The organism is Flavobacterium glycines (assembly GCF_900100165.1).
GTDB classification, from domain to species: Bacteria; Bacteroidota; Bacteroidia; order Flavobacteriales; family Flavobacteriaceae; genus Flavobacterium; species Flavobacterium glycines.
Genome location: NZ_FNEO01000004.1, coordinates 57672 through 173014 on the forward strand (window position 1 = coordinate 57672; position 115343 = coordinate 173014).

The 115343-nt window shown below is 33.7% G+C and carries 112 protein-coding genes (1 of these 112 only partly in view); 17 read left to right on the plus strand and 95 right to left on the minus strand.

The annotated features are described in order from the left end of the window. The 9 genes from BLR17_RS11120 to BLR17_RS11160 form a co-directional block, all read right to left on the minus strand. Positions 1–196, minus strand: partial view of a glycosyltransferase family 2 protein gene (locus BLR17_RS11120; RefSeq protein ID WP_066329278.1) — the beginning only. Its footprint begins 722 nt before the window's first position; the window shows 196 of its 918 coding nt (coding positions 1–196); the start codon lies at positions 194–196; its stop codon lies off the left edge, out of view. After that, positions 193–1287 (minus strand): glycosyltransferase WbsX family protein, encoded by a 1095-nt coding sequence (locus BLR17_RS11125; protein WP_066329280.1) that lies wholly within the window; start codon positions 1285–1287, stop codon positions 193–195. Before BLR17_RS11125 ends, BLR17_RS11120 begins: the two co-directional genes overlap by 4 nt. A gap of 13 nt (positions 1288–1300) precedes the next feature. Continuing rightward, positions 1301–2170: a glycosyltransferase family 2 protein gene (locus BLR17_RS11130; protein ID WP_083189538.1), complete on the minus strand. Its 870-nt coding sequence runs from the start codon at positions 2168–2170 to the stop codon at positions 1301–1303. A 4-nt stretch (positions 2171–2174) separates the two neighbouring features. Beyond that, positions 2175–2315 carry a glycosyltransferase gene (locus tag BLR17_RS11135; protein ID WP_083189517.1) on the minus strand — a complete coding sequence of 47 codons (141 nt, stop codon included), beginning with the start codon at positions 2313–2315 and terminating at the stop codon, positions 2175–2177. Between the two features lies 1 nt (position 2316). Further along, the gene (gmd, locus tag BLR17_RS11140; RefSeq protein WP_066329542.1) at positions 2317–3384 is read right to left on the minus strand and encodes a GDP-mannose 4,6-dehydratase; all 1068 of its coding nucleotides are present in this window, start codon (positions 3382–3384) and stop codon (positions 2317–2319) included. A 5-nt stretch (positions 3385–3389) separates the two neighbouring features. Further along, positions 3390–4328, minus strand: a complete 939-nt coding sequence (locus BLR17_RS11145; protein ID WP_066329284.1) for a GDP-L-fucose synthase family protein — start codon at positions 4326–4328, stop codon at positions 3390–3392. Positions 4329–4342: 14 nt separating this feature from the next. Then, positions 4343–5194, minus strand: coding sequence for a hypothetical protein (locus tag BLR17_RS11150; protein WP_066329285.1), 852 nt, complete (start codon positions 5192–5194; stop codon positions 4343–4345). After that, positions 5191–6447 carry an ABC transporter ATP-binding protein gene (locus tag BLR17_RS11155; protein WP_083189541.1) on the minus strand — a complete coding sequence of 419 codons (1257 nt, stop codon included), beginning with the start codon at positions 6445–6447 and terminating at the stop codon, positions 5191–5193. The genes BLR17_RS11150 and BLR17_RS11155 overlap by 4 nt, the downstream gene beginning before the upstream one ends. A gap of 177 nt (positions 6448–6624) precedes the next feature. Further along, a complete protein-coding gene (locus tag BLR17_RS11160; protein WP_066329287.1) occupies positions 6625–7494 on the minus strand; it encodes an ABC transporter permease in 870 nt (289 codons plus the stop codon). Between the two features lie 783 nt (positions 7495–8277). Here BLR17_RS11160 and BLR17_RS11170 point away from each other — a divergent pair. Beyond that, complete coding sequence (locus BLR17_RS11170) at positions 8278–9015, plus strand: tyrosine-protein phosphatase (protein ID WP_066329289.1); 738 nt, start codon at positions 8278–8280, stop codon at positions 9013–9015. Positions 9016–9424: 409 nt separating this feature from the next. Here BLR17_RS11170 and BLR17_RS11175 read toward each other — a convergent pair whose 3' ends face one another. The 36 genes from BLR17_RS11175 to recR form a co-directional block, all read right to left on the minus strand. Then, a complete protein-coding gene (locus BLR17_RS11175) occupies positions 9425–11392 on the minus strand; it encodes a nucleoside-diphosphate sugar epimerase/dehydratase (protein WP_066329290.1) in 1968 nt (655 codons plus the stop codon). A gap of 156 nt (positions 11393–11548) precedes the next feature. Then, positions 11549–12418: a glucose-1-phosphate thymidylyltransferase RfbA gene (rfbA, locus tag BLR17_RS11180; RefSeq protein ID WP_066329291.1), complete on the minus strand. Its 870-nt coding sequence runs from the start codon at positions 12416–12418 to the stop codon at positions 11549–11551. Positions 12419–12501: 83 nt separating this feature from the next. Then, complete coding sequence (rfbB, locus tag BLR17_RS11185; RefSeq protein WP_066329292.1) at positions 12502–13548, minus strand: dTDP-glucose 4,6-dehydratase; 1047 nt, start codon at positions 13546–13548, stop codon at positions 12502–12504. A gap of 100 nt (positions 13549–13648) precedes the next feature. Then, on the minus strand, positions 13649–14497 hold the full coding sequence (gene rfbD / locus BLR17_RS11190; RefSeq protein ID WP_066329295.1) for a dTDP-4-dehydrorhamnose reductase: 849 nt from the start codon (positions 14495–14497) through the stop codon (positions 13649–13651). A 1-nt stretch (position 14498) separates the two neighbouring features. Beyond that, entirely contained in the window at positions 14499–15050 is a 552-nt protein-coding gene (rfbC, locus tag BLR17_RS11195; RefSeq protein WP_066329296.1) for a dTDP-4-dehydrorhamnose 3,5-epimerase, read from the minus strand. A 90-nt stretch (positions 15051–15140) separates the two neighbouring features. Then, a complete protein-coding gene (locus tag BLR17_RS11200) occupies positions 15141–17492 on the minus strand; it encodes a GumC family protein (RefSeq protein WP_083189520.1) in 2352 nt (783 codons plus the stop codon). A gap of 3 nt (positions 17493–17495) precedes the next feature. After that, positions 17496–18275, minus strand: coding sequence for a polysaccharide biosynthesis/export family protein (locus BLR17_RS11205; RefSeq protein WP_066329301.1), 780 nt, complete (start codon positions 18273–18275; stop codon positions 17496–17498). An 84-nt stretch (positions 18276–18359) separates the two neighbouring features. Beyond that, a complete protein-coding gene (locus tag BLR17_RS11210; RefSeq protein WP_066329302.1) occupies positions 18360–19502 on the minus strand; it encodes a DegT/DnrJ/EryC1/StrS family aminotransferase in 1143 nt (380 codons plus the stop codon). A 135-nt stretch (positions 19503–19637) separates the two neighbouring features. Continuing rightward, complete coding sequence (locus BLR17_RS11215) at positions 19638–20255, minus strand: acetyltransferase (RefSeq protein ID WP_174544391.1); 618 nt, start codon at positions 20253–20255, stop codon at positions 19638–19640. Beyond that, complete coding sequence (locus BLR17_RS11220; protein ID WP_066329303.1) at positions 20245–20847, minus strand: sugar transferase; 603 nt, start codon at positions 20845–20847, stop codon at positions 20245–20247. Before BLR17_RS11220 ends, BLR17_RS11215 begins: the two co-directional genes overlap by 11 nt. Beyond that, positions 20840–22114, minus strand: coding sequence for a glycosyltransferase family 4 protein (locus BLR17_RS11225; protein ID WP_083189523.1), 1275 nt, complete (start codon positions 22112–22114; stop codon positions 20840–20842). The genes BLR17_RS11220 and BLR17_RS11225 overlap by 8 nt, the downstream gene beginning before the upstream one ends. Continuing rightward, positions 22101–23207, minus strand: a complete 1107-nt coding sequence (locus tag BLR17_RS11230; RefSeq protein ID WP_066329305.1) for a glycosyltransferase — start codon at positions 23205–23207, stop codon at positions 22101–22103. Before BLR17_RS11230 ends, BLR17_RS11225 begins: the two co-directional genes overlap by 14 nt. Further along, positions 23208–24083, minus strand: coding sequence for a glycosyltransferase family 2 protein (locus BLR17_RS16435; protein WP_066329306.1), 876 nt, complete (start codon positions 24081–24083; stop codon positions 23208–23210). Further along, the gene (locus BLR17_RS16440; RefSeq protein ID WP_066329307.1) at positions 24084–25169 is read right to left on the minus strand and encodes an EpsG family protein; all 1086 of its coding nucleotides are present in this window, start codon (positions 25167–25169) and stop codon (positions 24084–24086) included. Positions 25170–25173: 4 nt separating this feature from the next. After that, on the minus strand, positions 25174–26283 hold the full coding sequence (locus BLR17_RS11245) for a glycosyltransferase family 4 protein (RefSeq protein WP_066329308.1): 1110 nt from the start codon (positions 26281–26283) through the stop codon (positions 25174–25176). Further along, positions 26283–27356 (minus strand): glycosyltransferase family 4 protein, encoded by a 1074-nt coding sequence (locus tag BLR17_RS11250; RefSeq protein WP_066329309.1) that lies wholly within the window; start codon positions 27354–27356, stop codon positions 26283–26285. Before BLR17_RS11250 ends, BLR17_RS11245 begins: the two co-directional genes overlap by 1 nt. Beyond that, on the minus strand, positions 27353–28315 hold the full coding sequence (locus BLR17_RS11255) for an acyltransferase family protein (protein WP_066329311.1): 963 nt from the start codon (positions 28313–28315) through the stop codon (positions 27353–27355). The genes BLR17_RS11250 and BLR17_RS11255 overlap by 4 nt, the downstream gene beginning before the upstream one ends. Then, complete coding sequence (locus BLR17_RS11260) at positions 28308–29339, minus strand: acyltransferase family protein (RefSeq protein ID WP_066329312.1); 1032 nt, start codon at positions 29337–29339, stop codon at positions 28308–28310. The genes BLR17_RS11255 and BLR17_RS11260 overlap by 8 nt, the downstream gene beginning before the upstream one ends. Then, positions 29336–30487: a glycosyltransferase gene (locus BLR17_RS11265; RefSeq protein WP_066329313.1), complete on the minus strand. Its 1152-nt coding sequence runs from the start codon at positions 30485–30487 to the stop codon at positions 29336–29338. The genes BLR17_RS11260 and BLR17_RS11265 overlap by 4 nt, the downstream gene beginning before the upstream one ends. 76 nt (positions 30488–30563) lie before the next feature. Beyond that, positions 30564–31601 carry an acyltransferase gene (locus BLR17_RS11270; protein WP_066329314.1) on the minus strand — a complete coding sequence of 346 codons (1038 nt, stop codon included), beginning with the start codon at positions 31599–31601 and terminating at the stop codon, positions 30564–30566. A gap of 64 nt (positions 31602–31665) precedes the next feature. Further along, on the minus strand, positions 31666–32832 hold the full coding sequence (locus BLR17_RS11275; RefSeq protein WP_066329315.1) for a glycosyltransferase: 1167 nt from the start codon (positions 32830–32832) through the stop codon (positions 31666–31668). 39 nt (positions 32833–32871) lie between these two features. Next, complete coding sequence (locus BLR17_RS11280; RefSeq protein ID WP_169817170.1) at positions 32872–33795, minus strand: glycosyltransferase family 2 protein; 924 nt, start codon at positions 33793–33795, stop codon at positions 32872–32874. Continuing rightward, on the minus strand, positions 33795–34427 hold the full coding sequence (locus tag BLR17_RS11285) for an acetyltransferase (RefSeq protein ID WP_066329318.1): 633 nt from the start codon (positions 34425–34427) through the stop codon (positions 33795–33797). The genes BLR17_RS11280 and BLR17_RS11285 overlap by 1 nt, the downstream gene beginning before the upstream one ends. A gap of 4 nt (positions 34428–34431) precedes the next feature. Continuing rightward, entirely contained in the window at positions 34432–35514 is a 1083-nt protein-coding gene (locus BLR17_RS11290) for a DegT/DnrJ/EryC1/StrS family aminotransferase (RefSeq protein ID WP_066329320.1), read from the minus strand. A gap of 30 nt (positions 35515–35544) precedes the next feature. Then, the gene (locus BLR17_RS11295) at positions 35545–36474 is read right to left on the minus strand and encodes a glycosyltransferase family 2 protein (RefSeq protein ID WP_066329322.1); all 930 of its coding nucleotides are present in this window, start codon (positions 36472–36474) and stop codon (positions 35545–35547) included. A gap of 550 nt (positions 36475–37024) precedes the next feature. Continuing rightward, positions 37025–37633, minus strand: coding sequence for a CatB-related O-acetyltransferase (locus tag BLR17_RS11300; protein WP_083189528.1), 609 nt, complete (start codon positions 37631–37633; stop codon positions 37025–37027). 435 nt (positions 37634–38068) lie between these two features. Continuing rightward, positions 38069–39868 (minus strand): ABC transporter ATP-binding protein, encoded by a 1800-nt coding sequence (locus tag BLR17_RS11305; protein WP_066329323.1) that lies wholly within the window; start codon positions 39866–39868, stop codon positions 38069–38071. Between the two features lie 52 nt (positions 39869–39920). Continuing rightward, positions 39921–40928, minus strand: coding sequence for a mannose-1-phosphate guanylyltransferase (locus BLR17_RS11310; RefSeq protein ID WP_066329324.1), 1008 nt, complete (start codon positions 40926–40928; stop codon positions 39921–39923). A 327-nt stretch (positions 40929–41255) separates the two neighbouring features. Further along, entirely contained in the window at positions 41256–42548 is a 1293-nt protein-coding gene (locus BLR17_RS11315) for a nucleotide sugar dehydrogenase (protein WP_066329325.1), read from the minus strand. A gap of 361 nt (positions 42549–42909) precedes the next feature. Then, a complete protein-coding gene (locus BLR17_RS11320) occupies positions 42910–43383 on the minus strand; it encodes a UpxY family transcription antiterminator (protein ID WP_066329326.1) in 474 nt (157 codons plus the stop codon). An 83-nt stretch (positions 43384–43466) separates the two neighbouring features. Next, entirely contained in the window at positions 43467–44858 is a 1392-nt protein-coding gene (locus BLR17_RS11325; protein WP_066329328.1) for a UDP-glucose 6-dehydrogenase, read from the minus strand. Between the two features lie 93 nt (positions 44859–44951). Continuing rightward, entirely contained in the window at positions 44952–45320 is a 369-nt protein-coding gene (locus tag BLR17_RS11330) for a four helix bundle protein (RefSeq protein ID WP_066329329.1), read from the minus strand. A gap of 125 nt (positions 45321–45445) precedes the next feature. Next, positions 45446–46429 (minus strand): SDR family oxidoreductase, encoded by a 984-nt coding sequence (locus tag BLR17_RS11335; RefSeq protein WP_066329330.1) that lies wholly within the window; start codon positions 46427–46429, stop codon positions 45446–45448. 343 nt (positions 46430–46772) lie between these two features. Continuing rightward, positions 46773–49232 (minus strand): polysaccharide biosynthesis tyrosine autokinase, encoded by a 2460-nt coding sequence (locus BLR17_RS11340; RefSeq protein WP_066329332.1) that lies wholly within the window; start codon positions 49230–49232, stop codon positions 46773–46775. A 16-nt stretch (positions 49233–49248) separates the two neighbouring features. Continuing rightward, positions 49249–50037: a polysaccharide biosynthesis/export family protein gene (locus BLR17_RS11345; protein ID WP_066329333.1), complete on the minus strand. Its 789-nt coding sequence runs from the start codon at positions 50035–50037 to the stop codon at positions 49249–49251. Between the two features lie 67 nt (positions 50038–50104). Then, positions 50105–50725: a recombination mediator RecR gene (recR, locus tag BLR17_RS11350; RefSeq protein WP_066329565.1), complete on the minus strand. Its 621-nt coding sequence runs from the start codon at positions 50723–50725 to the stop codon at positions 50105–50107. A 142-nt stretch (positions 50726–50867) separates the two neighbouring features. Between recR and BLR17_RS11355 the strand changes: the two genes are divergently transcribed. Next, the gene (locus BLR17_RS11355) at positions 50868–52376 is read left to right on the plus strand and encodes a sodium:solute symporter (protein ID WP_066329334.1); all 1509 of its coding nucleotides are present in this window, start codon (positions 50868–50870) and stop codon (positions 52374–52376) included. 54 nt (positions 52377–52430) lie between these two features. Here the strand turns inward: BLR17_RS11355 and BLR17_RS11360 are convergent, their stop codons facing one another. The 37 genes from BLR17_RS11360 to rpsL all read right to left on the minus strand — a co-directional run bounded on the left by BLR17_RS11360 (position 52431) and on the right by rpsL (position 75322). Further along, a complete protein-coding gene (locus BLR17_RS11360; RefSeq protein ID WP_066329335.1) occupies positions 52431–52796 on the minus strand; it encodes a CoA-binding protein in 366 nt (121 codons plus the stop codon). A gap of 38 nt (positions 52797–52834) precedes the next feature. Continuing rightward, positions 52835–53770, minus strand: a complete 936-nt coding sequence (gene ctlX, locus BLR17_RS11365; protein ID WP_066329337.1) for a citrulline utilization hydrolase CtlX — start codon at positions 53768–53770, stop codon at positions 52835–52837. 86 nt (positions 53771–53856) lie between these two features. Further along, positions 53857–55134: a citrate synthase gene (locus BLR17_RS11370; RefSeq protein ID WP_066329338.1), complete on the minus strand. Its 1278-nt coding sequence runs from the start codon at positions 55132–55134 to the stop codon at positions 53857–53859. A gap of 156 nt (positions 55135–55290) precedes the next feature. After that, a complete protein-coding gene (gene eno / locus BLR17_RS11375; protein ID WP_066329339.1) occupies positions 55291–56583 on the minus strand; it encodes a phosphopyruvate hydratase in 1293 nt (430 codons plus the stop codon). A gap of 217 nt (positions 56584–56800) precedes the next feature. Next, positions 56801–57901, minus strand: a complete 1101-nt coding sequence (gene carA, locus BLR17_RS11380; protein ID WP_066329340.1) for a glutamine-hydrolyzing carbamoyl-phosphate synthase small subunit — start codon at positions 57899–57901, stop codon at positions 56801–56803. 183 nt (positions 57902–58084) lie between these two features. After that, positions 58085–58579, minus strand: coding sequence for a 50S ribosomal protein L17 (gene rplQ, locus BLR17_RS11385; protein WP_066329342.1), 495 nt, complete (start codon positions 58577–58579; stop codon positions 58085–58087). Between the two features lie 61 nt (positions 58580–58640). Beyond that, the gene (locus BLR17_RS11390; RefSeq protein WP_055090690.1) at positions 58641–59633 is read right to left on the minus strand and encodes a DNA-directed RNA polymerase subunit alpha; all 993 of its coding nucleotides are present in this window, start codon (positions 59631–59633) and stop codon (positions 58641–58643) included. Positions 59634–59654: 21 nt separating this feature from the next. Next, positions 59655–60260: a 30S ribosomal protein S4 gene (gene rpsD / locus BLR17_RS11395; protein ID WP_066329343.1), complete on the minus strand. Its 606-nt coding sequence runs from the start codon at positions 60258–60260 to the stop codon at positions 59655–59657. An 88-nt stretch (positions 60261–60348) separates the two neighbouring features. Continuing rightward, positions 60349–60732: a 30S ribosomal protein S11 gene (rpsK, locus tag BLR17_RS11400; RefSeq protein ID WP_066329344.1), complete on the minus strand. Its 384-nt coding sequence runs from the start codon at positions 60730–60732 to the stop codon at positions 60349–60351. Between the two features lie 8 nt (positions 60733–60740). Beyond that, positions 60741–61115 carry a 30S ribosomal protein S13 gene (gene rpsM / locus BLR17_RS11405; protein WP_066329345.1) on the minus strand — a complete coding sequence of 125 codons (375 nt, stop codon included), beginning with the start codon at positions 61113–61115 and terminating at the stop codon, positions 60741–60743. A gap of 2 nt (positions 61116–61117) precedes the next feature. Beyond that, complete coding sequence (gene ykgO / locus BLR17_RS11410; protein ID WP_002987490.1) at positions 61118–61234, minus strand: type B 50S ribosomal protein L36; 117 nt, start codon at positions 61232–61234, stop codon at positions 61118–61120. Between the two features lie 11 nt (positions 61235–61245). Then, positions 61246–61461, minus strand: coding sequence for a translation initiation factor IF-1 (gene infA, locus BLR17_RS11415; RefSeq protein WP_026714631.1), 216 nt, complete (start codon positions 61459–61461; stop codon positions 61246–61248). A 4-nt stretch (positions 61462–61465) separates the two neighbouring features. Then, positions 61466–62812: a preprotein translocase subunit SecY gene (gene secY / locus BLR17_RS11420; protein WP_066329347.1), complete on the minus strand. Its 1347-nt coding sequence runs from the start codon at positions 62810–62812 to the stop codon at positions 61466–61468. Positions 62813–62825: 13 nt separating this feature from the next. Next, positions 62826–63278 (minus strand): 50S ribosomal protein L15, encoded by a 453-nt coding sequence (gene rplO / locus BLR17_RS11425; protein WP_066329349.1) that lies wholly within the window; start codon positions 63276–63278, stop codon positions 62826–62828. A gap of 12 nt (positions 63279–63290) precedes the next feature. Then, positions 63291–63473 carry a 50S ribosomal protein L30 gene (gene rpmD, locus BLR17_RS11430; RefSeq protein ID WP_026707002.1) on the minus strand — a complete coding sequence of 61 codons (183 nt, stop codon included), beginning with the start codon at positions 63471–63473 and terminating at the stop codon, positions 63291–63293. Between the two features lie 11 nt (positions 63474–63484). Then, positions 63485–64009 carry a 30S ribosomal protein S5 gene (rpsE, locus tag BLR17_RS11435; protein ID WP_085949269.1) on the minus strand — a complete coding sequence of 175 codons (525 nt, stop codon included), beginning with the start codon at positions 64007–64009 and terminating at the stop codon, positions 63485–63487. Positions 64010–64012: 3 nt separating this feature from the next. Then, on the minus strand, positions 64013–64363 hold the full coding sequence (rplR, locus tag BLR17_RS11440; protein WP_066329350.1) for a 50S ribosomal protein L18: 351 nt from the start codon (positions 64361–64363) through the stop codon (positions 64013–64015). A gap of 11 nt (positions 64364–64374) precedes the next feature. Then, complete coding sequence (gene rplF, locus BLR17_RS11445; protein ID WP_066329352.1) at positions 64375–64917, minus strand: 50S ribosomal protein L6; 543 nt, start codon at positions 64915–64917, stop codon at positions 64375–64377. Positions 64918–64936: 19 nt separating this feature from the next. Then, complete coding sequence (rpsH, locus tag BLR17_RS11450; protein ID WP_026714636.1) at positions 64937–65335, minus strand: 30S ribosomal protein S8; 399 nt, start codon at positions 65333–65335, stop codon at positions 64937–64939. Between the two features lie 73 nt (positions 65336–65408). After that, positions 65409–65678, minus strand: a complete 270-nt coding sequence (rpsN, locus tag BLR17_RS11455; RefSeq protein WP_066329354.1) for a 30S ribosomal protein S14 — start codon at positions 65676–65678, stop codon at positions 65409–65411. A gap of 3 nt (positions 65679–65681) precedes the next feature. Next, positions 65682–66233: a 50S ribosomal protein L5 gene (gene rplE / locus BLR17_RS11460; RefSeq protein WP_066329356.1), complete on the minus strand. Its 552-nt coding sequence runs from the start codon at positions 66231–66233 to the stop codon at positions 65682–65684. Positions 66234–66235: 2 nt separating this feature from the next. Continuing rightward, entirely contained in the window at positions 66236–66550 is a 315-nt protein-coding gene (gene rplX, locus BLR17_RS11465; protein ID WP_066329357.1) for a 50S ribosomal protein L24, read from the minus strand. 11 nt (positions 66551–66561) lie between these two features. After that, on the minus strand, positions 66562–66930 hold the full coding sequence (rplN, locus tag BLR17_RS11470) for a 50S ribosomal protein L14 (RefSeq protein ID WP_026714640.1): 369 nt from the start codon (positions 66928–66930) through the stop codon (positions 66562–66564). A gap of 2 nt (positions 66931–66932) precedes the next feature. Next, complete coding sequence (rpsQ, locus tag BLR17_RS11475) at positions 66933–67190, minus strand: 30S ribosomal protein S17 (protein WP_024981515.1); 258 nt, start codon at positions 67188–67190, stop codon at positions 66933–66935. A gap of 16 nt (positions 67191–67206) precedes the next feature. Beyond that, positions 67207–67398, minus strand: coding sequence for a 50S ribosomal protein L29 (gene rpmC / locus BLR17_RS11480; protein ID WP_066329359.1), 192 nt, complete (start codon positions 67396–67398; stop codon positions 67207–67209). Between the two features lie 12 nt (positions 67399–67410). Beyond that, positions 67411–67836, minus strand: coding sequence for a 50S ribosomal protein L16 (rplP, locus tag BLR17_RS11485; protein WP_008464295.1), 426 nt, complete (start codon positions 67834–67836; stop codon positions 67411–67413). A gap of 18 nt (positions 67837–67854) precedes the next feature. Beyond that, positions 67855–68604 carry a 30S ribosomal protein S3 gene (gene rpsC, locus BLR17_RS11490; protein ID WP_066329360.1) on the minus strand — a complete coding sequence of 250 codons (750 nt, stop codon included), beginning with the start codon at positions 68602–68604 and terminating at the stop codon, positions 67855–67857. A gap of 7 nt (positions 68605–68611) precedes the next feature. After that, the gene (gene rplV / locus BLR17_RS11495; protein ID WP_066329363.1) at positions 68612–69022 is read right to left on the minus strand and encodes a 50S ribosomal protein L22; all 411 of its coding nucleotides are present in this window, start codon (positions 69020–69022) and stop codon (positions 68612–68614) included. A gap of 8 nt (positions 69023–69030) precedes the next feature. Further along, a complete protein-coding gene (gene rpsS / locus BLR17_RS11500; protein ID WP_024981511.1) occupies positions 69031–69309 on the minus strand; it encodes a 30S ribosomal protein S19 in 279 nt (92 codons plus the stop codon). 7 nt (positions 69310–69316) lie between these two features. Next, entirely contained in the window at positions 69317–70141 is an 825-nt protein-coding gene (gene rplB / locus BLR17_RS11505) for a 50S ribosomal protein L2 (RefSeq protein WP_066329366.1), read from the minus strand. A gap of 20 nt (positions 70142–70161) precedes the next feature. Further along, positions 70162–70452: a 50S ribosomal protein L23 gene (gene rplW, locus BLR17_RS11510; protein WP_066329368.1), complete on the minus strand. Its 291-nt coding sequence runs from the start codon at positions 70450–70452 to the stop codon at positions 70162–70164. 6 nt (positions 70453–70458) lie between these two features. Further along, positions 70459–71088, minus strand: coding sequence for a 50S ribosomal protein L4 (gene rplD / locus BLR17_RS11515; RefSeq protein WP_066329370.1), 630 nt, complete (start codon positions 71086–71088; stop codon positions 70459–70461). Beyond that, positions 71088–71705, minus strand: a complete 618-nt coding sequence (rplC, locus tag BLR17_RS11520; RefSeq protein ID WP_066329372.1) for a 50S ribosomal protein L3 — start codon at positions 71703–71705, stop codon at positions 71088–71090. Before rplC ends, rplD begins: the two co-directional genes overlap by 1 nt. Before the next feature lie 156 nt (positions 71706–71861). Further along, on the minus strand, positions 71862–72167 hold the full coding sequence (gene rpsJ, locus BLR17_RS11525) for a 30S ribosomal protein S10 (RefSeq protein WP_007803605.1): 306 nt from the start codon (positions 72165–72167) through the stop codon (positions 71862–71864). Positions 72168–72178: 11 nt separating this feature from the next. Further along, on the minus strand, positions 72179–74335 hold the full coding sequence (gene fusA, locus BLR17_RS11530; RefSeq protein ID WP_066329373.1) for an elongation factor G: 2157 nt from the start codon (positions 74333–74335) through the stop codon (positions 72179–72181). A gap of 10 nt (positions 74336–74345) precedes the next feature. Further along, positions 74346–74822: a 30S ribosomal protein S7 gene (gene rpsG, locus BLR17_RS11535; RefSeq protein WP_026727879.1), complete on the minus strand. Its 477-nt coding sequence runs from the start codon at positions 74820–74822 to the stop codon at positions 74346–74348. Between the two features lie 116 nt (positions 74823–74938). Beyond that, positions 74939–75322, minus strand: coding sequence for a 30S ribosomal protein S12 (gene rpsL, locus BLR17_RS11540; protein ID WP_007136570.1), 384 nt, complete (start codon positions 75320–75322; stop codon positions 74939–74941). Positions 75323–75580: 258 nt separating this feature from the next. Here rpsL and BLR17_RS11545 point away from each other — a divergent pair, with 258 nt between their 5' ends. The 4 genes from BLR17_RS11545 to rlmB all read left to right on the plus strand — a co-directional run bounded on the left by BLR17_RS11545 (position 75581) and on the right by rlmB (position 82244). After that, positions 75581–78817 (plus strand): SusC/RagA family TonB-linked outer membrane protein, encoded by a 3237-nt coding sequence (locus BLR17_RS11545; protein ID WP_066329375.1) that lies wholly within the window; start codon positions 75581–75583, stop codon positions 78815–78817. Between the two features lie 10 nt (positions 78818–78827). Next, a complete protein-coding gene (locus BLR17_RS11550) occupies positions 78828–80528 on the plus strand; it encodes a SusD/RagB family nutrient-binding outer membrane lipoprotein (protein WP_066329377.1) in 1701 nt (566 codons plus the stop codon). A gap of 16 nt (positions 80529–80544) precedes the next feature. Next, positions 80545–81441, plus strand: a complete 897-nt coding sequence (locus tag BLR17_RS11555) for a hypothetical protein (RefSeq protein WP_066329379.1) — start codon at positions 80545–80547, stop codon at positions 81439–81441. Between the two features lie 68 nt (positions 81442–81509). Continuing rightward, complete coding sequence (gene rlmB, locus BLR17_RS11560; protein WP_066329387.1) at positions 81510–82244, plus strand: 23S rRNA (guanosine(2251)-2'-O)-methyltransferase RlmB; 735 nt, start codon at positions 81510–81512, stop codon at positions 82242–82244. Positions 82245–82285: 41 nt separating this feature from the next. On the opposite strand, the gene BLR17_RS11565 is transcribed toward rlmB, so the two are convergent. Next, complete coding sequence (locus BLR17_RS11565; RefSeq protein ID WP_066329567.1) at positions 82286–83053, minus strand: rhomboid family intramembrane serine protease; 768 nt, start codon at positions 83051–83053, stop codon at positions 82286–82288. Positions 83054–83216: 163 nt separating this feature from the next. On the opposite strand from BLR17_RS11565, the gene BLR17_RS11570 reads away from it, so the two are divergent. Then, the gene (locus BLR17_RS11570) at positions 83217–84494 is read left to right on the plus strand and encodes a replication-associated recombination protein A (RefSeq protein ID WP_066329388.1); all 1278 of its coding nucleotides are present in this window, start codon (positions 83217–83219) and stop codon (positions 84492–84494) included. Positions 84495–84533: 39 nt separating this feature from the next. Here BLR17_RS11570 and BLR17_RS11575 read toward each other — a convergent pair whose 3' ends face one another. From BLR17_RS11575 to BLR17_RS11595, 5 genes are all read right to left on the minus strand, one after another. Further along, positions 84534–85274 carry a hypothetical protein gene (locus BLR17_RS11575; RefSeq protein ID WP_066329391.1) on the minus strand — a complete coding sequence of 247 codons (741 nt, stop codon included), beginning with the start codon at positions 85272–85274 and terminating at the stop codon, positions 84534–84536. An 80-nt stretch (positions 85275–85354) separates the two neighbouring features. Then, positions 85355–86044: a YjjG family noncanonical pyrimidine nucleotidase gene (locus BLR17_RS11580; RefSeq protein WP_066329396.1), complete on the minus strand. Its 690-nt coding sequence runs from the start codon at positions 86042–86044 to the stop codon at positions 85355–85357. 8 nt (positions 86045–86052) lie between these two features. Next, on the minus strand, positions 86053–86745 hold the full coding sequence (radC, locus tag BLR17_RS11585; RefSeq protein ID WP_066329405.1) for a RadC family protein: 693 nt from the start codon (positions 86743–86745) through the stop codon (positions 86053–86055). Positions 86746–86846: 101 nt separating this feature from the next. After that, positions 86847–88202 carry a UDP-N-acetylmuramate--L-alanine ligase gene (locus BLR17_RS11590; protein WP_066329408.1) on the minus strand — a complete coding sequence of 452 codons (1356 nt, stop codon included), beginning with the start codon at positions 88200–88202 and terminating at the stop codon, positions 86847–86849. Between the two features lie 37 nt (positions 88203–88239). Then, positions 88240–88938 carry a tetratricopeptide repeat protein gene (locus BLR17_RS11595; protein ID WP_066329409.1) on the minus strand — a complete coding sequence of 233 codons (699 nt, stop codon included), beginning with the start codon at positions 88936–88938 and terminating at the stop codon, positions 88240–88242. Between the two features lie 134 nt (positions 88939–89072). Here BLR17_RS11595 and BLR17_RS11600 point away from each other — a divergent pair, with 134 nt between their 5' ends. Next, the gene (locus tag BLR17_RS11600; protein ID WP_066329412.1) at positions 89073–90062 is read left to right on the plus strand and encodes a glycosyltransferase family protein; all 990 of its coding nucleotides are present in this window, start codon (positions 89073–89075) and stop codon (positions 90060–90062) included. A gap of 139 nt (positions 90063–90201) precedes the next feature. Continuing rightward, positions 90202–96603 carry an alpha-2-macroglobulin family protein gene (locus BLR17_RS11605; protein ID WP_066329414.1) on the plus strand — a complete coding sequence of 2134 codons (6402 nt, stop codon included), beginning with the start codon at positions 90202–90204 and terminating at the stop codon, positions 96601–96603. 78 nt (positions 96604–96681) lie between these two features. Here BLR17_RS11605 and obgE read toward each other — a convergent pair whose 3' ends face one another. From obgE to hpt, 4 genes are all read right to left on the minus strand, one after another. Further along, the gene (gene obgE, locus BLR17_RS11610) at positions 96682–97683 is read right to left on the minus strand and encodes a GTPase ObgE (protein ID WP_066329416.1); all 1002 of its coding nucleotides are present in this window, start codon (positions 97681–97683) and stop codon (positions 96682–96684) included. 144 nt (positions 97684–97827) lie between these two features. Then, positions 97828–99099, minus strand: a complete 1272-nt coding sequence (locus tag BLR17_RS11615; RefSeq protein WP_074517187.1) for a hemolysin family protein — start codon at positions 99097–99099, stop codon at positions 97828–97830. 84 nt (positions 99100–99183) lie between these two features. Further along, the gene (locus BLR17_RS11620) at positions 99184–99756 is read right to left on the minus strand and encodes an adenylate kinase (protein ID WP_066329419.1); all 573 of its coding nucleotides are present in this window, start codon (positions 99754–99756) and stop codon (positions 99184–99186) included. Positions 99757–99874: 118 nt separating this feature from the next. Beyond that, positions 99875–100405, minus strand: coding sequence for a hypoxanthine phosphoribosyltransferase (gene hpt / locus BLR17_RS11625; RefSeq protein ID WP_066329421.1), 531 nt, complete (start codon positions 100403–100405; stop codon positions 99875–99877). A gap of 100 nt (positions 100406–100505) precedes the next feature. On the opposite strand from hpt, the gene BLR17_RS11630 reads away from it, so the two are divergent. The 5 genes from BLR17_RS11630 to BLR17_RS11650 all read left to right on the plus strand — a co-directional run bounded on the left by BLR17_RS11630 (position 100506) and on the right by BLR17_RS11650 (position 106582). Then, a complete protein-coding gene (locus tag BLR17_RS11630; RefSeq protein ID WP_066329423.1) occupies positions 100506–101054 on the plus strand; it encodes a hypothetical protein in 549 nt (182 codons plus the stop codon). A gap of 56 nt (positions 101055–101110) precedes the next feature. After that, the gene (locus tag BLR17_RS11635; protein ID WP_066329424.1) at positions 101111–102265 is read left to right on the plus strand and encodes a 5-(carboxyamino)imidazole ribonucleotide synthase; all 1155 of its coding nucleotides are present in this window, start codon (positions 101111–101113) and stop codon (positions 102263–102265) included. A gap of 86 nt (positions 102266–102351) precedes the next feature. Next, positions 102352–102831 carry a 5-(carboxyamino)imidazole ribonucleotide mutase gene (purE, locus tag BLR17_RS11640; protein WP_066329427.1) on the plus strand — a complete coding sequence of 160 codons (480 nt, stop codon included), beginning with the start codon at positions 102352–102354 and terminating at the stop codon, positions 102829–102831. Positions 102832–102938: 107 nt separating this feature from the next. Continuing rightward, on the plus strand, positions 102939–104966 hold the full coding sequence (locus tag BLR17_RS11645) for a M3 family metallopeptidase (RefSeq protein ID WP_066329429.1): 2028 nt from the start codon (positions 102939–102941) through the stop codon (positions 104964–104966). A gap of 227 nt (positions 104967–105193) precedes the next feature. After that, entirely contained in the window at positions 105194–106582 is a 1389-nt protein-coding gene (locus BLR17_RS11650) for an ATP-binding protein (protein ID WP_066329432.1), read from the plus strand. 204 nt (positions 106583–106786) lie between these two features. On the opposite strand, the gene BLR17_RS11655 is transcribed toward BLR17_RS11650, so the two are convergent. Continuing rightward, positions 106787–107599 (minus strand): hypothetical protein, encoded by an 813-nt coding sequence (locus BLR17_RS11655; RefSeq protein WP_066329435.1) that lies wholly within the window; start codon positions 107597–107599, stop codon positions 106787–106789. Between the two features lie 128 nt (positions 107600–107727). Between BLR17_RS11655 and gcvP the strand changes: the two genes are divergently transcribed. Together gcvP and BLR17_RS11665 are read left to right on the plus strand one after the other, a co-directional pair. Further along, a complete protein-coding gene (gcvP, locus tag BLR17_RS11660; RefSeq protein WP_066329437.1) occupies positions 107728–110577 on the plus strand; it encodes an aminomethyl-transferring glycine dehydrogenase in 2850 nt (949 codons plus the stop codon). Positions 110578–110823: 246 nt separating this feature from the next. Then, positions 110824–111882 carry a 3-oxoacyl-ACP synthase III family protein gene (locus BLR17_RS11665; protein WP_066329574.1) on the plus strand — a complete coding sequence of 353 codons (1059 nt, stop codon included), beginning with the start codon at positions 110824–110826 and terminating at the stop codon, positions 111880–111882. A 104-nt stretch (positions 111883–111986) separates the two neighbouring features. Here the strand turns inward: BLR17_RS11665 and BLR17_RS11670 are convergent, their stop codons facing one another. Beyond that, positions 111987–113453: an MATE family efflux transporter gene (locus BLR17_RS11670; protein WP_066329439.1), complete on the minus strand. Its 1467-nt coding sequence runs from the start codon at positions 113451–113453 to the stop codon at positions 111987–111989. Beyond that, positions 113443–114357, minus strand: coding sequence for a glycosyltransferase family 2 protein (locus BLR17_RS11675; protein WP_066329440.1), 915 nt, complete (start codon positions 114355–114357; stop codon positions 113443–113445). Before BLR17_RS11675 ends, BLR17_RS11670 begins: the two co-directional genes overlap by 11 nt. Before the next feature lie 62 nt (positions 114358–114419). Here BLR17_RS11675 and BLR17_RS11680 point away from each other — a divergent pair, with 62 nt between their 5' ends. Next, entirely contained in the window at positions 114420–115271 is an 852-nt protein-coding gene (locus BLR17_RS11680; protein WP_066329446.1) for a glycosyltransferase family 2 protein, read from the plus strand. Positions 115272–115343 lie beyond the last annotated feature (72 nt).

A 115343-nucleotide genomic window follows, 5' to 3' on the forward strand; every position in this document is an offset into this window, starting at 1 on the left:
CAAAACCGATATTTTCATTTTGTTTTAATAATATAACTTGGTTAAAATTTAATTCAATAAATTCAGGTGTTCCATCAGTACTACCATTATCTATAACAATAACATCAACTGTGAAGGAATTATTTAAAACACTATTTAAACATTGTTCAATCCATTTTATACCATTATAAGTTACTATGATAACAAAAACTTTCATATTATAGCTTTCAGATATGCTTTACCCCATTTTTGGCATGGTTCTAAATGATTCCCTTCAGCCCATTCGTTCCAAGCATTTATAAATATAAATTTTTCGTCTAATCCTTTAAAATTTTCAGCCTTGATTTTATTTTGATACCAATACTTGAATAATTCCGGTGTGCTATTAACAAGCATCGTGGCTTTTTGACCCACACGCCTTGAAGTGTTATCCCACATAGGCGTTATACATGGATAAACCCCTCTGTTATTACATTGCAAATCGAAATCCACAAACCTCTCATAATCAACTAAAAAATCTTTTTCAGATGGTTTTGATTCCCATTTTAATTTTTTACGGAACTTAATTTCAAGTCGTTTTAAAATAGTCTGTTTTCTTTTTTTCAAATATTCTTTATATAGGCGCATGGTCCTAGATAATGGCTGAAATTCAATTATAGCATCAAAATCATATTCTTGCATTTTCTCCTTGTTCCATCCTATCCAACGCTCAAAACATCCCAAATACAATTCTATATTTTCTTTTCTTGCCTCCTCTCTAAATATAGCAATTGTACTCGCCATATCAGGAAATAAATCAGGCTTGTAAAAAATAAAAACAGGCTTACCTTCTACTTTAATATACCTTTCATCTTTAAAATAAGATAACAGAAACTTTATATGCTCCCTATCATCATCTGCTGAATAATTTTGTTGTAACAAAACATCTTCAATACCTCCATCCCAAGCTCTGGTCCAATTTTCATTTGCCCAACACAGCATAAAAGGCAAATCTTCTTTTGGATTTTTCATTTTTCTGTCTAATGGTTCATGCAATACTCTTTTACCATTAAACCAATAATGATAATAACAAAAACCATGAATACCATATTGTTTTGCCATTGCTTCCTGAGTTAATCTTGCTTCTTCTAACCGTAAATCATAAAATCCTAAATCGGCTGGCAAATGCGGCTGATAATGTCCTTCAAACCTAGGCTTAGCCTTAACTACATTCGTCCACTCTGTAAAACCTTTTCCCCACCATTTATCGTTCTCAGATATAGGATGAAACTGCGGTAAATAAATAGCTATTGGTTTAATCTGGTTCATGTATTATCTATTTTTATTTTTTTACAACTTTAAATATAATCGGGGGAAGAAACAATTTTATTACTTTAATAATATTAAAAGTTTTTTTTTTCTCTACAAATGAGTCAAGTTTTTCTTGGCAGAGTTTAATAAACTTACCTTCATTTAAATTCTCAAAAAACAATAAATTTAATTTGCCTGCAAGTCTGAAACCTTCTTTCATAGTTACATAATCACTACACATAGATTCTTGATGTATTCTATAATCAGCCAAAGAATAACTCAAATTAGAAATGCCTTGTGAATAATAAAAAACTTTGACCCAAAACACCCAGTCTTCATGATTTGGCAGTGATTCTTCAAACCTAATAATTTGTTCATTTTGATTCAATAATTTACTTTTAAATAAGATACAGTGACATGGAATTGACAAACCACTTTCCCATTTTGAGATGATTTCAATTTTAAATTGATTACTTGAAGGAAAAGGATTCATATATCTTTCTCTTTTAAAAGCTTTAGTTTCATTATCAAAAGGGAAATAATCACAAATCACTATATCTATGGCAGAAGTAAAACAATCTAATTGCTTTTCTAATTTGAATCTATTCAACATATCATCTGAATCCAAAAACTGAATATAATCTCCCCTAGCTATTTTCAAACCTGTATTTCTTGCACTACTCAAACCACCATTTTCTTTATAAATATATTGAAAACGAGAATCTTTCTTCAGCCATTGGTGAGCAATTTCTCTTGTATTATCAGAACTTCCGTCATTTATAATGATACATTCCCAATTAGTATAACTTTGTTCAATTACTGACCGCAAACATTCATCAAGATATTGCGCTTGATTATAACAAGGTACTATTATTGAGACTAATGATTGAATATTTATCATGAAATTATTTATTTCCATCTGTAGAACCACCATCTATAACAATGTATTCAAACTCTTGCCAAGTTTGATTAAGCACACTCTCGACGGTTCTTTTTAAACCTTCCAGATTGTTATAATTAATGGTTATGATGGATAATTTATACATATTAGTTCTTTTTGGCAATTTCCAAATCGTTACCCATCATTTCTTTGACCATAGCCACCAAATCGTATTCCAGTGACCAATTTAACTGAGTCATGGCTTTAGTAGGGTTACCTATTAATAAATCTACTTCGGTAGGGCGATAATAATTAGTATCCACTTTTACAACCGTTGTTCCTATAGCTAGTTGGTAATCGGGATTATTACATTTTTTAATTTTTCCAACTTCATTTTCACTTGCTCCTGTAAATTCCAACTCAATACCACATTCGGCAAAAGCCATTTTCACAAAATCACGAACCGAAGTCGTTTTTCCGGTGGCTATCACAAAATCTTCTGGTTGCTCTTGTTGTAACATTAACCACATTGCTCGCACATAATCCTTAGCATGTCCCCAGTCACGTTGTGCATCCAGATTTCCTAAAAACAAGCAATCCTGTTCAGCCAACACAATCCGTGCCACTGCCATGGTAATTTTTCGGGTAACAAAGGTCTCTCCCCTGCGTGGCGATTCATGATTAAATAAAATACCATTGCAGGCAAACATATTGTAAGCTTCCCTATAATTTTTCACTATCCAGAAACCGTATAATTTAGCTACTCCATAAGGCGAACGTGGATAAAAAGGTGTCGTTTCGGTTTGTGGTACTTCCTGAACGGAACCATACAATTCAGAAGTGGAAGCCTGATAAAATTTAGTTTTATGTGTTAAGCCCAAGATACGAATAGCTTCCAAAATCCTTAAAACTCCCACCCCATCCACATTAGCCACATACTCAGGAGAATCAAAACTAACTTTTACATGAGACATTGCTCCCAAATTATAAATTTCATCGGGTTGCACTTCCTGAATGATTCGGATAATATTGGTTGCATCAGACAAATCGCCATAATGCAATTTGAAATTGACATTTTCTTCATGCAAATCCACATACAAATGATCGATACGCTGCGTATTAAAAGAAGAGGCTCTTCTCTTAATTCCATGCACTTCATATCCCTTTTCCAGTAATAATTCTGCTAAATAAGAACCATCCTGCCCCGTTATACCTGTTATCAAAGCTTTCTTCATTGTTGTCATTCTGCTTGATTATGATTTAAAAATTTTTCATGGTAAACCTCTTTAATCCCTTTTTCTAAAGAAATTTCAGCCTTCCATCCCATTTGATTAATCTGAGTTACATCCATTAATTTTCGGGGTGTACCATTGGGTTTTGTAGCATCCCATAAAACATCACCATTATAGCCCACAATAGTTTTTACTAAAAGGGCTAATTCTTTTATTGACAAATCCTGCCCTGTTCCCACATTGATATGTCCTAAATCATCGTATTGATGCATCAGAAAACAACAGGCTTCAGCTAGATCATCCACATGTAAAAACTCTCTTAAAGGCGAACCATCACCCCATAAAACAACTTCTGATTGCTGATTGATTTTAGCTTCGTGAAACTTTCGCAATAGGGCCGGCAAAACATGCGAGTTTTGTAAATCGTAATTATCATTTGGACCATACAAATTAGTAGGCATAGCCGAAATAAAATTACAATCGTACTGACTTCGGTAAGCTTCACACATTTTGATACCTGCAATTTTGGCTATGGCATATGGCTCGTTAGTAGGCTCCAATAAACCTGTCAACAAATATTCTTCTTTCAAGGGTTGTGGAGCTAATTTAGGATAAATACAGCTCGAACCTAAGAACAATAACTTTTTTACTTTGTGAAGGTAACTTTGATGGATCACATTATTTTGTATCATCAAATTATCATACAAAAAATCGGCTTTATAAATATTATTAGCTAATATACCTCCTACTTTTGCTGCTGCCAGAAACACATATTCCGGTTGTTCCTGAGCAAAAAAAGCGGCAACAGCTTCCGTATTGCGTAAATCAAGTTCAGCTGACATTCGAGTCACTATATTTGTAAATCCCTTGCTTTGAAGATTTCGATAAATAGCACTGCCCACCATACCATTATGACCTGCAATATATATTTTTGAATTGGTGTTCATTGTAATTGAATACTCTATAATTTAAAAATGATATTTTTTACAACTTTCTTATACAAATACTTATACATCCTATAAATACTCATCCTTATTATACTTACTTCTTTCTTATCATTAATACGTAGTGTTCTAACCACTTGATTATCTATTTTTGTTTCAAATTCTTCATTTAAAACCAACACTTTACTCTTACTTTCGTAAAACCTTACTATAATTGATAAAATACTTTGATCGTGCCTATGGTATGAAAAACCATCAACTTGTTCCTTTTTTTCATTTTCAAAAACATCAGCCACAATTGAAGGAAAATATAACATGGAATTCAACCACTCATTCACCAGGTTTATGCTATCTTCTGTCTTTTTTAAAAGAAAAAAACCTGCAATAACTTTAGTCTTTTCAATCCACTGTTCATCACAACTAAATAGATTTTCAAAATGTTGTATTGCACTTTTTTTTGCCCAATATTTTAACTTAGGACTATTATTGAAAGTAGTATCAAACTTTGACCATCCGTAATCAACATTTTCTCTATACTGAAAAAAAACACAATCTTCATTATTTAAAAAGCTTATATATTTTTTCCATTGTTCAGATTCAAATAATGTATTACCTGCATCCGAATATATTATTACATCACCCATCTGTGCTTGATCTAATATTTTTTTCACCACAAATGGTTTCCATAGCCAATACCCTCCTCCTTTAGAAGTTGAAAACAAAGGTGAACTCTTTATATACAGAGGCAAATCTTTTTCGGAAAAACTGATAACTTCATCAAAAATTTCAATTTTATGAGCTTCTTTAACAATTCTTTTTACAGAATATTTAAATTTATCATTCCCGTATGTAACAAAATAAATTTTCATTTTAAAAACATAAAACCTGATTTTTCTATCTCAAACGACCAACTGTTTTTCATTTTAAAACCATCAAATGACACTAAAATATTTTCCTTAGTCTCTAAAAAAGTTTCCAATCCAGGATGTGTCAAATATATTTTCATGAAAACATCCCCTTTATTGATGTTCTCAGGAAATTGTATTTTTTTCTCTATTAAAAAACTTCCTTTTGAATATTTAGGAGGCATACCTGAAAAATGACTTGGACTATAAAAAGCCAAAGGATTATCGTATTTATCAAAAAATCGAGCTTCTAAATCAAAACTGATTTCTTCGCGTATAAATCCCGTTACTTGAATAAACAGTAAATTTGAATCTGCATTTAATTTTATTTCACAAGAATTAGAATTATTAATTTTAATATCCTTAATCTGTATATTACTATTGTTTATAGAACACATATCTAAAATGAGAGCGTTTTTCGAGTCATAATCATTGATGTAACGAGAAAGACAACTATCAATCTTACCCTCAAAAACAACTCCACCATTTTCCAAAACTATCCCTCTCGTACACAAACTCTTTACCGCCGCCATATTATGACTCACAAACAAAACAGTCCTGCCTTGGCCTTTGGAAATATCCTGCATTTTGCCAATGGCTTTTTTTTGAAACTCGGCATCGCCTACGGCTAAAACCTCATCGACAATAAGTATTTCAGGTTCTAAAAATGCGGCTACAGCAAAAGCCAGGCGCACATACATGCCGCTGCTATAGCGTTTTACCGGAGTATCAATGTAACGCTCGCAGCCCGAAAATTCGATAATTTCATCGAGCTTGGAAGCGATTTCTTTTTTGGTCATACCTAATATTGCCCCGTTCAAGAAAATATTCTCACGGCCCGTCATTTCACCATTAAAACCGGTACCCACTTCCAGTAAAGAAGCCACACGGCCTCCAAATTTTACACTGCCTGTTGTAGGTGCAGTCACCCGGGACAAAATTTTCAACAAGGTGGATTTTCCTGCTCCGTTTTTCCCAATAATACCTACTACCTCCCCTTTGGCTATTTCAAAATTGATATCCTGTAACGCCCAAACGTAATCACTTTCTCCTTTTGTCGAGCGATCATTTGTTTCTCCAATTTTCAAATAAGGGTCTTCCTTACCTCTAATAGCATGCCACCAACGGTTTAAGTCGTGCTTTAAAGTCCCTGTACCTACTTGTCCCAGTCGGTATTGCTTGGAGATATTTTCGGCTTTTAAAATTATATCTTTCATTTTGAGTTGTGAGTTGTCAGTTGTCAGTTGTTTGCTAGAAATTTCTTTTTCCTTCCCCATCCTTAAAGGGTGGAAAAAAGAAATGGAACATTTTTATTTTTTCAAGATTTATTTTTTTTAGTTCTTTAAATTTTCGGCTCCCTTTAGGGCTGGGGCAAAACGAAAATTTAGGACAAACTACACCGTATCTATAAAATTTTTCTCCGTTCGATTAAACAATAAAACACCTGTAATAAATATACAAAAAGTTAAAACCAAAGTATATAACATTCCTCCAACTGGAAATTCACCTACTCCTAACAACATATAACGAGTAGTTTCGATAATATAAGCCAAAGGATTGTATTGAATAATCCAGGCATATTCAGGAATTTTTTCTTCAATTAATGCCATCGGATAAATAACCGCCGAAACATACATAAGCAACTGTACCCCAAAACCAATCAGATAACTAAAATCCCTGTATTTAGTCACCATGGAGGAAATAATCATTCCTAATCCTAACCCTAAAACCCCCATTAAAACTATTGAAAACGGAAAAAAGAGAGTCGTCCAATTAAAACTTAAAGGAGCTCCTTTCCAATAAAAATAAACGTAAAAAACAAAGAATACAAACAATTGGATTCCAAATTTCAGTAAATTAGAAATCACAGTAGTTAAGGGAGCAATAATTCTGGGAAAATAAACTTTCCCAAAAATACCGGCATTGGACACAAAGGTATTGGATGTGCCGGTAAAACAGGCGGTGAAATAATTCCAAACGGTAATACTAGCCAAATTAAAAAGAAATGATGGAACCTTACCGGTACTGATTCCGGCCAAATTATTAAACACAATAGTAAAAGTTATCGATGTAAATAAAGGCTGAATTAAATACCACAATGGCCCTAAAACGGTTTGTTTATAAACGGTAACAATATCCCTCTTTACAAAAAGTATCAGCAAATCCCGATATTGCCAGACTTCTTTCAAATTCAATGAAAAGAATTTGTTTTTAGGTGTTATTTCAAACAACCAATCCTTTTCGTATTTATCTCTTTGATTCATTTAAACTAAAAATAACTGCTAAGCGTAAATATACTATCCAATTTTCAGTCAAAACAAAAATAACCGACTACTAACACAAAAACGAGGTGAAAAAACTTGTTTTAAGCGAAAATTCCTGTTTATTGAAATTGAGGCACTCATTGTTAATCCTAACATTCCAATTTTCGGCTCCCTTTAGAGATGGGGAAAAACGAAAATTCCTGTTTATTGAAATTGAGGCACTCATTGTTAATCATGACATTCCAATTTTCGGCTCCCTTTAGGGATGGGGAAAAACGAAAATTCCTGTTTATTGAAATTAAGACATTCATTGTTAATCCTGACGTCCAATTTTCGGCTCCCTTTAGGGATGGGGAAAAACGAAAATTCCTGTTTATTGAAATTAAGACATTAATTGTTAATCCTAACATTCCAATTTTCGGCTCCCCTTAGGGATGGGGAAAAACGAAAATTCCTGTTTATTGAAATTAAGACATTAATTGTTAATCATGACATTCCAATTTTCGGCTCCCTTTAGGGATGGGGAAAAACGAAAATTGGTGGGTTAGCTGTTGTCAGTTCTGAATAATGCAATAAACTCACAACTCACCGTCATCCTGAGCTAAGCCTGTCCTCAGCTCGACGAAGAATCGAAGAACACAACTCATAACTCATAACTCATAACTCATAACTCACAACCCACAACCCACAACTCACAACTCATAACTCATAACTCATAACTCACAACTCATAACTCATAACTCACAACCGACAACTTCCAAATTCTTTCCCTATCTTTGCCTTATGTTTACATTATTTAAATCCAAACCGATTCTGAAGGATCTTATTCCTGATAATCATATTGATATTCATTCTCATTTATTACCTGGAATTGACGATGGGGCTAAAACCTTTGAGGACAGCTTACGTCTTACCCAAGCCTTAAAAAACTTTGGCATAAAGCAATTTATTACCACGCCACATATCATTCAGCATATTTGGGAAAACACACATGACCAGATTATTGCTAATAAGAACAATACAGTTGAAGCACTTCGTAAAAGCAATATTAATGTTCCTTTTAAGGCAGCTGCCGAATATTTAATGGACGATCAATTTGTTCGTTTATTTCAATCGAATGATTTATTGACCCTGAAAGATAATTATGTATTGGTGGAGATGTCGTATATCAATGCACCTATCCAGCTATATTCAATTCTATTCGACTTAAGAGTAGCAGGTTACACCCCTGTTCTTGCCCATCCGGAACGCTATTTATTTTATCATAAAAATTTTTCAGAATACGACAAACTTAAAAAAGCGGGTTGCCTGTTTCAACTCAACCTGTTAGCTGTAGTAGGCTATTACGGAGATAATATTGCTAAAATAGCTGAAAGTTTACTACAAAAAGGCATGTATGATTTTGTGGGTTCCGATGTGCATCACAACAATCATATTACCGCTTTTGAACAAAAACTAAAAATTAAAGACATCAATCCTCTTAAGGAAATTATTGCCAACAATCAGTTTTTTAAGTTCTAGTTTTTTAGCCACAAATTACACCAATTATTTTTATAATCTTTGGAGTTCAACTTTTGTGACTTATTTGGTTGAATATTTTACCGCAAATTCGCAGATTATTATTATAATCTTTTTACCACATAAGTCATATAAGTTTCTTTTAATTTACATCACTTAATATAACTTATTTAACAGTACATATAAGACAACATATAACGCAAATTATTTTTATAATTGCTATGTTCAAAACTCAGTGAACTTTGCGAAAAACTTTGCGCTCTTTGCTGTTAAATAAAAAACAGTAAGATCTAAATTAAATAACCATTAAGGCATTAAGATTAGTTGTTAAATATAGAAAACTAAATACCTTAATTACTTAATGGTTTTAAACTTTAAAAACGCAGTTATATTACTGCCTTGTGATTAAATCTTATTTATCCAATACCTCGTAAGTGGAATTCATACTTTTGAATTCAGGTACTATTTTCTTCATTTTAGCTACGATAGCTTCTTTTTTATGAAAATTGGCAATGGTTATGAGTTCCTCAATTTCATCATGTAAAATTTCAAACTCTTCCTGGATTTCTTCGGCAATCATAATTTTGTGGTGGTGCGTAGGAATTGTTTTCGAAGTATCATTCAACAATTCTTCATATAATTTTTCACCCGGGCGTAAACCTACAATCTTGATTTTGATATCTTCATCAGGTACGAAACCTGCCAATTTGATCATTTTTCGGGCCAAATCAATAATCTTAACCGGTTTACCCATATCGAAAATATAAATCTCGCCACCTTTACCCATAGCTCCAGCTTCCAGAACAAGTTGACAAGCTTCAGGAATCGTCATAAAATAGCGGATGATATCAGGATGCGTAATCGTTATTGGTCCACCCTCAGCAATTTGTCTAGTGAACAATGGCACTACTGAACCATTAGATCCTAACACATTACCAAAACGGGTGGTAATAAACTTAGTACTTTTGGCATTTCTGTCAACATTAGATTTTAACTGTAGCGACTGAACGTATTTTTCGGCAATTCGCTTACTGGCCCCCATCACATTACTCGGATTCACCGCCTTATCGGTAGATACCATTACAAAACTTTTAACCTTGTATTTACAAGATAAATCGGCTATATTTTTAGTTCCATCCACGTTAGTTAAGATAGCCTGAGAAGGATTGGCTTCCATTAATGGGACATGCTTATAAGCGGCTGCATGATATACTACTTCGGGCATATAATCGTTAAAAACCCTGTTCATTGCATCCCTATTTCTAATATCAGCCACAACAGTCACAATAGTCACCTCTGTATTTAAAGCAGACAATTCCAGACATAAATGATGCAAAGGAGTTTCAGCCTGATCCAGAGCAATTATCTTTTTAGGATGAAAAAGCAGCACCTGTCTCACAATTTCACTACCAATAGAACCTGCGGCTCCTGTAATCAAAACCGTTTTGTCTTTTAATTGTTTGGAAATAGATTTTCCGTCTAAAACAATCGGTTTTCTGTCTAACAAATCTTCAATTTGTAAATTTTTTACTTTTTGAGAAATCTCTTTTTGGTTTTCCCAGTCGGTAATTAAAGGAACGATATATACTTTGTAATTAAATTCCAAACATTGTTCTACTATTAGCAATCGTTCTTCTTTAGACAAACTCTTATCAGCAATAATTACCCCTTCAGCACCTACAGAGCGCATCAGAGTAGGCAATTTTTTCTTTTGGATTAAAATAGGCAAATCCATCATTCTTTTGGATGAATTTTGACTGTTTCTATCTACGAAACCAACAATTTTAAATCGGGTAGGTTTTTCTAACTTTAAAGCATTGGCCACAGCAAGCGCATTTGCATCGGTTCCATAAATTACTGTACGTGGCAAATTGACATTGTTTCTTTCTGAAAAAAACTGTTCGAATACCTGTTTTACTACAACACGATACAAAAACAATCCACAAAAAGACAGCACCATATTCATAAAAAGTGCCGTATTCAAGTAAATTTTGAATCCATAGAAATACTGAAATACCGTATTTACAATAACAAAAAAAACTAAAACCGAAATTTGAGAAAACAATAACTTAATAGCATCTGTATAAGAAGAATGCCTTATAATTCCAGCATAAGTTCTAAAAATCCAAAAGAAGAAAACATTAACTCCCAATATCAAACAGATATAAGGTGCTTTATTCTCAAAACCGATATAATGTAAACCTATACCGTTTATAATAAGCTTCGTAAAGAAAAAACTTGCTATAAGCACAATTAAATCTATACCCAAAACAATCCATCTGGGCAGATAACTTAAATTACGTATATTAAGAATTAAATTTTCGCCAGAAAAAACGTTTAATATCAATCTTCTTAGCTCTCGTTTAGTATAGTTACTCAAGATAAATTCTTTTTACACTGTTAATTAACATCAAAAGTATAACATAAAAATGTTTTACAAACATGAAACCGAATAAAATTCAATTTACAGAAAACAATTAACTATATAATTCGTTTCTCAACAAAACAAACTCACAATCAAACTGATGCAAAAACCTTAAAATTTATGTTTTAACAATCCCAACAAATATTCACCATAACCTGATTTTTTCAAAGGTTCTGCCAAAGCTTGCAATTGTTCATCAGAAATAAAACTTTGTCGCCAGGCTATTTCTTCAATACAGCCTACTTTCAATCCCTGACGTTCTTCTATAACCTGAACAAATTGCCCGGCCTGCATCAGACTGTTAAAAGTTCCGGTATCCAGCCAGGCTGTACCTCTGCTCAGGATACCCACTTTTAACCTCCCTTGTTCCAAATAAGCCTTATTCACATCGGTTATTTCATATTCACCTCTGGCACTGGGCTGAATACTTTTAGCAATGGCTACTACCGAATTATCATAAAAATACAATCCCGGCACTGCATAATTAGATTTCGGCTGCAGTGGTTTCTCTTCAATAGAAATGGCTTTCAAATCTTTATCAAACTCGACTACTCCATAACGTTCAGGATCCGAAACATGATAAGCAAAAACCACTCCTCCATCAGGATTCGTATTCGATTGCAACAATTCATCCATATTAGAACCAAAGAAAATATTATCCCCTAAAACCAACGCAACACTATCCTCCCCAATAAATTCTTCCCCAATGACAAAAGCCTGAGCCAATCCATTAGGTATTGCCTGTTCCGCATAACTAAATTGACAGCCTATGGCTGAGCCATCACCCAATAACTTTTTAAAATTAGGCAAATCATGAGGCGTCGAAATAATCAATACCTCATTAATCCCTGCCGTCATTAAGGTAGACAAAGGATAATAAATCATGGGTTTATCATAAACCGGCATCATTTGCTTACTCATAGCTAAAGTTAGCGGATGCAATCTGGTTCCTGAACCTCCTGCTAGTATAATTCCTTTCATTTTTTACAGTTATGGGTTGTGAGTTATGGATTGTGAGTTAAAAACTGACAACCGACAACTGACAACATTATTAAATACAAATTTTAAGAATACTGTTTATCATAATAAGAAGCATATTCTCCTGATGTCACATTATCCAGCCAAGTCTGATTTTCCATATACCAATTGACTGTTTTTTCTAAGCCTTGCTCAAAAGTAACAGATGGTTTCCAGCCTAATTCTTTATTAATTTTGGTGGCATCAATAGCATAACGCAAATCATGTCCGGGACGGTCTTTAACATAGGTAATTAATTGCTCGGAAGTTCCGGCTGCTCTGCCCAATTTTTCGTCCATGATGTTGCAAAGCAATTTCACCAAATCAATATTTTGCCATTCGTTAAAACCTCCAATATTGTAAGTATCATGATTTTTGCCTTCGTGAAAAACCAAATCAATCGCTACTGCATGATCTTCCACAAAAAGCCAATCGCGTGTATACTTCCCGTCACCATAAACAGGCAATGCTTTATTATTGATAATATTATTGATAAATAAAGGAATCAGTTTTTCCGGAAAATGATTTGGGCCATAATTATTAGAACAGTTTGTCAGAACGTAAGGCAAACCATAAGTTTCACCATAAGCACGAACAAAATGATCGGAACTGGCTTTCGATGCTGAATAAGGCGAATTAGGATCATAAGCAGTAGTTTCAGTAAATAATCCTTCAGCTCCTAAACTTCCATAAACCTCATCGGTACTAATATGATAAAAACGTTTGCCTTCAAAATTTTCGTTCCAAATTGTTTTGGCTGCATTTAATAAATTCACTGTCCCAATTACATTGGTTTTTACAAACGCCATAGGATCAGTGATAGAACGATCAACATGCGATTCCGCTGCCAAATGCAATACCCCATCAAATTGATGCTCTGCAAATAATGTATTAATAAAATCCGCATCTGTAATATCACCTTTGATAAAAGTATAATTGGGCTGTTTTTCAATATCAACAATATTTTCAAGATTACCTGCATAAGTCAAAGCATCCAGATTAAAAATCTGATATTCCGGATACCTATTTACAAAACGTCTTACTACATGCGAACCTATAAAACCGGCTCCACCGGTGATAAGTATTTTTTTCATTTTTATTTTTATTTAAACACAAAGTGTGTTAAGCACTTCAATCCCAAAGTATCGAAAAAGAATGACATACACTTATAACTTATAAGTTATAACTTATAACTTATAACAGTCTCATGCACTTTTTCAAACTCACCTTATAGTCCGGAACAATTACTCCAAAAGTAGTTTTGATTTTTGTTTTATCCAACAAAGAATAAGCCGGACGTTTAGCAGGAGTAGGATATGCTGATGACGGAATACCGTTAATTTCACAATCAAAACCTCCAATTTCTTTAATAGCCAGAGCAAACTCGTACCAACTTATTTCTCCTTCATTCGAAAAATTATAAATTCCCGATTGCCAATTCGAATGATTGATAATAGTTAGTATTGCTTTTGCTAAATCGGCGGCATATGTTGGACTTCCTACTTGATCATTAACCACGTTCAAATTGTCTCTTTCCTGCATCAATCGGGACATGGTTTTTACGAAATTATTCCCAAAACTGGAATACACCCATGAAGTACGAATAATAATCCCATCAGGATTATTTTGCATACAGGCTTTCTCACCTGCTAATTTGGTAACACCATAAACGTTTATTGGAGCCGTTGAAGCCTCTTCTGTTAAAGGAATTGCTGAATTACCATCAAAAACATAATCCGTTGAAATATGAATTAGTTTACAATCATTCTCAAAACTCCATTTCGCCATAATAGCCACAGCCTGATGATTCAACACATCCGACAATTCATATTCGGACTCTGCTTTATCCACAGCGGTATGAGCAGCACAATTAATAATTATATCGGGGTTTATTTTTGAAATTGTATCGGCTAAATTTTTCAAATCACACAAATCCAGTTCCTGATAATCAGTAAAAACCCACTCAAAATTAGTCCCCGTAGATAAGACTCTCAATTCTGACCCCAATTGTCCATTGGCTCCCGTTACTAGTATTTTTTTCATATTACTCAAATGAAAAATCAATATCCTTAAAATAAGGCAAAATCAAATCTTTTTCCGAAACAATCACTTCATTATAATCAATTTTCCAATCGATATTTAAGATAGAATCATCATAACGAATCCCTCTTTCACTTTCTTTGTGATACACCTGATCTACTTTATACAAAACAGAAGCGGTTGCACTCAAAACCGAAAATCCATGGGCAAAACCATGCGGAATCATCAATTGTTTTTTATTTTCAGCACTTAAAACAACTGAAAAATACTGTCCATAAGTTGGCGAACTTTTTCTCAAATCCACCGCTACATCCAGAATTTCGCCTTCAAGAACACGAACTAATTTAGCCTGAGCAAAAGGATTAGTCTGTAAATGCAAACCACGAATTACTCCTCTTTTAGAAAAAGACTGATTGTCCTGAATGAAATTATAAATTATTCCATTTTCTCTGAATTTAGCCTCATTATAGGCTTCAAAGAAATAGCCTCTTTCATCATTAAACACAACAGGATTAATAATTATTAAATCGTTAATGGGGGTTTTTTCAATTTCCACTATTAGAATATTTTTAAATAAAAAGCATCAAAATTTTATAAAATTAAACTTTATAAACTTTTAATGCTTCTTCAATATTAGGTGACAAAATTAAATTTTCAATGTTCTTTTATACCATGGTTTATTTTCTACTTTTACTCCGTAGCCGTAACCATAACCATAGCCTTTAGTAGAATCGGTATCATTTAACAACATACACATATTAGGCAATTTTTGATCACGATGCAAATTATTAGGTATATCCAACATTCGTTTTTCTAAGAAATTAGCACGGGCAACATAGATAAAAGTATCGGCGTGTTTAGCAATTAACAAAGTATCCGTTACTAAACTTACAGGAGCCGTATCCACAATAATATAATCGTATTGTTTTTTTACAGTCTCAAAAAACGAATCGACTTTTTTACTCATCAATAATTCAGCCGGATTAGGCGGAATAACACCTGCCGGAAGAATATGAAAATCTTCATAGCCTTTTTGCTTTATAATTAAATCATCCAAATTTAAATCTTTAGAAGATAAATAATTGGTAAAACCTCTATCCGGTAAAGTTAGATACTCATCTAATTTTGGATTTCTAATATCCATACCGACCAACAATACTCTCTTTCCTGAAAGCGCAAAAGTAGCAGCTAAATTTACCGAAACAAAAGTCTTTCCTTCTTTTGGAAAGGTTGAAGTTAAGAAAATAGTTTTGGCTATTCCATCGGGCACCTTACTTAACATAAATTCGAGATTGGTTCGAATGATTCGTAAGGCTTCGGCAGAACTCGTTCTGCTTTCGGCTTGCATAATAGACGACGCATCCTCAGAAGTAGGCACATCACCAATAAATGGAATTTGTGTCCGCCCTTCTAAATCCAAACGACTTTTGATTTTAGTATCTAAGAAATCAATTAAGAAAATAATCCCAATAGGAATTAACAAACCTAACAATAAAGCCCCTAAAAAAACCACGCTTCTTCTTACAGTAACAGGACCTGTTGATAAGGCTTCATCAATCACTTTCGCATTAGGCTCAGTTGATGATAGTGCCAATGCTGTTTCTTCTCTTTTTTGTAATAAATACAAATACAATTCTTCTTTTACTTTTTGCTGACGCTCAATCTCTCTAAATTGACGCTCCTGAGAAGGTATTTTCTGAATCTTCCCATTAAAAAGATTTTCATTAGCCTCAATATCTTTCTTTTGAATTTGCAGCATGGCTTTACTTTTTCCTAAACTGGATAAAAGTGTCGATTTCAAACTTGATAATTCCTGATCAATCTTTACTACTGTTGGATTAGTTTCACTAGCTGACTTTAACAATCTGCTTCTTTCTAAAACCAAGTCATTATAAGAACCTATCAAAGCAGATGCATCACCTTCAAGATCTGAAAGTAAATTAGCCGGTAATAAATTTTCATTAGAACTTTTTCTCACGTAATCAACAATGGAGTTCAAAACATTCAATTGCACCTGCAAATCAACAGCTTTCTTATTATATTCCGTTGATCCGGCAACATACAATCCTACTTCTGTTTCTAAATCAGTTAATTTATTATTAACCTTAAACCTTTCAACATCCTGCTCTACTCCTGATAACTCTTTACTAATTAACGCTAAACGATTGGACACAAAAACAGAGGTGTTTTTAGAAATGAACTCTTTGTCCGCAACTGCATTTTGGTTGTAGGCTTGAACCAGACAATCCAAAAACTTTTCAGCCTTTTTTTCTACTCCATCAACAATACTCAACACTACAACATTACTCCCCTTAACCAAAGGTTCAACTACTAATCTCCCTCTATAACCTGCCGCTACAGCTTTTAAAGGACTGACAACAATAGACAATGAACCCAGACTAGCTTCTTTAGCATGACTTGATTTGGTAATAATCAAATCGCCATACTTCGTTTTAATAGCCTCTCCGTATCTAAACTGTCTTTTCCCTGCTATCAATCCATTTTCTTCAGCCAAGGTAAAGGTTCCTGAAGGATTATCCGAAAAATCAAACTTCATATATTGCTCATCAAAATCGGGCGTTTGATTAATAAAATGAACTACAATAGGAGATTGTTCTTCAAAAAGTTCCAAATCTAAAACCTTCCCTTTGGTAATTATTGCAACATTGAAATTTAACTTTTTAACTACAGCTTCTGACAAGCTTCTTGATTTCATTATTTCAATCTCGTCATCAACATTTCTGGTTCCTGTATTAAAACCAAGATCTGAAAAGGCAGCTGCTTCAGAAAGTCGCCCTCCTTTTTTAGTATCTTTCATTAAAATTTTAGTCGAAGCATTATATACGGGAACTGTATATCTTAATTTCAGAAAAGCCAAAACAAGACAAATAAGCACACTTAACACAACCCATTTCCAATGTGCTAAATACTTATTAATCTCTGCTTTTAAATCAAAATCAGATCCAAAATCTTCCCCCTGCATGTTATTATTCTCCATAAATTATTTTGCAATTACTAATAGAAATGAAACGAAAGTAACCAATAAAGAACTGATTGTTGTAACTAAAGTAACATCAGGACTAATCGTTCTGTTTTTAGGCTCTACGTATATCACATCATTTTGAGCCAAATAATAATACGGAGAATTAATAAAATCGGACTTTGTTACGTCCACCCTAAAAAAAGATTTTACCCCATCAATTTCTCTTATCACTAAGATATTCTTTCTATTGGCAGTAGTCTTTAAATCCCCTGCCTGAGTTAATGCTTCAATTAAAGTGATTCGGTCAGATTGAACTTTTATAATACTTGCTCCATTGACTTCTCCTTGTACAGCTACTTTAAAATTCTGAATCCGAACCGTTATTATAGGATCTTTAATATAGGCTCCCAGTTTTTTTTGAAAAAGCGCCAATACTTCTGTTCGGGTTAAACCTCCTAATTTTAATTTTCCCAATTCAGGAAAATTAATATAACCATCAGCATCAACTAAATAATCATTAATTACTGATTTATTTCCTCCAACCTGACCCTGACCTTCATTTCCAACAACATTTACGGGATTCAAATTAAATGGTGCTGTAACTTTAGGATCTTCGGCTGATATATTAATCTGTAACAAATCATCGGGTTGAATTCGTATTTCATAGGAATTCAATTTAGCGGAAGCCATACTATCAATATTCTGATAATAAAGTATGTTTTTTTTAGGAGTACAGGAAAAAAACAAGAGCATCAAAAAGAAAAAAACAGCACTTTTCGATAAACAGAAATACTTCATATAATTATTATTTTTTGCGGCAAATATAAGAAATTAGCCGTGCAGGCTTAACAATACACCAACAAATATTTTGTAAAATTATCACTACAGCTTAAGCAATTCTAAAAAAACCTTTTTAATTCTTAGCCTGTCTTCATCAGTTAAATTAGACCCAGATGGTAAACACAAGCCGCTTTCAAACAGATTTTGAGCTACATTTTTGCCGTAATAGGAATAATTTTCAAAAACAGGCTGCAAATGCATCGGTTTCCACAAAGGTCGGGATTCAATATTTTCTTTTTCTAAAGCCAATCGGATTTTTTCAGATGTAATTCCGTTTGTTTTGGCTGAATCAACTACAATAGCTGTCAACCAATGATTTGAAACATAATCCGTATTAGGTGCATCAAAAACTGTAATTCCTTCGATATCCTGAAACAATTCTTTGTAAAAATCGTTCATCTTTCGACGCAAAGTGACATGGGCATCCAATACTTCCATTTGTCCTCTACCAATACCCGCACAAATATTACTCATGCGGTAATTGTATCCCACTTCCGAATGTTGGTAATGAGCTGCGTTATCCCTTGCCTGGGTAGCTAAAAAAACGGCTTTATCTTTTAATTCCTTAGTTGGGGTTACAATAGCTCCACCTCCTGAAGTAGTGATGATTTTGTTCCCATTAAAAGACAAAACTCCGATAGTTCCAAAAGTACCGCATTGCTGTCCTTTATAAGTACTCCCTAAGGCTTCAGCACTGTCTTCTAAGATCGGAATTTGATATTTTTCGGCAATGGCTTTGATTTCATCCACTTTAAATGGCATTCCGTATAAATGCACAGCAATAATTGCCTTCGGTTTTTTACCTTTGTTTATGCTGTCTAAAATGGCCTCTTCTAAGACTAAGGGACATAAATTCCAGGTATCTTCTTCGCTATCCACAAAAACAGGAGCCGCCCCCAGATACAAAATAGGATTTGCCGAAGCCGAAAACGTCATCGACTGACAAATCACGGCATCGCCGGCCTGAACGCCTAACAAAACCAATCCCAAATGAATGGCCGCTGTTCCGGAACTCAAAGCCCCTACATGAACCGTACTACCTAAATATTTTTCTAAATCGGCTTCAAATCCGTTTACATTAGGCCCAAGTGGCGCAACCCAGTTTGTCTCAAAAGCTTCATTGACATAGTTGCGTTCACTGCCTCCCATATGAGGTGAAGAAAGCCATATTTTTGAGTTATTCATTTATAAAGTGATTTCGTTTATTTTTCATAGAAGTTTTTTTTATTTTCAGCTTTGAGTCTGTTTCAAATTCATCAAAATAATACCCTTTAGGGATAGCAAAAATTGATTTTGATGAATTTTAAATAGATTCTTGACTTATATACTTTTTTTACTCTTTATAATTCTACCAGGGTTTCCAACCACCACAGCATAATCAGGTACATCCTTAATAATTACGGCACCCGCTCCAATAGTAGTCCATTTACCAATTTTAATTCCCTGAATTACTTTGGCCCCAATTCCCACATGAGTTCCTTCACCAATAATTACTCCACCTGCTAATGACACATTAGGCGAAAGATGAACATAATCCTCCAAGACACAGTCGTGTTCCACCACAGCAGCAGTATTAATAATACAATGCTCCCCTACTATGGCATCAACATTTACAATTGCTCCCGGCATCAGTACTGTCCCTGTTCCTATTTTAGAAAAGCCCGAAACGATTGCTTTTGGATGAATGGCCCGATAAAAATCACCACCAATTCTTTGAACTATTTGCTGGCGTATTGCATTATCTCCAATAGCAATAATACATTTTTGATGCTTTTGCAGAATAAAATTTTCAGAATGAACAACTTGTATTCCCAATAATATTTGCGTTTTAGGATTGTCATCAATAATAGCAGTAATAATTTTCTGATTGGATTGTAAAATATCTACAACTACTTTACAATGTCCGCTTGCACCAAATAAAATAATTTCAGTTTCCATTAAATGGTTCAATTGTAGCAGCATCGGCTGCGTTAATCCCTTCTCTTTTTACTACTTTCAAAATGGTTTTGAATAGAATTTTAAAATCCAAAACAAATGAAATATGATCTACATACCAAACATCCAATTCGAATTTTCTATCCCAGGAAATTGCATTACGCCCATTAACCTGTGCCCAGCCCGTAATTCCTGGCTTCACTTCATGACGCCTATTTTGAAAATCAGAATAAAGGTGTAGGTATTGCGGTAATAATGGTCTTGGCCCTATCAAACTCATATCCCCTTTGATAACATTGATTAATTGCGGAATCTCATCTAAAGAAGTTTTACGAACAAAAGAACCTATTTTAGTCAAACGCTCAGCATCCGGCAACATCTTTCCGTTTGCATCTTTTTTGTCGTTCATAGTCTTAAATTTGACAATCTTAAAAATCTTCCCATGCAATCCAGGTCGCAACTGAAAGAAAAAAGGCTTACCCTGATTAGCAAAAAACAAACCAATGGTAACTAACAAAAATAATGGACTTAGCATAACAAATCCTATCATTGATGCTGTAAAATCCAATAAGCGTTTAAAAAATAATTTATACACTTTTTTCTAATTTTTTATATTCATTCAATATCCCTTCCCATACTACTTTTTGCTCATAACGGGAAACAATCATTGGTCTTGCATTCATTTGTAATTGCGAATAAAATTGTGAATCCTTCATTATTTTATTCATTGCTTCCAAAAGTGAATTTGAATTTTTAACAGAAATGATAATTCCGTTGTCTCCATCAACAATAATTTCATTAGAACCATTAATATCTGTCACAATAGCTGGCAATCCCATGGCACCTGCCTGCAAAACGACATTCGGAAATCCTTCCCGATAACTTGGAAAAACGAGACAATCAGAAATGGAAAAATAGGAGCGGACGTCTTTTTGGAATCCAACTGAAATAATATTGGGATTGTTCTCTATTTCTTTTAAGGTTTCAGTTTGTAAGGGATCTAATTCAGTTTCCAGAGGACCTACTAAGAGGAGTTTTAAATTAGACCCTTCGACAGGCTCAGGGTGACAGTGAGCTGTCGGTTGTGAGTTGTCAGTTGTGATTTGTCGGTTATTCACAACTATGCTCTCGTTCTCAACTACGCTCTGGTTCTCGACTGCGCTCGAACTGACAACTAAATGCTTAAAAGCATTCACCAATTCGTTTATTCCTTTATCCCCCACTAAGCGACCAACAAAAATAAAAACAAAATCATTTTCGCCAATACACAACTCTTTTTTTAAGGCTTGTTGCTCCTGAACAGATACTTTCTCTTTTGAAAAATAAGCTGTATCAATTCCGTTGACATTGCCATTAGCTATTACTTTCAAGGGTTTGGAAGTAATTTTGTACTGTATCAAATCATTTTTGACTCCGTGTCCTTCGGGATAAATATGTGTAGCACAACAACACAAAACCTTATCCATCAGAATCAATATTTTTTGTAACAAACCGGTTTTAGAAGGAAAAATCAACCCTGTAAAAGTATGTATACGAACAGGAACACCAGCCATTTTTCCCGCTATCATAGACAACAATCCTGCTTTTGGAGTTATCGAATGAACTATTTGTGGTTTTTCTTTTTTGAACAAAAGATACAATTTCCACAAAGACAGCAAGTCTTTTAGCGGACTAATATTGCGTTGCATTTGCAACGGAACAGTTCTTACTTGCTCTCGTTCGGCTAACCTCTTTAAATGTTCATCGTCACCAGAAACTGCCACCACTTCAAAATGCCCGCTCAAAAAAGCCAGTTGTCCTTTGAGCAAGAAATCTAAGGACATCGCTACAGTAGAGGTGCGAATGAGTTTAGGTTGCAGCATATACTCTTTGGTATAATTCAATATGTTTTTGAATCATATTCTGAATATCATATTGAGCAGCTCTATTCTGACATGCTTCAACAGTTCGTTCATACAAGGTCTTATCCTCTAAAAGTTCCTGAATTCGTTCTGCCAATTCCTTAGCATTGCCTAATTCAAATAAAACTCCTGCCCCCCCTACAACTTCCGACAAACCTGGAACATCAGACGCAACAAAAGGTTTTCCTGATGCCATCCCTTCAATAGAAGAAAGTGATAAACCTTCATATTTAGAAGACAATACTATAATATCAGCTGTTTTTAATAATCGAGGAATATCCATACGCTGACCTAGAAATACAACTCTTTTATCAAAACCTAATTCAATAACATGATTTTCGCAGTTTTTCAATTCATCACCTTCTCCTACCAAAACCACATAATAATTTTCAGGAAGATATTGTAAAGCCTTTACTAATGTCATTTGGTCTTTTCCTTTTCTAAATGCAGAAACTTGTAATATAATTTTCTGTTCTTGAGTTAATATAGGATGAATTTCTTCTTTATTTCTTGATTTTGCATTCTGAATCATTTCAATATTTACTCCATTATAAATAATTTCTATCGTATTAAATTGTTTCAAATAGTTATCATAAATATTTTTAATTTCCTCTGTAATACATACTAATTTTTTATATTTAGTATATATCCAAGATTCAAGAGGCTTAAAAATTCTATTATTGATTCTTCTATTAGATGTACTATGCTCTGTAAAAATCAATTTACATCTATTTTTAAGAGAAATATTAGCCAAAACAGTAAAATACTGTGCTGGAAACAAATGTACATGAGCAATATCATAATCTTTAAGATATTTTCTTAATTTTAAAATGTTTCTCGGTGAATAAATATCTTTATAATTCAAAGAATGATTTAAGACAATCACTTTACAACAATTCAAATCCATTAAGGCTTTTGTAAAAGGATGATTATTTTCCCAAAAAAGCAATAAATCCATTTCAACACCTTCTTTTCGGTATAAAGGAATAGTGTCTAACAATAATTTTTCAGCACCTCCAGTTCCTAAGGAATTAATAATTTGAAGTACTCGCATTTATCTGGTTTTATAACGTATATAAAGATTTAAAAGAACCCCTACAGGCATGGCTGTAAAAACTAAAACTGGTTTATCGGTTTTATAAAGCCAAGATAGTTCTTTTGCAAAGAATGCAGACGATACCAAATGTATCGCATTTTTAAACCGTTCTTTAAAAGTTTTACCATATTTAATCCTACTAACTCTGGAAAAAGCAAAGCCATTAGGGTGTTTTCTGTACTGTTTTAAAATATTCATTGAAGAACCATCTGCCTGATATTCTACAATGCACAACACTTCATTTACCGGTTTTAAATCATAATCCTGATCAATTAACAAATACAAATAATCCAAAGGTACAAACCGCTCGTTCTCATAAAGAGGATACTTAGGATATTTTTTTACTATTGCTGTGCGATACACAATTTTTTTATCTCCTTTAACCTGATGTATAGAGTATAATTCATTCAGTTTGACTGCTGTTAAATTTTCCGGAATGACAGTCCCTATAATTTCACCTTCTTTATTTGTGTCAAGCCCTAAAATTCCAGCATAATTTTCTTCTAAATTTGCACATGCCTGCAAAATAACAGCAACTGCATTATCCGGCATAAAATCATCCGAATCGATACACACATTAAACTCAGTTTGAATATTTTCGTAAGCTGTATTATGTGCCCCATGCATCCCCTGATTCTCTTGATAAATATATTCAATATGAATTTCATTTTCCTGTTGCCAGCTAGCCACTAAAGTTCTGGTTTCATCCATTGAACCATCATCAATAATCAACCATTCAAAATCTTGTGAGGTCTGATTACAAAGGCTTTTATACAATTGAGGTAATAAATAAGCCCTATTGTAAGAAGGGGTAAAAACAGTTAAACTTTTCATTTAGCCAAGTACTACATTCATAAAAAAAGTAAATCCAAAATAAGCCAACAACACTAATCCTAAAACCTGATGTTGTTTCTTCAATTGAATTTTAGTTAAAAAGGGATAAACGATAACTATTCCCATCATAAACCAGGATAAATAGGCAAAACGATTGGAGAAATTGGCTCTAATTACCAAAATCCAAAAAGCATTAGCTGCCAGATAAACACAAACCAATCGGTTGTAAGTTGGATCTATAAATTTCTTTTTAAATATAAAAAAGTAGGCTGCATATACTGCCGAAGCACTATACATCAAAAAATCCCAACGAAAGCCCGTACTCGAAAACGAATCATTATTCACATTCCCATCAGTAAGATAACTTACTCGTTCATCTGCCATTAAGCCTGCAAAAAGCCCTTCCCAAAAACCTCCCGAAACTAATGACAAAGGAATACATAACAACCAGCCATAAAAATATTTCTTAGAATTATTATAGAAGTAGGTCAAACTCAATGCCACAGTGGGAATCACAATCGATTTATGAAAACCAAACGCTATTACAACAAACAAAATTTTAAAAGCCATTTTATCTCTTGATAAAGCGTATAAAAAAAGAGATGTCGCTATTCCGTTTCGAATTCCATTCGTTCCAAATGACCAAAAAGAAAAGGAAGTTATTAGAGCTAAAAAAGCATAAAAACTGTAATTCTTAAACCATTTTCTACAAGCACTCCACAGGGGTAAAACATATAACAATGTACAAAACAAAAAATACATCTGAATATTCATTAAAGAAGAACATAACTTTGTAAATGAATTAAAAATAATATCTCCATTAAAATCAGGTGACTCCCCCCTTTGATATCTTTCAAAAAATTGTGCATAAGTACCCATATCTCCAAAAACCCAACTTAATGGTCTTAATCCCATATAGACTAAAGTGAATACCAGAATTAAAACCTCAAAAGTTTTATTTGTTTTAATGCTCCTTGAATCTGTAAGAGGAACTAAATTAGATCGTAAAAAAACAACGAGTACTATAAACAATAAAAAATAGTAATATAACGAACTGTAAAAAAGAGCCGGAATAAATTCAAACATAATCTTAAGAATTCAATAAATTAATCCAACGTTGCATCACGACGGAAGTGGAGAATCTTTCACTATTTACTTTTGCGGCTAATCCAAAAGCTGTTCTTCGATTTTCTTTCTGTATTAAAACTAAAATTTTTTCAGCTAAATCTTTTATATTTTGATTTTCTGCCAATAATCCATCTTCTCCATTTGTGATAATATTACGAGGGCCATTAGGACAATCGAAAGAAACGATAGGTAAGCCTACGGACAATGCTTCTAATAAAACCATTGGAAAACATTCTGTTTGAGAACTCATAGTATAGATACTATAATCCATAAATGTTTCTGTCATATTGGAAGAACTTCCCTTAAAAAAAATGACTTTTTCCAAATGATTTTCTTTAATTATCTCTTCTAACTGCTTTTGAGTATCTAAATAATCTTCGCCATAAAAATGCAATTCCCATTCGGGAGCTATTGCATGCACTACTTTCCATGCTTCTATCAATTTTTCAAAACCTTTTACAGGGGCAATTCTGCCAGCCGCAACCACTTTTTTATTCATCAAATTTGCTGTTACTTTTGGGATGGTTACAGGATTAGGAATTACCACTGCATTATCACTTTTGTAACAAGAAACTTCGTCCTGATTTAAAACCACTAAATAATCGTATTTTGATTCCACCCAATCATTCAATTGATAGTATTTCTTTTTAAAAAAAGAAGTCGTTCGATTTCTTAATTGCGATTCAAAATAACGGGAGGAATGAAATTCTTTTATTTTTTTAGCTTTCTTATATAAAAAGGGAACAAAATAAGTATCAAAACCAAAATTAGATACAATAACAACATCGGGCTGTAGTGTATAAAAAAAACGATTTAATTGATAAATATGATTGAGTACTTTCTTTAAATTAACCCACGAGAAATAACTCTTCTCTCTATTATAATTAATTCCCAAATCTACCGTCTGTATTTTTTTACTTAAAGGATAGCAGGGACTTTTTTCCTTTTGTTGATTAGTTAAAACAATAACTTCATACCCACAGACATCAGCAAAATAATTGGCTTTTTCAGCCAACACTTTTTCTATACCTCCATGAAGATAAATTTGATCAGTAGAAAAAACTATCTTCATTACATCAATGATTTAAATAAGGCATCCCATTGTTTCATAATGGAACTAATATCAAAACGCTGTACATTTTGAAATGCTTTTTTTCCCATTTCTAAACGCAACTCGGGATTTACAATCAAATCCTTTAGTGCATTAGTAAATTTTTGTACATTTTGATTTTCTATTAAAAAACCGTCTTCCTTATTCAATATAATATCCCTGGGACCGGATGGACAATCAAAAGAAACACATGGAAGACCACAAGCCATAGCTTCTATTAATACCATCCCAAATCCTTCGGATCTGGAAGGCAACACCATAATAGACGTCTTTAAATATTTCTCTTTGATATCAATCACAGGATTAAAAAAACTTACTGAATCAGATACAACTAATTCTTCAGCTAACTTCACAAATTGTTGTTCTGAATCTATTTTTCCATAAATTGTCAGCTCCCAATCCGGATGCAGAACAGAAACTTCTTTCCATACCTTCAATAATATATCATAGCCTTTATTGTAAGAATGGGATCCAACTGCTATCACTTTTTTTTGATCTAATGGATTGCCTGACTGGGGTTCAAAACTCAGAGGATTGGAAATTACAACAATATTATTTCCTTTCCATTCTTTTGTATTAGAAGCTGTTAATACAACAAATTTTGCGAATTTTTTAACTTGAAATTGCATCAAAATTCGAATTAATTTCCCTTTGATGGAATTATGCGTGTTTAAATTAATAGAAGCATGTCGTTCGTAAATTATTGGAATCAGAGTTTTTAGCATTTTAGGAACAAAAAAACCTTTTAATCCATCATCACAAACTGAAATCACATCAGGCTGCAATTCTTTAACAATTTGCTGAATCCCTTTTTTATACGCCAATAAATATTGAATAAAATTTCCCTGAACAGGAATACTATATGTTTTTATTTTATCCGAAAAACTGTAAAAAGTTTTTTTATCATTATCATTAAGACAAAGAATACTAACATCATAGGCATAATTCTCTGCTAAATAAGAAGCTTTAACCGAAAGTACCCGTTCTAAGCCTCCTGCACCATTAATCCCGTTTGTGATATAAAGCAGTTTCATCTTAATTTATTAATAATAGGTTGCTCTAAATATTTATAAACTAAAAAACTCAATCCAATACAAAAAATTGCTATCAATACTATTGATGCAAAATGCGGCATACCATAACGGATTAAATTATAAATCAAAATATAGCCTATGGTTTGATGTAACAAATATAATGGATACGAAATTTCACCAAAAAAAATAAAAATACGATTATTTAAAAATGATAATTTTTGATATATCAAAAGATAAAAAACTAAAACAAATAAAGAGGTGAAACAAAATACTTCGACACTATCTCTTACGAAGAGAACACTTACTAATGCTAATAGAATAAAAATATGCGGATATAACTGCTTCTTATTTTTGTATAACAAATTAAACATTATTCCGATAATAAAAAAAACACCAAATTTAAGATTCAATAGTACGTCAATTAATGATGGCCGCAATAGAACTACATACATTAAAACTAACCATACTAATACTACCAGAAAAATATCTTTAATTATTTTTAATCTCCAAAAAAAAATCATCATTGCATAAAAACATAATTCAGGCAACAAAGACCAATAGGAGCCGTCAATATTCTTAACATGGAAAAAACCTTGAAACATTAAGATATTAAAAACTTTATCTTTCAAAGAAAAATCGAATTGTGCTGTATTATCAAACAACATAACTATCAAAGTAATCAACAAACAGATCCAATAAGTTGGATACAATCTTAGAAAACGTTTATAAACAAATTGCCTTACACTATTAATTCGATCTAAGGACATAAATATTACAAAACCACTAATCATAAAAAACAATTCTACTCCATGATGTCCAAATTGAAAATCAAAAATTGAACTAAAATTATAATGAAGGCTAGCTCTAAAAAAACTTGTATAATGATAAAGCATAACACTCAATGCTGCAATCCCTCTTAAAGATTCCAGCTCTGGAATTCTATTTAAATTATTATTCATTCCAAAGTCTTGAATTATAATCCAGAATTTTATTAATCACAACAGAACTACCAATACAACAAAAAACTAATAACAAAAATATAGGCAATACATACTTAGTACTATAGATAAATGATTTAAAAAATATCATATAAAAAAACATATGAACTAGCCAAATATTAGTCGAGTGAGGGGTAAAAAAATCGAGTATTCTATTTAAAATTGGTTTTAATTCTAATTGTAGAAATAAGAACAAAAATATAATTCCAGTGAACGGAGCAATTATAAAATTGGGCACTATTCCATGTAATACAATTAGCATAATTGTTCCACCTATAAAAAGTAAATTCTTATTATTTATAAGATTAATAAGCTGGCTAATTTTATTATTCCAAGAAAACCGTAAAGCAAAAGCACCCAGCATAAATTGAAACAATGTACAAATATACAACACCACTTGTGTTTGAATGTGATTAGCTACATTATTGTTATAAATTGGAACTTTATAAATTCTAAAATAAAAACCAATAACATATAACACAAAAAGTGATATTAGAAAAAGATATGGATTTATTGTATCAAAAAGTCGAAACCAGAAATGGGACGTTAACACAAACAAAACATAGATTGTAAAAAACCACCAGGCTCCATTATAGGAAGTAACTACAGCTGATAAATTTCCTAAAAGCTTTATGATAGAACCCGGATAATTTTCTTCCCCTAATAAAAACCCTAAACCAACAGGAAACAAAAATATGATAATCCAATAATTCAAATACATTTTTTTCAAACGCCTAAGATTATCTTTTCTATAAATTGTTTGATTTTGCAGGTATTTAAAATACAAACCGTAACCACTGACAAAAGCAAAAATAGGTACACAGGCATCACAAAACAACGAAACATAATAAATTAAAGGCTTTGAACCGATGTATAGCAAGGGGGCGAACAATCCTTCATAATCCAGGCTATTGAATAAATGAAGACACAGCATCATTAAAATGGCGATAGATTTCAAATGATTGGATTGCTGAATCGAAATCATATTTTAATTAACCCATTAAACTTCTTAAGCGAATCTTCTTTATCAGTATTTTTTTTATCCGCCAAATTTGCAACAATACGCTTCTTAAAACCTTCATCATCTATGTATTTAATAATAGATTGAGCTATTGATTCTGCATTCATTTCACAAATAAGACCTGTTTCATTATTTTTTAATAATGAATGGGCTGTTGAGAAATTAGTCGTAACAATAGGCTTGCATAATATAGAGGCCTCGATAACCGTCAAACTTAATCCTTCAAAAAGAGATGTTTGAACATAAATATCACAAGTTCGGATATATGGGTAAGGGTTCGACTTAAAACCCTTTAAAATAAAATTATTTTCTAATTTTTCAGTTCTTATCAATTGTTCTAAAAATGAACGTTCTCCTCCTTCTCCAATTACATACCACTTTATTTTTTTTCCTTTATCAACCAATATTTTACAAGCATCAATGGCTAAATGAAGTCCTTTTTCTTTTGATAAACGACAAACAGTTAAAATAGTAATCTCATCATCCTGTTTAATAAATCCAATTTCTTCAAAACTTCGTTTTTTAATTAAATCATCATCTGTAATATCTTTTATAACATCTAAATTCATACTTACTCCTACTGATTGCATTGCATCAATAAAAGAACATTTACTTTGTTCAGATACCGCTATAATTTTATCAAATATTAGATATTTATCAAGATCATATTCAGGTCTAAAACCAGCTTTAGTATAATCTGTATTCAACCATGTTATTTTTTTCGATGCTTTTAATTTTTCTGCAACGAAATAAGTAGAAAATCCTTGGCTATATGCTATTGCAATTCCGTATTCTTCGCTAAAAACTTGAATAGAAGATTTGAAACTAGACCAAAACATTTGTGCTGAGTGAAGTTTTTCCTTTGTAAATTTACGTTGTAGCAAAAAAGAAATTCGGGCTTTCATTTTTGAAACAAAAGACATTTTTGAAACAAAATCAAAATACACAACATTAACCTGCTTTGGCAGGAACTGTTCAAAATTACCGCCTTTTTTAATCAGAATCAAATCCACTTTACATATACTGTAATCCAAATTGTTTAGTAAAGTAACTAAACTTTTTTCAGCGCCACCACAATCTAAAGATTCTATAACAAATACTATTGAAATCATATTTGAATTGAGGATTTTATAAAACTATTACTATTAGAATCCAATGAAAAATATATTACTTACAAAAACACTCATTTTATCCGGATATAAGATGACCGTAAGGTATCTTATTAATCAAAAAGGTCACTATTAATGACATTATAATACACAATATACTTATCAAAGGAATAGCTATAATTGGATTTGTAATTGAATAATTTAAATCCAAGCTATCTAAAAAACTTAGCATTAATACATGCGATAAATAAATCCCATAACTATGTTTGCTTACTGTATTGACTACTAATTGTAACTTAGTTTTTTGAAAAGAATAACTCTTAAAAAACAAAAACACCCCAATAGCTTCTATTATAACATTAGGAGATAAATAATCATAAAAAGCTTGATAAAACACCCCTTGTTGCATTGTTTTTAAAACAGTAGCTATCATTGTAAAACCAAAGCCTACGATAAATAACAAAATAGATAACTTTACTGTTTTTTGACTATTAAATTTATAGGCTAAATAATACCCTAATACAGGATAGCCTATAAAACCTGAAAAATAAGTTAAATCTATATTAGGAATAAACCTTGATAAATATGGATGCTTTAAAAACATCACAAAAAACCAAAAAACAATAAAACATCTAATTTCTTTTTCACTCGAATTTAATATCCACTTATTTAGTATTGGCAAAAACAAATATATTCCAATAATCATATACACATACCACAAGTGATATGATGCTCCATCTTTAAATTGTAAATAAACAAATTTAACACACTCCAGAAGACTCAAATCTGTTTCTATATTATATTTCAAAGCTAAACTATAAACAACATATATAGAACTCCAAAACAAAAAGGGTAATAATATTCTAAGAAATCTCTTTTTAAAAAAACTTTCAATCTCTATAGGCTTCGACAACAGTAAAGCTCCTGTAAGCATTAAAAATATGGGGACACAAAATCGAACTAGACTGTCAAAAAAATTTCCAATTTGCCAGTCATTAACTTTTATTGTTCCATAATTATATAATATCGGAAAAGCTACATGCAAAACAATAACTGATAATGTAGCCAATGCTCTTAGATTATTCATCCAAGCTATTTCTAAATGGTTTCTTTTCATCGTTAATTAATAATCCTTATCTCTAATTAACAATCTTGACTATTGACTTTTTGTATCCACTTTGTCATAATATTTTTTTAATTTCAACTGTTGTATCCTCAGCTAATAAAGCTCTTGAACATCTATTCCTTAATTCAATATCTGATAGCATTTCTCTAATTCCGTCATACAAACCATCTGTTGAAATAGCTACAATCAAACCATCTTCCTTGTCAATAATCAAATTAGATGCGCTGGCAACATTGGTAGTCACTACAGCCCTGTCAAACATTTTAGCCTCATGAATAGTCAGACAATACCCCTCATGCAAAGAGGTTTGAACGTATACATCACAATCTCTTAAATAAGCATAAGGATTTAATTGTGCCCCTAAAAGAACCATTTTACTTCCGATTTTCAACAATTCAATTTGGGACTCCAAAACAGACTTTAAATCACCGTCCCCGATAACATACCATCTAAAATCAAAACCGTCTTTATCCAAACGTCTCACTACTTCAGGAATCATATCCTGACCTTTTTCTTTAGAAAGTCGACCTAGAGTGACTATACGCAAACCGGTAAACCCATCTGTAAAACTTTCTCCCTGAAACGCCTTAATCACTAAATCCTGCTTGCTAACTATATTTCGAAAAACAGTTGACTTGTCTTTAAATTGAGGAAAAACTTGATCAAAAATTATTTTTGCATTCTCAGAAACACAAAATATTTTATTAAAAGCAGAATAATATTTATTTCCAAAATTAGTATTTAATAATACCTCACGAATATCAAAATGAATCCACTGATATTTTTTAGGAGCTTCAATATGTTTTAAAACAAAATAAGAAATAAAATCAGAAGGCCCTGCAAAAGCAATAGCCACATCAGCACTATAATTCGATTTATACCCTTCTAATGCGGCTATATAGTTATAATACCAGGATTTTGAAATTTTTACTTTTGCATATCTCAAAATAGTATTCAAAGCATTCCATAGCTGTCCGTATTTTATTTGTATTTTGGCTAAAGCTAAGGGAGGATCAAAAATAACCGTCTTTATACTTTCAAAAACATTTAAAATCTCAACATCAACCCAAGATGGAATTTCTTCCCTCAAAACACCTCCATCTTCTAACAGGAGCAAAGTTATTTTTAAATCTTTATCTGCTAAGGCATTAATAAAAGACAATAGTGCTTTTTCAGTACCTCCCAAATTCATTTTATGGGACATTAAGAGTATATGCTGCACGATTTTTTATTTAAAAAATTAGTTTTAACAAACCATTATTTATTGCAACAAATACCTTAAATTCAAAAGTATACTTGTTTTGAAATTATTTAAGCTAAAAAAATGATTGGGGTTTGAACTTAATAATAGAGTATTGTATCTGAAAATATGATTTAAAGCTGAGATTTTGTATCCTGCTTCACTCAAAGATTTACTTCTAATCAAATACTGTTCAGCCTTCCATTTTTTTATTTGTTTTATTGCGAATTTGTTTGCTAAAAGACTATAATATTCAATCATATTATCTAAAGAGCTGATGCTCATTTCAAACCTCTTATCATCACTGACTTTACTCCAAACTCCTACATCACTAACCCTATAACATGCCCCATTAAAATCAAAATAATGGGTAGCTCCTAATTGATGTAAACGATATATTAAAAAAGTATCACCATTCTTAGCCTTTTCGAAATAATGATAAAATGTATCATCAAAGGATATATTTCTATACAGCAAGGTTTGCACAAATGTATCTTTATCTACTTTAGTAGTTTGTTGATTTTGAATTAATACTTCATTTTTTTCATTTACTACATTTCTATCATGGCAACACATTATATAGTTTGGATGCTGCTCCATAAAATCAACTTGTTGTTGCAGTTTAGTAGGCTCTGTCCAATAATCGTCGCCTTCGCATAGGGCAATGTATTTTCCTTTAGCTTGCCTTAATGTCCAAATAAAATTGGGCATCATTCCTATATTTTTTTCATGTCCTTTGTAGATAATGCTTATGTTCGAAGGAATTGTTTCAGTTTGTAGAATAGTATCAATTACTTCAGCTGTTTTGTCTGGAGAGCAATCATTAGCAATAATAAGTTCTACTTGAAAATTTACTTTTTGTTCTAAAACTCCCTTTATGGCCTGCTTAATAAATTTTTCATGTCCATAAGTTATCATTACCACTGTAACCATCGCATTGCTCATCATAAATTTCTTTTAATAACAGCCGGAACTCCGGCAACCATAACATTTTCAGGAATATTTTCACGAACTACTGCTCCGGCAGCAATAATGGTATTTGATCCAATTTCTACATCCGGAAATATTATAGAACCTGCTCCTACTTGTACAAAATCACCCAACTTGCATCTCCCCAATAAAGTTACTCCGGGAGACAATTCGCAAAAATTTCCAATTTGTACGTCATGGGTTATTATTGAATTATAATATATCATTGTACCTATTCCTATTGTTACATCATTACTGATTCTAACGCCTGACAATATATTGCATCCTTGACCAATTTCAACCCCAAAACTTCCGATTTCTGCCTGTTTGCTTATTGTAGATTCAAAGTGACCTCCCAATGCTTCAAACTTTTCAAATAATTTAAATCTAAGCTTCGGATTACCTATTCCTAAAGTGAACTGATTACCGTTTTCTTTAAAGTTTTTTTTTACTTCCGACACGCTTTTCAAAACTCGAAATTTGTTGTAAAGCATTGTTCGATTATCTTGACTTATATCATCATAAAAGCTTATTTTTTCATTTGTCCCATTTTGATATATGATTTCCAAAACTTCTTTTGCAAAGCCTTTAGCACCTACAATAAGCATTTCACTATTTATTTTGAGCGTTGAGTAATAAATTGCAAATCAAATCGACTTCCTCTACTGAGAGATCATAATACAAAGGCAAACATAATACCCTACTTGAAATATCTTCTGTAAAAGGTAAAAATTGCTTTTCAACATAAGGCAATGAATCAGATAAGGAAGGATAAAAATACCTTCTTGTAAACACCTCATATGTTTGCAAGAAATTGTAACACTTTAACATAAATGCTTCTGATTCAAACACAAGTGGATAATAAGCATAATTATTCCTTGAATTTTGGTGCCATTTTGGCTGAACAGCTTTTAAAGCTTTTAATTTTTCATTATACCGCTCCGAAAGTAATTTCCGCTTTTCACTGATACTATCAATATAAGTAAGATTTGTCAAGCCCATGGCAGCATGAAACTCGGAATTTTTACCATTTATACCTAAGGTGGCAAAGGCTTCAGGACCATCAAAACCAAAATTACGGATATAAGCAAGTTCTTTCAACAACGTATCCTCTTTAGTAATTACTAAGCCACCTTCTATCGAATGATAGAGCTTGGTGGCGTGCAGACTACAAGTAGAGATATCGCCATATTCAAATATGGACTTTCCTGCGACCTCTACCCCAAAAGCATGAGCAGCATCATAAATAACCTTAAGATTATGTTTCTTAGCAATTTTGTCAATAGCTTCTACATCACAAGGATTTCCATAAACATGAGTTGCCAGAATTGCAGATGTATTAGGAGTTATTGCTGCTTCGATTTTAGTTGGGTCAATATTTAAACTCAATGGATCTATATCGACAAAAACGGGCTTACAAGCTTCCCATACAATAGAACTGGTGGTGGCTACAAATGAAAATGGAGTTGTAAGTATTTCACCTTTCAAACCCAAAGCTTTGATGGCCATTTGTATAGCTACGGTGCCATTAGTTACAAACAATAAATTCTTTACTTTCAAAAAATCTTTCAACTTAATTTCTAGATCATTTGATAAGGGTCCCATATTAGTAAGCCAATTGCGCTGCCAAATGCCTTCTACGTATTGTTGATATGCTTCAATTGGTGGAAGAAATGGTTTGGTAATTAATATCATAAATAGAAAATAATTAATTGCTGTACAATATTATTTATTCTTAGGTAAATAATAATTTTTAATAGTTGCTAGTAAAGGAACTAAATATTTAATACTTAATTTTGTTTTACTCAGTATAGTTGGTAGTTCTTGTATTAGTTTTCTTTGATTATATACAGTTGACAGATAATATATATATACCATATATCTTGTATATGCCACTGCACTACTGCCTTCCTTTCCAAGATCTTTATAAACTGCTACTAACTCATCTACTGCTTCAAAGCGTTTTAAATATTCTTTGGGTGTGACAGTATAAGTCTCCTGAGCTTCATGAATTCGCCAATGGTAAACAGGCTCATTATTCACAATTATATCGCCAGTTGAAATACATTTGAGAAAAGAAAAATAATCGATATCTAATAGATTCCTATTGTAAATGTTTACACTTTTTGCTTTTTCAGTATTATACAATTGTGAAGCATGAGAAAAGCCATAATCATGTTGAATATTTGCTAAATAATCTTTATTTTTAATCAAATAGGTATGCTCATTCAACATTATTTTTGCTATTCCAGATTCTTCTATTTTTTGAAGCGGGGTATTGCCTTTATAAAAGGCAATTTGCTCCTTATCAAATTGATTAATGCTGGTTATCGCATTTGCCACGAAATTATTATTTACCAAATAATCATCTCCATCTAAGTTCATAAACCACTCCCCTTTAGCCAAATTAAAAAGAGTAGCACGATAGTTAGCTACCCTCCCTAAATTTGTCTCATTCCTATGAATAAGGACTTTGGGATTATCCTTGTAGTCAGCCAAAAATTCAAAAATATCATAGTCTGGAGAACAATCATCTGCAACAATAATCTGTAAATTATCATAAGTCTGGGCTAAAGCTGAATCTAGTGCGCCCTTAATAAATCTTTGCTGATTATATGTCGGAATTTGGATAGATACAAGTGGATTAGTGCTCATGAAATCGTACTTAAGGTATTTTATAAAGATTTAAATTATTATTTTTTAAAATTGTAAATCTAATTATTAATATTTAAGAGAGCTTCTTAAAACAAATTATTGTTTAAAACGGCTCAATGTCTAAACAGAATTATTGATACTTAATAACTAACTGTTTTAACAAACATTTTACTGAAAAATTAGAATCTTTGCCTAAATTACTACAATTCAAAAAAAGCATCAATTAATCAATGAATAAATTTCGTAATTATCGCAAAATTCCCTTTAAAAACAAGTGTTTATTTAAAAGCTAATTTCTGTCTCAAAACAAGTTGATTTAGTTTTCCACTAATTTTGGCGAAGAACCAAAAATTATTTTACTAAACAAAATGGTTTATCCTAATAATTTAGTATAATTCCATCGTGATAATTAGGTACTAATATATAATTTAAAAAAAATGTTTAGTAAATGATAAAACAATCTGGTTCTCAAAATAGGTAAGTCCCATGAAACAAATTAATTATACGAACATATATTAAGTCACTTATAATAATAAATCCAATATTAATTTCATTTTAGAGATTCAGCAATAAATTCATCAATATCATTAGATAAAATTAACAGCTTTTTTCTTTTTATTTCTTCAATAGGCCAATCCCACCAAGCAATCTCTAATAAACTTTTAATTTGTTCACTTTTGAATCTATATCGTATAATTTTAGCTGGGTTACCGCCAACGATAGCATAATCTGGTATGTCTTTTGTCACAATGCTACCTGCACCAATGACAGCTCCATTACCTATATTCACACCTGATAAGATAGTGACGTTATTGCCTATCCACACATCATTACCTATAAATACATCTCCCTTCGAATTATTATCTTTTTTTAAAGTAATCATATCCTGATTCAAACCTGAAAATGGATATGTTGTTACCCAATCTGTTTGATGTTCTCCTCCAAGTAAAATCGAAACATTACCACCTATTGAACAGTAATTGCCTATCGTCAATATTGTTTCTTGACTCCAATCATATATATATGGTGTCCCATAAGTCCCAACACCAATCTTATATTTTTCATACCGTGGATTTTCCTTCATGTATATATTTGAAGATGTGGTATTCGACTCAACTCCCAATATTTTCCTTAGTAATCTTTTTAAAAATTCAACCATTATCTATTAATTTGTCGTTTAAAATTTTTCTATCGCTCATAAAGTTTAAGTAAATTTTTATTGCTAATATTAATTTACATGTTTCAATCTTTTGTTTTGTTTAATTAAAAAAATATCACTTCTTTAACATACTATGTTTTAATAAAATCTAACATATAAGTAATTGGAACGATTTGTTGTAATATTATTAAAATGAATCGACTGTATGTCATTCAATTGGATAAATGGATTTGTCAAAAAACAAAAAACGACATTATATCGGTTTCACTATTTATCTAACTTTGTATACATAAATATTTATGTGACGATAAAGTGTTAAAATGTAATTTATGAAATAAATTTAGAAGCGAGACATATTAAAGTTTAGTAAAAGTATTTTTATTGATGCAAATTGAGTTCGCCCTAAAAAAGCTCTTTCCACATAACTAGATAATTTTACATTCCTTGCAAAACGGTCAAATTCTTAAAATAATTAGACTTTTGTTTAAGTGATTCAAAATTACCCGAAGCAACTATTCTCCCCTCTTCTAATAGGTAAATTACATCCGCATTTTTAACCGTTGATAAGCGATGGGCTATAGAAATTATGGTTACTTTACCTTGAAGATATTCAATGCTATCCTTAATTTCTTTTTCCGTTTGTGAATCTAATGCCGAAGTGGCTTCATCCATAATTAAAATATCTATATCACGATAAAGCTCACGGGCTATTGAAATACGCTGTTTTTGACCACCACTTAAATTCAAACCATTATTCCCTAAAACTTCATTATAGCCATTAGGTAATCCGTTTATAAATTTATCTATACTGCTTAATTTTATAGCATTCAAAAATTGCTCTATATTTTCTGCTGTTCTTTCTGCCCAAAAGGTAACATTGTCAAAAATATCAGCATTAAAAATAGTGGTATCCTGAGAAATATAACCTATACGAGAGCGATAGGACTGTAAACTAATTTCGTTTAACGGAATAGAATTAACCAAAATAGCTCCTTGATCTACTTTTAACAAAGCTGCAATAATATTGACCAGTGTGGTTTTTCCGGAACCAGTTTCACCAATAAATGCTATCGACTTATTTTTAACAATTTTTAAATCAATCCCTTTTATTACCTGTATATCACCATAGGACAAATGAAGATCCGAAAGTTGAATTTCGTCTATTTTTTCTACATTTATGATACCTGTATCTATTTCTTTGTGTTGAATTAAATATTTTTCGAAATCACGCATATTTTCCATGGAACCAATACTAGCTAAATAAGTATTCCATGAAATTTGTAATGACATGATGTATGCCATAGCACGATAAAACAGAACTAATATTATTAAGATAGCCGATAATGATGATTTGAACACCAATAATTGAACCCCAATAACAGCACAGACCACCAAAATCATAATAGGCTCACGTATAGAAGTGGTTAATCCTAATAACTTCCCCCCGCGAATCGAATTATCAATCGCTAAATCTAAAACACTAAGCATACGGCAATTAAACAATTCATTACGTTGAGTGGCTTTTAAGTATTTAAAATTATTCACGGATTGAATGACCAAACTGGAATATTCATGGGCATACTTTGTGTTCTCTCTGGATAAATTCTCGATATGCTTATAAAAAAATCGATAAATCAAATTAGAAAGCACTCCTCCTATAACAACCAGCAGAGAAAATTTCCAATCCATAAAAAAAGCAAAACCTAAATATACAAATACAACCATGGCATTTTTAATGGTCTCGATATAAGACCTACAAGCATTAACCACATTATTAGCCTCTCCCGTTAATGTATTTTGCAAACGTCCAATATCCGAAGAAACAAATTCAGAAAATTTTAATGAACTTAAACCTAGGGTATTTTGAACACGTATTTTTTTAACAAAAGTTTCAAGATTTACGGCTTGATAGGCCATTGTAAAATAAGTAAATAAGGCTTTCAAACTAAATAGTAACATAATTAACAATAACATGGTAATTATATTCATTGGAAGATGCAAAAACTGAAATAAAGCACTAGTATATTCTATTAATCTGCCATTAGCGCCCTCTGTATTTGTATTCCCATCGGCTATTTGTAATAATGGAATAAACATGGTTAATCCAAAACCATCCATTAAAACATAAAGAAAATTGAAAACTAATAAGATAAAAATTTTATTCCCAATATACTTATAGAAATAATATAAGGTGTCAAATTTTTTAACTATAAATATTTTAATCTTGTTCAACATCTTGATTTTATATTGTCAAATAGCTTTTTGTATATTTTTTCAACACCTCCTTTTACTCCAGCAACTCCGGTTTCTCTACTTCCAACTCATTATACAAATCCTTCACATCCTGCGAATATTCTTTTTGCAAAACCAGATTAGCATTCTCTGTAGCTACCAAAATAGTATTTTTCATGCCTATAAAAGCCGTGAAATTTTGAACACCTATTACCATATTGCCGTTTTCATCCACAGGATGCCCTTTAGCCAATAAATAATCATAAACGGATTCAAAAGAACCTAAATCAGACCATAAAAACTGCGAATGGATTACTTTGATTTTCTTAGAGCGTTCCATCACCGCATAATCGACACTAATTGCAGGAATCTCCATAGACAATTCCAAATCTAACTTACCGTTGTCATTATGATCCCAAACTTTTTTAGATTTTTTATAAATCTTAGGCTGAAAATGCTTTAATTCTTCTAACAAAACTCCTGCCTTAAAACAAAACATTCCGGAATTCCATAAGAAATTTTTCTTAGCCAAAAATCCTTTAGCAGTCACCAAATTGGGTTTTTCTCTAAAGGATACAACATTTTCGCCTTTAGCCTCAATGTAACCATAACCCGTCTCTGGTTTAGTAGGTACAATTCCAAAAGTCACAATATTGCCTTCTCCCGCTTTTTTAATAGCATCTGCTACAGCAATATCATATAAATCTTTCTTTTCGATAATATGATCCATTGGAGTTACAATCAAAATATCCTCCGGATCAGCTGCAAATGCTGCAAAAGCAATAGCCGCTGCAGTATTACGGGGTGTCGCTTCAACGATATCTAAATAAGGGATATTTTTCTTTTCTAAAATAGCTCTGCTCAAATCGCAATTATCTATATTCCCTACCACAATTACCTTATCAACGATATCCTGATTACGATCAACCGTCAATTCAAACAAAGACTTGCCATCAAAAATTTCTAAATATTGTTTGGGTCTGCTCTTACGAGACAAAGGCCACAAACGACTTCCTACACCACCGGTAAGGATTACATGTATAATGTTATGTTTTTTTTCCATATTAACTGTTATCAGTTATCGGTTGTCTATCATCGGTTGTTAAAAATAGAAGCCGATTAAAAACAATTTTTCTATATCTTATTTATTTTCAATTTTTACACCTCCCTAACCCTCCTCAAGGAGGGAATTCGCAATGTATTATCGGGACATAGTAGTTTCTTTAGAGAAGTTAGAAGTATGTTCATTTCTTTAAATCACACAAACCTTAAAAAATTTTCTTTTCAAACTCACATTAAACAACAAAACTTACACAATAGAGTAAATTTATTCTTTACTACCCAAACGAATTCCCCTCTTAAGAGGGGGTAGGGGTGTGTTCTTTTTCAACTATAATCGTCCATCTACAGCTTCTCTCAAAACCCCTTTTACATCATATAAAATACTACTTTCATTTTGAAGCTTTGAATAATCTAAATTTAAAAATTCTTGATGTGCCACTCCTAAAACAATTGCATCAAACTTATGCTTAAACGTTGGAACTGAAAGACATTCTAAACCATATTCAAGCTTAACTTCTTCTGGGTTTGCTAAAGGATCACACAAGGTGATTGCAATTCCGTACTCTTTTAAGGCGCTGATTACATCTATAATTTTTGTATTACGAACATCCGGACAATTCTCTTTAAAAGTAATTCCTAACATCAACAGAGAAGCTCCGTTAACAGAAATTCCTTTTTTAATCATTAATTTAACTATTTGAGAAGCCACGTATTCCCCCATACTGTCATTCAGGCGCCGTCCTGCTAAAATAATTTCAGGATGATAACCTAATTCCTGTGCTTTTTGAGCCAAATAATACGGATCAACCCCTATACAGTGTCCTCCCACTAATCCGGGTTTAAAAGGCAAAAAATTCCATTTGGTTGCGGCAGCCTCTAAAACAGCTTGAGTGTCAATATTCATTAGATTGAATATTTTGGACAATTCATTCACAAAAGCAATATTAATATCACGTTGTGAATTTTCAATAACTTTCGCGGCTTCAGCTACTTTTATAGATGGAGCCAAATGTGTTCCGGCGGTAATTACAGAGCTGTATAATGCATCTACTTTTTGACCAATTTCTGGAGTAGAACCAGCGGTTACTTTTAGGATTTTATCTACGGTATGTTCTTTATCTCCCGGATTAATACGCTCAGGAGAATAACCCGCAAAAAAATCAACATTAAATCGTAATCCCGAAATACGTTCTAAAACCGGCACACATTCGTCCTCAGTCACTCCGGGATAAACAGTAGATTCATAAATGACAATATCACCTTTTTTTAAAACCTTAGCTACCGTTTCACTGGCTTTGTATAATGGCGTCAAATCAGGACGATTGTTTTTATCAACAGGAGTTGGAACAGTTATTATAAAATAATTACAGTCAGCAATAGCTTCCAATTGATTACTGCAATACAATCCTTTTTGGTTTTGAATTTTATCTTTGGAAATTAATACCGATTTTAAAACAGACTCGTCTACTTCAAATGTAGTATCAATTCCAGTATTTAAAGCATCGATTCTCTTTTGATTAATATCAAAACCAACAACTGTATATTGAGTAGCAAATAACCTGGCTAATGGCAAACCTACATAGCCCAAACCAACTACTGCAATTTTAGAATTATAATTCATTGATTTTTATTTATTTATAAAAACTTAATGAGTTTCACCAACGCTTCGCGGTTCCAACTCACATAAAACGAGTCAGAAACCTAATTTTTCGTTCGCAAATATAACTACAATCAACCGAAATTCCTGTATGAAAATGCATCTTAATACTTTATTAAAAAATAAAAAAAGAAATAAAATGTAACCCTCTAACTTTCAACGTTCCATAACACCAATTCGAAAAAAAACTTTGACCGCTTAAAAAAATAATAAAAAACAGATTAACCGTATTTTAGAAAATCATTTAACAAAAAAAGCGTTTGAATTTTCCTCTATAAAAATCCAAACGCTTACTAAAAATTAAAATCCCGTAAAAATTCATCGACTATGTTTGCCTAAGTTTCATTTTCAAAACACACCCCATGGACTCCAAAAGAAGTACATAATTATCATTCCTGTTCACTTCTCTTACAACAGCCTCATGAGACTTGAAAGGACCGGATTCCAGAACAACCTTATCACCCACTTGCAGGCTGCTAACCGAAATTTCATATTGATCCGGAGCAGAAAGCCATTTTTTTATAGTATCAATTTCTTCATCACGTACAATAGCCGGTTTCCCTAACCAAAAAAGATAACGTACAACACCTGACGACTGAAAAACAAGATTCCTGTCAGCTTCGTTCAAACGAACAAAAACATAAGAATTAAACAACGGAACTTCTACTTTCTTCTTTCTATCCGACCATTGACGCACTTGAGTAACCAAAGGAGAATAACAATCTATTCCCTTTTGTAGCAATTGCTCCGCCACCTTCTTCTCCCACTTTGGTTTTGTATATACCACATACCAATTCATTCCTCTATTTTTGAGATAATTACATTATTTATTTTAGGCTTACCAACTGACAACCCACAACTGACAACTAACAACAGTCACCCCTAAGAACCAATCGCCTGATAAACAAAACCTATTTTTTCCAATTCAGCAGCATTTAATATATTTCTTCCATCAAATACAAAAGCCGGTTTTTGCATAGCATCGTATATTTTTTGCCAATCGTAAGTAACAAACTCATCCCATTCCGTAAGTATCGCTACTGCATGAGCTCCTTCACAGGCTTTATAAGGGTTTTCAAATGATACAATGCTTTCCGCATTCTTATCGGCTGTTCTTGTTTGTAAATAATCCAAATCAGCTAATACTTTTTTATAGGACACTTTAGGATCATAAACAGCAATCTTTGCATTTTCATTAATCAAATCATCTGCTACATAAATTGCAGCAGATTCTCTGGTATCGTTGGTGTCTTTTTTAAAAGCCCAGCCTAAAAAAGCAATCTTTTTATCTGAAACTGTATTATAAAGTGTTTTTACAATATTACTTGAAAAGCGTCTTTTTTGGTGGTCATTCATAATGATTACCTGCTCCCAATAATCAGCTACCTCATTTAGCCCATAGGATTTTGCTATATACACTAAATTCAGTATGTCTTTTTGGAAACAGGAACCTCCAAAACCTACCGAAGCTTTAAGAAATTTAGGCCCGATTCGGCTGTCCATTCCAATGGCTCTCGCCACTTCATTTACATCTGCACCGGTTTTTTCACAAAGTTCAGACATCGCATTAATAGAAGAAATTCTTTGTGCTAAAAAAGCATTAGCTGTCAATTTTGACAATTCCGAAGACCATACATTAGTGGTTAAAATTTTACCCACAGCAACCCAATTCGCATAAACATCCACCAACGCCTGAATGGCTTTTTGTCCTTCTTCAGTAGTATCTCCTCCAATTAAAATTCGATCCGGATGTAACAAATCCTGAACGGCTGTTCCTTCAGCTAAAAACTCAGGATTGGAAAGAATTTGGAATTTCACACCATTTCCTGTATTATCCAAAATACTCTTAATTGCTTCTGCTGTTCGGACCGGCAAAGTCGATTTTTCTACTACAATTTTATTACTTGTAGAAACTCGGGCAATTTGTCTGGCACACAACTCAATATACTTTAAATCGGCCGCCATTCCTTTACCTTTTCCGTAGGTTTTTGTTGGCGTATTTACCGAGATGAAAATCATCTCTGCTTCATCGATGGCTTTATCCACTTCTGTAGAAAAGAATAAATTGCGTCCTCTTGCTTCCTTCACTATTTCAGAAAGTCCCGGCTCATAAATTGGAATATTATTAACATCTTCATCATTCCAGGTTGCAATTCTTTCTTCATTCAAATCCACTACAGTTACCTGTATCTGTGGACATTTTTGTGCTATAATTGCCATTGTAGGACCTCCAACATAGCCCGCACCAATGCAACAAATTTTTGTAATTTTCATTTATTCTGTTTTTTGTTTTTTGTTTTCTGTTTTCTGTTATCGTTATCTACTAACTGACAACTAACAACCGACAACAGATGACAGACAACATATTTATATTTTCCAATGTTCTTCTACGTACTTCAGGAAAGAAAAAATTTTAGCTCCCAAAGCATCATATTTTTCATAGAGCACTTTCATATCATCAGCCAAATAAGGATACAAATTGACTATTTTTTCAATATGATTAAGTGTTTCTAAATTACTTGCATGAGAGTAAACCAAAAATTTAATAAAATCATTTTTATACCTTCTACGCCCATAACCCTCTACAATGTTTGTTACGACAGAATCAGAAGACCTTCTAAGCTGACTTCCTAACTCATATAATTCATATTTTGGCAATTGCAATGACAAAGTATGTCTTTTATAAAACAATTCCATTCCGATGGTATAAATATCCAGATCCTTATAACTTTTCAACTGCTTCTAAGTTTAATGATAATAATATTGCTTTTCAAACTATCAACTCACAACCCACAACTGACAACCCACAACCGAGAACTGACAACCGAGAACTGACAACCGAGAACTGACAACTGACAACTCTATCTCAAATTCTCCCAATACCAATCTACCGCTATCTTCAATCCTTCCTGCAAAGAATATTTTGGCTCATACGCTAACAATTCTTTCGCTTTATCGATACTTGCTAATGAGTGCGGAATATCACCTGCTCTGTTAGGACCGTGAATCACTCCTACATTAGCAATTTCAGAATCATAATTACTCAGATATTCTTTTAAATAAGCAACCAAATCGTTCAGGGTATTCCTGTCTCCATAAGCGGTGTTATAAACGGTGTTTACCGCCTCCTTTTTATCTGTAGCTATCGCCAATTCATTCATTTGAATCACATTGTCGATATAAGTAAAATCACGGGAATAATTCCCCTCTCCGTTAATTGTAATGTCCTCATGTTGCATCAACTGCATGACAAATTTTGGAATTACTGCAGCATAGGCGCCATTAGGATCTTGCTTTCTTCCAAAAACATTAAAATAACGCAAACCGATGGTTTCAATTCCGTAAGTCTTACTAAAAATTTCAGCGTATAATTCGTTTACAAATTTGGTAATAGCATAAGGCGAAAGTGGCTTCCCAATAACATCTTCCACTTTTGGCAATCCCACCGAATCCCCATAAGTCGAAGAACTGGCTGCATACACAAAACGTTTCACTTTAGCCTCTGTGGCTGCTTGCAGCATATTCAAAAACCCCGAAACATTGACATCATTCGTCGTAACAGGATCTTTTATAGAACGCGGAACCGAACCCAAAGCGGCCTGATGCAGTACATAATCGACTCCTTCAACAGCTTTTTTACAATCCTCCAAATTTCGAATATCTCCTTCAATCAAAGTAAAATCAGGATTAGAAATACAAGCTGTTAAATTATGACGGTGACCAGTAGCAAAATTATCCAGACAAATCACTTTATTTCCTTTGCTTAAAAAATATTCGCAAAGATTTGACCCGATAAAACCGGCTCCTCCTGTTATTAAAATAGTATAATTGGTTATTTCTCGCATTTTTTTATTTAAAAATTAGCTACTGAGCATGTTTATTTTTTTTCAAAAAAATCATTGGCAAAATTATCAAAAAGTAAGTTCGATGAGTAATTTTATTCAACTTTAAACAAAAACGTGATTCTTCCCTAACTCCAACTGTCCTTAACTTCCGGAGTCGAGTGTCAAATGTTTGAAGAATGCGTAAAAAGAAAAGCTGTTTGAGTCCCGACACTTCGGGACGAGTTCTTTTCTTTTAGCATTCGAAAACTAATTTGACCGACGAGGAAGAGCAAGACTTGATTTTTTTGTTTCTTTTTTGATCAAGCAAAAAAGAAAATTCCTTTTTCATACAATTCTAAACACCCTACGCTTTTCTAATCTTTTTAAGTATTTTTTGGATCAATCCTTTCGGTTTTTCCTCATCATGATAACCGTTCGAATATTCTCCATAGCCGTACCCATAGCCATAGCCGTACCCATAAGCAGAACCATATTTTGCTTTATTTTCAAAACCGTTTAAAATAATACTCACATTATTCATTTCTCCACGTTTAACCCTGTTGTTTAAAAGAGGAATCATTTCTTTTTTGGTAATATTCTGCCTTACTATATACAAAGTCACATCAGCATACTGACCTAATTCCAGGGAATCAGAAACTAATCCAACCGGAGGGGTATCCAAAATAATATAATCATATTCCTTTTTCAATTCTTCCATTAAATCCGCCATAGCTTCGCCAATAATTAATTCGGAAGGATTTGGCGGAACAGGTCCGGAAAGAACTACATCCAGAAAAGGAATTTGAGTGTGATTAATTATATCCTTTAAACTTTTCTGCTTAATCAAATAATTAACAACCCCAAGATCATTAGACAAATTGAATTCTTCAGCCAATTTGGGTTTTCTCAAATCCAAACCAACAATTACTGTTTTCTTTTCGCTTAAAGCAAAAACGGTAGCGATATTTATCGAACAAAAAGTTTTCCCCTCACCACTAATAGACGAAGTAATCATCAACGTTTTCCCTCCTTCAACATGTTGTTTTTTATACAAAAACTGCAAAGAAGAACGTATAGCTCTGAAAGATTCAGACAAAGCCGATTTAGGTTTCTCAAATACAGCCAACTCACCTTTATCTTTATAAACGCCCAACACTCCAAGTAAGGGAATTTGAGTTTGTTTACTTACATCTTCCGCTTTTTGAATCGAATTATTGATAAAAAAGAGGATAAATATAAACACCAAAGGAATAGTGAATCCAAGAAAAACGGCCAACACATAATTAACCGATGTTTTAGGACCTATCAAACCTCCCCCAACATCTTTTGCCGGATCTATAAAATGAATATCTGATAAATTAGCTGCTTTAACAATATTGGCTTCGCTTCTTTTTTGAAGAAAAGTGCTGTAAATATTATCACTTAAATCATATTTCCTTTGTATTTTAATCAATTCCTGCTGATCTTCAGGCAATTGCCTGATATTACCCTCGGCCTGATTGATTTTACTATTTACCAATCCTAAATCAAATTGTAAAGCCGATTTTGCGGAAGCTATATTCTCTAACAAAACACTTTTAACAGCTTCCATCTGACTATCAAATTCTCTAAAAATCTTATCGCTTTTTACAGCATAGGCCATTTCTGAACGTTGGGTAGAAAGTGCAATCAGCTTAGAAATATTGGCTACAATATTCGGATCATCAATTCCTGCCACCGATGGTGCCGGAAGCTTAGAATAATCAACGCTGTTTTTCAAATACGCTTTAAGCGAATTATAGTAAGAAATCTTTCTCGCAATAGCATCTTTTTCTATATCATATTGTGAAATCTTTTCTGAGAACTTGGCTCCTCCGTCTTCTAAATTGGAAACATTTTTTCCTATTTTGAAAGATTTCAATTCTTCTCCGGCTGTTTTTAATTGTGATTCCATTGCCACCAAAGTACTGTCAATAAAACCTATTGTATTAGTAGCAAATTGATTTTTGCTGTCTAATTGTCTCTTGATAAGCATTTTTACAGTCGAATTGAGGTATTCAACCATTCTGGCTTTATTAGTCCCCTGTAATCTTAAAGTTAAAATAGAAGCTCCCTTTTCATCCGGCGTTACACCAACTCCTTTATAACGGGATACTGTCCCGTTGAAATCATTAAATCGAACAAAATATTCTCTCCCTTTGTAAAAACCCGGATTATCATTTATGAATAATTTCCAATGTAAAAAAGGCAAAGAAACCTGCTCTCCTACCCTATATTTTTTAACAAAATCTCCCATTTCCACATTTGCAGAACCATAGGAATTATCCAAATAGTTAATTAATGAAACCGAATTACTTTGAAACGGAATTTTAATTTGATATTCTGATTCCGTTAGAAAAGTAATACTAATCAAGTTTCCTGCTAACTGAGCCTTATCTTTATCGATACTCACATAAAATGGAACAGCACCATAGGCATCGACCATATTGTACTCTTTTTGCTCTAAATAATCAATATAGAACTGTAATTTATCCACCACTAATTCATTATGAGAACGGGATTGTAAAGTAGTAGAAACAGTTTGCATTTGATCAGAAACGCCTCCCCAGTTAAAAGTCAGACTGGTATTAGAGGTAAACAAGGGATTACTTTCTTCCTTAATAGAAATCAAAGTTTCCATTTCGTAAATTTTTTCCTTACGAATATTTACCTGATAGGCAATGGTTACAGCAATAATCAAACTTACCAAAAACAATTTCCAATAGCTCAATATCTTAATTAATAAGCCTTTGAAATCAAAACTAACTTGGTTTTCAAAAATGGAAAAGTCTTTTATATCTAACATTTTTTCGAAATGTGTTTTATCTCTTTAATAATAGTAAAACAGTAGTCCCTAACGATAGTAATGTTAATATCGTTCCTAAAGATTCTATCCCTGTTTTTCCTGTTCCCCAGGTTTTTTGCTTTAAGGGCTTCACATAAATATAATCATTGGGCTGCAAATAATAATACGGTGAATTGATCACATTACTATCAGTCAAATCAATATCATGCATTTCATTTCCTGTTGGTGTTTTTCTAATAATAGTAACCGCCTTTCTGTTTCCTAAAAGTGTAATATCACCCGAATTAGCTATAGCTTCCATAATATTTACATGCTCCTGAAACAAAGTTTTTGTCCCTGTACTTCCTACTTCCCCATTTATCGTATAACGAAAACCGGCTAACTTTACTATGACAAAAATATTGGCTTCCTTCTTGAAATATTCAGCTAATAATTGTTTTTCAATACGTTGTCTGACTTCATCCAGAGTATAACCAATAACATTTAACTCTCCCAAAATAGGCATTCTGATATTTCCATGATCATCAACCGTAAAACCATTAAAATACAAACCCGCTTCAGACTTAGCCAATTCGCCCTGATTTGTAGTACTAAAAATCTCAACTAGTTTAGAATCATTCGCTTTGATGCTAATACTCAAAACATCATTGATTTGTAATCGATACGGTTTAGATTGTACAGCCGAAATGGAAGTTTCGGCGGTTGTTTCATTTTTATTTTGCAAATAAACCAAGTCATGTGTCGAAATACAGGAAGTAAACAACACACAAACACTTAGCAATAAACCAAATAGATATTTACCCATTTTATTATTTTAGACAACAAATATAGCTTTTCATTTACGATATTAAAAGCCTCAGTATACAAACCTATTAATTATTTTTTATTGCCTTTTCAAATGGCAAACGCTGCAAAATACTTCTTCCCAAAGTCACTTCGTCAGCATATTCTAATTCGTCTCCCACAGCAATTCCACGTGCAATCGTGGAAATTATAATATCCGAATCGGAAATCTGTTTATAAATATAAAAATTAGTAGTATCCCCTTCCATTGTAGAACTCAATGCAAAAATAACCTCAGTCAATTTTCCTGATCTCACTTTTTCAACCAAACTGGCTATCTTTAACTGACTTGGTCCAACTCCGTCAATTGGCGAAATTTTCCCTCCCAAAACATGATAAATCCCTTTAAACTGCCCCGTATTTTCAATCGCCATCACATCGCGAATATCCTCAACAACACATACTATTTGATGATTCCTGTTAGTATTGCTGCATATTTCACAAATTGCCGTATCCGAAATATTATGACAACTTTCGCAAAACTTAATATCCTCACGCATATTAACCAATGCCTGAGTTAAAAAACCAGTTTGTTCTTTAGGCTGTTTTAACAAATGCAACACAAGTCGCAAAGCCGTTCTTTTTCCAATTCCGGGCAATTGCGAAATCTCATTTACTGCTTTCTCTAATAATTTTGAAGAAAATTCCATAGTTGCAAATGTAACAATTTGTTTATTGAAATAATTGATTATTCGAAAATGCATTTTAAAATTCGAACACTTTTTAAATTCAAATTTCACTACCGAATTTGTTGCCTAAAAAATCGTAATTTGCTGGTATAAAATCAAGGAAATGACGCCAGCCACAATACTATCTCTCATCATTATTTATTTTGGAATCCTATTCATAATCGCTCATTTTACCAGTAAAAACAACAGCGGAAATGATGCTTTTTTTAAGGCGAATAAAAATTCCAAATGGTATCTGGTAGCTTTTGGAATGATTGGAACCGCCTTATCCGGAGTAACATTTATTTCTGTTCCCGGGGAAGTAGGCTCACCTAACGGAGAGCAATTCAAATATTTCCAATTTGTTTTAGGCAACGCCATAGGTTTCATAATTGTTGCCAAAGTGTTGTTGCCTTTATATTACAGAATGAACCTCACCTCAATTTACAGCTACATCGAACACCGACTTGGTTTTTATTCCTACAAAACAGCAGCCGGCATTTTTTTAATAAGCCGGACTATCGGCTCAGCCTTTAGATTGTATTTAGTTGTTATCGTCCTGCAACGTTTTGTATTTGATTATTACCAAATCCCTTTTGCAATCACAGTACTTATTTCATTGACTTTAATCTTTGCCTACACCTATCGCGGTGGTCTAAAAACAATCATCATTACCGATACTCTGCAAACTTTCTTCCTGGTCACCTCAGTTCTGCTAACCATTTATTTTATATGCCAAAGTTTAAATCTGAACTTTTTTCAGGCTTTCGAAACTGTGAAAAACAGCAATTATTCTAAAACTTTTTTCTTTGACGATTTCCTGTCTAATAAATTTCATTTTGTCAAACAAATTCTGGGCGGTATGTTTGTTACCATCGCTATGGTAGGTTTAGACCAGGATTTAATGCAAAAAAACCTAAGTTGTTCCAATATTGGCGAAGCCCAAAAAAACATGTTTACCTTTACCGGAATTTTTGTCATCATCAATCTTTTCTTTTTGAGTGTTGGCGCCTTACTTTATATTTATGCAGCAAAAAACAATATAGAAATCCCGAAAGATTTAATCACCGGAAAACCCAGAACCGATTTACTTTTTCCCGAAATCGCTTTTCATCACCTGAGCATTATTCCATCGGTAATTTTTTTACTGGGATTAACCGCTGCTACTTTCGCCACAACTGATTCGGCATTAACAGCACTCACAACCTCTTTTTGTGTTGATTTTTTAGGAATGGATAAAACGGAAAATTTACACAAACCTAACATCATCAAAACAAGACATCTAACTCATCTTGGTTTTTCCTTCTTAATGTTTCTGGTAATTGTATTTTTCAATTCCATCAACGACAGTTCGGTAGTTGGGATGATTTTCAGAGTCGCTTCTTATACTTACGGCCCTTTATTAGGTTTGTATTGTTTTGGATTATTTTTAAAATCAAAAACCGTAAAAGACCATTACATTCCTTTTATCTGTTTAATTTCACCTGCCATCACTTTTTTTATCAGCGAAAATTCCAAGGATTTTTTAATGGGTTATGTTTTTGACAATGAATTAATCATTATCAACGGACTAATTACATTCCTTGGGCTTTTGTTTATAAGTAAACCGGCTAGCCAGACGAACCGTTTTTAAACAAAAAACCATTTTACCCAGAGCAAAATGGTTTCAGTTTTATTTTTCAATTCTTTAATATTGATTCGTTGCCAATAACACCAAAGTACAAGCAACTTCAAATGCTATGTTATTCAATTCCAAAAGCTGGTACAGCTGCGGATTTTCGGTTCCCGGATTGAAAATAACGCGCTTTGGCTTTGCCTCAATAATATAATTATAATAATCCCGTTGATTTCTCGGATTCAAATACAAGGTAACCGTATCAATATTTTTTAGAGGAATGGCTTTGTTATGAATTTTCACTCCGGCTACTTCTCCTACATCATGACCTATAGCAATCACCGAATGTCCTTTATCCACAAGCGACAAAATTGCCTGATGCGCATATCGAAACGATTTTGCTGAAGCGCCTAATACTAAAGTTTTTTTATTTTTCATTTATTTTTTTATTTAATCAAATGCATCTGAAACAACATCTAGTCACGAGGCAGGAAAATCTCCGCCATCATACATCGGGCGCTGCCACCTCCACAGCTTTCAATAGTTTTTAAATTAGCACTCAAAATAGTCCCATATTTTTCCAACTGTACTTTTTGCGCAGCACTCAACGACTCAAAAGCAGTTGTACTCATCACAATATATCTCTTATCATTAGCTCCCGAAAGCTCCAGCACATTTCCGGCAAAATGCTCCACTTGTTTCTCACTAATTAAAACCAACTCTTTTCCACTGGCTCTTAAATTGTCTAAAACCATTTTACGTTCTTTTTTATCTTCAATCATATCGGCGCAAATTATCGCAAAATGCTCTCCAACACTCATCATCACATTGGTATGATAAACTAATTGTTGTTTCTCATCGACCGTATGGAAAGCTTCAAAAATGACCGGGGCATAATCAAAATCTTCGCAGAACTCAATAAAAAGTTCCTCATTAGCTCTTGGAGACAAAGCACAATAAGCAATTAAATTCACCCTATCCAAAACGACACTACCGGTGCCTTCAAGGAAAATCCCCTCTTCTTCAGCCGAAGTAAAATCAACTACATTCTCAATTACAAAATCCTTCTCTTCTAAAATATCTAAAATATCCTCACGACGTTCATTTCTCCTATTCTCTGCAAACATAGGATACAAAACCACATCACCATTATCGTGAAACGAAATCCAGTTATTTGGAAAAATACTATCCGGTGTATCGGTTTCTGGTGTATCATCCACCACAACCACTTCAACTCCCACCTCCTGAAGCTGACTTACCAGAGCATCAAATTCCTGTTGTGCTTTAGCATTTATTGCAGAAGGCAACATGCCCTTTAATTCTTTTTGGAAATGATTATTTTCTATTGTTTGCTCGTTCATCCGAAAAGCCACCGGACGAATCATTAAAACCGAATTACTTACTTGCTTCATAAATTAAAATCGTATTAATTGCTTTTTCTCAAAGATAAAAAAAGCTCCACGGTTAAGTGAAGCTTCTTCGATTTATTGTTTCTTAATTATTGAGGTCTTTTGAACTCTCTTAATGGCGAACCAGTGTATATTTGTCTTGGTCTTCCAATTGGTTCTTTGTTTTCACGCATTTCTTTCCATTGCGCAATCCAACCCGGTAATCTTCCGATAGCAAACATTACTGTAAACATATCTGTAGGAATCCCTAAAGCTCTGTAAATAATTCCAGAATAGAAATCTACGTTTGGATATAAATTTCTTGCTTTGAAATATTCATCTTCTAAAGCTGCTGCCTCTAATCTTTTAGCAATATCCAAAATTGGATCATCTACACCTAAAGTTCCTAAAACTTCGTTAGCTGCTTTTTTAATGATTTTAGCACGTGGATCGAAGTTTTTGTAAACTCTGTGTCCGAATCCCATTAAACGGAATGGATCGTTTTTATCTTTAGCTTTAGCCAAATACTTTTCCGTATCTCCACCATTTTGGTGAATCTCTTCTAGCATTTCAAGAACCGCCTGGTTAGCACCTCCGTGTAAAGGTCCCCATAAAGCAGAAACTCCTGCAGAGATAGAAGCAAATAAACCTGCGTGAGAAGAACCTACCATTCTTACTGTAGAAGTAGAACAGTTTTGCTCGTGATCAGCATGTAAAATAAATAATTTATCAAGAGCTTCAGTTACAACAGGGCTTAATTTATAAGGCTCAGTTGGCAACTCAAACATCAATCTCATAAAGTTTTCTACGTATCCTTTTGTATTATCATAATAATTCAAAGGATATCCCATCGATTTTCTGTAAGTCCATGTCGCAATAACAAGGAATTTACCCATAGTTTTACAAACTGCCTGGTATAATTCTTTTTCATTTTCAACATTAACTGATTTAGGATTGAAAGCAGTCAAAGCACTTGTCAAAGCAGCTAAAACTCCCATTGGATGAGCAGTTCTTGGGAATCCGTCAATGATTCCTTTCATCTCCTCGTTTACTAAGCTATGTTTTCTAATATCTGTTTCAAATTGTTCTAACTGAGCAGCTGTTGGTAATTCTCCAAAAATTAAAAGATAAGAAACTTCTAAAAAATTAGCCTGATCAGCTAAATCTTCAATTGCGTATCCTCTGTAACGTAAAATCCCTAATTCACCATCCAAGAAAGTAATTTCACTAGTGCAAGAACCTGAATTTTTATAACCTGGATCAATAGTTATTGCTCCTGTTAAATCTCTTAATTTGTTAATATTGATAGCTTCTTCGTTTTCACTTCCTACGAAAATAGGAAACTCATACTTCTTACCATCAATTTCTAATATTGCTGTTTTTGACATAATAATTTGAAATAAATCTTTACACTTAATAATGTACCAAATCTAAGGATAATAACCTTAATTAAAAAGGGGAAAAAGCAGTGATATTGTTAAATTTCAAAAAAAAAGCCATTCATTTTAAATGAACGGCTTTTAAAAAATAACAATCTGCTATTCTTATTTTATTTTGAATGCTTTTAATCCAGGAAAATAAGCTGTATTTCCTAATTCTTCTTCAATTCTTAACAGTTGGTTGTATTTAGCCATACGGTCAGAACGTGAAGCAGAACCAGTTTTAATTTGACCACAGTTTAAAGCTACTGCCAAGTCAGCAATTGTATTATCTTCAGTTTCTCCTGAACGGTGAGACATTACTGAAGTATAACCTGCATTTTTAGCCATGTTAACTGCTGCGATAGTTTCAGTTAAAGTACCAATTTGGTTTACTTTAATAAGAATTGAATTAGCAATTCCTTTTTCAATACCAGTTGACAAACGTTGAACATTAGTTACAAACAAATCGTCACCTACTAATTGAACTTTATCACCAATTTTTTCAGTCAATAATTTCCATCCTTCCCAGTCATTTTCATCCATACCGTCTTCGATAGAGATAATTGGGTATTTAGTAGTTAATTCAGCTAAGTATTCAGCTTGTTCAGCAGAAGTTCTTACTTTTCCAGTTTCTCCTTCAAATTTAGTGTAGTCGTATTTACCATCTACATAAAACTCAGCAGAAGCACAGTCTAAAGCAATCATAATTTCGTCACCAAAAGAATAACCTGCTTTTTCTACTGCCAATTTGATAGTATCTAGAGCATCTTCAGTTCCACCAGCTAAGTTTGGAGCAAAACCTCCCTCATCACCTACAGCTGTAGAAAGACCTCTATCGTGTAATACTTTTTTCAAGTTGTGAAAAATCTCAGTACCCATTTGCATAGAGTGAGAGAAAGAAGTTGCTTTTACCGGGAAAATCATGAATTCCTGAAAAGCAATCGGAGCATCAGAGTGAGAACCACCGTTGATGATGTTCATCATTGGAACAGGCAATGTATTAGCCGAAACACCACCTACGTATCTATATAAAGGTAATCCTAATTCAGCAGCAGCAGCTTTAGCAACAGCCAAAGAAACTCCTAAAATAGCATTAGCTCCTAATTTAGATTTGTTTGGAGTACCGTCTAAATCAATCATCATTTGATCGATTAAGTTTTGTTCGAAAACAGAAGTACCTACAAGTTCTTCAGCAATAACAGTATTAACATTGTTCACTGCATTTAAAACTCCTTTTCCTAAAAAGGCTTTTCCACCATCACGTAATTCTACAGCCTCATGCTCACCAGTCGAAGCTCCTGACGGAACTGCTGCTCTACCTAAAACACCATTTTCTGTAATTACATCTACCTCTACAGTAGGATTACCTCTTGAATCAAGAATTTGTCTTGCATGAATTTTGATAATAATACTCATATTACTTAGTTTTTAAATTTTCGGATACAAATATATTCTAAGTTTTTTAAACATTGTACTAATTTTTTCAATCTTATCAACGAAAACGTTATAAATTATTTTTTTTAAACATAATTTAAAACAAAATTTACAAATTAAAAAAATAACAAAAATCTAAAGCAAAAAAATAGGCTAAACATAAAATGCTTAGCCTATTAAAAATTGATATGATAAAAATTTACTTTTTCAAATTTGCCACAAACTGATCAAACAAATAAGAAGAATCGTGTGGACCAGGACTTGCTTCAGGGTGATATTGTACTGAAAAACAGTTTTTATTTTTCATTCTCATACCCGCAACAGTTCCGTCATTTAAATGCAGATGCGTAATTTCCATTTCCGGATTAGCTTCCAACTCTTCTCTGTTAACAGCAAAACCATGATTTTGAGAAGTAATTTCCCCTTTTCCTGTAATCAAATTAGAAACCGGATGATTAATTCCTCGGTGACCATTAAACATTTTATATGTAGAAATTCCATTAGCCAAACCAATTACCTGATGACCTAAACAGATACCGAATAAAGGTTTATCATTTGCCAAAATCTCTTTAGCCACAGCAATTGCACTATCCAAAGGCTCCGGATCCCCAGGTCCATTTGAAAGAAAGAAACCATCAGGATTAAACGAAGCTAAATCAGCATAGGATGCGTCATAAGGAAACACTTTAATATAACAATCTCTTTTAGCCAGATTACGAAGGATATTAGTTTTAATCCCTAAATCTAGAGCAGAAACTTTATATTTAGCATTTTCATCTCCGTAAAAATAAGGCTCTTTAGTAGAAACTTTAGAAGCCAACTCCAAACCTTTCATATCAGGAACCTTAGCCAAAGCTGCTTTCAATTCTTCAATTGGAGTATCATCTGTACAAATCACAGAATTCATTGCTCCATTTTCTCTAATATAACTCACCAAAGCACGAGTATCAACATCAGAAATACAGATTAAATTATGTTTTTTAAAATAATCTTCTAAACTTCCTGAAGCTCCTTCTCTGGAATAGTTAAAACTGAAATTTTTACAAACCAAACCAGCAATTTTAATTCCGTTTGATTCTACTTCCTCGTCACTAACACCATAATTACCAATATGTGTGTTAGTTGCCACCATAATCTGTCCGAAATAAGATGGATCAGTAAAAATTTCTTGATAACCGGTCATTCCAGTATTAAAGCAAACTTCACCAAAAGTGGTTCCGCTGATTCCGATAGATTTTCCGTGGAATATAGTTCCATCGCTTAGTAACAGGATGGCGCTTTTTCGTGTTGTGTATTTCATTTGTTGTTAAATATGGTGCAAATTTAATTCATTAAAGCAGTGAAAGCAACAATTTTAAAAATTATTTTAAAGCTCAAAATAAGCTCATTCACCAGCCTGTTTTTATGTAATAAAAAATCAAAAAAAAAGGATAAACTAAATAAATAGCTTATCCTTGATTTTATTGAATGATTATCTTCATAATTATTCAGCAGCTTCAGCAGTTGTATCAGTTTCAGCAGCTGGAGCTTCAGTTGCAGGAGCATCCTCAGCTTTTTTAGCTTTACCACCACGACGGCTTTTTGCTTTTTTAACTTCTTTTTTACCTCCGTTGTAAAGTTCGTTAAAATCTACTAATTCGATCATTGCCATATCAGCATTATCTCCTAAACGATTTCCAACTTTAATGATACGAGTGTATCCTCCCGGACGGTCACCAACTTTAGCAGCTACATCTCTGAACAAATCAGTTACAGCATATTTACTACGTAAGTTAGCAAAAACGATACGACGATTGTGAGTCGTATCATTTTTAGATTTTGTTATAAGCGGTTCAACAAATTGTTTAAGCGCTTTTGCTTTAGCAACAGTAGTGTTAATACGTTTGTGCTCGATAAGAGAACAAGCCATATTAGCTAACATAGATTTTCTATGTGCAGTCTGTCTGCTTAAGTGATTGATTTTTTTTCCGTGTCTCATGACCTATTTTTTTTAACCTTCATCTTGCTCAATCCGCTTTGGAGAGCAAACTATGAAGTAATTATTCTTTATCTAATTTGTATTTCGTTAAATCCATTCCGAAAGTCAAATTCTTAACTGCTACAAGTTCATCTAGCTCTGTTAAAGATTTTTTACCGAAATTACGGAATTTCATTAAGTCATTTTTATTGAACGATACTAAATCACCAAGTGTATCAACTTCAGCCGCTTTCAAACAATTTAAGGCTCTCACAGATAAATCCATATCAACAAGCTTAGTTTTAAGCAATTGTCTCATATGTAACGATTCTTCATCGTAAGATTCTGTTTGCGCAATTTCATCAGCCTCAAGTGTAATTCTTTCGTCAGAGAACAACATGAAATGGTGAATTAGAACTTTAGCAGCTTCAGTTAGTGCATCTTTTGGATTAATAGAACCATCAGTTTTAATTTCGAAAACTAATTTTTCATAATCTGTTTTTTGCTCCACACGGAAGTTTTCAATAGCATATTTTACATTTTTTACCGGAGTAAAAATAGAATCTGTAAAAATGGTTCCAATTGCAGCATTCTGTTTTTTGTTCTCTTCAGCAGGAACATATCCTCTACCTTTCTCGATTGTTAAATCAAGGTTTAATTTGATTCTTGAATCCAAATTACAGATAACAAGTTCTGGATTCAAAACTTGGAAACCTGAAATAAATTTTTGGAAATCACCAGCTGTTAATTGATCTTTACCAGTAACTGAAATAGAAACTGATTCGTTATCAATATCTTCAATTTGACGTTTGAAACGTACTTGTTTTAGATTAAGGATGATTTCAGTAACATCCTCAACAACTCCTGAAATAGTAGAAAACTCATGATCTACACCTTCTATGCGAACAGATGTAATTGCATAACCTTCCAATGCTGAAAGCAAAACTCTTCTAAGTGCATTACCAACAGTCAATCCATAACCAGGTTCCAAAGGTCTAAATTCAAATTTACCTTCAAAATCGGTTGAATCGATCATGATAACTTTATCGGGCTTTTGAAAATTAAATATTGCCATAAATTTCGACTAAGTCAATTATTATTTGTTGTACAACTCTACGATTAATTGTTCTTTAATGTTTTCTGGAATTTGGATTCTAGCAGGTACAGCTACGAAAGTACCTTCTTTAGTATCGTTGTTCCAAGTAATCCATTCATAAACTTGACTTGAATTAGATAAAGAACGTTCGATAGCTTCTAAAGATTTAGATTTTTCACGAACAGCAACTTTATCACCAGGCTTAAGGTGGTAAGAAGGAATATTTACAACTTCACCATTAACAGTAATGTGTCTGTGAGATACTAATTGTCTTGCACCTCTTCTAGATGGAGCAACCCCCATTCTAAACACTACGTTATCCAATCTTGCTTCACATAATTGTAAAAGAACCTCACCAGTAACACCTTTAGTAGCTGATGCTTTTTTAAATAAACCTCTGAATTGTTTTTCTAAAATTCCATAAGAATATTTAGCTTTTTGCTTCTCCATTAATTGGATTGCATACTCAGATTTTTTACCTCTTTTTTTAGCCATCCCGTGTTGTCCAGGAGGGTAATTTCTTTTTTCGAAAGATTTGTCATCTCCGAAGATTGCTTCGCCAAATTTACGAGCAATTCTAGTTTTAGGACCAGTATATCTTGCCATTTCAATGAATTAATTAAGGTAGAGATTATGAATTCAGGTCTTATCCTTCGATAATCGTATTTCTACCTAGTTATACTTAAATTTAATATTAAACTCTACGTCTCTTTGGAGGACGACAACCGTTATGTGGCATTGGAGTAACGTCGATAATTTCAGTTACTTCGATTCCACCGTTATGAATAGAACGGATAGCAGACTCACGTCCGTTTCCTGGTCCTTTTACATAAACTTTAACTTTTTTCAATCCTGCTTCAAGAGCTATTTTACTACAGTCTTCTGCGGCCATTTGAGCTGCATATGGAGTGTTCTTTTTAGAACCTCTAAAACCCATTTTACCAGCTGAAGACCAAGAAATAACTTCACCTTTTTTGTTAGTCAAAGAAATGATGATGTTATTGAAGGTAGCAGAAATATGAGCTTCTCCCGTTGATTCAACGATAACTTTACGTTTTTTTGTAGTTGCTTTAGCCATATTACTTATTATTTAGTTGCTTTTTTCTTGTTAGCAACAGTTTTTCTTTTACCTTTTCTAGTTCTAGAGTTGTTTTTAGTTCTTTGCCCTCTTAAAGGAAGACCAGATCTGTGACGGATTCCTCTGTAACATCCAATATCCATTAGACGTTTGATGTTCAAAGAAACTTCTGAACGCAATTCTCCTTCAATTTTATAAGCAGATACTGCCTCACGGATAGCTCCGATTTCGTCATCATTCCAATCTTGAACTTTCTTGTCCTGGCTAACTTGAGCTTTCTCTAAAATCTCAATAGCTCTACTTTTTCCTAATCCGAAGATATAGGTAAGTGCGATAACACCTCTCTTGTTTTTTGGGATATCTACCCCTGCTATTCTTGCCATAATTATCCTTGTCTTTGTTTAAATCTAGGATTTTTTTTGTTTATTACGTATAATCTTCCTTTTCTACGTACGATAATGCACTCGGCACTTCTCTTTTTTACTGATGCTCTTACTTTCATTGTGAATATCTTTAATATCTATAAGTAATTCTTGCTTTTGACAAATCGTAAGGACTCATTTCCAATTTCACTTTATCACCAGGTAATAATTTGATATAATGCATACGCATCTTTCCTGAAATATGAGCAATTACAACATGTCCATTCTCTAATTCTACACGGAACATCGCATTAGATAATGCTTCAATGATTGATCCGTCTTGTTCTATTGCTGATTGTTTTGCCATAATATTAAGCTACTGCTTTTCTATTTTTTCCGCTTTTCATTAAACCATCATAATGTTTATTCAACAAGTATGAATTGATTTGTTGAATTGTGTCAATTGCAACACCTACCATAATAATTAATGAGGTACCTCCAAAAAACATTGCCCAAGATTGTTGAACATCCATAAGACTTACAACTATGGCTGGGAACACAGCTATTAGAGCAAGAAATAAAGAACCTGGAAAAGTTATTAAAGACATCACTTTGTCAAGAAAATCAGAAGTTTCAGCTCCAGGTCTTACACCCGGAATAAAACCGCCACTTCTTTTAAGATCATCTGACATTTTATTAGTAGGAACTGTAATTGCAGTATAAAAGTATGTAAAAACAATAATCAATAATGCAAATACAAAATTATACCAAAAACCGAACATATTACTAAAAGCACCTACAATAGATTGTGAAGCATCGGACTTTGACAAACCTGCCAAAGCAGCAGGTATAAACATAATTGCTTGCGCAAAAATGATTGGCATAACTCCAGAAGCGTTAAGCTTCAAAGGAATCCATTGTCTATTTCCACCTAACATATCTTGTTCAAAATCACCAGAAGCAGTACGACGAGCATACTGAACTGGTATTTTTCGAATAGCCATAGTTAACAATACACAAGCAATGATAACTAAAAGCCAAATAATTATTTCAAGTACCAACAACATTGGACCACCATTGTTGTTAGTAACTCTAGTTGTAAATTCTTGAATAAATGCTTGAGGAAATCTTGCCAAGATACCCACCATAATCAAAAGTGAAATACCATTTCCGATTCCCTTATCAGTTATCTTTTCTCCCAACCACATGGCAAAAATTGTACCTGTAACTAAGATAATTACTGAAGAAAATAAGAATTCAAAAGAATCAAAACCTAATAAAAATGCACCTCCTGGTAAAGTTCTGTAAAGATTATAAATATACGTTGGTCCTTGAACTAAAGTAATTACAATAGTCAACCAACGAGTAATTTGGTTAATCTTTTTTCTACCACTTTCTCCATCACTTTGTAACTTTTGCAAATAAGGAATAGCAATTCCCATAAGCTGTACAACGATAGATGCAGAAATATAAGGCATAATTCCTAAAGCAAAAACTGACGCTTTAGAAAAAGCTCCTCCAGTAAACATATCTAGGATTGATCCAATACCTTTTTCGGTTTGGCCAGCAAGACTGTTTAATTGTGTAGCGTCAATTCCTGGAAGAGTAACGTGAGCTCCAAAACGATAAACCAAAAGCAACCCTAATGTTAATAGAATTCTATTTTTTAGTTCCTCGATTTTCCAAACATTACTTAATGATTCAAAAAATTTCTTCATACTAATTGAAAAATTATAGTGTTACAGCCTCTCCACCAGCAGCTTCGATAGCAGCTTTTGCAGTAGCAGTAAATTTGTGAGCAGATACTTTTAATTTAGCTTTCAATTCTCCTCTTCCTAAAATCTTTACAATCTCATTTTTAGTAGCCAAACGGTTTTCTACATAAACTGTCATATCAACAGCATCAGTCACAATTCCATTATCAACTAATAATTGAAGCGTATCAAGATTTACACCTTCGTATTCTTTACGATTGATGTTTTTAAAACCAAACTTAGGCACACGTCTTTGAAGTGGCATTTGACCTCCTTCAAAACCAATCTTTTTAGAATATCCAGAACGAGATTTAGCTCCTTTGTGCCCACGTGCAGCAGTACCACCTTTTCCAGAACCTTCTCCTCTACCTACTCTTTTATTTTGATTGTGCGTTGACCCTTCAGCTGGTTGTAAGTTACTTAAATTCATAACAGTTATTTGTTATTTAGCTTCTTCTACAGAAACTAAGTGTTTAACTTTGTTTATCATCCCAAGGATTGCAGGGTTTGAGTCATGTTCTACAACTTGACCCATTTTACGTAGACCTAAAGCCTCTAATCCTCTTTTTTGATCAAGTGGACAGTTGATTTTACTTCTAACTTGTTTTACTAATAATTTAGCCATAATTTCCTTGATTAACCTTTAAAAACTTTTTCTAAAGATACTCCTCTTTGTTTTGCAACCGTGTGAGCACTTCTCATTTGTAATAAAGCATCAAAAGTTGCTTTCACTACGTTGTGAGGATTTGATGATCCTTGAGATTTTGACAATACATCGTGAATTCCTACTGATTCAAGAACTGAACGTACAGCTCCACCAGCAATAACTCCTGTACCATGAGAAGCAGGAATTAAAAATACACGCGCACCACCAAATTTACCTTTTTGTTCGTGAGGAACTGATTGACCATTCAAAGGAATTCTAACTAAGTTTTTCTTAGCATCTTCTACCGCTTTAGCGATTGCTTCAGAAACGTCTTTAGATTTTCCTAGTCCATGACCAACTACTCCGTTTTCATCACCTACAACTACAATAGCAGAAAAACCAAAAGCTCTACCTCCTTTTGTAACTTTAGTAACACGATTTACACTTACCAGACGATCTTTAAGTTCAAGACCACTTGGTTTTACTAATTCTACATTTTTGTATTTAGACATAATATATTAGAATTTAAGTCCAGCGGCTCTTGCGCCTTCTGCTAATGATTTTATACGACCGTGGTATAAGTATCCTCCTCTATCGAATTTTACTGTTTCAACCCCGGCTTTTAACGCTTTTTCTGCAACAAGTTTTCCAACTGCAGCAGCAACTTCAACGTTAGTACCTTTTCCTATTTCTTTCTCTCTTGAAGAAGCAGATAATAATGTAACTCCATTTACGTCATCAATTAATTGAGCATAAATTTCTTTGTTACTTCTAAATACAGATAATCTTGGGCTAGTAGCAGTACCACTTACCGTTTTTCTGATTCTGAATCTGATTCTCTGTCTTCTTTCAGGTTTTGTTAATGACATAATCTTATTTTTTAAGCTGATTTACCTGCTTTTCTTCTTAATACTTCACCTACAAATTTAACACCTTTTCCTTTGTACGGCTCTGGCTTACGGAAACCTCTGATTTTCGCAGCAACAGCTCCTAAAAGTTGTTTATCAAATGATGTTAATTTTACAATCGGGTTCTTACCTTTTTCAGATATAGTTTCAACAATTACTTCTGGAGCAACTTCTAAAACAATATTGTGAGAAAATCCAAGAGCTAAATCTAATTTTTGTCCTTGGTTAGAAGCTCTATAACCTACCCCTACCAATTCTAAAGATTTTGTAAAGCCATCAGTTACACCAACAATCATATTATTGATTAAAGATCTGTACAAACCGTGTTTTGCTCTTTGATCCTTGTGATCAGATGATCTTTCTACTAGAATTTGATCACCTTCAACTTTTACAGTTACATCCGAAAACTCCTGTGTTAGTTGACCATTTTTTCCTTTTACTGTAATAATACCGTCTTTAACTTCTACAGTTACTCCAGCAGGGATTACAATTGGACTTTTTCCTATTCTTGACATCTTAATAAGTCTTTTTAAATTAGTATACGTAGCAAATTACTTCACCACCTACATTTAATTGCTTAGCTTTCTTTCCAGTCATCAAACCTTTTGATGTAGAAACAATAGCAATACCCAATCCATTAAGGATTCTAGGAATGTTTGCAGAACTTGAATATTTACGCAAACCTGGCTTACTAATTCTTTGGATATCTTTAATAACTGGCTCTTTAGTATCTTTATCGTACTTCAAAGCAATTTTGATAGAACCTTGAACTGTGTTCTCTTCAAATTTGTAACTTAAGATATAACCTTGATCAAATAAAATCTTAGTTATCTCTTTTTTTAGATTAGATGCCGGAATCTCAACAACTTTGTGGTTTGCAGCCACAGCGTTTCTAACTCGCGTTAAATAATCTGCAATAGGATCTGTATTCATATTTATTAATTTGCGGTTATGGTTTTCTTTGAGTCTCTCTCATCGAACCTTTAACCAATTAAAATTCAATTTGTTACCAGCTCGCTTTTTTAACCCCTGGTATCAATCCATTATTTGCCATTTCACGGAAAGTTACACGTGAAATACCGAATTGACGCATGTACCCTCTTGGTCTACCTGTCAATTTACAACGATTGTGCAAACGAACTGGTGAAGCATTTTTTGGTAATTTTTGCAAACCTACGAAATCGCCAGCTTCTATCAAAGCTTTTCTTTTCTCAGCATACTTTTCTACCGTTTTTTCTCTCTTAACCTCGCGGGCTTTCATTGATTCTTTAGCCATGTCTTAATTCTTTTTAAAAGGTAAACCTAATTCAGCCAATAATGACTTTGCTTCTTTGTCTGTTTGAGCAGTAGTAACAAAAGTGATATCCATTCCTGAAATTTTGTTCACTTTGTCAATATCAATTTCAGGGAAAATGATTTGCTCTAAAACTCCAAGGTTATAGTTTCCTCTACCATCAAAACCTGTAGCTTTGATTCCGTTAAAATCTCTAACACGTGGCAAAGCAGAAGTAATCAATCTATCTAAGAATTCATACATTCTTTCTCCACGCAAAGTAACTTTTGCTCCAATAGGCATTCCCTTTCTCAATTTGAAAGACGCAACGTCTTTCTTAGAGATTGTAGAAACTGCTTTTTGTCCAGTGATCTTAGTCAATTCCTCAACTGCATAGTCGATTAATTTTTTATCAGATACAGCTGCACCAACTCCACGGCTTAAAACGATTTTTTCCAATTTAGGAACTTGCATTACGTTTTTGTAACCGAATTCTTCAGTAAGAGCAGAGATTACTCTACTCTTATATTCTTCTTTTAATCTAGGTATATAAGCCATTACTATAGTACTTGATTAGATTTTTTTGAAAATCTTACTTTCTTATCTCCTTCTACTCTTACACCTACTCTAGTTGTTTCCTTAGTTTTAGGATCAATTAAAGAGATATTAGAAATTTGAATTGGAGCTTCCTTTTTAACGATTCCTCCTTGAGGATTTTTTGCACTTGGTTTAGTGTGTTTAGACACCAAGTTTACACCTTCAACAATCGCTTTGTTTTTCTCACGGTCAACACGTAACACTTTACCTTCAGCACCTTTGTGATCTCCAGCAATTACTCTTACGATGTCACCTGATTTTATTTTTAGCTTTATCATCTTATAACGAATTAAAGCACTTCTGGTGCTAATGATACAATTTTCATGAATTGTTTTTCACGAAGTTCTCTTGCTACTGGACCAAAAACACGAGTTCCTCTCATTTCTCCTGCTGCATTCAAAAGAACACAAGCATTATCATCGAAACGAATGTAAGAACCATCAGCTCTTCTCACTTCTTTTTTGGTACGTACAACAACTGCAGTTGAAACAGCTCCTTTTTTCACGTTTCCGTTTGGAGTTGAATCTTTGATAGATACTACAATTTTATCACCAACAGAGGCATATCTTCTTTTAGTACCTCCTAAAACACGGATAGTTAAAACTTCTTTAGCTCCAGTGTTATCTGCTACTTTTAGTCTTGATTCTTGTTGTACCATAATTATTTAGCTCTTTCTAGGATTTCAACTAATCTCCAACATTTCGACTTACTTAAAGGACGCGTTTCGCTGATTCTTACAGTATCTCCAATGTTACAGTCATTTGTTTCGTCGTGTGCAACAAATTTCTTTGTTTTCAATACGAACTTACCGTATAATGGGTGTTTTACTTTAGTTACTTGTGCAACAACAATAGATTTATCCATTTTGTTTGAAGTAACAACCCCAATTCTTTCTTTTCTTAAATTTCTTTTTTCCATCTTTCGCAGATTACAATTATTGCACCTCTCTTTTAGTAAGCTCAGTAGCCAATCTCGCAACTGTTCTTCTTAAACTTCTAATTTGAAGTGGATTTTCAATTGGAGATATTGCGTGAGCCATTTTTAGGTCAGCATATCTTTTCTTAGCTTGGCTAAGATTTTCTTGCAACTGTGCTGCAGAAAGATCTTTTATTTCTGATTGTTTCATAATAATATAAGATTATGCTTCGAAATCTCTAGCAACAACGAATTTTGTTTTTACTGGTAGTTTTTGAGCTGCAAGACGCAATGCTTCTTTAGCAACTGACAATGGAACTCCACCAACTTCAAACATAATTCTTCCAGGTTTAACAACGGCAGCCCAGTATTCTACTGCTCCCTTTCCTTTACCCATACGTACCTCTAGAGGTTTCTTAGTAATTGGTTTATCTGGAAATATTTTAATCCATAATTGTCCCTCTCTCTTCATGTAACGAGTTGCAGCGATACGTGCAGCCTCGATTTGACGTGAAGTAAGAAACATACCATCTTCATGAACAGATTTAATACCAAACATTCCGTTAGAAAGTTCATGCCCTCTTTGAGAGTTACCTTTCATTCTACCTTTTTGTACCTTACGGTATTTTGTTCTTTTAGGCTGTAACATTTTTCTTTAATTTAAAAATTACTTTCTTTTACGAGCGTCTGATTTTCCACCTTTTGAAAAGTTAGATTTTCCACGAGGAGCATCACCACCTTTACCACTAGATTGTTTTTTATCCATTCCAGCAAGTGGAGAAAGTTCTCTCTTTCCGTAAACCTCACCTTTCATGATCCACACTTTGATACCCATTCTACCATAAGTAGTATGTGCCTCAGCAAGTGCATAATCAATATCAGCTCTGAAAGTTGACAAAGGAATTCTTCCCTCTTTGAAACCTTCTGAACGCGCCATCTCAGCTCCATTCAAACGACCAGAAATCAAAACTTTGATACCTTCAGCATTCATACGCATAGAAGCAGCAATAGCCATTTTGATTGCACGTCTGTAAGAAATACGGCTTTCGATTTGACGAGCGATGCTTGTCGCAACTAAATAAGCATCTAACTCAGGTCTTTTAATTTCAAAGATGTTGATTTGAACCTCTTTGTCAGTAACTTTCTTAAGTTCCTCTTTCAACTTGTCTACCTCTTGACCTCCCTTACCAATGATGATACCAGGACGAGCCGTAGTGATAGTAACGGTTACAAGTTTCAAAGTTCTCTCGATAATTACTTTAGATACACTAGCTTTTGATAAACGAGCATGTACATACTTTCTGATTTTGTGATCTTCAGCTAATTTATCGCCGTAATCATTTCCACCATACCAGTTTGAGTCCCATCCTCTGATGATACCAAGTCTATTTCCAATTGGATTTGTCTTTTGTCCCATCTTGTTATTAATTTGCTTGTGTGTTATTAATAGCTCCTAACACGATTGTTACGTGATTAGAACGTTTTCTGATTCTGTGTGCACGACCTTGTGGAGCTGGACGAAGTCTTTTCAACATCATTCCACCATCTACTCTGATCTCTTTAACAAATAATCCAGCTTCTTCTAAATTACCTTCACTATTTTTTTGCTCCCAGTTGTTGATTGCAGATAATAATAGTTTTTCTAATTTTCTTGAAGCTTCTTTAGAACTGAATCTTAAGATGTTAAGTGCTTTTTCTACCTTCTGACCTCTTACCAAGTCCGCTACTAAGCGCATTTTTCTAGGTGAAGTAGGGCAGTTATTCAATTTTGCGAAAGCAATAGACTTATTAGCCTCTTTTCTCGCATCTGCTGTTTCTCTTTTACGAACTCCCATTGCTTCTTTTATTTTTTACCTTTATTTTTTGCTCCAGCATGACCTCTAAAAGATCTAGTTGGTGAAAACTCTCCTAATTTATGTCCTACCATATTCTCAGTTACGTAAACAGGTACAAATTGACGACCGTTATGAACTGCGATAGTTTGTCCAACAAAGTCAGGAGTAATCATAGAAGCTCTAGACCAAGTCTTAACCACTCCTTTATTTCCACCTGCGATGTTTTCTTCAACTTTCTTCTCTAATTTATAATGAACGAAAGGTCCTTTTTTTAATGAACGTGCCATATCTTAATTATTTCTTTCTACGTTCTACGATATACTTATTACTCGGATTTTTCGGAGAACGAGTTCTATAACCTTTAGCTGGTACTCCATTTCTTGAACGTGGATGACCTCCAGAAGAACGCCCTTCACCACCTCCCATAGGGTGATCAACAGGGTTCATCGCTACTGGTCTTGTTCTTGGTCTTCTACCTAACCATCTTGTTCTACCTGCTTTACCAGACACTACTAATTGATGATCAGAGTTAGAAACTGCTCCAATTGTAGCCGAACAAGTTAACAAGATCAATCTTGTTTCTCCAGAAGGCATTTTAATTGTAGCATATTTTCCATCTCTTGCCATTAATTGAGCAAATGTTCCAGCTGAACGAGCGATTACAGCTCCTTGACCTGGACGTAACTCAATACAAGAGATTACAGTTCCCAAAGGAATTTTACTCAATGGCAAAGTATTACCAATTTCTGGTTGAGCCTCAGCACCAGAAACTAATTTCTGACCAACTTTCAATCCATTTTGAGCAATAATATAAGTTTTCTCTCCATCAGCATAAGCTAATAAAGCAATAAAAGCAGTTCTGTTTGGATCGTACTCAATTGATTTCACTGTAGCTGGAATTCCATCTTTAGTTCTTTTGAAATCAATGATACGGTATCTCTGCTTGTGACCACCACCCGTATAACGCATGGTCATCTTTCCTTGACTATTTCTACCTCCAGAGTTTTTTATCGGCGCTATCAAAGAGCGTTCCGGCTTATCAGTTGTAATGGCGTCATAACCATTCACAACTCTAAATCGCTGACCTGCGGTAATAGGTTTTAATTTTCTTACTGACATTTTTATATCTTATTAATATCTTAGATATTGTTGTAAAAATCAATTGTTTCTCCTTCTTGTACTTGAACAATAGCTTTTTTATAAGCATTTGTCTTTCCACTGATTAAACCACTTTTAGTGTATTTTGTAGTTCTATCCGGTCTTACATTAATCGTGTTAACACTTACAACGTTTACTCCGTAAGCAGCCTCAACAGCTTTCTTAATTTCAACTTTGTTAGCTTTTTTGTCAACCACAAATCCAAAACGGTTTAAAACTTCACTTTCTTTGGTTACTTTTTCCGTTACTATAGGCTTAATTATGATACTCATCTCCTATTATTTACTTAAATTTTCTTCAATTACTTCCAAAGAACTCTCCAAAAGCACTAAATTATTAGCATTTAAAATATCATAAGTGCTTAATTCTGAACTACTTACAACGTTAGACGCTTTTAAATTACGTGACGACAAATATACATTTTTATTGGTATTACCCAACACAAATAGAGATTTTTTATTTTCTAACTCTAAAGCTTTCAAAACGTTAATGAAATTTTTAGTGTTTGGAACTTCAAAATTAAAGTCTTCAAGAACGATAATATTTGACTCTTTTGCTTTTATAGAGAATGCTGATTTTCTAGCCAAACGTTTCAAGCTTTTATTCAATTTGAATGAATAACTTCTTGGTCTTGGCCCAAAAATAGTTCCTCCACCTTTGAAAACAGGTGATTTTGCAGATCCTGCACGAGCAGTACCTGTTCCTTTTTGTTTTTTAATCTTACGAGTAGATCCTGCAACTTCAGCTCTTTCTTTAGCCTTGTGCGTCCCTTGTCTTTGATTAGCAAGATATTGCTTAACATCAAGGTATACTGCGTGATTATTTGGTTCAATTGCGAATACTGAATCAGAAAGTTGAACTTTTCTTCCAGTATCTTTTCCGTTGAAATCTAATACTTTTACTTCCATTACTTCTGAATGATTACATAAGAGTTGTTATGACCAGGAACACATCCTTTAATAACAAGTAGGTTCTTATCAGCCACTACTTTTAAAACTCTAAGGTTTTGAACTTTTACATTTTCTCCTCCCATTCTTCCAGCCATACGCATTCCTTTGAACACTCTAGATGGATAAGAAGAAGCTCCTACAGAACCTGGCGCTCTTAAACGGTTATGTTGACCATGAGTTGCCTGACCAACACCACCAAAACCGTGACGCTTAACAACACCTTGAAAACCTTTACCTTTAGACACACCTTGTACATCTACAAACTCTCCTTCAGCAAAAATAGAAACATCAATAAGATCTCCTAATTTTTGTTCAGTTGCAAAATCTTTGAATTCAACGACTTTTTTCTTAGCAACAGTTCCCGCCTTTTTAAAGTGACCTAAAGCCGCTTTTGTGGAATGTTTCTCGTTTTTGTCATCGAAACCAAGTTGCAACGCTTCATACCCGTCAACCTCGTTGGTTCTGACTTGGGTAACAACACATGGACCTGCCTCAATAACAGTACAAGGAATATTCTTCCCGTTCTCATCAAAAAGACTAGTCATGCCGATTTTTCTACCAATTAACCCAGACATAAATATTAATTATTAATTATTAAATATAAAAACAGAACACAATCGTTTAAGTGAAGCTGTTTTTAAAAGTGGTGCAAAAGTATAACTTATTTACACACAATCCAAAAAAACTTTTCACTTAAACGAAGTGCTCTAATTTACTCTTGAAAAAAAAACTTAAACTTTGATTTCTACTTCAACTCCACTAGGCAATTCTAATTTCATTAAAGCATCGATAGTTTTAGATGAAGATGAATAAATATCAATTAATCTCTTATATGACATTACTTCAAATTGCTCTCTAGCTTTTTTGTTTACGTGCGGAGAACGCAATACTGTAAACAATTTTTTGTGAGTTGGCAAAGGAATTGGCCCTGTTACCACTGCTCCGGTAGTCTTAACCGTTTTTACAATCTTTTCAGCAGACTTATCTACCAACATATGATCGTAAGATTTTAATTTTATTCTGATTTTTTGACTCATTTTCTTAAAGATTAAGCGTTTCCTTTTGCTTTTTTGATTACTGCCTCTGAAATATTAGAAGGCGTTTCTGCATAGTGAGAGAATTCCATTGTAGAAGTAGCTCTACCAGAAGACAATGTTCTCAATGTAGTTACATATCCAAACATTTCTGATAAAGGCACATCAGCTTTAATAGTTTTCGCACCATTTCTATCACCCATGTCATTAACCTGACCTCTACGACGGTTAATATCACCTACGATATCCCCCATATTTTCTTCAGGTGTAATAACTTCCATTTTCATGATTGGCTCAAGAATAACAGCTCCAGCAGCTTTAGCAACTTCTCTATACCCCATTCTTGCAGCTAATTCAAATGAAAGAGCATCAGAATCCACCGGGTGGAAAGATCCGTCTAATAAAGTAACTTTTAAACTATCAACTTGGTACCCAGCTAAAGGACCCGTTTTCATAGCTTCTCTGAAACCTTTTTCAACAGCAGGAATATATTCTTTAGGAACGTTACCTCCTTTTACTTCATTAACAAACTGTAATCCAACTGGAACTTTACCATCAACTTCATCAGCAGGCTCAACTCTAAATACGATATCACCGAATTTACCACGACCTCCAGATTGCTTCTTATAAACCTCTCTATGCTGAGCAGATTTTGTAAACGCTTCTTTATACTCTACCTGAGGCTCACCTTGATTTACCTCAACTTTGAATTCACGTTTCATACGATCTACCAAGATATCTAAGTGAAGCTCACCCATACCTGAGATAATTGTTTGACCAGAAGCCTCATCAGTTCTAACTGTAAATGTTGGATCTTCCTCAGCTAATTTAGCCAAAGCCATACCCATTTTATCTACGTCAGCCTTAGTTTTAGGCTCAATAGCAATACCAATTACCGGCGCAGGGAATTTCATAGACTCAAGAATAATTGGGTGTTTTTCATCACACAACGTATCTCCAGTTTTGATATCTTTAAATCCAACAGCAGCTCCAATATCTCCAGCCTCAATATATTCGATTGGATTTTGTTTGTTAGCATGCATTTGGTAGATACGAGAAATTCTTTCTTTATTTCCTGAACGAGTATTCAACACATAAGAACCAGCATCCAATCTTCCAGAATAAGCACGGAAGAAAGCTAAACGACCTACGAATGGGTCAGTAGCAATTTTAAAAGCCAAAGCAGCGAATGGCTCTTTAACATCTGGCTTACGCAAGATTTGAGTTTGATCTTCTTCTAATAATTCAGCATCATCAGGGTGAATTCCTTTGATACCTTCTTTATCCAATGGAGATGGCAAGTATTTACATACAGCATCTAACATGAATTGAACTCCTTTGTTTTTGAAAGAAGAACCAGCAATCATAGGAATAATAGCCATATCCATAACAGCAGCTCTTAAAGCAGTGTTAATTTCTTCTTCAGTAATAGAGTTCTCATCTTCCATGTACTTATCTAAAAGATTTTCATCATAAGTAGCGATTTCTTCGATAAGAATAGAACGATAATGCTTCACATCATCGATCATATCAGCAGGAATATCAACAATATCAAAAGTAGCTCCCTGAGTAGCATCATGCCATACAATAGCTTGATTTTTCACCAAGTCAACCACCCCTTTGAAATCATTTTCCTCACCAATAGGCAAAGTAATTGCAACAGCATTAGACTTCAACATATCTTTTACTTGTTGACAAACAGCCAAAAAGTTAGATCCTTGACGGTCCATTTTGTTAACAAACCCCATACGAGGTACTTTATATTGATCTGCTAATCTCCAGTTAGTTTCTGATTGAGGCTCTACACCATCAACTGCAGAAAACAAGAAAACCAATCCATCCAATACACGTAATGAACGGTTTACCTCTACAGTAAAGTCAACGTGCCCAGGAGTATCAATAATATTAAAGTGATAAGGTTTAGATTCTGGTAAAATCTTTCCTTGCTCAGTTGGAAAATTCCACTCACAAGTTGTAGCAGCAGACGTAATAGTAATACCTCTTTCTTGCTCTTGTGCCATCCAGTCCATTGTTGCAGCACCATCATGTACCTCACCAATTTTATGTGATTTTCCAGTATAGAATAAAATACGCTCAGTTGTTGTTGTTTTACCAGCATCAATGTGAGCCGCAATTCCTATATTTCTTGTATATTTTAAGTCTCTAGCCATTTCTTATGAATTAAAATCTAAAGTGAGAGAAAGCTTTATTAGCTTCTGCCATTTTGTGAGTATCCATTCTTTTCTTAACAGCAGCCCCTTCTTCTTTAGCCGCAGCTAAACACTCAGAAGCTAACCTTTGAGCCATTGACTTTTCGTTTCTTCTTCTAGAATAAAGTATTAACCACTTCATTGCCATAGAAATTTTTCTGTCTGGACGAATTTGCATTGGAATTTGGAATGTAGCTCCACCCACTCTACGACTACGTACTTCTACGTGAGGCATAACGTTAGTTAAAGCATCTTTCCAGATTTCTAATGAAGTTTTCTCGTCATTTTGCTTTTTAGTTTCAATGATATCAATTGCATCATAAAAAACTTTAAAAGCTGTAGATTTTTTACCATCCCACATTAAGTTGTTCACAAAACGCGTTACCAGTTGGTCATTAAACCTTGGATCTGGTAAAAGTGGTCTCTTTTTTGCCGCTCTTTTTCTCATGTCTTTTTTTTAATAAAAAGTTATGGGTTATCCGTTAAATGTTACGTGTTACAGATCTTAACTCATGTTGCAATCCTAACCCTCAACTCCTAACCTCTAACTCTTAACGTTTTAAATTACTTTTTTGCTTCTTTTGGGCGTTTAGCACCATACTTAGATCTTCTTTGCGTTCTTCCCGCAACACCTGATGTATCAAGCGCACCACGAACGATGTGATATCTAACTCCTGGTAAATCTTTTACCCTTCCACCCCTAACTAATACTATCGAGTGCTCTTGTAGATTGTGACCTTCACCAGGGATGTAAGCATTCACTTCATTACCATTAGTCAAACGCACACGAGCAACTTTACGCATCGCTGAGTTTGGTTTTTTTGGTGTAGTAGTGTAAACACGCGTACAAACTCCTCTTCGTTGAGGGCAAGAATCTAAAGCAACCGATTTACTCTTCTTAGTTATCTGAGTTCTTCCTGTTCTTACTAATTGTTGAATTGTTGGCATAATTAATACTAAAAATTATTATGTAAATATAAATCCCGCTTTTTACGGGGTTGCAAATGTATAAATTATTTTTTACTCTACAAATGTTAATTCATTAATTTTCAACCAGATTATCCGCTTTACTTTTTTACCAAATAAAAAACAAACCTCAAAACCTTCCTAACCACTTCTTATTTACACAAAAAGACGTACAAATATTAGGATATTTAACAATTATTTAAGATTTTTGCTACTAAGAACCCAAAAACCTACAATCCAATGAACCAAAAACTCAATGTATTGCTATCATTATTTCTGGTAATGATATTCCAATTTTCTTATTCCCAAGAAAGAATCGTAAGTGGTACTGTATTAGATAAAGCAGGACTTCCACTTCCAGGTGTTAGCGTTTTAGTAAAAGGCACTCAACTTGGCACCCAAACCGATTTTGACGGAAAATTCAAAATCAAAGCTTCAGCATCACAGATACTGGTCTTTAGCTTTATTGGAATGAAGACCCAGGAAAAGCCAGCAAACTCAACCTCAATTTCCGTAACCCTAGTCGATGACGCAGTAGAACTCGAAGGCGTAGTTGTAACAGCACTCGGAATAAAAAGAAAACCTAAAGACTTAGGTTATTCCGTAAGCACTATCAAACCAGCTGAGATTACTGAAAATTCTGAACCGGATTTACTACGCGCCATCAATGGAAAAGTAGCCGGAGTAAACATAAATGTATCATCAGGGGTAGCCGGAGCCGCAAATCAAATCACAATTAGAGGTATCAACTCATTCACAAAAGACACTCAACCTTTAATCATTGTTGACGGAGTAAAATACAACAATACCTCGGTAGCTACTTCTAACCAAACCAATAGTGGTGGTGGGTACGAATCGGCATTATCGAGTTTAGACCCAAACAATATTGCCTCAATAAATATTTTAAAAAGTGCCGCTGCTTCGGCGTTATACGGCTCCAGAGCAGTAAATGGGGTTATTGTAATCACAACAAAAACAGGCTCAACAAATGCCCCAAAAAACAACAAACTTAGCGTAAATGTATCTTCAGGAGCCTACTCCGACAACATCGCTAACCTGCCTGACTATCAAAATAAATATGGTGCCGGATCAAATTTCAAATACGGCCCTTCATCAAATGGTTCATGGGGACCTGCATTTGGAAAATCCGGAAGCCTATACAATCTAAATGATGATGGAACAATACCAACCTGGCCTACAGTTTTAGAAATAATGCCAGAATTAGGCCCTACAGTTCCATATGTAGCCAAACCTAACAACGTTAAAGACCTGTTCAGAACAGGAACTGTTTACGATAATTCTATCGGTTTTAACTACGCAGGTCAAGACGGTAATTTCAACTCTACAATCTCTAATTTAAACCAAAATGGCTACATTCCCTACAACAGCTATGACAGAACATCAGTTGCTATGGGAGGTAATTTTAAATTAGCAAACAAATTGACTGTAGGAGCCAATATGAGTTATGCAAAAACATCTCAAAACGGAGGTTTCTTTGGAGATCAACAATCTTCAGACGAATCATCTTCATCTGCTTTTGCAAGAACACTTTTTATCGCCAGAAACTGGGATCTAAACCTACCATACGAGAATCCATTAACCGGAGCCTCTGTAACTCCTAATGGAAATCAATTTGATCATCCGCTTTGGTCTTTAAAACACGACAGAATTATTTCTAAAACCAACCGAACTGTCGCAGGAATTAATTTAGACTATTCAATTAACAAAAACATCTCTGCTTCTTATCGATTTGGTTTTAACAGATATACTTTAGACAGAAAAGAAATTAGAGATAAAAATTCTATCGCATATGGAGGAGTTGGTTATCTGGTAAGCGACAACTTTACTAACGAAGACATTGAATCTACCTTATTAGTTAATTTTAATTACAAACTAAACGATGATATCAACCTAACAGCCATTGCGGGAAATAACATTTTACAAACAAACACTTCCCGAATTGCTTTTGCAGGAAGAGAAATCATAACTCCCAACCTGTTTACGTTAAGAAATTTCAAAAACATCTCCAGTTTAGTTGACGAAGGAACACGATACAGAAACGTTGGTCTTTTTGCTGATGTTACTTTGGCCTATAAAAACTATTTATTTCTAAATGCAACAGGAAGAAACGACTATTCGTCTTCATTACCGGTAAACAACAACTCCTACTTCTACCCTTCAGTAAATACATCTTTAATAGTAACTGATGCATTTAATATAGAAAGCGATATTTTAACTTTTGCTAAATTAAGAGCCAGTTATGCTAAAGTAGGAAATGACGCCCCGGCGGAGTTTTTAAGCTCTTCTTTTATCCTTGGAGATGCTTTCAATGGAAATCCGGTAATAGGCAACAGCACAGCATTAGCTGATCAACAAATCAAACCTGAATTTACTAATGAATACGAAATCGGGACTGAATTAGAATTCTACAACAGAAGAATTGCGTTAGATTTAAGTTTATACACTAAAACTACAACAGACTTAATCACAGCCATTACAACTCCAACATCGACAGGTTACGATACTTATAATACAAATATTGGTAAAATGAATAACAAAGGAATAGAAGTTGCATTAACTTTAGTTCCTGTAAAAAACACCAATTTCAATTGGACATCTACCACAACTTTTACCAAAAACAAAAACAAAGTTATTGAAATTGCAGAAGGCATTGAGCGCACTGAAATAAGCGCTAGTAATGGCGGAGCTAAAACTGAAGGCGGTCTGTCTCAGGTAGGATACATCATAAAAGGTCAACCATACGGAATCTTTTACGGAACAAAATTCGCAAAAGACAACAGTGGTAACTACTTAATAGACCCTGGATCAGGAGGAATTCTTGCAGACACAGAAGCCGGAATCATTGGAAATCCAAATGCCGATTTCAAAATGAGTTTCACGAACACTTTTAGCTATAAAGGATTTTCATTAAGAGCCCAATTCGACTGGAAACAAGGAGGTGATTTCAAATCATCAACTTTAGAGCAATTAATGGGACGCGGGGTAACCAAAGACACCGAAGACAGAGAGCATACCTACATTATCCCTGGATATTATGGACAAATAGATGCTAATAGCGGAAAAGTAGTTCCTATTACCGACACTAACAACAATCCTGTTGCTAACACTACTCAAATTACAGCAAACGATCTTTATTTTTCACCATCCACAAATGGGAATACATTTGCTATTAACAGTGTTGATGAAGCAACTGTTTATGACGGAACTGTTTTTCGTTTAAGAGAAATTAGCTTAACCTATGATTTACCTTCAAAAATTTTGAAAAAAACTGCTTTTGGAAAAGTAAGCTTTAGCGTACTGGGAACCAACTTATGGTACTTTGCACCAAACGTTCCTAAATACACTAATTTCGATCCGGAAATTGCAAGTTTTGGTTCCGGAAAACTACAAGGAATTGAAATTACAGCAGCACCAACTTCAAAAAGACTTGGTTTCAAAATTAATTTAACATTCTAAAACTAACAGTATGAAACTTATAAAAACATTGAAACATAATAATACAATATTTGGATTATTATTATCATCAATACTCCTAGTAAGTTGTAACGGTTATCTTGATGTTGATACTGACACTGACAATCCTACAATAGCCCCTCTCAATTATTTATTGACAAGCACTCAAGTTTCTTTAGGAAAAACAACTGGTTTTCAAGATTATTCCGGAGATGTATTACAAGTATACACTCATCAGATGACCGTAAAAGAAGAACAAGATCAGTATGGAACAAAAGTAAACAACGTAACAGTTCAAAATGACTGGGATAATTTATACCTAACCTTAACCGACATTCAAAGCTTAATTCAACAAAGTTCAGAAAGCGGAGATTTAATATATCTGGGAATTGCTCAACTGGAGAAAGCCTATTTAATGTCAGTTGCAGTTGATTTATGGGGAGACGTTCCTTATACTGACGCCACACTATTAAAAGGAGGAATAGTAGCTCCCAAATTTGATAATCAAATCGATATTTACAAATCCGTTTTAACTCTAATCGAAACAGCTAAAACTAATTTAAAAACAAACACAGGATTAGAACCCGGCGCCGATGATTTGTTTTATGGTGGTGACACTGATAAATGGATACGTTTTGCAAACACTTTCAAGCTAAAGCTATACAATCAAATGCGTTTATCTTCGGAATTTGACCAAACAGGTTTTAATGCTTTGATTGCTGAAAATAATTTTTTCACCTCTATCGATGATGATTTTCAATTTCAACACACAGCTAATTCATCTCCTTCAGATGAAAGAAACCCTTTATTCTTAGAATCATACAACAGCTCACAATTCACTACCTATATGAGTCCTTGGTTCTATGAAATAATGATGGGAATGAATCCTAATATTCACAATGGAAATAAAGACCCAAGAATTAATTACTATTTCTTCAACCAGCTAAAAGCTGGACAATTCCCTCCTGATTTAGGAGATACAGCTACCGGAAATCCAAAAGCAGACTACTGGGATGCTTCAACCGGATTTTTCAGTATCCGATTTGGAAGTCAGGGCCCTTGGAGCAGCTTTAGTACCGAAAACTCAAACACCTACCCTGGTATTTTTCCTTGCGGAGGAAGATATGATGATGGTGAAGGAGCTGTGATTGATGTTAAATCCGGAACTGGAATTGCACCACACAGAATATTAACATATGATGAATTCTTGTATATTCAGGCTGAGCTAATTCAAGCAGGAAAATTAACCGGTAATGCGGCAACTAAATTACAGCAGGCAATTACAGCAAGTTTTGCAAAAGTTGACCAAGTTGTCGAGAATAGCAAAACCACACAAACAGATATCCCTGTATTATCAGGATCCTCAAAAGCTACAACTTTCATCAACAAAATCATGACTGAATTCACTAATGGTGACAATACTAAAAAGCTTGAAATCATTATGACTCAAAAATGGGTAGCTACTTTTGGAGATCCAATGGATCAATATACGGATTACAGAAGAACTGGTTTCCCTATTTTAGCAAACCCTAATTCCACTTCAAAAGAATACCAATTAGATAACGGAGACGATTTTCCCATTGATGATTCAGAAACAGTATTAAAAAACCCTTACCAATTATCATTATATTGGCCGCTTTCTGAATTAAATTTAAATAAAAATGCTCCGGCTCAGAAAAACCCGGCAACATATAAGATTTTTTGGGATAACTAATAAATGAAAATACATCATGAAAAATATAAAAAAAATATTCGCTATACTAACATTAATTATGTTAGTACTCTCCTGTGAAAACGATGGTGGCGATTCAAAATTAAATTTAAAATACGGTGCGATAGTAAACATTCAAAAACAGGATGACACTGATGCATTTATCGACTTATTGAATGTTCAAAATGGCGGAAATTTTAATTTAGGTATAACACTTGATTTAGCATTAGGAAAAATTTCCTCCGTTGATTTGGTTGGATTTTACACCAAGAAAGACGGAACAATTACAAAAGCAACATTAGTTCCGAACATTGTTACTTTGCCTACTACAATCAATCTAAGCCGTCAAGACATATTTGATGCTTTTGCAAACATTAACAATGCGGAAGATTTCGAAAGTGGCGACAAATTAACTATTTCTGCAGATATTACTCTAAAAGACGGAACAGTAGTAAAATTAATTAACGACGACGGATCAAATAACTTTAGTTCTAATATTGCAACCTCAAACTTGTATAAATTATTTCAGACTTACAATGTTTCCTGTACCTCTAATCTTGAAGGTACTTATAGTGTAATAAGTTCTGGAACATCTACTGACAGCGGACCAACCTCATCTGAAAATCCAATTTCAAATTTCCCTTATACAGTACAAATAAGTGCTCTGGGAGGAGGAGATTACACCATTTCAGATGCATTTGGAGGAATTTATATACTTTGGTATGACATCTACGGCTTAGATTTTGAAGTAGAAGGATCTTTCTCAGATGTTTGTGGAACTATATCAGGAAAATTCCCTGAACCATTCGGTACAGATGTAATTTTTAGCGGAACGGTTAATTCTAACGGAACCATTTCAATACATTGGGAAAATGGATACGGAGATTTTGGTGATTCTGTTTATACCAAACAATAATCATAAAACAAAAAACGAAACAAAAGAGGTTGATACATTATCAACCTCTTTTTTTATATATTTGCGCCATGGAAAAAGAACATCAAATATTTGGAATCAGAGCCATTATTGAAGCGATTCAGGCTGGCGCAACAATAGACAAAGTGTACATTCAAAAAGAAGCCTCCGGCGAATTGATGAAAGACCTGATGAAAGTCATGAAACGCGCTAATATCAATTTCTCCTATGTTCCTGTTGAAAAACTAAACAAACTGACTCCTAATAATCATCAGGGAGCGGTTGCCACCATTTCTCCTATCTCATTTTTTGATTTAGAAACATTAATTGAAACTGTTTTGGAAAATGGCAAAAAACCTTTGTTTTTAATTCTGGATCAAATTTCGGATGCCCGTAATTTTGGAGCGATTATTAGAACTGCCGAATGTACCGGAGTTAATGGAATCATCATCCAAAAATCGGGTTCAGCTCCTGTAAACGGAGACACTGTTAAGACTTCGGCTGGTGCCGTTTTCAACATTCCAATTTGTAAAGTTGAACACATTAAAGATGCTATTTTTCTTTTGCAGGCAAGCGGAATCAAAACCATTGCCGCTACTGAAAAAACAGACGACACTATTTACAACGTTAATCTCACCGAAGCCGTAGCCATCATTATGGGTTCAGAAGATCGCGGAGTAAATCCTTCAGTTCTGAAAATTGTAGACGAGAAAGCTAAACTTCCTATGTTTGGAACAATTGGTTCTTTGAACGTTTCAGTTGCCTGTGGTGCTTTCTTATACGAAGCAGTAAGACAGAGAAGTTAGATTGCAACTTAAAAAAATTAGATTAAAATATAAAAAACGAATCAAGACTCCGGTTTTGATTCGTTTTTTTCATTTTCAATAATATCATAATTAACATCAACGTTTGAAGAACAATAGGACTGAATTTCTTCTTCGACATCAATTATTGGTGGATTTACAAAATTGCCGTTTTCATCAAATCGTTGCATAAACTTATCCTGAGACGGATCATAATCCGGCATTTCCCAATCGTATTTAGGGACTTTTCTAAACTCAGGTGTTTGATACAAAATTGCCAAAACAAAGCCTGTAATCAAACCCGCCAAATGTCCTTCCCAGGAAATCGTGTCGTCAACCCTAGGGAATACATACCAAATCATTCCTCCGTACATAATGATTACAGCCAAAGACAAAGCCACTAAACGATAATACTTTATAAAAATTCCTTTGAAAAAAATAAAAGCAAACAACACATAAATCAATCCACTGGCTCCTACGTGGTAATTTTCCCTACCAATTAACCACGTCAAACCACCTGAAAACAAAATGCCATAAACAATAACTTTAAAAGACAATTTCGAATAAAAAAACTGCAAAGCTGCCAATAAAACCAAAAGCGGTATCGAATTATTATACAAATGATTCAAACCGGAATGAATAAAAGGACTAAAAATGATGCCTTGTAATCCCGAAAAAGTACGGGGATAAATTCCGTTTTCTACAAAGTCAAAATCAAAACGAATTTCGAGCCAATACACAAACCAAAGGAACAACACAAAAAAAAGTGGCAGTCCTATAACTGCGTTTGTAAATTTGAAATTTTTATCCATTTTGTTTTCTTTAAAATAATTCAATCAATTTTGTAACCAAATACAATATAATGCTATTTTGTCATAACTCATTAATTGTTAATTCAGGTATTTGTTTATTTGAAAGTAGAAATGTCATAAATTTGTAATCCCTCAAATCTTCATTCTAAAATCTAAAATCACCTTGGAAGCACCATTAGCAGAACGCATACGCCCGCAAAAACTAGACGAATACATTAGTCAATTACATTTGGTTGGTCCCAATGGTTCTTTGACACAACAGATTTCCAGAGGAATTATCCCTTCGTTAATATTTTGGGGACCTCCGGGAACAGGAAAAACCACTTTGGCGCAAATTATTGCTCAGGAATCGCAACGTCCATTTTTTGTTTTAAGCGCTATCAATTCGGGTGTAAAAGACATTCGCGAGGTTATTGACAAAGCCAAACAAAGCGGAGGACTTTTCACCGCTAAAAATCCAATTTTATTTATTGATGAGATTCATCGTTTTAGCAAATCACAACAGGATTCCCTCCTAGCCGCGGTCGAAAAAGGCTGGATAACATTGGTTGGCGCTACAACTGAAAACCCAAGCTTCGAAGTAATTCCTGCTTTGCTATCACGCTGTCAGGTTTATGTTTTAAATGCCTTTACTAAAGCCGATTTAGAATCTCTTTTACAACGGGCAATGCAAACCGATGTTTATTTACAAAACAAGAACATCCAACTAAAAGAAACAGAAGCCTTATTGCGACTTTCAGGCGGCGATGGACGCAAACTATTAAATATTTTCGAATTAGTCATAAATGCCTCTGCTGCTGAAGAAATTATTATAACCAACGAACGTGTTTTAGAATTAGTACAACAAAATACCGCTTTATATGACAAAAGTGGCGAACAACATTATGACATTATTTCGGCTTTTATCAAATCCATTCGCGGCAGTGACCCTAATGGCGCTGTTTATTGGTTAGCCCGAATGATTGAAGGAGGTGAAGATATCAAATTTATTGCCCGAAGATTATTGATTTCAGCTAGCGAAGATATTGGTAATGCCAATCCAACTGCTTTGATTATGGCCAATAATACTTTTCAGGCAGTTACCACAATTGGTTATCCTGAAAGCCGAATTTTACTAAGTCAGTGCGCCATCTATTTAGCAACCTCTCCTAAAAGCAATGCTTCCTACATGGCAATTAATACGGCACAGCAAATTGTAAAACAAACAGGTGATTTATCTGTTCCTATACATTTGCGCAATGCTCCGACCAAATTAATGAAAGAACTGGGATACGGTGAAGATTATAAATATTCTCATGATTATGCTAATAATTTTGCCGAGCAGGAATATTTGCCTGAAGAAATCAAAAACACTCCAATCTACGTTCCTGGCAATAATTCAAGAGAAAATTCGACGCGGGAATTTCTTAAAAACCGATGGAAAGACAAATACGATTATTAAAAAAACGGCTTTCAATTTTTATCTTGAAAGCCGTTTTTTTTAAAACTTAACGTTTATCTTTTCTGAAACCAATTGATCATTCTGATAATATTCAAAAAACCATTGATTGTCTTTCTTAACTAAAACGCCCTGCTGATTTCCTTTTTGGGCTAAAAAGGAATTAGCATCTGAAGTTTTATAAAGCTTAATCACCACACTTGGTTTACTATCAATAAGCTGATAATTTCCTCCTGCAAGTGGTTGTGCAAAAAGCAATTCGTTTGGATCAATAACAACTGCTGGTATCGATTGCGGTGCTGTTTCCACTTTTTCTACCTTCTCAACTTTTTCTGCTTTTTCTTCTACTGCAGCTTTTGCTCCACCGTTATATTGATATTCTAAACCATAAACCGATGTAAAAGCATTATTCAAAGCTTCATTATAAGCAACTTGAAAATCCTTTTCTCTACTTAAACCTACTTCAGACTGATAAACTATTTTACCATAACAATCCTTAAAAGTCACATATAATTTAGTTGTTAAAAATCCATTTTCTTTTACGATATCATAATTCAAAACAGAACATCTGCTAATCTCCTGAGGAATTATCTCGTTCGAATAAAACACATCAAAACCTACTTTATTCAAGTTAAATTTTGACAAAGTGGCCATTCGATATTGATTTTCTGACTTTAAGAAATCGTATTTCAGAGGGACAATTACGGTTTTATAATCATTTAAAGTTTGGGCAAATCCAAAGCCGGAAACCAGCAATAAAAGCAACAGAAATTGTTTTTTCATATTAAGTAAGTTTTGTTTGTTAGTTTATAGTAATTAGATTATATCTCATTCGATTAGTTGCTTCAAAAATCAATAAGTAGTTATAAATAATTTTTAAGTTCTAACAAATGATTGATTTGTTTTATATTGCTGTCTACAGCTTCTTTGTTTTCATTAAAATAAATGGCATCAATTCCGGCATCTAACGCTCCTAAAACATCAGCTTCAATAGAATCACCAATCATGATGCTTGTTTGTTTATTGGCTTTAGCCAAATTTAACGCATATTCAAAAATAACAGGATTTGGTTTTTTTACACCTGCCATTTCCGAATTGGTTACAGTCGAAAAATAGCTTTTCAAATTAGCATTTTTCAATTTCTTTTCTTGTACATGAGCAAATCCGTTGGTAATTAAATGCAACTTATATTTTCCCACTAAATATTCTAAAATTTCAAAAGTCCCATCAAAAAGATGATTCGTCTCAGTCAGCAAATCAATATATTCCTGGGAAACAGCTTCAATTTCAGCATCTGAAATTTCATAGCCAATCGCATCAAAAGACAATTTTAATCGATCATAACGCAATTGCTGATGCGTAATTTTATCATATTGATACAATTTCCAACAGGCTTGATTGATAGGAATATAATGCTCAATGAATACATCTATTGCGACAGCCGGATGATTTCGGACAAAAATATTCTCTAAGGTTATTTTCGAATTTTTGTCAAAATCCCAAAGCGTATGATCTAAATCAAAAAATACATCTTTTATATTATCAATTCTCATTTTCGCTTTTAAAATATTCCTTCATCTACAAAACTATAATATTTTGTCTCAGTCACAATCAAATGATCCAAAACTTTAACATCCAGACTATCTCCGGCCAACTTTAATTTTTTGGTAATTTGCTTATCGGCATCACTTGGTGTTAAAGCTCCCGAAGGATGATTGTGACACAAAATTAAAGCTGTTGCTCCTTTTTCAAGCGCCATTTTAAAAACCAAACGGGCATCGACCAAAGTTCCTGTAATTCCGCCTATACTTATTTGTGTCTTTGAAATAACCTTATTGGAGTTATTTAGATACAAAATCCAAAATTCCTCATGAGGCAACTCACCAATAATAGGCTGCATGATTTCGAAAACAATTTTACTCGAAGTGATTTTAGTCAATTCAACCACTTCCTCTGCACGTCTTCTTCTTCCCAATTCCATTGCTGCTACGATAGCAATTGCTTTGGCTTCGCCAATGCCTTTAAATTGCATCAATTGACTTAAGCTGAGCTTCCCTAAAGCATTGAGATTATTAGACACACTTGCCAAAATCCTTTTACTTAAATCCACTGCCGATTCATTCCTGCTTCCGGAGCCTATTAAAATAGCAATTAACTCAGTATCACTCAAAGCACTTTTGCCTTTGAGCATTAATTTCTCTCTGGGTTTATCGTCTTCAGACCAATTGGTAATAGGGAAATGATTGTTTTCCATAACAAAAGATTTAGTTTACAGCAACTCACATATAGTAAATATAGTACTAAATCTTTTAAACCAACACCTCTTTTCTTACATAACAAACGATAATACCACAATTACTCGATTAATCCCTTTACCTCATCAAAATTCAATCCGCCATAATTTCCTGAACTCATCAATAACAAAGCAGAATTATCTAAATTCAAATTGAACAGATATTCTTTGAATTCAGCAGGATTAGTGTAAATAATTAAATCTTCACGATTAAAAGCTTTGGCAATCTGCTCATAAGTTACTTCTTCCAATTGCTTAATTTTTACTGCATCAGGAGAATAAAAAACAACTGCAGTATCAGCATAAGCCAATGCGCCTTCGTATTCTTTTAAAAACTCAGCATTTAAACTGCTGTAAGTATGCAATTCCAAACAAGCTACAACAGTTCTGTCAGGATACTGTTCTTTCACAGCTTTTGTAGTTGCTGAAACCTTACTTGGCGAATGAGCAAAATCTTTATAAGCTACTTTAGTTTTACTTTCTGCAATTTTTTCCAATCGTTTTGAAGCTCCTTTAAAACTGGCAATTGCTTCATAGAAATCAGCTTCATCCACACCCATATTCTGGCAAATCCATTTGGCTCCAGCCAAATTATTCAAATTGTGCGCTCCGAAAACTTCTATTGGCATATCACCTTCAGGAGTTTCTAATAAGGTTGTTCCGTTTTCAACTTTATAATTCGGTGTGTGATACCCTATTTTTCGAATTGGATTCGTTGCTGCTTCAGCCACACGTTTTACTTCCGGATCGTTTTCATTATAAACTAAAATTCCGCCATTAGTAATTTTACCAATAAAAATTTCAAACTGCTCCACATAATTCTCATACGTTGGAAACACATTAATATGATCCCAGGCAATTCCTGAAATCAGAGCAATATTCGGTTGGTACAAATGAAATTTAGGGCGTCTGTCAATTGGCGAAGACAAATACTCATCACCTTCCAGGACCATAAAATCATTTTCTTCGGTAAGATGTACCATCGTATCAAAGCCTTCTAATTGCGCACCCACCATATAATCCACTTCAATATTGTGGTAATGCATCACGTGCAAAATCATAGACGTTATGGTTGTTTTCCCGTGAGAACCACCAATAACCACACGGGTTTTATTTTTAGATTGTTCGTATAAAAACTCAGGATACGAGTAGATTTTCAAGCCTAATTCCTGTGCTTTCAACAATTCCGGATTATCCGCCTTAGCGTGCATTCCTAAAATTACCGCATCAATATCGGCGGTTATTTTTTCAGGAAACCAACCTAATTCGGCCGGTAAAATACCTTTCTTCTCTAAACGTGATTTTGATGGCTCAAAAATAGCATCATCGCTTCCTGTAACCTGATACCCTTTATTGTGTAATGCTAAAGCCAGGTTGTGCATGGCACTTCCGCCAATAGCTATAAAATGTGTTTTCATATTAGTTATCGCTTATGCGTAAATTTATTTCCTTAATTTAATTGTCGTTTTTCTTTTTAAATTCTTCTAAAACCGCTTGTGCTTTATCGGGTGATTTCATTTTATTGGCATACAAATTGGCCAGTTTTTGATAAGTCTTTTTCGAATTCCCCACGGCAATTGCTTTTTTATAATGCTGTTCTGCCTTTGCATATCTTTTAAAATATTCTTCAATATGACCTCGGGATAAATAGCCGTCAACAACTGAAATTTGAAATAATTCGTTAGAATATTGTATGGCTTTTTTTTCACTTCCGCCTAAAATTCCCGGCAACTGAAGATAGAGTTCTATCAAAGCCCATCTGGCTTCAATGTGTTTGGGATTTAATTCTATAGCTTTTTCAAAATTCGTCCGTACTTCATCAATCATCCCTAAAGCTTTGAATTTACTGACTTCTAAAGCTTTCATTCCTAAAACACCGCCATATTTAAAATAAAAATTAGCTTCAGCAGGTTTGGCTTTTTTAAGCTTTCCATAATACAACAAGGCTTCATCCCAGTCTTTACTGCGTCCGGCAATGTCTCCTAAATATTCGATGATTTTTATATTAGATGGATTTTTTTTCAGAAGAACCTCAAACATGGGCTTAGCTTGTTCTAATTTCCCTTCTTCAAATAATTGCTGGGCTTTCTCAAAATTTACCTGAGAAAAAACCAATATTGGGAACAAAAAAAATACCAGCAGAATGTGTTTCATTTTCCAAAAATAAACAAATTTAAAAGGATTATAAAAATTTTATCCAGCATAAAAACAATAACGAAATCACAATCTTAAATCAACCTTACAATAACATTAGACAAATACTTTCGTAACATGAAAATTTCGGAAATATGAAAATATTCTACGCCATTCAGGCAACAGGAAATGGGCACATCAGCAGAGCAACCCAATTATATCCCTATCTGCAAAAATTTGGCGAGGTCGATTTTTTTCTCAGCGGATGCAATGCCAGTTTAGACATTAAACTTCCCATAAAATATAAAAGTAAAGGTTGCAGCCTGCATTACAGCAAATGTGGCGGATTGGACTATTGGGAAATTGCCAAAAATATCCGACCTCGCCAAATCTACAAAGATGCCGATACACTGCCGTTAAAAAAATATGATATAATCATCAATGATTTTGACTCGATCACTTCTTTAGCCTGTAAAATGCAAAAAGTACATTCTGTGCAATTAGGGCACCAAGCCAGTTTTATTTCGGCCAATACTCCAAGACCTGAAAAAAAGAGTCTAATGGGCGAAATGATTTTGAAACACTATGCGCCTTCTCCTAAAAATATCGGTTTGCATTTTGAAAAATATGATTCCTTTATTCTTCCTCCAATTATTAAAGACGAAATTATTCAGGCCCAACCTGCTAATTTAAAACACATTACAGTTTACCTGCCTTCTTTCGACAAAGATTGTCTCGAAAAAGCCTTTAATAAAATAAGTGACGTACACTTTCATTGGTTCTTACAAGGAATAGAATTCAAACACACTATTGGAAATATTACTTATTTCCCTGTAAACCAAAAAAAATTCAATGAGAGCTTGATTTCCTGTGAAGGCATCATCACCGGTGGCGGTTTTGAAACTCCGGCTGAAGCTTTGTATCTTAAAAAGAAAATTCTAAGCATTCCTATTCGCAGTCATTACGAACAGGAATGCAATGCCGCAGCCCTGAAAAAAATGGGCGTTCCTGTGGTTTATGAGGTTGGGAAAAATTTCGACGAAATCATTAAAAACTGGCTAAACCAAAATATTATTTATCCTGAAATGCCTGCCAATAATATTCGAGAAACATTGGAATATTTGTTTGACACCTATCGTAATTAAAATTACAAAAAACTTATTTTAAAAATAAACCTACAAAAAAAAGAAAGCTTTTTCAAAAAAATAATTATTTTTAGTGCTATTTTTCACATTATTCCTAACTGTTTGGGAAAGAATGTGCTCTATAGTATAAAAAGTTATTATGAAAAAAATCTTGTTACTCATCGTACTTATTTCAACATCTGTTTTTGCTCAAAAAAATCAAAAATCTTGGAATAAAGTAATCACCTTAGAAAAAGATGGAAAAATAAAATCGGCTAAAGAAATTGTAGATAGAATTTATGAAAGGTCAATTTCAAAAAACGATGAAGAACAATTGATAAAATGCTTTTTTTATCAATCTAAATACTTACAAACATTAGACGAAAATGCTCAATCCAAAATCTTAAACCATTTAAAAACGGATATTAGTAAAGTTTCTGCTCCTTCAAAAGCGATTTTGAATTTAGTTTACGCTAAATGCCTGAATGATTACCTTAATCAAAATAGGTATAAAAGAGAAAATATAACCACTACCAGCAATCCTGACAACAATTACCTTTTGTGGTCTAATGCTGAATTTGAAAACCAAATAGCAAAGTATTACAACAATAGTTTAATTGACAAAGCAAGTATAAAAAATACTTCTCTTGCTCAGTACGAAGCTATATTTGATTATTACAATCAGGAAATATTCAAAACCGAAAATTTGTATGAATATTTACTGGAAGAAAACATCAATTATTACAATTCAAAAATTCAGCATTGGAATTTTAAAAAAAGTGACTTCAATTTCTTAAAAGAAGATTTATTTGGAAATTCTGTCTCTTTTAAAGAAATCAACTTCGACTTTGTCAAAGAAAAAAATCTTCAAAAAACCTTGCAATTATTTCAGGAGAGAGAACAAAACAATCCATCTGTAGAAAATCAGTTGAATCGTATTATTTTTTGCAAAAACCAGCTTGTAAATGACAATGAAGCTTATCTAAAAGCGTTAACTAAACTGCAAAAACAATCAAAAACGGCAATCAGCCTACAAAAAATTCAATTCGAGAAAGCAACAATCTTTAACAATCTGGCTTCCAAAGAAACACATCCTGATTATAAGATAAAATCCATAGCTTTATTTGACAGTATTATAGCGATTCAAAATCATTCGAATACTTACAAACAAGCTCATCTAAGCAGACATAATTTATTAGAAAAAAACCTCAGCATCCAGCTGGAAAAATACATTTATCCTAACCAAAATCACCGTGCTTTTATAAGTTTTAAAAATATCGACAGTGTAAAGATTAGCTTTTATAAAATAAAGCAAAGCGAGATGCAATTTTTGAATTTCAATTACGCTAAAAAAGACAGTATTCTAAATGAATTTATATTACATCACATTCCAGTACAAACCGAAAATTATAGTTTAAAAAATCCAAAAGACTATTTTGAACACACAACAGAACTACTTTTACCTCAACTAAAAACAGGAAGTTATCTTGCTATTTTTGAAAGTACTAGTGCCAAAAAAGATGATAAAGCATATGGATTTGAAACAATTATAGCTACCAATTTCAGTCTGCTGTCCGAAACAAAAAAAGATAGAGACTACTATCATGTTTTAGACCGAAAAACCGGAACACCTATTGAGAATGTACAAATAGATTCGGAAGATTTCGTGGGTAAAACCGATAAAACAGGAACTCTTTTTAACACAAGAGGAAAAGACGAAAATTTTCAAAGAAATATTGTTTTAACCAAGGATAATGATACTCTTCCACTCTACACCAATTATATTAATATCTTAAATGAATTCGAAAAAAATAAAACAGTAAAAGCAAAAGTTCAATTCTATCTGGACCGAGCCATTTATCGCCCTGGTCAAACCGTTTATTACAAAGGCATCGCTTTACAGCAAAAAGCTAATGTAACTTCAGTTGTTGCGAATACTTCTTTTAAAATTACTTTTGAAGACGTTAATAACAAAACAATCAAAGAACTTGATGTAATTACAAATGAGTTTGGTTCCTTTTCGGGAGAATATAAGTTACCCCAAACAGGGTTATCCGGAAATTTCACTATTCAGGCAGAAGAACCTGATGATTATGAAAAAGACAGCATATATGATAAAACAAAAGAGGAACATCCGTTTTGGGATAATGTAACTTTTGAAAATTCATATCTTTCTTTTCGCGTAGAAGAATACAAAAGACCTAAGTTTGAAATAACTATTAATCCTTTAACAGAGAGTTACAAAGTCAACCAAAAGTTAACCGTTACCGGTAATGCAAATTCTTTTTCCGGAGCAAATGTCACTAATGCAAAAGTTACCTACGAAATTACACAGGAAACCTACAATACTAACTCCTATGGCGCTTATGAATGGTACGGCGGAAAACAGCAAACATTAGTAAAATCAGAAACTAAAACCGATAACAGAGGAAACTTTAGCGTTGATTTTATTGCAAAACCCGATACATTAGCTGTAAAAGAAAAACTACCTGTTTTTAGCTATCGCATTAGAGTCACCATAACTGATATCAATGGTGAAACACAAACTAAGGAAGACTTAATTACTAATGTGGGCTATCATGCTCTAAAACTAAAAGCAGATATTCCTAAAACCATTGAAACCAAAGACAAAACTAGTATAAAACTGGAAAGTAATAATCTCAACGACACTTTTGTTGCTACAAATGGGGAGATTAAAATATACCGTATTCGAAATGCTGTAAATAAATTCAAACCAAGAGTTTGGCAAAAACCGGAAATAGAAACAATCTCAGATTCTGAATTTGAACAACTTTTCCCTTTTGAAAAAAATGAAAAACCAATTTCTGAAAAAGAAACCGGAGTATTAGTGCATTCTTTGACAATAAACACTCTAAAAGACAAAGAAATTCCGCTGGACTTTATGATGGAATATCCATCCGGAAACTACAAACTTGTATTCTCAGCTAAAGATGCATTCGATAATCTCGTTGAAAACAGTTCCCATTTTGATTTGATACAGAGTAAGAACAAAATAAACCCTAACCAACTTATCACCCTGGAACAATTAAATTCAAATCCAAAAAAAGATGGTTTTGTAACAATTAAAATTCAAAGTATCATTCCTGATCTCTATATTAATACAATTGCTAATTATAAATACTGGAATTTCTTAGACGAAAACCACTTCTTAAAAGACAATGAAATAATACTAAACATCCCACTTAATGATGAATTTGAAAATACAGTAACTATAAATTGCACAAGCATTTATGAAAATACTGTTTTTAATAAAAGTCTAAATGTTGCTCTAAAAAAAGAAGAACCTAAACTGGAATTTGAAATTGAAAGTTTCAGAAGTAAAATTGAACCTGGAAAACTAGAAAATTGGTCCTTTAAACTCAATGCTACCAACACAAAACTGGAATCTGAAATTTTAGCATCCATGTATGATAAATCTTTAGATCAATTTGCCAATAAAAATTGGGATAATTTAGATTTTAATAACTACAACAATTATTATCCAACAAATTTTAAAAGCCCTTTTGGTTTCCAAAAAACCTTTACAAATATTAAAAACTTAAACAGCTATTTAGGCTATTTCAAAACAGAAAATGAGAAAACTAAATTAATGTGGTTTGGATTTAATTTCAATAATTCTAACACCTATTTTTCCAATAATGAGTACCAAAAATACCTCCATAAAAACAGTAGCAGACCACAGAATGCTAAACTAATTTCAGGAATTATCTCGAGTAAAAACGAGCCATTGGCCGGAGTTAATGTTTATATAAAGGGAACTAATCGAGTAACAACTTCAGACTTTGAAGGTTACTATCAAATTGAAGCAGCAGTAGGTGAAATAATAGTTTTCAGCTATATCGGTTTCCTTGACAGAGAAGAAAAAACAACATCTAAACAAATAAACATTGAATTAGAAGAAGATAAAAATGCTTTACAGGAAGTAGTTGTTGTAGGTTATGGCGCACAGAAAAAAAGTAACCTTACAGGAGCTATTACGACAATTAAAGATAAAAAAATAGGAGCTCAAACTATAAAAGGTGATCCTGATGCTGTATTAAAAGTTGCGCCAGCAGGAAGTGGTCCTAAAAAAAGTCAAGTTATTGAAGAAGTAGACGATCAAGTTTATAGTACTGCCGCAATTTCAATGGCATTACAAGGAAGAGTTTCCGGCTTGATTTCAAATGACAGTTTAGCAGGAAAGAAATTATCAACAATTAAAGCGAGAACTAATCTTTCTGAAACCGCATTCTTTTATCCACATCTTAAAACCGATTCTAGAGGAAAAATCAGTTTTAATTTCACATCACCAGAGGCTTTAACTTCATGGAAGTTGCGCTTATTGGGACATAACAAAAATGCTGTTTCTGGTTATTTAGAAAAAAATGTAATTACGCAAAAAGAGTTAATGGTAAGTCCTAATTTCCCTCGATTCTTCAGAGAAAAAGACACAATTGTTATTAGAGTTAAAATTGCCAATATGACGCGCCAAAACAAAACAGGCATTGCTCAATTACAATTTTTTGACGCTATGACAATGCAAGCTATTGATTTAAAAATGGCTAACATAAAAAATATCCGAAATTTTAACATCGATGCTCATGGAAACACAACAGCAATCTGGAAAATATACATTCCTGAAGGCTTACAAGCCGTTCAATACCGCATTGTCGCAAAGGCTGGAAATTATTCGGATGGCGAAGAAAATATACTTCCTGTTTTAACGAACAACATTCTCGTAACTGAAAGCCAGTCCATTTGGGTTCGTGACAATGCGACGAAAACATATACTTTTGATAATCTAAAAAACAACAACTCAACTACACTTAAAAACCATCTGTTAACATTAGAGTATACCTCAAATCCGAGCTGGCTTGCCTTGCAATCCTTACCTTATTTAATGGAATACGAGCACGAATGTGCCGAACAGACTTTTGCCCGTTTTTATGCCAATGCACTAGCTTCTGCAATTATTTCCAGTAATCCTAAGATTTCAGACTTATTTGAAAACTGGAGAAAAAATGGAAAATTAAATTCGAAATTGGAAGAAAATGAAGCATTAAAATCAATTATTCTTGCCGAAACACCTTGGTTCAACGATGCTAAAACCGAAACCGAAAAGAAAAACAAAATGGCTTTGCTATTTGATTTCGAAAAAATGAAAAATTCTCAGGATGCTGCTTTTAACAAATTAAAACAAAAACAACTTGCATCAGGTGGATTTGCCTGGTTTGACGGCGACAGAGAAAACGAATACATTAGCCGTCATATTCTGGCCGGTTTAGGTCATTTGGCTAAACTAACACCTGGTCAGGAAACCTATATAAAAGTGGATGAAATTGCTAAAAAAGGAATTGCGTATTTAGATGCTAAATTCTTAAATAATCATGCAAAAAGAATTAAAATGGTAAGCTCAAACAACAAATTGATTTGGGCAAATCCGTACTCTGATTTGCACTATTTGTACACGAGAAGTTTTTACATCGCCAAATATCCTTTGTCCGATACTTTAAAAAAAGCTACAAAGTTGTATCTGGAAACGGCCACAAAAGAATGGCTCAACTATTCACTTTACGAAAAAGGATTAGCAACACTTACATTATATCGCTTTGGCGAAAAAGAAACAGCAAAAAAAATCATCGAAAGTCTAAAAGAATCTGCCTCAAACAACGAAGACTGGGGTATGTATTGGATTGCAAACAAATCTGGTTGGTATTGGCATCAGGCTCCTATAGAAACACAAGCCTTGCTTATCGAAGCTTTCTCGGAAATTACAACTGACACAAAATCTATCGATGCAATGAAAGTCTGGTTGCTAAAAAATAAACAAACTAAAAACTGGCCAACAACTAAATCAACCACCGAAGCTGTCTATGCATTACTGATGCAGGGAACAGACTGGTTAAGTGTAAAAGACAATACAGTTTTTAAAATTGGCAATGAAAAGATTTTGACTAAAAAATTATCTGAGAATGAAAAAGAAGCAGGAGCAGGTTATCTAAAACTCAACTGGCAAGCTAATGAAATACAAAAAAACATGGCCACAATTACTATTCAAAATAAGTCAAAAGTACCAGGTTTTGGTGGTATTTATTGGCAGTATTTTGAGGATTTGGACAAAATAAAAACGGACAGTACCAATGTACTCTCTGTTTCTAAAGAATTGTATCTTAAAAAAACAGATTCTAAAGACTTTGTGTTAAACAAAATAACAACACAAAATCAGTTAGAAATTGGAAACCTAGTTACCGTTAGATTAATTATAACTGCTAAAGAAAATATGGAATTTGTTCACTTAAAAGACTTAAGAGCTTCTTGTTTTGAACCTTTAGATGTTTTATCTTCTAATGATTACAAGAATGGTTTAGCATTTTACAAGAGTACAAAAGATGCAGCAACGCATTTCTTTTTTGATAAGATAAACAAAGGCACCTATATTTTAGAATATGATATAAGAGTCAATAATCGTGGCGATTTCTCTAATGGAATAACGAGTATACAAAGTATGTATGCGCCTGAATATTCTAGTCATACTGAAGGAATAAGAGTTAAGGTAAAATAAAACCGAAGCACCTTTCTGATAAAAAAACCACTAACAAATCAAATTCGTTAGTGGTTTTTATATGTTGTAAAATACTTTTTACTCATTCAACATTTTCCAAAGCTTATCTTTCAACTCTGTCAAACCTTGCTGAGCAACTGAAGAAACAAATAAATAAGGGACATCTTTAAACGAGACATCTAATTCTGCTTTTAACTCTGCTCTTAATTCATCGTCCAGCATATCGCACTTGGTAATAATTAAAAGGCGCTCTTTGTCGAGCATTTCAGGATTGTATTTGGTTAATTCATTAACCAAAATATCATATTCAGCTTTAATATCAGGTGTATCTACCGGAACCATAAACAGCAACGTTGAATTACGCTCAATATGACGCAGAAAATAATGTCCAAGACCTTTCCCTTCGGCAGCTCCTTCAATAATTCCCGGAATATCCGCAATTACAAAAGACTGAAAATCCCTGTACGCAACAATTCCTAAATTAGGTTTTAAAGTGGTAAATGGATAATCGGCAATTTTAGGCTTAGCAGAAGTTAAAACCGAAAGCAAAGTCGATTTTCCCGCATTTGGAAAGCCCACTAAACCAACATCGGCCAAAACTTTCAATTCCAGAATCACATCCATTTCCACTCCCGGCAAACCTGGCTGAGCATAACGCGGGGTTTGATTAGTAGAACTTCTAAAATGCCAGTTTCCTAAACCTCCTTTTCCTCCTTTACAAAGGATTTTCTTTTCACCATGTTCGGTTACTTCAAACAAGATCTCACCTGTTTCCTTATCTTTCACCACAGTCCCTAATGGCACTTCAATAATTTTATCTTCTCCGTCGGCTCCTGTACTTCTGTCTCCTCCTCCGTCTCCACCGTGACCGGCTTTAATATGTCGGGCAAATTTTAAGTGAAACAAAGTCCAAAGTCCTTTATTACCTACCAAAATCACATGCCCTCCACGGCCTCCGTCACCTCCGTCAGGCCCTCCTTTTTCAATAAATTTCTCTCTATGTAAATGCGTAGAACCTTTTCCTCCTTTTCCCGAAGAAACATATATTTTTACGTAATCTACAAAATTCCCCTCTGTCATTTTTTTAAGTGTTCAGTCATCAGTTTTTAGTATTCAGTTTCAGATTGCTCCAAATTAACACTAAATTTTTCGACAATTTAATTCATTTTTCAATGTCCAATGTTCAATCCCGATAACTATCGAAACTCAACACTGAATGTTTTTTTATTTTAATGCTTTTATTAATACTTTATCGATTTTCACACCGTCCATATCGATAATTTCAAATTCAAATCTATGCCAAACGAATTTTTCTCCCTGCTTAGGAATTCGAGACAATTCAGTCATTATTAATCCACTCAAAGTGGTCACCTCATAATCACTCAACAATTCATCCAAATCAAAATAGGTTAAGAAATCATGTAAGGAATAATGCCCGTCAACTAACCAACTTCCATCTTCTCTTTCTATCAACTGGAAATCTTCTTTATAAAAATCAGATGCATTTCCTACCAAAGCTTCCAGAATATCATTTAAGGTAATAATTCCCTGAAAAATGCCATATTCATCAGCTATAATTGCATAATGCACACCCGTTTTTTTGAAATTTTCCAAGGCATTATAAGCTGTTGTATGTTCCATCATATAAGGAGCATCGGTTAAAATATTTTCTAAATTGAAATTATTTTCATCAATCGTAGCAAAAATATTTTTCAAACTCACCACTCCTACAATCTCATCAATATTATCCTTGTACACCGGATAAAAAGAATGCAACTCCTGAAGCATAAATTCTTTAACCTGACTTTTATCGGCTTCCAATGGCAATAACACCACTGATTTTCGGTGCGTCATTAACGAATTTACTTTTCGGTCTCCAATGTGAAAAACACGTTCCACAATATCCTGTTCAATTTCCTGAACCTCACCTACTTCTGTTCCTTCTTTTATAATAGCTTTGATTTCTTCTTCAGTTACTTTTCCGTCAGCTGTGGGTTTTATTTGCAAAACATTCAATAAAAACTCCGTTGAATGTGTTAATAACCAAATAAACGGCGCCGTGATAATAGAAGTTATTTTCATAGGCATAGCAACTCCTTTAGCTATTGTTTCAGGATAATTCAACCCAATTCTTTTAGGCAATAACTCACCTAACACCAAAGAAAAAAATGTTAAAACCACCACTACTATACCCACTGCAACAGTGTGTGCGTGTGGTTTTAAAAATTCAAATCCTGATACAAAAATTTCTACATCGGCAGTAATCTTATCCCCGCTAAAAATCCCTGTTAAGATTCCTATTAATGTAATCCCTATTTGAACCGTTGACAGGAATTTATTAGGCGAATTAGCCAAATCCAAAGCTATTTGCGCACTATTGTTTCCTTTTTTAGCTGAATTTTCAAGTCTTGATTTCCTTGCCGAAATCAATGCAATTTCAGACATCGAAAAAAGTCCGTTGAGTAATATTAAAAAAAGAATTATAAATAGCTCCATTAGTTCCTACAGGATTCAAAAAATTAAAGTTTAAAGTTCCTAAAAAAATTCAGGAACTTTAAACTTTCAGCAATATTTTTTTTATTATAAATTATCAATTACACTGCTTAAGCGCTCCGTAATTTCAGCAATAGAACCGATACCGTTTACTGCAAAAAACTTCCCTTGTCCTTTATAAAAATCAATAAGCGGAGCTGTTTTTTCGTTGTACTCCTGGTATCTGTTACGAATTTTTTCTTCGTCCTGATCATCAGCTCTTCCCGAAGTTTTCCCTCTTTCTAACAATCTTGCTACAAGAATTTCATCATCTGCTTCCAGAGCAACTGTTGCTGTAATAACTTCACTTTTAGTAGCTAGAAAAGCGTCTAAAGCCTGTGCCTGAGCAATTGTTCTTGGAAAACCATCAAATAAAAAACCTGCAGAATCCGGATTAGCTTCAACTTCACTTTGCAACATTTTAATAGTCACTTCATCAGGAACCAATTCACCATTATTGATGTACGTTTGTGCCAGTTTTCCTAATTCTGTTTCATTTTTGATATTAAATCTAAAAATATCACCTGTTGAAAGATGCGTTAAATTGTATTTTTCTTTTAAAAACTCAGCCTGAGTTCCTTTTCCAGCTCCTGGTTTCCCAAATAAAACAATGTTAGTCATAAAAATTAATTTAAAAATTTAAAAATTTAATGATTCAAAGATTTACAATCTTATCCAATAAACTTTTATTAATATATGTACCTTTTTTAATCTTTTAATCTTTTAATTTTTCAGTCTTTCAATCTTTTAACTGAAACACTTCCGGTAAATTTCGTCCTAAACCATCATAGTCCAAACCAAAACCTACTATAAATTTATTCGGAATCTGAATTCCTATATAATCAATTTTCACTTCTTTTTTATACGCTTCAGGCTTAAAAAAAAGAGTCGCTATTTTAAAATGTTTTGGATTTTGTTTCTTAAATAAGGCTTTCAATTCTACAATTGTATGCCCGGTATCAATAATATCTTCAATAATTACTACCGAACGTCCAGTTAAGTCCTGATTCAAACCAATTAATTCTTTCACCTGATTGGTAGAACTCATTCCTTCATAAGAAGCCATTTTCACAAAACTCACCTCACAGGGTTTGCTATATTTTTTCACAAAATCAGAAACCACCATAAAAGAACCGTTTAAAACCCCAACAAAAACAGGAATTTCATCAGCAAAATCATCTTCAATCTGGCTAACCATTTTCTGTATAGCAAAGTCAATTTCTTCGGCCGAAATAAACGGCACAAACTCCTTATCATGAAGCTGAATCATTATTTTCTATTTTAAAATGATGCGCAAAGATACTGAATTGGAATTTGAGTTTAGCAATTGATTTCTAATTTGTACTTTTAAGGCGTTTTCTTGAAAACCTATGAGCGAATTAAACACTATTATTAGCCAAACTACAGGATACAAAAAAAGTCGTCAGGCCACGGCCGATTATTTACTGATACATCCTGAACTTTTGGATGATTTTATGAAAATTTGTTTCGAAAATCAAAATCCCGACCATTACAAAGCCTGCTGGGCAATGGAATTAATAGCTTTAAAAAAGCTCGATTATTTACAAGGACAACTCTCTTTAATTTGTTCCAAAAGCAAAACATTAACAAACGAAAGTGCTATCAGACCACTTTCGAAAGTTATTTTCTTACTCATTGAAGCGCATTATAAAACTTCAAAAAAAGAAATCCATTTTTCCGAAGAACAGCGTCAGGAACTCATCGAAATTAATTTTGACTGGTTGATTACTGATACTAAAGTAGCTTCAAAAGTCTATGCTATGCGCAGTTTACAACTTTTAGGAAAAGAATACGATTGGATTCATCCCGAATTAGAAACCATATTAGTAAAAGATTTCAGTACACATACCGCAGCTTACAAATCGGTTTCAAAGCATATTTTGAAGAAAATAAAATAGCATTTTCCTATTCAACCATTTAAAAGTATCTTTGCTGCCAATAAACTTTCGACACAATGAATTATTTTTCTTCTGATTTTAAATTAGGAATTCTGGGAGGCGGACAATTAGGCAAAATGTTATTGTTTGACACCCGAAAATTTGACATACAAACTTACGTTCTTGACCCAAGCGATGAGGCTCCTTGCCGAATAGCCTGCAATCATTTTTTCAAAGGTGACTTAATGGATTTTGACACTGTATATCAGTTTGGAAAAAAAGTTGATGTTTTAACTTTCGAAATCGAATTGGTTAATCTGGAAGCTTTAGAAAAATTGGAAAGCGAAGGTTTAAAAGTATATCCTTCTCCTAAAACACTGAGAAAAATTCAAAATAAAGGAACGCAAAAAGATTTTTATACTGAGCATTCCATCCCAACAGCAGCCTACAAACGTTTTGATGATTTAAAAAACCTGGTTGTTGCCTTTTTAGATTCTAAGTTAAAATTGCCATTTGTCTGGAAATGCACTGAATTTGGTTATGACGGAAATGGAGTGAAAATTATCCGTCAGGCTTCCGATTTAGAAAGCTTGCCAAATGTAGAATGTATCGCAGAAGAAATGGTTCCTTTCAAAAATGAATTAGCCGTTATCGTTTGTCGTAATCCTTCAGGAGAAATCAAAACCTATCCGGTAGTCGAAATGGAATTTCATCCCGAAGCCAATCAGGTGGAATACGTAATTTGTCCTGCCCGAATAGACGAAAAAGTGGCTGAAAAAGCCAGAGCCATCGCACTGGAAGTTTCTAAAAACTTCAATCACGTTGGCCTTCTAGCCGTTGAAATGTTTCAAACACAAGACGATGAAGTTATTGTAAACGAAGTTGCGCCGCGTCCGCACAATTCAGGACATTATTCGATTGAAGCCAGCTATACTTCGCAATTTGAGAACCACTTACGTGCCATTCTAGATTTACCTTTAGGAAATACCGACAGTAAAGTGGCCGGAATTATGGTGAATTTAGTAGGCGAAGAAGGTTATTCAGGAAATGTAGTGTATCAAAATATTGAAAAAATATTAGGATGGGATGGCGTTACACCTCATATTTATGGCAAAAAACAAACCCGTCCTTTCAGAAAAATGGGACACGTAACCATTGCCAACGAAAACATGGCCGAAGCAAGAAAAATTGCTGAGGATGTAAAAAATACAATTAGAGTAATTAGTGAATAATTAAAAAATTTAAAGATTGAAATATTTAAAGATTCAATTCAAATTTTTAAATCTTTCAATCATTTAATCTTTAAATAAAAAGAAAAATGAAAGTAGCTGTAATTATGGGAAGTATCTCTGACATGCCAGTGATGCAGGATGCCATCAACATATTAAAAGAATTTGGAATAGAAACAGAAGTAGATATTGTTTCGGCACACAGAACACCTGAAAAATTATTTGATTTTAGTAACAATGCACACAAAAGAGGCATTTCGGTAATTATTGCCGGTGCTGGTGGTGCTGCACATTTACCTGGAATGGTTGCATCAATGTCGCCTCTTCCTGTAATTGGAGTTCCTGTAAAATCAAGCAATTCTATTGATGGTTGGGATTCAGTTTTATCTATTTTACAAATGCCGGGCGGAGTTCCTGTTGCTACTGTGGCGCTGAACGGTGCTAAAAATGCCGGAATCTTAGCAGCTCAAATCATCGGAAGTGCTGATATTGCTGTTTTAAACAAAATTGTAGCTTACAAAGAAGAATTAAAAGCTGCAGTAATTAAAGCTTCTGAAAGTTTAAAATAAAAAATAATTCCACAGAGATTCGCAAAGAAAACACAGAGACTCACAAAATTTTAGCTTCTCTTCGTGGATTTCCTTTGCGAATCTTTGCGTAAAAAAACATATTAATTATGAGTATTCTAACCCAATATTTCGATACAAAATACAACACAGCTCCTTTTTCTCAAATTAAAAATGAAGATTATCTTCCTGCTTTTCAGGAAGGAATTGCTTTGGCAAAAGCTGAAATTGATGCCATAGTAAACAATCCTGAAGCGCCAACTTTTGAAAACACCATCGAAGCAATGGATTATTCAGGAGCTATTTTGGACAGAATTTCGAGTATTTTTTTCAATTTGAATTCGGCTGAAACCAGTGACGAAATGCAAAAAATCGCTCAGGAAGTTTCGCCTTTATTATCTGAATTCGGAAATGACATTACACTAAACGCTGATTTATTTGCACGTGTAAAAGCAGTTTACGAACAAAAAGACAGCTTAAATTTAAACACCGAACAAGCCACACTTTTAGACAAAAAATACAAAAGTTTTTCCAGAAACGGAGCTAATTTAGCCGAAGATAAGAAAGCTGAGTTACGCGAAATTGACAAAGAATTATCGAAATTGAGTTTGCAATTTGGCGAAAATGTTTTGGCTGAAACCAATGCTTTCCAATTACACATTACAGACGAAAAAGACTTATCAGGTTTACCGGAAGGAACAATCGAAGCAGCCCGCTCTTTGGCTAAACACGAAGAAAAAGAAGGCTGGATTTTTACCTTAGATCATCCAAGCTATCTTCCGTTTATGACGTATGCTGACAACAGAGAATTGCGTAAAAAAATGGCAATTGCTTTTGGTTCGAAAGGTTTCCAAAACAATGAATATAATAATGAGGCTATTGTTTTAAAAATTGTAAAACTGCGTCAACAAAGAGCCAATTTATTAGGTTATAAAACTCATGCGCATTTTGTTTTGGAAGAACGCATGGCTGAAAGCCCGGAAAAAGTGATGGCTTTTGAAAATGATTTATTAGCGAAAGCCAAGCCTGCTGCCGAAAAAGAATTTGCTCAATTAACCACTTTCGCAAAAGAATTGGACGGTATCGAACAATTGGAAAAATGGGACGGTGCTTATTATTCTGAAAAACTAAAACAACAGCTTTTTAATTTAGATGACGAAAAACTAAAACCTTATTTTCAACTGGAAAAAGTGTTGAATGGCGCTTTTGACATTGCCGGAAAATTATACGGACTGACTTTTACCGAAGTATTTGACATCGACAAATACCACGACGAAGTAATGACTTATGAGGTAACCGATGAAAACAACAATTTAGTTTCTATTTTCTACGCTGATTTTTTCCCAAGAAAAGGAAAACGCAACGGTGCCTGGATGACTTCGTTTAAATCGCAATTTGTAAAAAATGGCGTAAACGAAAGACCGCATATTTCTAACGTTTGCAACTTTACAAAACCTACAGAAACTAAACCATCGTTATTAACCTTTAACGAAGTAACGACTTTATTTCATGAATTTGGTCACGGATTACACGGAATGTTGGCGAACACGATCTACCCAAGTTTATCCGGAACTTCTGTATACTGGGATTTTGTAGAATTGCCAAGTCAGGTAATGGAAAACTGGTGTTATGAGCCGGAAGCTTTGGCTTTATTTGCCACGCATTATCAAACCGGAGAAATAATTCCGCAGGAATATGTAGAAAAAATCAAAGAAAGTGCGAGTTTTCAGGAAGGTTTAGCGACACTAAGACAATTAAGTTTTGGATTATTAGATATGGCTTGGCATGGACAGGATCCAACTAATATCACCAACTTAAAAGCTTTCGAAACGGAACAGTTTAAAAGTACGCAATTGTATCCGGATGTAGCCGAAAATGCTATGAGTACGGCTTTTTCACATATCTTTCAAGGTGGTTATTCATCAGGATATTACAGCTACAAATGGGCGGAAGTTCTAGATGCCGATGCTTTTGAATATTTCAAAGAAAATGGTATTTTCAACAAAGAAGTTGCAACCAAGTTCAAAGAAAATGTACTTTCAAAAGGCGGAACCGAAGCTCCTATGATTTTATACAAACGCTTTAGAGGTCAGGAACCAAAACCGGAAGCTTTGTTAAGAAGAGCGGGATTGATTTAGATTTTAGATATAAACCGAAGTAGAGATGCTTCGGTTTTTTTTATGTTCAAAAGCAAATAATTAAAAAAATATCTTAAAATCTCTCCGTGTAAGAAAAATAATTATTTTTGTTGAAATTAAAAAGACAATACTATAACCTTTCTCCAATAATACGAATTTTGGTTGTATATCTAAAACATTGATTAACTAATATTTTTTATAGCAGAAAATAAAATTAACCTTACAGTATGATTAACACTATTCCTATAAATGACGAACAAAAGGAGAAGATTTTACAATTGAGTGAAAATCATTTCAACGACCTTAAGTCTAAAGATATTTCTCCTGCTAGTCTAACAAAGACGATCTCAGCATTCTCAAATGCTGTTGGTGGTGAACTATACATTGGCATTGATGAAATCGAACGCAACGAAAATACAATTAGAGAATGGAGAGGATTTGTTAATGAAGAGGAGGCCAATGGACACATTCAAATTTTCGAGAAATTATTTCCAGTTGGGGACTATTATACCTACACTTTTTTGTCGCATCAAACTTCAAAGGGACTTATTTTACAAGCGTCAATTAAAAAGAATCTTCACATAGTAAAAGCATCAAATAATGAAGTATATAAAAGAAGATCTGCACAAAACTTAAAGTTAACAACTCAAGAAGATTTAAAAAGACTTGAATTAGACAAAGGCTTAGCAAGTTTTGAAGATGTCCCAATAAACATCCCAATAGAAACAGTATCCGATTCTTTAGTGATTTATGAATTTATGATAGAGGTAATCCCAACGGTAGAACCTTTAGCTTGGTTAAGAAGACAATTACTAATCAGAAATAATCTTCCGACAGTTGCTGCAATTTTACTCTATGCAGAAATACCACAAGCTGCTTTACCAAAACAAAGTGGAATTAAAATTTATAGATACAAAACAAAAGCTGAAGAAGGCACAAGGGAAACTTTGGTTTTTGATCCAATTTCTGTGGAAGGATGTATTTATTCACAAGTTTACGAAGCAGTTAGTCAAACGAAGAAAATAATTGATGACGAAAAAGTTTTGAGAGAAACTGGTTTAGAAGATCTCACATATCCATACAAAGCTTTACATGAAATTGTAACTAATGCCGTACTTCATAGAGATTATAGTATTGCATCAGATATTCACGTTAGGATTTTTGACAATCGAGTTGAAGTATTAAGTCCTGGTTCTTTACCGGGTCATGTTACCGAAGCAAACATATTAAATGAACAATTTGCAAGAAATGGGAATTTAGTTCGACTTATAAATAAATTCCCTAATCCACCAAATAAAGATGTTGGAGAAGGCTTGAATACTGCATTTGATGAAATAAGTGAACTGAGATTAAAAAAACCAGTAATTCGAGAACTTGAAAATGCAGTTTTGGTTACTATTAGTCATGAACCTTTGGCCTCAGCTGAAAAAATTGTTATGGAGTATTTAGAAAGTCATGATGAAATTCATAATAGTAAGGCGAGAGAATTAACCGGGGTAAAGACTTCTGATAATATGAAAAGTATATTTTATCGAATGCAGGAAAAAGGACTTATTGAGATGAATCCTGACCCAGAAAAAAAAGGAAAAAATTCTACATGGATAAAAAAACAATAAACAAACCACTGTATAACCTAAAGAGCTTGTTGACAGAATTTTTATTAAACTCCACAAATTATATATATATTTAAATAACAGATTTGAACAATTGTCAAGTTATAAAATTAGATAAATCTAACTCTTTCGTCTAGCTCAAAAACTAGCATACAAAAGAAAAACAAATTAAAACAATCGAAGTATCTCTACTTCGGTTTTTTTATTTTACAGCAAAACTACCATCAGCCACCAAAGAATGGGAATACTTTCAACCCAAAAAGAAGAATAATATTTGGAACGATTTTCATTTGAAAACAACAAAAACAGAGAAAGCATTACAACCAAAACCAAATTGACTATCAATTGTTTTTCGATAAAATTAGTTTTTAATAACTCCAGAAAATAAAATGGCACAAGCAACAGCAACCCTAATAATTTTGTTTGCTTCACACCTATTTGCTGCGGAACAGTCTTGAGATGCGGATCATCGTTATTCAAATCAATAATTTCGAAAACCAAAATCAAATCGAAAATCAATATAAATCGCTGCACACATTTAATTAAAAAATCACTTCCTAAATCATGATGCGCATTAACTAATGGCAACATCAAAGTCACTCCCACCCAACACAACGCAACAATATAAATTTTGACACCGGCCCAGTTTCGGGCATTTTTACGATTAGGAAAAAAAGGAAGTGTATAAAGTAACGTAAGTAGTAAAACTCCAACAGCTACTAATTGTGTTATTTGCTCCAATTGAAAAAAACAATAGCCTACCGCCAGGAACGACATAAAACTTAAACCGGCTATCAATTTCAATTCATTGCGCATCATTCTTTTCTTAGCTCTGGCCAAAGCATCGTATTTCACAAAATTATAACCTACAATGGTCCCGAAGAAAGCAAAAAAAGCCATGGGTTTATCATAAGGGATCCCAAACATAAATTGCGTCATTCGCACCAAAGCATAGACCGACAAAGCAACATGGATGCTGGATTTTAGATAAAAATCAAAAAGGTCTCGAATGCGAATCATCTAACAAATGTAATCATTTCACGATGAAAATTATAAACTCTTCCTACAACAAATAAAATCAATGCTAAAACAATGATTAGAAAGAGAATTATGCTTATTTTTGCACCTCAAAAATTTACAAAACTTTCATGAAAACAGATGCTTTTGCTTTAAGACACATCGGGCCAAGAGAAACTGACCTAGAACATATGTTCAAAACAATTGGTGTTACTGATATGGACCAATTACTTTATGAAACTTTTCCCGACGGAATTCGTTTGAAAAATGATTTAATCCTTGATCCGGCAATGACGGAATATGAATATGCTAATCACATTCAGGAATTAGGCAAAAAAAACAAAGTTTTCAAATCATATATTGGTTTAGGCTACCACCCTACCATTGTACCGGCACCTATTCAAAGAAATATTTTTGAAAACCCGGGATGGTACACGGCTTACACACCATATCAGGCAGAGATTGCTCAGGGTCGTTTGGAAGCTATTTTGAATTTCCAAACTATGGTAATTGAGTTAACCGGAATGGAAATTGCCAATGCTTCTTTACTTGACGAAGGTACAGCTGCAGCCGAAGCAATGTCGTTATTATTTGACGTTCGTTCCCGTGAACAAAAGAAAAACAACATAAACAAATTCTTCGTTTCTGAAGAAATTTTACCTCAAACATTATCGGTTTTACAAACACGTTCTACTCCAATCGGAATTGAATTAGTTGTTGGAAACCACGAGACTTTCGATTTCTCAAATGAGTTCTTCGGAGCTATTTTACAATACCCTGGAAAATACGGACAAGTAAACGATTACGCTGCTTTTATCGCTAAAGCAAAAGAAAACGAAATTAAAGTTGCTGTTGCTGCTGATATTTTATCATTGGCAACCTTAACTTCTCCGGGAGAAATGGGTGCTGCAGTAGTCGTAGGTACGACTCAACGTTTTGGTATTCCAATGGGATACGGCGGTCCTCATGCAGCTTATTTCGCTACTAAAGAAGAATACAAACGTTCTATGCCGGGACGTATCATTGGTGTTTCTATCGATGCTAATGGAAACCGTGCTTTACGTATGGCTTTAGGAACCCGTGAACAACATATTAAACGTGAAAAAGCGACTTCAAACATCTGTACAGCTCAGGTTTTACTGGCTGTTATGGCTGGAATGTATGCGGTTTATCACGGTCCAAAAGGATTACAATACATTGCAAACAAAGTTCATGCTTCTGCTGTCACTACTGCTGAAGCCTTAAATCAGTTAGGTGTTTACCAAATTAATACAGCTTACTTTGACACCATTTTAGTTAAAACAAATGCTCAAAAAGTAAAAGAAGTTGCCGAAAGAAATGAAGTAAACTTCTTCTATGTTGATGCTGAAACGATTTCGATTTCATTAAATGAAACGACTTCAATCAATGACATCAACCAAATCATTGCCATTTTTGCGGAAGCAACAGAAAAAGAAGCATTTACTGTTTCTGAATTAGCAACTGCATCTCAATTACCGGCTTCTTTAGAAAGAACGTCGCCTTTCTTAACACATGAAGTTTTCAATACTTACCGTTCAGAAAGTCAATTAATGCGTTACATCAAAAAACTGGAGCGTAAAGACTTATCATTGAATCACTCGATGATTTCTTTAGGTTCCTGTACTATGAAATTGAACGCAGCCTCTGAAATGTTACCTTTATCAATGCCAAACTGGAACAGCATTCACCCGTTTGCTCCGGTTGAACAAGCCGAAGGTTACATCACAATGCTTAAAAAATTAGAAGACCAATTAAGCATTATCACTGGATTTGCAGGAACAACTTTGCAACCCAATTCAGGAGCTCAAGGAGAATATGCCGGTTTGATGGCTATTCGTGCTTACCATATTTCTCGTGGTGAAGGTTACCGTAACGTATGTTTAATTCCTTCCTCTGCTCACGGAACAAACCCGGCTTCTGCAGCTATGGCGGGAATGAAAATCGTAGTTACTAAAACAACTCCGGAAGGAAACATTGATGTAGAAGATTTAAGAGAAAAAGCTATTGAGCATAAAGATGATTTATCCTGCTTAATGGTTACTTATCCATCTACTCACGGAGTTTACGAATCTACAATTAACGAAATCACGCAATTAATCCACGACAATGGCGGATTAGTTTATATGGACGGTGCCAATATGAACGCTCAGGTAGGTTTAACAAATCCGGCTACTATTGGTGCTGATGTTTGTCACCTGAACTTACATAAAACTTTCGCTATTCCTCACGGAGGTGGTGGACCTGGTGTAGGACCAATTTGTGTAAACGAAAAATTACTTCCGTTCTTACCTACTAACCCAGTATTAAATGTTGGTGGAGAAAATGCTATTACAGCTATTTCTTCTGCTCCGTACGGATCAGCTTTAGTTTGTTTGATTTCTTACGGATACATTACTATGTTAGGTGCTGAAGGTTTAAGAAGTGCTACCGAACACGCCATCCTGAATGCGAACTACATGAAAGCGCGTTTTGAAGGACACTATCCTATTCTTTATACCGGAGAATGCGGAAGAGCTGCTCACGAAATGATCTTAGATTGCCGTGCTTTCAAACAAAACGGAATTGAAGTGGGTGACATCGCAAAACGTTTAATGGATTATGGTTTCCATGCACCAACAGTTTCTTTCCCGGTTGCAGGAACCTTAATGATTGAACCAACAGAATCTGAAGACTTAGCTGAACTAGATCGTTTTTGTGATGCCATGATTGCTATCAAAAAAGAAATTGAGGCTGCTATTGCAGAAGATAAAAATAATGTATTGAAAAATGCCCCTCACACTTTAGCAATGCTTACCGCAAATACTTGGGAGTATCCTTACTCAAGAGAAACTGCAGCTTACCCATTAGATTATATTGCTGAGAATAAATTCTGGCCATCTGTTCGTCGGGTAGATGATGCTTATGGAGACAGAAACTTAGTTTGTTCTTGTGCGCCTATCGAAGCGTATATGGAAAACTAAATTCTAACATAAACTCTTTTTAAATGCCCTGTTTTTTTTATCAGGGCATTTTTATTTTAAAATAAAATTCATCTCCACTAAACATTTAGTTTTCAAAGTTTTTCCCTAAATCAAAAATTAAAAGCAGTTGATTTTGGAGATTCATTAAAAATTATCTGTAATTTTGCCAATCGCACAGCAACCGATATTTCTAAATAGTTCTTAAAACATTAAACTATTGCTATTTTTTTAATGGAAAACAACCTAATGAAAATAAAAATAACTGGAACAGGAAGTTACATACCAGAAAGAATAATTTCCGACAAATACTTTGAACTTCATCAATTTCTTAACGATGATGGTACGCCAATCAAACAATCGAATGAAGTTATCATTAAAAAATTTAAAGCAATAACAGGAATCGAAGAAAGGCGCTATTCAGAAAGTCATCACAATACTTCCGATTTAGCTTTTTTTGCTTCACAAAAAGCGATAGAAAATTCCGGAATCGATCCTGAAACTTTGGATTATATCATTTTTGCGCACAACTTTGGCGATGTAAAATTTGGACAGAACCAATCGGATATGATTCCAAGTTTGGCCAGTCGTGTGAAACATAAATTAGGCATAAAAAACCCAAAATGCGTGGCTTACGACCTTATTTTCGGATGTCCGGGTTGGGTTGAAGGTGTGTTGCAAGCCAATGCCTTTATTAAATCAGGTATGGCCAAAAAATGTTTGGTTATTGGAGCTGAAACTCTTTCAAGAGTAGTTGATGATCACGACCGTGATTCTATGATTTATTCTGATGGAGCCGGAGCAACAGTTATCGAAGCTTCTGATGATGAAACCGGAATGCTTTCATACGAAACAGCTTCTTTCACGGAAGAAGAAGTTGGATTTTTATTCAACGGAAAATCATACCATCCGGGCTTAGACCAAAACATTAACTACATCAAAATGTATGGTCGAAAAATCTACGAATTTGCCCTTAGCAATGTTCCGACTGCCATGAAAAGTTGTTTGGACAAAAGTGGTATTGCTATAGATGACGTTAAAAAAATCCTGATTCATCAGGCAAATGAAAAAATGGACGAAGCTATCGTTGACCGTTTTTACAAATTATACGACAAAGAAGCTCCGGCTGATATCATGCCAATGAGTATTCATGATTTAGGAAACAGCAGTGTGGCAACTGTACCCACTTTGTTCGATTTAATTTTAAACAAAAAAATTGAAGGTCATGAAATCAACAAAGGTGACATTCTTATTTTTGCTTCTGTAGGAGCCGGAATGAACATCAATGCTTTTGTTTATAGATTCTAATTAGTTTTAAATTCAAATAAAAAATCCACAATTGATCTATTTCGATTGTGGATTTTTTATTTTATGATAAATTATATTTTCCTCAAAAATAGCAGAGCAATTATTTAAGACCTGATTTTTGCCAACATCTTATTGACCCAAAAATTATAGGAATACACTAAATTCAGCTTGTAAATAATTCCCAAATTTAAAAGCATTGAAAGCCCTGTTTTGTAAATAAGATTAAACCAATTATTCTCTAGATTTGGTAAAAAATAACAAAACAAAAGTACTCCCGTAAATACAACAACCAATTTTAAATACGATTTATCAAAAGGAAATAATTTAAATTTTTGGTAAATAAAAATCAATTTCGAAAGGTTAAAAAGTACCATCGCAATCAAGGAAGCAAAAGCGACTCCTTCAATGCCTAAATGAAATACTTTTATAAAAAGAATATTTAATGAAACATTCAGGATTACCAATACAATGATGGCAATAAGATTAAATCGATAATATTTAGAATAGGTAATAATTTCACTATTGAAACCCGTTCCCATATTCACCAGAACATTGAATCCTAAAATCAAAATTACCGAAACCGATGCCATCAAATTTTCATGTGTAGGTAGCAGCAGAAATAAATTTTCTATACCTAAAAAAATACAACTATAAAGAAGCGCCCCAATAAAGAAAAGTAATTTGGAAATTTCCTTATACTTTACATTCAGTTCTTCCATCATATTATTTTTGATGAAATTAGAAATAATAGGCGCATACAAAGTAAAAATCCCTGTTGCCGGAATCGCTAATGCCGATGCCAGAGTTACCCCAATACTAAAAGAACCATTAGCTTCCATCGAAATGAATTTTGGAATCATAATAGCATCGATTCTGAAAGCAAATACCGACCCCAAACTCCCCGCAAATGCAAACAAAGAAAAACGATACATTTCTTTTTTATCTATTTGCATAAACAAGGATTTAAAGTCAAACCTGAATTCGGGTTTAAAATAATAAAACAGATAAATGGCTACAAACAACGCTATTAAACCATAAGAAACAGTATACAATAGCAAAGATCCGCCTGAAGAAACACAATTGTTTAATACCAAAATAAAAATAGCCGGCAATGCCAGTTTAGGCACAATATTATCAAAAAAAGTCGGAACTGAAATCTTTTGAATAATCGTTGCCTGTTTCTTGAACAAATCGATAAAAGCCAGGAAAAAGCCCATCGAAAAAGCCAAATAAACATAATCCAAATGCTTAAAAACAGAAAATAACGAGAAACCTCCAACAGCTATCAAAACCAGAAGACTCATAAAAAGAATGGACAAAACACTGTAATTAAACAATTGTTTTTCCTGATGACTGTTCAGTTTAGGTCCAAATTTTATCAAAACCTGTGAAACTCCTAAAAGCATTATTGGAAACAAAACCTGCGCTAAAGATTCTACATATCTAAAAACCCCAAGCATTTCTTTATTTTTAGGGTACACAAAAAGCGTAGAAAAAATCCCTATCAAAATCCCCACATAGTTAATTAGGGTAAAGAAAAAAGCCTGACGATGATCTGCTTTATTTTGCATAGCTCTTTATATCGGTTCCATTAATTCCTTTTTTGGAATTACTACGAATGCGTTTTATTGTTTTATAATCGGCTAACAGACCCACATAGTAAAACAGCAGTTTATAAAAAAGTGTAAAAGACTTAGACAAACCTTCCGCCTTAGCATGAAATTTCGGCAATCCAATAACCGATTTCAAACCCAATATCAAAGCAGATACAGCAGAATAATTACAATCTATCATTTGGTTTAAAACCAAATATTCAGACTGTAATTCTATTTTTTTGCTGCTTAACTTCACAATCCTATCATGGCAAATGGCCGCTTTTTTTGCGACGCCTATTTTGAATTTATGAAATAATACGCGGGTGCAAAAATTTCGATCTTCACCGTAATGATTGAAAACAGGATCAAAATAACCCACTTTTTGAAAACATTCTTTAGATACTAACCAGGCAGCTGCATTAATAAACGGAACTATACGAACAGCCTCCGAATCCATTCCGGTTTGAAATCTTGAATAATAGGTTTCAAAACTGCTATCCAGAGTAACTTCGTCTGGCGAAAGATGCAAAGGACTTACAATTCCTAAATCGGGATTTGCAAAAAGAATTTCAGCCATAGTTGCAATACTGTTTTCATAAATCCAGGTATCCTGATTCAATAAAAAAACAGCATCCGAACCATTTTTAAGAGCAATATCAATTCCGATATTATTGGCTTTACCAAAACCTAAATTAACTTTGCTTTCTATTAAGTGAACGTTTTTATATTCTTTCAAAAGAGCAACCGATTGGTCTGTCGACGCATTATCTACTACAATTATATCTATTGGATAACTGGATTGCAATAAAGAATTCATATTCTTTTTCACCCAGCTTGCTCCATTATAAGTTACAATAACAACTGTAATTTTTTTTTCCAATCGAAAGTATATTTTTTAATCCCTGCAAAAATAATGATATTTGCACTAGACTTTGAAAAAAAATGAAATATTACATTGTTATTCCGGCTCACAACGAAGAAGAATTTATTTCTTTGACCTTAGAATCCTTAACCACTCAAACCCTTTTACCAAAAAAAATAGTAATCGTCAACGACAATTCGACCGACAAAACTGCCGATATTGTTGAGGCTTTCGCCAAAGACAATCCCTATATTTCTCTGGTAGAAAAAAAATCAAGTGCGATTCATTTACCGGGCAGCAAAGTAATTCAGGCTTTTCAAACAGGTTTTGAAACTCTGGATGATGATTATGATGTCATTGTAAAACTGGATGCTGACTTAATTTTCCCAAACAACTATTTCGAAACTATCACCACGCATTTTCAGTCAGATGACCGAATCGGAATGGTGGGCGGATTTTGTTATATTGAAAAAAATGGAGATTGGGTTCTGGAAAACCTAACCGATAAAGATCATATTCGCGGTGCTTTAAAAGCCTATCGTAAAGCCACTTTCAAACAAATTGGAGGTTTACGTCCACAAATGGGTTGGGACACCGTTGACGAATTATTGTGTAAATTCTATGATTGGAAAGTAGTCACTGATGCTTCTTTGAAAGTTAAACATTTAAAACCTACGGGAGCCAACTATAACAAAACAGCACGTTACAAACAAGGAGAAGCATTTTATACCTTAGGTTACGGATTTTGGATTACAGCAATTGCCTCAGCTAAACTGGCTATGATGAAAAAGAAGCCTTTGTTGTTTTTTGATTATATCCAGGGTTTTCTAAAAGCAAAATCAGAAAAAAAACCGCTTTTAGTTAACAACGAACAGGCAAAATTTATTCGTCAATACCGCCTGAAAAAAATGAAAGAGAAACTAATTCGCTAATTTGACTTTTCGAAAAAGCGGCAACTCACACTTCATAACTCATAACTTATAACTATTTTTGACAATATTCAA

What these genes read in the sequence shown, in the direction of transcription:
- BLR17_RS11205 (WP_066329301.1), bottom strand. Translation starts at nt 18,275, where the DNA reads ATGAAGTATTTCTGTTTATCGAAAAGTGCTGTTTTTTTCTTTTTGATG.
- BLR17_RS11575 (WP_066329391.1), bottom strand. Translation starts at nt 85,274, where the DNA reads ATGAAAAAACAATTTCTGTTGCTTTTATTGCTGGTTTCCGGCTTTGGA.
- rplQ (WP_066329342.1), bottom strand. Translation starts at nt 58,579, where the DNA reads ATGAGACACGGAAAAAAAATCAATCACTTAAGCAGACAGACTGCACAT.
- BLR17_RS11335 (WP_066329330.1), bottom strand. Translation starts at nt 46,429, where the DNA reads ATGCGAGAAATAACCAATTATACTATTTTAATAACAGGAGGAGCCGGT.
- recR (WP_066329565.1), bottom strand. Translation starts at nt 50,725, where the DNA reads ATGGAATTTTCTTCAAAATTATTAGAGAAAGCAGTAAATGAGATTTCG.
- radC (WP_066329405.1), bottom strand. Translation starts at nt 86,745, where the DNA reads ATGGAAAACAATCATTTCCCTATTACCAATTGGTCTGAAGACGATAAA.
- BLR17_RS11225 (WP_083189523.1), bottom strand. Translation starts at nt 22,114, where the DNA reads ATGCTGCAACCTAAACTCATTCGCACCTCTACTGTAGCGATGTCCTTA.
- BLR17_RS11315 (WP_066329325.1), bottom strand. Translation starts at nt 42,548, where the DNA reads ATGAATTATAATTCTAAAATTGCAGTAGTTGGTTTGGGCTATGTAGGT.
- BLR17_RS11345 (WP_066329333.1), bottom strand. Translation starts at nt 50,037, where the DNA reads ATGGGTAAATATCTATTTGGTTTATTGCTAAGTGTTTGTGTGTTGTTT.
- BLR17_RS11305 (WP_066329323.1), bottom strand. Translation starts at nt 39,868, where the DNA reads ATGTTGAACAAGATTAAAATATTTATAGTTAAAAAATTTGACACCTTA.
- infA (WP_026714631.1), bottom strand. Translation starts at nt 61,461, where the DNA reads ATGGCAAAACAATCAGCAATAGAACAAGACGGATCAATCATTGAAGCA.
- rpsM (WP_066329345.1), bottom strand. Translation starts at nt 61,115, where the DNA reads ATGGCAAGAATAGCAGGGGTAGATATCCCAAAAAACAAGAGAGGTGTT.
- BLR17_RS11255 (WP_066329311.1), bottom strand. Translation starts at nt 28,315, where the DNA reads ATGAATAATAATTTAAATAGAATTCCAGAGCTGGAATCTTTAAGAGGG.
- rpsQ (WP_024981515.1), bottom strand. Translation starts at nt 67,190, where the DNA reads ATGGAAAAAAGAAATTTAAGAAAAGAAAGAATTGGGGTTGTTACTTCA.
- secY (WP_066329347.1), bottom strand. Translation starts at nt 62,812, where the DNA reads ATGAAGAAATTTTTTGAATCATTAAGTAATGTTTGGAAAATCGAGGAA.
- rlmB (WP_066329387.1), top strand. Translation starts at nt 81,510, where the DNA reads ATGGAAAAAGAACATCAAATATTTGGAATCAGAGCCATTATTGAAGCG.
- BLR17_RS11300 (WP_083189528.1), bottom strand. Translation starts at nt 37,633, where the DNA reads ATGGTTGAATTTTTAAAAAGATTACTAAGGAAAATATTGGGAGTTGAG.
- BLR17_RS11130 (WP_083189538.1), bottom strand. Translation starts at nt 2,170, where the DNA reads ATGATAAATATTCAATCATTAGTCTCAATAATAGTACCTTGTTATAAT.
- BLR17_RS11260 (WP_066329312.1), bottom strand. Translation starts at nt 29,339, where the DNA reads ATGATTTCGATTCAGCAATCCAATCATTTGAAATCTATCGCCATTTTA.
- BLR17_RS11645 (WP_066329429.1), top strand. Translation starts at nt 102,939, where the DNA reads ATGAGTATTCTAACCCAATATTTCGATACAAAATACAACACAGCTCCT.
- BLR17_RS11245 (WP_066329308.1), bottom strand. Translation starts at nt 26,283, where the DNA reads ATGAAGATAGTTTTTTCTACTGATCAAATTTATCTTCATGGAGGTATA.
- rpmD (WP_026707002.1), bottom strand. Translation starts at nt 63,473, where the DNA reads ATGGCTAAATTATTAGTAAAACAAGTTAGAAGTAAAATCAACTGTCCA.
- BLR17_RS11250 (WP_066329309.1), bottom strand. Translation starts at nt 27,356, where the DNA reads ATGAAACTGCTTTATATCACAAACGGGATTAATGGTGCAGGAGGCTTA.
- rpsJ (WP_007803605.1), bottom strand. Translation starts at nt 72,167, where the DNA reads ATGAGTCAAAAAATCAGAATAAAATTAAAATCTTACGATCATATGTTG.
- eno (WP_066329339.1), bottom strand. Translation starts at nt 56,583, where the DNA reads ATGAGTATTATTATCAAAATTCATGCAAGACAAATTCTTGATTCAAGA.
- BLR17_RS11665 (WP_066329574.1), top strand. Translation starts at nt 110,824, where the DNA reads ATGAAAATAAAAATAACTGGAACAGGAAGTTACATACCAGAAAGAATA.
- BLR17_RS11655 (WP_066329435.1), bottom strand. Translation starts at nt 107,599, where the DNA reads ATGATTCGCATTCGAGACCTTTTTGATTTTTATCTAAAATCCAGCATC.
- rplB (WP_066329366.1), bottom strand. Translation starts at nt 70,141, where the DNA reads ATGTCAGTAAGAAAATTAAAACCTATTACCGCAGGTCAGCGATTTAGA.
- BLR17_RS11555 (WP_066329379.1), top strand. Translation starts at nt 80,545, where the DNA reads ATGAAAAATATAAAAAAAATATTCGCTATACTAACATTAATTATGTTA.
- BLR17_RS11360 (WP_066329335.1), bottom strand. Translation starts at nt 52,796, where the DNA reads ATGAAAAATAAAAAAACTTTAGTATTAGGCGCTTCAGCAAAATCGTTT.
- rpmC (WP_066329359.1), bottom strand. Translation starts at nt 67,398, where the DNA reads ATGAAACAATCAGAAATAAAAGATCTTTCTGCAGCACAGTTGCAAGAA.
- BLR17_RS11210 (WP_066329302.1), bottom strand. Translation starts at nt 19,502, where the DNA reads ATGAATAACTCAAAAATATGGCTTTCTTCACCTCATATGGGAGGCAGT.
- BLR17_RS11285 (WP_066329318.1), bottom strand. Translation starts at nt 34,427, where the DNA reads ATGCTTATTGTAGGTGCTAAAGGCTTTGCAAAAGAAGTTTTGGAAATC.
- BLR17_RS11390 (WP_055090690.1), bottom strand. Translation starts at nt 59,633, where the DNA reads ATGGCAATATTTAATTTTCAAAAGCCCGATAAAGTTATCATGATCGAT.
- gmd (WP_066329542.1), bottom strand. Translation starts at nt 3,384, where the DNA reads ATGAAGAAAGCTTTGATAACAGGTATAACGGGGCAGGATGGTTCTTAT.
- BLR17_RS11650 (WP_066329432.1), top strand. Translation starts at nt 105,194, where the DNA reads ATGATTAACACTATTCCTATAAATGACGAACAAAAGGAGAAGATTTTA.
- rfbD (WP_066329295.1), bottom strand. Translation starts at nt 14,497, where the DNA reads ATGAAAAAAATACTAGTAACGGGAGCCAATGGACAATTGGGGTCAGAA.
- BLR17_RS11565 (WP_066329567.1), bottom strand. Translation starts at nt 83,053, where the DNA reads ATGGATAAAAATTTCAAATTTACAAACGCAGTTATAGGACTGCCACTT.
- BLR17_RS11155 (WP_083189541.1), bottom strand. Translation starts at nt 6,447, where the DNA reads ATGAAAGATATAATTTTAAAAGCCGAAAATATCTCCAAGCAATACCGA.
- rfbB (WP_066329292.1), bottom strand. Translation starts at nt 13,548, where the DNA reads ATGAAAAAAATACTTATCACCGGTGGAGCCGGTTTTATAGGTTCGCAT.
- BLR17_RS11125 (WP_066329280.1), bottom strand. Translation starts at nt 1,287, where the DNA reads ATGAACCAGATTAAACCAATAGCTATTTATTTACCGCAGTTTCATCCT.
- rplD (WP_066329370.1), bottom strand. Translation starts at nt 71,088, where the DNA reads ATGGAAGTAAAAGTATTAGATTTCAACGGAAAAGATACTGGAAGAAAA.
- rplO (WP_066329349.1), bottom strand. Translation starts at nt 63,278, where the DNA reads ATGAATTTAAGTAACTTACAACCAGCTGAAGGGTCAACGCACAATCAA.
- rplP (WP_008464295.1), bottom strand. Translation starts at nt 67,836, where the DNA reads ATGTTACAGCCTAAAAGAACAAAATACCGTAAGGTACAAAAAGGTAGA.
- rplV (WP_066329363.1), bottom strand. Translation starts at nt 69,022, where the DNA reads ATGGGAGTTCGTAAAAGAGAAACAGCAGATGCGAGAAAAGAGGCTAAT.
- BLR17_RS11135 (WP_083189517.1), bottom strand. Translation starts at nt 2,315, where the DNA reads ATGTATAAATTATCCATCATAACCATTAATTATAACAATCTGGAAGGT.
- BLR17_RS11170 (WP_066329289.1), top strand. Translation starts at nt 8,278, where the DNA reads ATGTTTACATTATTTAAATCCAAACCGATTCTGAAGGATCTTATTCCT.
- BLR17_RS11310 (WP_066329324.1), bottom strand. Translation starts at nt 40,928, where the DNA reads ATGGAAAAAAAACATAACATTATACATGTAATCCTTACCGGTGGTGTA.
- BLR17_RS11320 (WP_066329326.1), bottom strand. Translation starts at nt 43,383, where the DNA reads ATGAATTGGTATGTGGTATATACAAAACCAAAGTGGGAGAAGAAGGTG.
- fusA (WP_066329373.1), bottom strand. Translation starts at nt 74,335, where the DNA reads ATGGCTAGAGACTTAAAATATACAAGAAATATAGGAATTGCGGCTCAC.
- rpsN (WP_066329354.1), bottom strand. Translation starts at nt 65,678, where the DNA reads ATGGCTAAAGAATCAATGAAAGCCCGCGAGGTTAAGAGAGAAAAAACG.
- rplW (WP_066329368.1), bottom strand. Translation starts at nt 70,452, where the DNA reads ATGAGTATCATAATTAAGCCTATAGTAACGGAAAAAGTAACCAAAGAA.
- BLR17_RS11370 (WP_066329338.1), bottom strand. Translation starts at nt 55,134, where the DNA reads ATGTCAAAAACAGCAATATTAGAAATTGATGGTAAGAAGTATGAGTTT.
- BLR17_RS11280 (WP_169817170.1), bottom strand. Translation starts at nt 33,795, where the DNA reads ATGAGCAATGCGATGGTTACAGTGGTAATGATAACTTATGGACATGAA.
- BLR17_RS11580 (WP_066329396.1), bottom strand. Translation starts at nt 86,044, where the DNA reads ATGAGAATTGATAATATAAAAGATGTATTTTTTGATTTAGATCATACG.
- BLR17_RS16440 (WP_066329307.1), bottom strand. Translation starts at nt 25,169, where the DNA reads ATGTTTGAATTTATTCCGGCTCTTTTTTACAGTTCGTTATATTACTAT.
- BLR17_RS11355 (WP_066329334.1), top strand. Translation starts at nt 50,868, where the DNA reads ATGACGCCAGCCACAATACTATCTCTCATCATTATTTATTTTGGAATC.
- carA (WP_066329340.1), bottom strand. Translation starts at nt 57,901, where the DNA reads ATGAAATACACAACACGAAAAAGCGCCATCCTGTTACTAAGCGATGGA.
- gcvP (WP_066329437.1), top strand. Translation starts at nt 107,728, where the DNA reads ATGAAAACAGATGCTTTTGCTTTAAGACACATCGGGCCAAGAGAAACT.
- rpsK (WP_066329344.1), bottom strand. Translation starts at nt 60,732, where the DNA reads ATGGCTAAAGCAACTACAAAAAAACGTAAAGTTATCGTTGAATCAACG.
- rfbA (WP_066329291.1), bottom strand. Translation starts at nt 12,418, where the DNA reads ATGAAAGGAATTATACTAGCAGGAGGTTCAGGAACCAGATTGCATCCG.
- BLR17_RS11230 (WP_066329305.1), bottom strand. Translation starts at nt 23,207, where the DNA reads ATGCGAGTACTTCAAATTATTAATTCCTTAGGAACTGGAGGTGCTGAA.
- rplR (WP_066329350.1), bottom strand. Translation starts at nt 64,363, where the DNA reads ATGTCATTAACAAAACCTGAAAGAAGACAGAGAATCAGATTCAGAATC.
- BLR17_RS11145 (WP_066329284.1), bottom strand. Translation starts at nt 4,328, where the DNA reads ATGAACACCAATTCAAAAATATATATTGCAGGTCATAATGGTATGGTG.
- rpsD (WP_066329343.1), bottom strand. Translation starts at nt 60,260, where the DNA reads ATGGCAAGATATACTGGTCCTAAAACTAGAATTGCTCGTAAATTTGGC.
- BLR17_RS11670 (WP_066329439.1), bottom strand. Translation starts at nt 113,453, where the DNA reads ATGCAAAATAAAGCAGATCATCGTCAGGCTTTTTTCTTTACCCTAATT.
- BLR17_RS11160 (WP_066329287.1), bottom strand. Translation starts at nt 7,494, where the DNA reads ATGAATCAAAGAGATAAATACGAAAAGGATTGGTTGTTTGAAATAACA.
- rplE (WP_066329356.1), bottom strand. Translation starts at nt 66,233, where the DNA reads ATGGCTTATATACCTAGATTAAAAGAAGAATATAAGAGTAGAGTAATC.
- BLR17_RS11615 (WP_074517187.1), bottom strand. Translation starts at nt 99,099, where the DNA reads ATGGAGCTATTTATAATTCTTTTTTTAATATTACTCAACGGACTTTTT.
- BLR17_RS11550 (WP_066329377.1), top strand. Translation starts at nt 78,828, where the DNA reads ATGAAACTTATAAAAACATTGAAACATAATAATACAATATTTGGATTA.
- rplN (WP_026714640.1), bottom strand. Translation starts at nt 66,930, where the DNA reads ATGGTACAACAAGAATCAAGACTAAAAGTAGCAGATAACACTGGAGCT.
- BLR17_RS11620 (WP_066329419.1), bottom strand. Translation starts at nt 99,756, where the DNA reads ATGACTAACATTGTTTTATTTGGGAAACCAGGAGCTGGAAAAGGAACT.
- BLR17_RS11630 (WP_066329423.1), top strand. Translation starts at nt 100,506, where the DNA reads ATGAGCGAATTAAACACTATTATTAGCCAAACTACAGGATACAAAAAA.
- BLR17_RS11265 (WP_066329313.1), bottom strand. Translation starts at nt 30,487, where the DNA reads ATGATTTCAATAGTATTTGTTATAGAATCTTTAGATTGTGGTGGCGCT.
- BLR17_RS11635 (WP_066329424.1), top strand. Translation starts at nt 101,111, where the DNA reads ATGAATTATTTTTCTTCTGATTTTAAATTAGGAATTCTGGGAGGCGGA.
- BLR17_RS11295 (WP_066329322.1), bottom strand. Translation starts at nt 36,474, where the DNA reads ATGAGCACTAATCCACTTGTATCTATCCAAATTCCGACATATAATCAG.
- BLR17_RS11215 (WP_174544391.1), bottom strand. Translation starts at nt 20,255, where the DNA reads ATGGAAACTGAAATTATTTTATTTGGTGCAAGCGGACATTGTAAAGTA.
- ctlX (WP_066329337.1), bottom strand. Translation starts at nt 53,770, where the DNA reads ATGAAGCAAGTAAGTAATTCGGTTTTAATGATTCGTCCGGTGGCTTTT.
- BLR17_RS11290 (WP_066329320.1), bottom strand. Translation starts at nt 35,514, where the DNA reads ATGATATTAATTACCAAACCATTTCTTCCACCAATTGAAGCATATCAA.
- BLR17_RS11605 (WP_066329414.1), top strand. Translation starts at nt 90,202, where the DNA reads ATGAAAAAAATCTTGTTACTCATCGTACTTATTTCAACATCTGTTTTT.
- rpsL (WP_007136570.1), bottom strand. Translation starts at nt 75,322, where the DNA reads ATGCCAACAATTCAACAATTAGTAAGAACAGGAAGAACTCAGATAACT.
- BLR17_RS11595 (WP_066329409.1), bottom strand. Translation starts at nt 88,938, where the DNA reads ATGAAACACATTCTGCTGGTATTTTTTTTGTTCCCAATATTGGTTTTT.
- BLR17_RS11150 (WP_066329285.1), bottom strand. Translation starts at nt 5,194, where the DNA reads ATGAAAATTTATTTTGTTACATACGGGAATGATAAATTTAAATATTCT.
- obgE (WP_066329416.1), bottom strand. Translation starts at nt 97,683, where the DNA reads ATGACAGAGGGGAATTTTGTAGATTACGTAAAAATATATGTTTCTTCG.
- rpsC (WP_066329360.1), bottom strand. Translation starts at nt 68,604, where the DNA reads ATGGGACAAAAGACAAATCCAATTGGAAATAGACTTGGTATCATCAGA.
- BLR17_RS11590 (WP_066329408.1), bottom strand. Translation starts at nt 88,202, where the DNA reads ATGAAAACACATTTTATAGCTATTGGCGGAAGTGCCATGCACAACCTG.
- purE (WP_066329427.1), top strand. Translation starts at nt 102,352, where the DNA reads ATGAAAGTAGCTGTAATTATGGGAAGTATCTCTGACATGCCAGTGATG.
- BLR17_RS11545 (WP_066329375.1), top strand. Translation starts at nt 75,581, where the DNA reads ATGAACCAAAAACTCAATGTATTGCTATCATTATTTCTGGTAATGATA.
- rpsS (WP_024981511.1), bottom strand. Translation starts at nt 69,309, where the DNA reads ATGGCACGTTCATTAAAAAAAGGACCTTTCGTTCATTATAAATTAGAG.
- rplX (WP_066329357.1), bottom strand. Translation starts at nt 66,550, where the DNA reads ATGATAAAGCTAAAAATAAAATCAGGTGACATCGTAAGAGTAATTGCT.
- hpt (WP_066329421.1), bottom strand. Translation starts at nt 100,405, where the DNA reads ATGATTCAGCTTCATGATAAGGAGTTTGTGCCGTTTATTTCGGCCGAA.
- BLR17_RS11680 (WP_066329446.1), top strand. Translation starts at nt 114,420, where the DNA reads ATGAAATATTACATTGTTATTCCGGCTCACAACGAAGAAGAATTTATT.
- BLR17_RS11200 (WP_083189520.1), bottom strand. Translation starts at nt 17,492, where the DNA reads ATGGAGAATAATAACATGCAGGGGGAAGATTTTGGATCTGATTTTGAT.
- rpsG (WP_026727879.1), bottom strand. Translation starts at nt 74,822, where the DNA reads ATGAGAAAAAGAGCGGCAAAAAAGAGACCACTTTTACCAGATCCAAGG.
- rpsH (WP_026714636.1), bottom strand. Translation starts at nt 65,335, where the DNA reads ATGAATACAGATCCTATTGCAGATTATTTAACGCGAGTTAGAAACGCT.
- BLR17_RS16435 (WP_066329306.1), bottom strand. Translation starts at nt 24,083, where the DNA reads ATGAAAAGTTTAACTGTTTTTACCCCTTCTTACAATAGGGCTTATTTA.
- rplC (WP_066329372.1), bottom strand. Translation starts at nt 71,705, where the DNA reads ATGTCTGGGTTAATTGGTAGAAAAATCGGCATGACTAGTCTTTTTGAT.
- BLR17_RS11270 (WP_066329314.1), bottom strand. Translation starts at nt 31,601, where the DNA reads ATGAAAAGAAACCATTTAGAAATAGCTTGGATGAATAATCTAAGAGCA.
- BLR17_RS11600 (WP_066329412.1), top strand. Translation starts at nt 89,073, where the DNA reads ATGAAAATATTCTACGCCATTCAGGCAACAGGAAATGGGCACATCAGC.
- BLR17_RS11340 (WP_066329332.1), bottom strand. Translation starts at nt 49,232, where the DNA reads ATGTTAGATATAAAAGACTTTTCCATTTTTGAAAACCAAGTTAGTTTT.
- rplF (WP_066329352.1), bottom strand. Translation starts at nt 64,917, where the DNA reads ATGTCAAGAATAGGAAAAAGTCCAATTGTAATCCCTGCTGGAGTAACT.
- BLR17_RS11325 (WP_066329328.1), bottom strand. Translation starts at nt 44,858, where the DNA reads ATGAAAATTACAAAAATTTGTTGCATTGGTGCGGGCTATGTTGGAGGT.
- ykgO (WP_002987490.1), bottom strand. Translation starts at nt 61,234, where the DNA reads ATGAAAGTAAGAGCATCAGTAAAAAAGAGAAGTGCCGAGTGCATTATC.